Source organism: Aquibacillus albus (genome assembly GCF_016908325.1).
Lineage (GTDB): Bacteria > Bacillota > Bacilli > Bacillales > Amphibacillaceae > Aquibacillus_A > Aquibacillus_A albus.
This window is the reverse complement of the sequence record NZ_JAFBDR010000009.1, coordinates 1-115,343: the sequence shown is the minus strand read 5'-3', so window position 1 is coordinate 115,343 and position 115,343 is coordinate 1. Positions and strand designations below refer to the sequence as shown.

The following is a 115,343-nucleotide window of genomic DNA, read 5'->3' as shown; positions in this document are numbered from 1 at the left end:
TATGCCGAAAATAGCTCCCTTATTTTTTCTTAAACGTATCCAAGCATCCTGCCAATAGGACAAACTTGGTCTTCGTATTTCTTCACTCGTATCTTCTTTTCTATTTGCGGGGACAAATAAATCTTTATTTAATTTTTCTTTATCCATTATTCCTTACCTCCAGCGAGTCGGATTCGCGGATCAATAATTCCGTATAATATATCGATGATTAGTATGACAAGAATGAAGAAAAATGCAAAGAATAGTGTAGTCCCCATAATGATTGAGAAGTCATCTGTCATAACAGATGTAACGAATTGTTCTCCAATTCCAGGAATAGAGAATATTTGCTCAATAACTAATGTTCCTGTCATTAAACTAACTGCCATTGGGCCTAATACCGTAACAAGTGGGATTAATGCATTACGCAAGCCATGTTTAAATAATATTGCGGCTTTTGTTACGCCTTTCGCCCTAGCAGTAACAATATAATCTGATCCCATCACTTCAATTAATTCCGTTCTCATAAACCTTGCTGATATAGCCAATGGGAAAATCGCTAATGCTATAGTAGGCATAATTGTTTGGGGAAAAGTCCCCCAGAAAGCGATTGGCAATAATCCAAGCTTAACACCAACGTAATACTGTAATAGACCAGCAAATATAAAAGATGGGATAGAAATACCAACTACTGATATAATGTTCGCTGAGTAGTCCATCCATGAATTATTTCTTATTGCCGCTACGATTCCAAGCAGCATTCCAATAATCGTTCCTACGATTAGAGCTTGTAGTCCTAAATGTGCTGAAACTGGAATTCTACTTAGTAAAATATCCGTTACAGGCTGATTACTTAATTGAAAGGAAACACCTAAATCTCCTTGTAGAAGATTTCCTATATATCTTAAATATTGAATGGGTACAGGGTCATTTAATCCATATTTTTCATACAGGATCTCAAGTTGAGCATCAGATAGCTTTTCTTCCATTTTCAACGGAGACCCTGGTAGCAATTTCATTAGAAAAAAAGAAAATGAAGCAATTAAAAACAACGTCATCAACATATAGCCAAGTCGTTGTATGATATACCGTGCCATTCAAACCCTCCTATTCCTCCTATTAATCAATGAACTCTCTTCTTAAGAATCTTCAAATTATTCGAAAATTATGCTCAAATGGAAAAAGAGAGTATATGCCAAATTACGGCAGTACACTCTCCTTTCCATGAGCTATATTGCTAAGCTCGTGTTATCCGAGAAATTATTCCTCAATATATGCATGCTTGTAAGTGAAGTCAGCACCCATTGGATTGAAAATAACTCCTTTTACAGATGGTCTCCATAGATAAGCACGAGAGCGTTGATATAATGGGGCAATAGCTGCATCTTCCATCATAACTTTTTCTGCTTCAAGGAAGTTTTCGTAACGCTCAACAGGTTCTGTTAACAGTTCATTATTAGCTTCGCTGATAAGAGCGTCAAACTCTTCATTGTTATAGTTCATTGTCATATAAGGACTAGTAGATGTCCACATTTCTAACCAAGTGTTAGGATCTAAGTAGTCAGGACCCCAACCAGCGTTTTGAATATCATAATCAGAAGCTTCATCTCTAGCAATACGCTCTTCAAATGGTACAGAAGAGATGTCAACTGTTAAACCTTCAAGGTTACTTTCTAATTGATTCTTAATGTAAGCATCCATTTCTGTAGCTACTTCACTGTCACCACCAAGGTATCTCAAATTAACTGAATCAACACCTAGTGCTTCTAAACCTGCTTGCCAGTGCTCTTGTGCTTTTGCTTTATCCTCAACAATTAGGTCTCCGTTAATTTCACGGAAATCTTCTCCAGTTTCTGGATGAGCAGTGAAGTTTTGTGGAACAGCACCAGTAGATACTACCGACCCGTTTGCAAGAATTACATCTACAAGGTCTTGCTTTCCAATAGACATCGCAATAGCTTTACGGATATCTTGGTTAGCTAGTGCTTCGTTTGCTTGGTTCATTTTCAGGTAGAAAAGAACCGGTTCAGGTAATGTACGGAATTCATCCGTACCAGCATATTGCTCAACATATTCCGCCGTTAAGCCAGCACGATCAACATCACCTGTAGTATATAAGTTAACTGCAGTACTTGTTTCTTTCACAACACTGACATTAATTTCTTCTAACGTTACAGCATCTGCATCCCAGTAGTCTGGGTTTTTAACTAGCTTCCATTGATCAGGATTCTCACCAGTTGGATTCCAATCTTTAAGTAAGAATGGTCCGTTGAAAATAAGGTTATCAGAACTTAAGGCATAGTCGTCACCTTGCTCTGTTACGAAATCTTCGTTAAGTGGCAAGAACGTACCAAAAGTTAATAGACCGTGGAAATATGGTACTGCTTTTTCAAGTGTAATTACTAATTCAGTATCGCTTGTTGCTTCAACACCTAGCTCTTCAACTGGAACATCGCCATTGTTGATAGCTTCAGCGTTCTTAATTACTCCGTTCATCATGAATGGACCATACTCAGATCCAGTATCAGGATTAACCGCACGTCTCCATGCAAATACGAAATCATGAGCTGTTACAGGGTCACCATTAGACCAAACAGCATCATCACGTAATTGAATAGTCCAAGTAAGACCATCTTCACTTACTTCTGGATCACCAGCAGCGATAGCAGGAGTTGGTTGAGCATTTTCGTCTAGGCGATAAAGCCCTTCCATAGATTCACCTAGGAACTGGAATGCAACCGCGTCAGTTGCGTGTGATGAATCCATTGTTGGAATCTGTGAAGCTTCCAAAATGTTAAGTACTTGTTCTGTACCTGCAGCATCACCTTCTGCATCGTCTCCAGTATCTTCTGTTTCTTCTGTGTCTGCGTCTGTGCCTGGATCTTCTTCTGTTGTATCGTCACCGCCAGCACAAGCAGCTAAGAACATACTTAGTACTAAGGCTAGTACTAATAAAAGCCAATTTGCCTTTCTCATAAAGTAATGACCTCCCCAAAAATTTTCTGAATTTTTTTGCAGATGTTTCCACCTACAAAGTGAATTATACAATTTTTTTCAAAATTTTGCATTAAAATTTTTACATAAAATATTAACATTCGTATAAACATTAAGTACTCATTACATAAAACAGGGAATTTTACCTATATCAATTCGTAAGTTTTTGTCAACTATTTGTAGAATAAGCAGATATTTGCCGAATTATGTATCAAAGTTTCAAGAATAATAATAAATTAGATTTGACTCGACAAATTTCAAAGATGTTCTCTAACTTTTGGAATAATTCAAGCAAAAGTTTATCCTATGCTATAATAGTTTTCATCTTATAGTTAGGGTTGTGTTTGTTTTGAAAGTATTAAATAATTGGGTTCTATTATTTTTCCACCTATTATGTTCTCTATTTATTTTTGTACTTACTACAAGTGACTTTGAACTTGTAGACTACATTAATATATTGTTTTACTTTGGCTTGATTTATCTAGGTGCTTGGTTACTATTGTTTATCATAAAAGGTCGTTTTTTTGATGGTTTAGCCTACGGGTTTAGAAAAGTAAGCGTTAGTTTTAAAAGAACTATTTCCGTTGACTGGGAAGATAAATCAGCACCTTCAGAAAGGATCAGTAACTTTTTCATGCGAAAAATCCTTTTTCAAGGTCTCTCTTTAACAATAATAATGTTTTTTTTATTATGTGTTTATTACTTGTAAAGTAACAACTATCTTTCCATTCTGGAGTTATTCCATCTATTAACTTAATCGTTACCTTGCAATGTAGCCTTTTTTTATATATAATCCATTACAACAAATCTAAATAGTATGTAATGAAAAAGCAAAGTACCGCTTCCATCTAGTTTTAAGAGAGTCTGTGGTTGGTGAAAACAGATACTAAGGAAGTGTGGAAATTGGGGCTTTGGAGCAGAGGGGTATTAAGAGAAGCCCTCCGTAATCAGGCGTTAACTGAGCCTTCTTGGCAATAAAGTGATCTCTGTCATAGAGATAACAAAGGGTGGCACCGCGGTTCAATCGTCCCTTTTTCTATGGGGTAGAATCGCTTTTTTTTATGCAATTTTTGCGATTATCAATATTTTTGAGGTGATAAAAATGAAGACTATTTTTTCAGGTATTCAACCAAGCGGAACGTTAACAATCGGTAATTATCTAGGCGCAATGAAACATTTCGTTAGTTTACAACATGATCATAACTGTTATTTCTGTATCGTTGATGAGCACGCGATTACCGTTCCACAAGATCGACTTAAACTAAGGGAAAATATCCGCTCATTGGCAGCTTTATACCTTGCATCAGGAATTGACCCTGAAAAATCAACGTTATTTATTCAATCAGAAGTTCCTGCGCATACGCAGCTAGGATGGATGATGCAATCGATTAGTTACATTGGAGAATTAGAGCGAATGACTCAGTTTAAAGATAAATCAGACGGAAAAGAAGCGGTATCTTCGTCTTTACTTACTTATCCACCACTGATGGCAGCTGACATACTACTCTACAAAACAGACATCGTTCCTGTAGGGGATGATCAAAAGCAGCACCTTGAATTAACACGTAACCTTGCACAACGCTTTAATAATAAATTTAATGACATTTTCACAGTTCCGGAAATAAGTATTCCGAAGGTTGGAGCAAGGATTATGTCTCTTCAAGAGCCCACGAAAAAAATGAGTAAGTCAGACGAGAACCAAAAATCATCTATTTTCATGCTCGATGACGAGAAAAAAATTGAAAAGAAAATAAAGAGCGCAGTTACAGATTCAGAAGGAATTATCAAGTTTGATAAAGAGAACAAACCTGGAATTAGCAATTTGATGACTATTCACGCGAGTTGTACAGGGGAAACAATTGAACAACTGGAGCAGAGATATGAAGGAAAAGGATATGGCGAATTTAAACAAGATACAGCGAACGCAGTCATTGAAGCATTAAAACCAATCCAGGAGCGTTATGAGGAATTAATCAACTCCAAAGAGTTAGATGATATCTTAGATAATGGTGCTGAAAAAGCGAGTTTCGCCGCAAATAAAATGCTCACGAAAGCCAAAAAGGCAATGGGGCTTGGTAGAGTAAAAAAGAAAAAGAAGTAAGGAGAGCTCTCTAGAGTTGAGAATTTAAAGGACTAGCAATTCCTGTTCACTTCTTGATTTTAATATTTTCCATTCTATCCAGTTCATCTCCTGCTGGAGTAATACTAAATTTTTATGGTACTAAATCCCAACACAACAAACGTCCCTCATTCATCTTAAGGAGGGACGTTTTTAGCTATAGCATTCTTTTGTATGTGTTTTGTTCACTGTCTTGTTCTAGCTCCCACATTTTTTCAAAAAATGGTTGACCTTTTATTAGTTTTCCACATAAATCTTCATGCGACTTACTCCAACCATCTATCACACCATAGTACAGTGCTTCCCATGCTTCTCCAAAATCCATTTGTCTGATTTCTGAATAACGATCAGGATCCCATTCCGTTAACCAGTACCTAACTTCTTCAATGTTTTTAGTTCCTTCTAGTTGATCAATAGCCATCATTAGTAATTGCTTTAGCTGCCGTTCTTTTCTTGTTAGTCCTAACATGGAGTCCGGCGGTAAGGACAAAATATGATATTCTTTGTCTTGATGATTTTCTGGAAAAGAGTATTCTTGTGGACTAGAGCCTTCAATCATTTCAAATACTAATCTTTCTTGTCTCGGTATTAATCGACTTTTACGTACTGGCAAATGATATCCCATCGTATCAAATACTAAAACAGATTTTCCATTCGTAACAATACTAGCATATTCTAATGATATTCTTTCTTGATTTTTTCTTAAATAGGCTCGTTTATAAATACTGTCTAACAAGGGCCTAGGTAAATCCTGTAAATCATTTTCAATGTAGTGGTACAGTACATCCTCTATGTACAGAATTGGTACTTGGTCTAGTAATTCAATTCCATCTTCTTTTCTCCATTCATGAAAATGACAAACATTATATCCATTCTCTTCGCCTTCAAACCAGTTGACCCATACATCGTGTAAATACAACATGTATCGAACCCTCGCTTTATTAGTTTGAATCTTCCGTGTTTAAAAGTTACTTTTAAAAAGTACTTTTAATCACTTCTTTAGGATACATTATCACCAATTTATGAAAATTTATTCTTTGTTTTCTATTATTTTACAGGTAATTTCTGAATGGCTATAATCATTAAAATGATTCCAATTACGAAAAAATAACACTCAATTCTGCCTTTAAGGAAAATGAAATAGTCATAAAAGGACAAACCAGCAGGAACGAAATTCAAGTAAATAATAATAGAAACTCCTCCTGCAACTGTTAACCCAAACCCTACTAAAAATAGTAAAAAATAGAACACAACTCTATCTCCCCTGCCTGTCCAAATTTTATTACTATAACTATATGATAGAGATAGAACGAACATGTCTATGAATTAATTCCCTTTCATGTGCAATAATGAGCAAGGGGTCTGACCCCTCTTCTCATTCATAAAAAAGAGGCTGTCCAAAAAGTTTTTACTTTTTGGACAGCCTTTTCTGTGATTATTTATATTTTTTAAATATTAGAGATACGTTATGTCCACCAAAGCCTAGTGAGTTACTTAAGGTAACATTTATATCTTTGTTTTTCGCTTTGTTAGGAACGTAGTCCAGATCACAATCTGGATCTGGTGTCTCATAATTTATAGTAGGAGGTAATATATTATCTCCTAGTGCCTTAATACAAGCGATAGCCTCAACAGCACCAGCAGCACCAAGTAAGTGTCCTGTCATAGACTTAGTTGATGATACTGCTAATTGATTAGCATGATTGCCAAATACTTGTTTTATCGCCATTGTTTCAAAGGAATCATTTAGTTCCGTACTTGTACCATGGGCGTTGATGTATTCAATCTCATCACCGTTAACACCTGCATCCTCGATTGCTTGAGTCATTGCTCTTGCAGCACCTTCTCCCTCTGGTGCTGGTGATGTTATATGATATGCGTCCCCTGCTGAACCGTATCCAGCTATCTCCGCATATATGGTTGCACCTCTTTTTTGTGCAGATTCTAACGTTTCTAAAATAAGGATTCCAGACCCTTCTCCCATCACAAAACCATCCCGGTTTTTATCAAATGGGCGACTAGCTGTTTTTGGATCATCGTTAAATGAAAGTGCTCTGGCACTTGAAAAGCCTGCAAATGCCATATTGGTTAACGGTGCCTCGGCTCCGCCAGTAATCATTATATCTGCATCACCGCGTTGGATGACTTTGAATGCATCACCAATAGAATTTGCACCAGAGGCACAGGCAGTTACGGAACAGTTGTTTATCCCTTTTGCACCAAATTGGATTGAAATTTGACCAGCTGCCATATCAGGAATTAGCATTGGAACAAAGAACGGACTTACTCTACGATAGCCTTTCCCAAGAAATTTATGGAATTGTTCTTCATAGGTTGCCATACCGCCAATTCCTGAACCAACCCAGACACCGACACGTGGTGCAACGTCCTCTGTTATATCAAGTTCAGCATCATCAATCGCCATTTTTGCAGCTGCTACAGCATATTGGGTAAATAAATCCATTCTTTTTGCCTCTTTTTTATCTATATAAAGGCTTGGATCCCAATCCTTAATTTCACCTGCAACTTTAGCTGGAAAATCATCTTTATTTACTTTTGTTACATAGTCAATTCCTGAATTACCTTCCACTAGATTCTTCCACAGTTCTTCAATCGTGTTTCCGATTGGAGTAACAGCTCCTAATCCAGTGATAACTACACGTCTTTTTTCCATAAGGTAAACCTCCTTATCGTTAAACAACAATTGTTTTCTTCAAACATGGCTTACCGCCAATACTATTTTTTTAAGTAACTACTTTCCCCATCGGAGTGCTACAGCTCCCCATGTTAATCCTCCACCAAATCCGACTAACACAACTAAATCATTATCTTTTATTTTACCGTTTTTTACATCTTCAGATAAAGCAATTGGTATTGAAGCGGCTGAAGTATTTCCATATTTCTTTACAGACGTTGCCATTTTTTCTTTAGAAATACCTAATCTTTCACGTGCTGCTTCCATAATTCGAATATTCGCCTGGTGCGGAATTAAGTAGTCAACATCTTCTCGATTATATCCTGCCTTTTCCACTACATGAACCGATGATTCTGGCATTTGTCTTACCGCAAATTTGAATACTTCTCTACCATTCATACTAATATATTCTTTGTCCTGTAATAAATATTTTCCTCCACTGCCATCTGAACCAAGTTCAAAGGATAGAATTCCTTTCCCTTCACTTACTGGTCCAATAATTGCTGCGCCTGCTCCATCCCCAAACAAAACGCAAGTGTTTCGATCGGACCAGTCCGTTACTTTAGATAATTTCTCAGCACCTACAACAAGAATGTTTTTATAAGCACCTGTTTGGATGAATTGTTGTGCAGTAATAACCCCATACATAAAACCTGAACATGCTGCACTTATATCCATCGCAGCAGCATTGGTTGCCCCTAACTGATCTTGAATCATACATGCCACACTTGGAAAAGAAGTGTCAGGAGTGACTGTTGCTACCAGGATTAAATCAAGGTCCTCTGCATTTAAGTTTGCGTCCTCTAATGCATTTTTCGCTGCTAAAAAAGCCATATCAGAGGTATTTATTGATTCATCTGCAATTCTTCTCTCTTCTATCCCTGTTCTTGTACGGATCCACTCATCGTTCGTATCGACTATTTTTTCAAGATCCGCATTCGTTACAATTTTGTCAGGAACATAGTGTCCAGTGCCAATAATACCTGCATTCATTTATCTCATCCTCTCAGGGTGTTTCACTATAATTTATATCAATTATTAAGACTTGGTACTAATTTTAATGGATTTATCAAATAGAATCAAGTGAGGAATAAAATGTCTTAAATATAATGGCAATAGCCTTTCCCTACCATGATTTTTAAAAATACAATAAAAACAAGGAGGTGTATTGCTATGTCATCAAAAAAAGAAAATCAAGAACGTTTACATCCGTTTGATCAAATGATGCTTGGACCAAGGGGAAACAACCAAACACCTAGGAGTTCAGAAAAAGATTCAAACCGTTCTACGAATATTGAAGAAGAATTCGACTTGTTTGGCACAGCTCAAACTGTTGCTGAAACGTATAAGCAATTATCACCATATATGAAAGGGATAAAAAATGCGATAAAGAAATTCAAATCTTAATGTTTGAACAGGTCCGTTTTTCTATACCAATTTATTGAAATCCCCGTATATTCCTTAAAATGTTTACTACGGCGATTTACTTCTCTGCTAATTTTTTCTTAACGTGAAAAAACCGACTCCTATAACATGTGCATACAAGGAGTCGGCAATCTTTCTTTGTTTAGTTGGACTCGTTAGGTAACAGCCCAGTATCGATATATGCTTGAACCGCTTCATCAAGCTTTTCTTTTAGTGATTCAGGAACTTCAGGGCTAAACTCGCCCATCGAAATGACACCGTCATCAAAATCAAAGGTGAAAACACCACCTGAAAGATCTCCTTCGTTAAACTTCTTGGCAGCTAACAAATAGAGCTTGTCCACATGTTGAACTGTACTTGTTAAAACCGTATTTTGACCCAAATATAATTGATCAGACACAAATCCTATTACATATTTGTCCGCTTGCTTTGCTTGATCAATCACATGTACACTAAAGGAATCCCCAGCAGGATAGAAAACGTCGACCCCACGTTGATTCATTTGATTAAACATCATTCGTGCTCTTTCTTGGTTATCCCAATCATTGACAAAATTCATCCGCACTTTTGCCTCAGGATTTGAATAATTAACCCCCTCATAAAATCCTTCAATTTCAGGCTGCCATTCAAATGCAGCAATGATACCAACCTGATTTGATTCTGTCATTTCACCAGCAACCATTCCACCAAAAAAACCCATTGCATGAGAGCTGAAATTAAGACTTGTTAAATTGGTATTATAGTATCCTCCATTAAAATATACGAAATGAATATCTGGATAAGCATCTGAAATACTTTCAAACATTTTGCCATAAATGTTACTGTGGCCAAAAATTAGATTAACCCCTTGATTTGAAAACTCCTCAACTGCTCGATTAACTTCTTGTTGGGTTTTAACATTTTCTTTAAAGTAAACATCAACATCGAATTCATCTTTTATCTCGATTAGTCCCTTGTATCCCTTATTTCCCCAAGTTTGATCGTTGATTGAATTTTCTACCAGCATACCAACCTTCTGAACTTTGTCTTGACCTAAGTAAGAATTACATCCCGAAAGAACGAATATAAAGAAAATAAAAAAGATGACATATAACCGAAAGAAATTTTTCAACTTGTGCACTCCTATATAAAAAATGAATATCGAATAGTAGGTAATTAAAATTAGAATACAATAATTGTTTTCTAGTACTATATTACCGTCTTATCGTGTGCACGTAAACTTGTTTCGCGTTAAACTTTGATGAAGTTTAGTAAAAATTTTTATACATTTTATAATGGTCATTTAATTCCTTTATACGTTCGTCTTTGTCTTTTGTTTCTCTAATACAAATTGTTTTTTGGGCATCCTTTGAATCAAACGAGGGATCAAAGGCCTTTATTGCAACCCTATCCTGTTTGTAATTAGAGATAGTTTCTATTAAGCAGGTAATAAAATCCTGGATATAAACTGCTTCGTTTTTAAATTGTTCAGAATCAAAAGCAACGAATTGTCCATTATGGTATACCCCATTATCATTTCTTGGCATCCATTCTCCATACAATAAGGGTAAGTCAACATCAACAGTATTAGAGCTAGCCTTAACTCTACCTTTATCCAAATTGATGACAGTTTCTGTATTTAATGAATATCTGTCGTTAAATAATTGACTAGAATCTATTTCAAATAATATATTAATTTGTTGGAGTTTCTGCAGTTGATTCATTTCCTCACTACTGGAGACATGTGTAAACAAACTATTTCTGCCAATATACATCGACAAATTCTCTTTCTTTTCCGATTCCATCTTGTCTATTCCAATCACTTCATAACTATCATCAAGAAGCCTTGTTATTATTTGGTAGCCTATCCAATGGAATGCTCCTAAAACAACGTACATATTCCTCCTCCTTAATCGGTATTTCTTCGGTGCGATCATCCGTATATTGGGGAAGTTTTTTATTTTGTGAAGTTCCACTTTATATTACTTTATGTCGCAGTTAGTAATACATGATTTTTATAATAATTTATTTATTTTCTGAAGCTCTTTTGGTAAAATAAGATTAAGAATGTGTGAAAAATGAGGTGAAAAAATGCGTTACTTAATGACAATTGTTTGGGCTTTATTAATAAGCTTTTTAGTATCCTATGTACTTACAAGCATGGCTGGTGAAACATTAACATTTGCACCAATCTTTGTAGTTGCTATTTTATTTATTATTGTGGCTACCGTGATTGGCGATGGAATTTTAAAGGAAAGCAAAGAATAATCATTTTTTATAAAAATTTGGACAACCCTTGCCAACAAGGAATGGCAAGGGTTTCGTATATGTTTTATTTTCCTTCTAGTACCACCAAAATGGCAGCGTACTGATAGCTGTTAGTGCTGCTAAAGGTAAAATAAGTCGTCTGAAGCCTGCTCCTGGTCCATAATAATAGGGAGGAAATCCGTAACCTGGGTATCCAAAGGGTGGGTAACCATAACCTGGATAACCTCGTTCTTCTTCGACGTTTCTACTTGTATCTGGAACAGCTAAATAAACATATTTTTCATCTACTCCTGTAATAATCCCATCAACTTTACTTCCATCAGAAAGCTCAGCTAACACATAATGGTGCATATGCTTATGGCATAAATCATACAAATGGTGATGATGATTATGGGGGTTATACATAATTTCACTACTCCTCCTTTTTACTACAAGTTATTCAACCTTTAATGGTTTGTGACAATAGCGGAGGAAGAGATCACTCACAAAGGGGATAATAAAATGGAAAGCTTAACGGAGTTGTTCTTACTATTGAAGTACCTATTTCTAGGATTTTTTCAAGGATTCACAGAGCCAATACCCATTTCTTCAAGTGGACATTTGGTGATAGTCCGTAATCTATTCGATTTAGATATTAAAGGATTATCCTTTGAGATTTTTGTGAACTTTGGCTCATTAATTGCAGTATTAATCATCTATAAAAACGACATCCTTCGATTAATTAAAAATGGGGTTCAATATATAGCAACAAAGGATCCCGGTACAAAAGATGATTTTAATTTCATCTTTTACTTAGTTATTGCAACGATTCCAACTGGGGTAATCGGAATTTTATTTGAGGATCAAATTTCTAGTACATTCAGTTCTTCAAAAATGGTTGGGATTACATTGATTGTAACTGGACTTGCTTTATGGATAATTCGTAATTTAAAAGGAATCAAAAACGACGGTGCCTTAACAATCAAAGACGCAGTTATTGTAGGCATGGCTCAATCTGTGGCGTTGATTCCTGGTATTAGCAGATCCGGAGCTACGATTGTTGCTGCGATGCTTCTAGGAATGAGACAAACAACTGCGTTACGATTTTCATTCTTACTATATATCCCTGTTAGCTTGGGAACCTTTTTACTATCAATAGAAGAAATCTTTTTAGATGAAAATTTTAATGCCTTGTGGATTCCATACCTGCTTGCATTCGCTGCATCAATTATTGCTACCTATTTCTCATTAAAATGGTTTATGAATATCATGGCTAAAGGAAATTTGAAATACTTTGCGTTTTACTGTTTTATTGTTGGTGCACTTGCTTTTCTTTTACTTTAGGCAAAGACTCTGTAACTTAGAACCAACCTCTAAGAAAAGCGCAAGCGCCTTGATCACCGACAAGCTTAAGTCGAGTTCTCGAAGTAGCGCTCTTTTTCCGTGCTCAGGATTGACTTAAGACCTCAAGGGAGTAGGCGTTGGAGCTTGATGAAATGCGCCAAATTTTTATACTTTCTTACCTTGTAAAAAAACTACCCTCTAGTTAAGAGAGGGTAGTTTTTTATTAATCAGGAATTCCTAATGCAATTTTTGCATAACGAGACATACGCTCTTTCGTCCATGGTGGATTCCAAACAATATTTACTTGTGTATCTTTAACTTCTGGAATATCTTCTAGGGCGCGCTTCACATCTGCTTCAATATGACCCGCAAGTGGACAACCCATTGCTGTTAACGTCATCGTTACCGTTGCAGTACCGTCATCGTCCATGTCAACTCCATAAACAAGACCTAAATTTACAATATCTATCCCAAGCTCTGGATCAATAACGTTTTCCAAAGCTCCCATTAAATTTTCTTCTAATGCTTGATCCATACCGAATACCTCCTTTTTTCTTTACTGTCTATTATAAACATAAATAACCAAAATTTTAAATAATCTTACCTACAATTGCATCTCAAACCAATCAACGGTCTCTAAGATAGCGAAGCGACTAACTTTATGTCCTCTCCCAACTTCTTTTAGAAATCGTATATTCTCTGGATTTTTATAATAATCAGCTGCTTGTTCATAAAAGCTGTACGAATGATCAAATGGAACAATTGGATCATTTTCTCCATGCCAAAAAAATAAAGGACGTTCATTTAACTTTTCCAATTGTTTGGATAAGTCAACTCTATCTAACGACTCATACATCCCTTCAATTTGCTCCTCGGATAATGGTAATTCACCTTTCGACTCACGAATATTATCGACCAATTCTTTGGCATAATCGGTAAGCTTTGGAGAGCCCATTAAAATTGCTGCTGCTTTGATCCAATCATACTGTGTTAAAGCTGCAGCAGTAGTAATCCCACCCATACTAGTTCCTGCAACGCCAAATCGATTATCTAAAATAAGATTTTTGCCTGTAAGCACTTCTTTAATTGTATTTATATCTACTACATTTTGCTGAACGATGTCAAAGAAACGTTGCTCCATTTCTTCACTTGTTGTATCTTTTCCCCTTTCCCCGTGCAACATACAATCAGGGAGAACAACTCGGTATCCTTTCTCCGCCAACAAGAAAGCAAGTGGTAGGTTATGCTCTTTGGCACTAGTAAATCCGTGAAAATATGTCAATACCGGGAGTGCGTCATTTTTTCTATCCGCTTCAACAACAACTAATACAGGTATTTGACTCCATGTTTCTTGAAAAATTCCTATCATGTTTTTTCATGTCCCTTTCCTATATAAATGATTACTATTATTTATCTTATTATTTCTTAAAGGAACTTGCAAAAAATTACAATTTTAGTGGTGTATAAAAAGTCAATGAATCAAAATGCTGCCATCGTGTCGACCTCGAGTTAACGTTTATCTAATTAAACGCCTATATTATTCTTTACATATTTTTATTTCGCTATTACACTATACTTACTATAAGAGGTGATATGACCATGGAGAGCAATAAGTATCTAATTGCTTTAGACCTTGATGGAACGTTATTAACTGATGATAAAGTGATTAGCGAACGAACAAAGCGTACTGTTTTAAAAGCAAAAGAAGCAGGACATATTGTAGTCATTGCAACAGGTAGACCACATCGGGCGAGTATTGATTATTACCACGAGCTTGGTTTAGATACCCCAATGGTAAATTTTAACGGGGCATTAATCCACCATCCGACAGATAAAAAGTGGGAGGTTCTACATAGTCCCCTGCCAAACCGTACTGCAAAAAAAATTATCCAAACATGCTATGACTTACAAGTGAAAAATATTATGGCGGAAATTTCCGATGATATTTATTTTGACAAATATGATGAAGAGTTAATGGACATATTCCAAACATCTGACGATAACTATAAGGTCACGATTGGCAGTTTAAAAAATGAATTGAAGGATGATCCTACATCTTTATTAATCCACCCGAGAGTAGATCATATTCAGAAGTTGAGACAAAACTTGGATGATGAACATGCTTCTGTAATTGAACACCGAAAATGGGGAGCGCCGTGGAATGTCATTGAAATTGTTCGTAAAGGGATGAACAAAGCAGTTGGACTTAAAAGAATTGCCCACTATTACCACATAAATCAAAAGAACATTATTGCTTTTGGTGATGAAGATAACGACTTAGAAATGATTGAATATGCAGGTGTAGGCGTGGCAATGTCAAACGGCATAGATGAATTAAAGGGTATTGCTAATCATATTGCGGCATCAAATGAGGAAGATGGCATCGGGATTTTTCTAGATAATTTTTTAAACTTAGGTACTATTAAAGGATAGTATATATATTGACTCTTGATGTAAAAATCGAGATTTCTCAAGATGAGTCCAACATCAACACCGAACTTTAACACAGGTTAAGATACATAGAAAGAAGCGTTTCATTTACCAAATAATTCAACTTATAAAAAGACTGGTTTAATCCATACTAAGCTTGAACGCGATAATGCGTTCAGGCTTTTTTGTTAATTGTTGTTTCAAACTAAGGTTGTTCGTACTGGAGGAATAAACGTGAGTAAAAAAAGCAAATCAAAACGGTTTACTCAGCAAGGCTCAGATGCCGTTAAAAAGCATGCCGAACGATTTCCTTATCACGAACGTTTTAGTGACTTAGAAGCAAAAGCAAAAAGCAGATAGAATAGCTAGGAGGGTTTTAATAATGGCAAACATGGCAAATAATTTATTTCAACAAGCTCGTCAAGCTGTTAATCGAATTACAAATGGCCAAAACGTCAATCCACAAGATAAGCAAGCAGCTAGAAATGCTATCCAATCTGCCTACACTGATGCGACTCCAGAAGAACAACAAGAGCTGCAACAGTTAGAACAACAACTTCAACAAAAGAACGAATTGTAAGAACCTCTGCAGAAAAAGGGATTGGCGAATCGTCAATCCCTTTTCTCTCTTTCATTATAACGAACGCGGATTACCATTTCTATACATTCGCTTCCATCCTTACATGTTCCTGTAATACAGATTCCACTAATCAATCACACAATATTTCTTAGTAAAACGACATGAATCATGGGTATTCCCCAGGAAATAATGAGATTTTAAATCTCATTCCAAGTAATTCAACTTGTATTAGGTAATCTATCTTTTGTATCTGACATTTTTCTGCTATCATTATTAGTAAGAAACAGTTAAGGAGGATAAATCAATGAGTATACAAGTACAATCTACACCAAATCCTAACGCAATGAAATTCACAACAGAGTCGATGATTTTTGAAGGCGATAATAGTATCTCTGTGATGCCTGGTCAAACAAGTGAACATAAAATTTTAAATGATTTAATGGAATTAGATGGTGTTGACAATGTATTTGGATTTCAGAATTTTATTACGGTTAACAAAAGTATTGATGCAGAATGGGATTCTTTAACTCCAAAGGTAGAAGAAATCATAAACAACTACGGTTATTAACTAAAAACTTCTACATATTGCAAATCGAGTGGAATAGTTTCACTCGATTTTTTTATGCTATTGTGTTTTTTCTTCCCAGGAAAACAAACATAAACGATTATCTGTCGTTTTTTAACCGCAAGTCCTGCCACATCCACATAACTAAAATGAATTAAAATTAAATGATATGGGATACTAAAAATATTAAATTATATAAAGGTGGTTTAAGTTATGGCAAAAAACAAAAGAGTCAATAAACAAGATACTATAAATGTTAATAAAAAATTGGATGAAGAATTTTATGAAGATGAGGGATATAACTCTTCCCCAGCCTCTTATTTAAATAACAATATAGCAGCAGTTGATGTAACCGAAAAAAAAGATCGAAAAAGTTAAGAATACCTCTTATACAATTACTTTTGAAAATTCAAAAGCCAACCTATACCATTTTTATCAGTAATATTGGCGTGTAAAGCGCCCCAGAAAGTTTCTTGTAATTCTACTGAAGCATGACCATCTGTGATTAGTGAGCGATATGTCTTTCTGATCTCATCCTCACTTTCAAACTCAAGTGTTATTTTGACGTTATCCCCCTTTTTAACACTTCCAAAAATATCAGAAAAATGGACGACACTTTCTCCTAGATGTAATTCAGCATGGAGAATTTTACCTTCGTGTCCCTTAAACATTTCAATGCCATCAGCTAACTGAACATTCTTAATTTCTCCATCAAATATACCTTGATAATATTCCATTGCCTCTTTACAATTCTCAATAAATAAGTATGGGGTAACGCTTTTCATTTATCCTTCCTCCTAAGTTTTTGATTTAATTATATATATAATAACAAAGAGGCTGTCCTTTTTAGGACAGCCTTTGTTATTGCCTTACTCATCCGATTCTTCTGATCTTCCTTTTGATAAAAACCAGCCACCCAAAGCAATTAGAAGCATACCTGACCAAAATATGGACTTCCAAATTGGTCCTTCGACAAATTCATGAGAAATAATGTGTACTGACGGATGCGCAAGTGTATGCATTAATAGTTTAACACCAACCCAACCAACTAATACCATTGCAGCTGTTTCGAGACTTGGCCGTTTCGTCAATAAAGTTACGAAGAAGCCTGCTGCAAACTTAATCACTACTAGACCAGCAATTGCCCCGATTACAATCACTATAAATTTTGCCCCATCCATTCCGCCAATAGTTCCTATTGGTGTATCAGGCAAAGCAATAACAAGAGCAACCGCTGCTAAAATTGAATCAATAGCAAACGCAATATCTGCTAAAGCAATTTGTGCAACGGTCATACGATAGCTTTTCCCTTTTTGTTCTTCTTCTGCTTCTTTGTGTCCTTTTAGTATGTGTTTTACAGCGATAAAAATTAAATAAGCAGCCCCAATCGCTTGAACCTGCCAAACGTGGAAAAGAAACGAAATAATGAAAATCGCACCAATTCTAAATACAAAAGCTAATAGTAAACCAATGTTAATTGCTCTTTTTTGCTGCTCTTCTGGTAAATGCTTGGCCATTACAGCTAAAACTAAAGCATTATCAGCAGATAATAAACCTTCCAAAATAATCAAAATTACTAAAACCCAACCATACTCTAACAATAAGGATAGCTCCATAATTTCCTCCATCTAATATTACTAAAATAAATTGTTTTGTTCTCTAAGAGAGATTGAATACGGAATTTAAGTACAATGTTGTTTCTAAATTATTATGAGCAAGATTTCAATAAGTAAACTTATACAATAAAAATCTTTGTATACTTTGATGAAAATATTATATTTCCTGAATGTCTAAAAAATTAGAAGAGGCTGCCCCAAAAGCAAAGGGACAACCTCCTGACACCTGAATCATTTTTAAGGATCGAATCGTTCTAACGGGATATGGAAGGAGGATTGTTTTGTTCCATCCTCTGTTTTCTCATACATGATCAACATTACCGTTCCATTAATTGGTAGTTTATCCTCCGAAATAGTTACATCAAATTCAAAAGGTGACCTTTCCTCGGTAGCCGTTGCTACTTCAGTCTCATCAACCAAGATGGAATGTCCATCCTCCACCAAATAATAAAATGCTTCAATCGATGAATTTACTTCACCACTTACGGTATATTGTCCTTCCTGACCATCTATTTGTACATTTTTAAAAATTCCGCCTTCAATCTGAGTTGACTCGGTAGTTTGTTGTTCTGAATCGTCGATTTCAAATTGTTTTGTCACCGTAAAAGGATTATCTTCAATCACTTGCTTATTTACCTGTGCAGGTAATAGAGTAATTTCTGCTGTGTATTTCCCTGGCTCTATTCCTTCTTCATCCTTTGGGTATTCCCATAGTTCCGTCCATTTTAGAGACTCTCCTGATTTCAGTTCTTTTTCTACCAAAGCCTCTGTAAAATCTCGTCCTTCAGAATACTGATAAACCACTTCACCTGATTGATTTATTACAATAATTTCATATTGTTGTCCCGAAGAAAAGCTTAATTCAATCGTATCCTCTCCTTGGTTGACAAGCTCCATGTCAAACGTAATTTCATCGACTGATGGAGAAATTTCAGCCTGCATTTCTAAATTTTCTAACAAAGCCTGTACATCCTCCTGATTTTCTTGCTCATCTCCAGTAGGTTCTTCATTATTACTTCCTTGGGCAGTTTGGTCTGTTTGATCAGCTGTTCCACAAGCCGCTAAAATAAGTAAAAAAACAAGTGCAATAGAAATTAACCTTTTCATATCTCTTAACCCCCTTAATCTTCCTTCACTAAATTTGTCGCATAACACCATTAGAAAGTTACATTAATCGTTTCTTCTGAAAAACCCAAAAATCCCAGCTGTTTGAATAATATTTGTAAAAGCATTTGGATCTACTTCCTTAATAATTTTCTCTAAATCATAAAGTTCATATCTAGTGATAACTAATACCAACATGTTTTTATCAATCTTTGAGTAAGCACCTTTTGCCGGTAATATAGTTATCCCCCGAACCATTGTGTTATGAATTTCCTTTTGCAGCTCCTCAGCTTTCCTTGTAACAATCATGGCCGTAAGCTTTTCATGGCGAGTGTGGATCCCATCAATTACTCTTGTTGTTACATATAAAGCAAGTAGTGTATATAACGCATTCTCTGGTTCATTGATAAAACCTGCTAAGACGATGATAGCACCATTTATTGCCATAAGATATCCACCAATAGGCTTATCCTTTAACCTAGATAATACCATGGCTATGATGTCAGAGCCACCTGTTGAGGCACCCCATTTAAGTGTAATTCCAATTCCCATACCAGCAATAACACCGCCAAAAACAGCATTTAACATAATATCGTTTGACAGATGTTCAATCGGTATCAGTTCTAAAAAGAAGGTGGTAAAGGCAACTGAAACGAAGCTATAAATCGTAAATCCTTTCCCAACTTTTAACCAACCAAGAATGGCAACAGGTATATTTAATATAAATAAAACAATACCAGTGCTAAGATTTATATTAAAAATATCAATAAATATAGTAGAAAGTATTTGAGCAATACCAGTAAAACCACTTGCATAGACATTTGCTGCGATAAAGAAGAAATTTAATGCAATAGCGTTTAATAAAGCTCCTACTATTACGATAATAATACGCTTTGCTTCCATTAGAAACAATGGCATAACCTCCATTTTTAAACTAGCGAACTATTTTTACATACCCGCCAATTGTACAACATAATCATTATTTTCTAAACAAAATTTGACAAAATCTTGTTTTGACTATAGCCGTTGTTAACATTACACTTAAAATATATATTTGATTATTCACATGTTAAGAAACTGATTATTATGAGCGTTGAATTTCATATTTGGGATCAACTCAAAGTTATTTTTATTATGAACCTTTCCTATCAATAAATACTTGTAAGTAGTTTTTATACCATTTCGGGGGTGCAAAAAATTGACGGTTCAAATTATTACAGACTCTGCTTGTGATTTATCAAAAGAGCATTATGAAAGATACAATATTGAAGTAGTATCGTTATCTGTGCAGCTTGACGATCAAATTTATCATGATGGGAAAACAATCTCAGCCACTACTATCTATGAAGCAATGCGAAATGGAAAAGCTCCAAAAACATCACAGGTTTCACCTCAACAATTTAAAGAAGTTTTTGAGAAGTACGCTAAAATGAATCAAGATTGTATTTATTTAGGTTTTTCTTCGGAGCTATCCGGAACCTATCAATCAGCTGTAATAGCAGGACAGGAGCTAAAAGAGAATTATCCCAACTGGCAAATACATATGCTAGATACCAAATGTGCTTCATTAGGATTTGGATTAATTGTTTTACGAGCAGCACAACTTGCTCAAGAAGGTGTTGCTTTAAATGAAATTGTGGAGACTTGTACTTATCATGCGGAGCATATGGAGCACATTTTCACAGTCGATGATTTAGAATACCTATATCGTGGTGGACGAGTTAGTAAAACGGCAGCATTTGTGGGCACACTTCTGAAAATAAAACCACTCCTCCATGTTGATAATGGAAAATTAATTCCATTAGAAAAAATCCGAGGAACAAAAAAGGTATTGAGACGTATGATTGAGGTAATGGAAGAACGTGGATCAGATTTAGCAAACCAGACTATTGGAATTAGTCATGGAGACGATTTAGAGACGGCCAACAAACTAGCAGAAATAATAAAAGATAAATTTAACGTAAAAACGATTGAAATCGGGATGGTCGGATCCGTAATTGGTGCTCACTCCGGTCCTGGAACCATTGCATTATTTTTCTTAAATGACTCCTATAAACAATCTTAATCTCATTCTTTGTAACATTTTTTCACCTCGTTCGTCTATGTGTTTAACTATTATTTTTTAGAGGTGAAAGTGATGAAAAGAAGAATATTAATCCTATCGATTTGTATTACTTTTATGGGTCTATTAAGCATTTATTTTTTATCGTCACCTAAAATTACAGCCGAGGTTTCTTCATCTAGCTCCCATGTTTCGATTTTTAAGAACTGGACTGTGGAGTTTTCTAGGCAGATGGATCCATCAACAATTACAGATGAGGACCTATATGTCTTAAATGAAAGCAATGAGAAAATGCCAATCTCGTATAGCTGGCAGAACAATGGTCGATCACTACAGATTCATGCACCAGAAGAAGGTTATCAATACAATGCTTTCTATCGACTAATTATTTCTCAAAACCTTACATCTGTAAACGGAGAAAAATTATCGAAACCTTTTAATTATGAGTTTCAGACAGCAAATGAGTTACCATCCATTAAAGATGAAAAGCATCTAAACAAGTTATTGGTTGACCGATCAAATCAACAAAGCATGAGATTCGGTGCGCTTGAAGCGACAGAAGGGGTTACAGATGAATCTTCCTCTAGCACAGGTGATTCAAATACCTCAAAAACGAATGTTCAAGTAGAAGGAATTGATGAGGCTGATATCGTTAAGATTGATGGTAATCACATCTACTTTGTTCGTGAAGAAGACATTATCGTTGCTACAGCTGATAACGAAAATAGTAAATTAGTATCCATCATTAAGGAAGATAAATTTCGACCAGTAGAGCTTTATATTGATGAAGACAAACTAATTGTTATTGGTCATAAACACGAGCAGATTCAAGAAACAACTAATAAATCAGAAATAGAGATTTATCCTAACTTTCGCAACCAAATGACGACGATTATTTATGATATAACTGACAAAGAAAACCCATCAAAAATACGGGAAGTATCCACTGTTGGTTCTTATGTCTCTTCTAGAATAAAAGGAGACTACATTTACTTAATTGCCAATCACATGCCAGACTTTTATATATTAAGAGAAATGGATGGAAATGAAGATATTGATCTGAGACCTTCCTACATGGATACAGGTCTTGACGGTAAACAGACACGCATTCCGTATGAGAATATTCATTACTTACCAGAAAGTAATGAAAGTCAATTTTTAATATTAACTTCGATTAACCTGAACGATCTCGAGCAAGAAGCGAATATTAAAACATATCTTGGAACGTCGAACGACATATATATGTCGAGTGATTATTTATACACAACAGTTAGAAAATATCCTAATCTTGATGAAAGTTCTACTACAAGAATCGGTTTTCAGTCAATGAATACAGAAATCGTTCAATTTGAGATTGATGAAGGAAGCATTTCCTTCCACGCTTCTACTGTTATTGAAGGGACATTAGTCAATCAATTTGCTATGGATGAACGAAATGGCACGTTCCGGGTAGCGACCACGAAAATGGAGGACTTTGAAAATAATCAAGAATCAATGAATAACCTGTACACGTTTGATTTACATTTAAATCGAATCGGTTCATTAGAAGGACTTGCAGAAGGAGAACAAATTTATAGTGTTCGCTTCATGGAAGATCGTGCTTATATGGTTACATTTGAACAAATTGATCCACTATTTGTTATCGACTTACAAGATCCAACCTCTCCTACTGTACTTGGAGAATTAAAAATACCTGGGTTTAGCAACTATCTACATCCAATCAACGATGACTTTGTTATTGGTTTCGGTCAAAACACAAAATTAGTTGAACGAGGTGAAGGACGAGAACCGATCGTTAGGCAAGATGGATTAAAATTATCCTTGTTTAATATCCAAGATGTGACCAATCCAACTGAAATGGATACGGAAATCATTGGTGGTGCTGGTTCTTACTCGGATCTAAACTATAATCATAAAGCACTATATGTACACCCGGATGAGCCACTGTATGGTTTTCCATTGACAATCTTTGAGGAGGAAGTAGGTCAAAAAGAAGATAGAGAATTTATCAAACAATCTTTTGAATTTGAAGGACAATATCTTTATAGCATTACACCGGAAGAAGGAATAAGCCTTAAGGAAACGTTCACCCACCAAAAAGGTAATCTTGATTATCCTGATTGGCACTCACAAATGAAAAGACTCGTATCAAAAGATGAAATAATCTATGGTCTTTCACATAATAAAATCAGTGTATATGACCTTCATAGTGGTACTACCGTACAAACGATTGACCTACCAGTTAAAGAAAAAGAAGATTATCACGCAATAGAATAAAAAAAGAAAAAAAGCAGAGACATATAACAAAGTCTCTGCTTTTTAGTATTTTTTGGATAAAGGGGTCAGACCCCTTCCTTTTTTTAATTTCACATGAGTCAATCTTGCTTAAAATGGATATAGCTATCTATAGGATTTTTATTTTAAGGAGGACATGGAAAATGCCTAATAATCAGAAAAAGGAGATTTTGCCGAAGCAACATCAAGACAGACAGCCTGGTTTTGAATACGAGATGAATCCTCTGCCTAAATATGTAGATCCAAGCTATCAAGGCAGTGGTAAGCTAACAAATAAGGTTGCCATTATTACGGGTGGAGATAGCGGAATTGGCCGAGCAGTTAGCATTTATTTTGCTAAAGAAGGTGCTGACGTAGCTATTATTTATTATGATGAGCATCAAGATGCAGAGACAACAAAACAATTAGTAGAAAATGAGGGTCGTAAATGCAAGCTGATCCCTGGAGATATTGCCGATGAAAGCTTTTGTCAGACATCTGTTCAAGAAGTGGCAAATGAATTTGGAAAAATCGATATTTTAGTTAATAATGCAGCTGAACAACACCCACAGCAGGACTTTTTGAACATAACAAAAGACCAACTAGAACGAACATTTCAAGTTAATATTTTCTCTTTCTTTTATATGTCACAAGCAGTTTTACCACATATGCAGCAAGGAAGCACCATTATTAACACTTCCTCTATCACTGCATATAAAGGAAACGAAACATTAATTGATTATTCAAGTACGAAAGGCGCAATTACTACATTTACACGCTCTCTATCCCAATCGTTGGTTCAAAAAGGCATTCGTGTGAACGGTGTTGCTCCAGGACCGATTTGGACACCACTAATCCCGGCAACCTTTGATGAACAGCAGGTATCTGAATTTGGTTCTGATACACCAATGGCGAGACCAGGACAAACCTACGAATTAGCTCCAACCTACGTTTATTTAGCGAGTGATGATTCTAGCTATGTAACTGGACAAATGCTTCACGTTAACGGTGGAGTCGTTGTAAATGGTTAATCAAATAGCCAAACTCAACAAGCGTGTGCACCAGTAAAAGGTTCACTCGTTCGTTCAGAATTGAACAAGGGGTCTGACCCCTTGTTCAAAAAAGTCTAGCTTTATTCGCTAGACTTTTTCTTATTTTTTCTACTTAGGTATATGATTGGGATGATAAAGGCTGCCATAACGATCGCGATAAATGATAAAAATAACCAATTTAACCCTGTATCTTCTTCCACGATAAAAATATCTGCAGTCTCTCTATCTAATACTATTCGGAACTCTCCATTTTCTTGTTCACGAACAATGTTATCTTGAATCAGACCTGTCAATTGCATGCCATCTGGGATGTTTTCTATCGTAATTGTTTTTGTTTGTGTATCATTATTAATGGCTACATACACCGTTTTTGATCGATTTGTTCTTTTATATAAGCTCATCGCACCATTCGATTGTTCAACTGCAAAATCACCATTCGTTATAGCAGGAAACTGTTTACGGATGGCAGCTAACTGTTGAATGTGAGCCGTTAATTCCTCGTCACCACCTTTGATTTGGATCATTTGATGATCTGGTGTATCCTCCCCGTTGTCCATCGGAATCTCAGTTCCTTGATAAATCATCGGAGTTCCCGGAGTCGTATATAAATAGGTTAGTGCCAATTTCCAACGAGTAATTGGATTTTGACCTTGTTTAATAGCTTCTCTTGTAAATCTAGTCGTCTCTATACTATCAACATAAGTTATCTTTGGCTGATTTTGCTCAACACCTTTCAATAAGCCAGTCAACGGTTGTCCAGCCTGACGAAATACATTTACTGCCTCTTGATCATAATAGCCAACAGGGAATTTCATTGGATTAAAATTTCGTTCATCGATAAAAACAAACGTATTTGCGTTGCGCATTTTTACGTGATCAATAAAGCGTGCAATAAAGGGATCGGGCGTTTGTTCATCTACATAAAGTCGAAATCCATCGACGTTCGTTTCTTCAATCCAAAAAGCTGCTGTATCTAAAAAGTATTGCTCTACCTCTGTATTCTGTAAGGCTGGACTAGGTAAGTTATCGCCCCATCGATTAGAGACTTCACCATCAATCCAATCATTATTTTCGTTCACCCAGTTATGAGTCTTACTTAGATGGCTGACGACAAAATCAAATGTAACCTTTAACTCCATATCATGGGCAGAATCCACTAACTCTTTTACATCCTCTATTGTGCCAAAGTGCTCTTCTACACTTCGAAAATCATCAATAAGAAATCCATGATAGCCGTCTATTTCATTGCTCATCACCGGGCTAAGATTAATTGTCGTAAATCCTAACTCCTTTATGTGCCCAAGGTGATTGATGATCCCTTGTAAATCACCACCATGATACGCATTAGGATTTTCAATATCTATTTCAAAATCATTCGTAGATGATCCATTTGAAAAACGATCAATCAATATATAGTAAATGTTTTCATCCTGCCACTGCTCATTTCCACTGACTAAAGAAGGTAGCCCTATAAGCATTAGAAGAGAAAAACTTAAAATTACAAAAAAATGTTTTATCATTTACGCTACTCCCTTGTATCTTAATATGTATAATTTCAACCTTACCTACTAACCCCTAGCTTAAACGCAAAGCTTCATTCATTTTCTATCATTTTTCTTTAATAGTCAAAGTCTGGTGATATTTTTTTAGAGGAGGATCTAATTTCTGCGTTCCTTGAATTCCCTCCAACGACCAACTTTCTTCTTTGAACCTTATTAACATAACCCTCCAGTCACTCATTCTACACCAATCAATGCGTAAATTCTCACAACCTTTATCTTAAACGATTTAACCTGCCAAAAGTATGACAATTTTACGAAAAAAATGTCTGATCCCAAGTTAGCACTTGAAACCAGACAGCTCATATAAATCTACCGTTCAATTTTAATATCATATGCCCGTAACCAGTGATCAATTTGCCCTAAATGTGCAAGCAGCTGTGGACCAGTCATTAACTGACCAAACCAAGGTGCTTCCATTTCCTTACCTTCACTTTCCACTAGTTTACGAATTTCCTCTTTATCAAAAATTTCAAAAAGACGAGCGTTTGGATCCTCTAAAATTTCATTCATCCATGCAACTACTGTGTTTTTATAAACTGGATTGTGTGTTTTGGGATAAGGGCTCTTTTTTCGATATAAAATTTCATTTGGCAATAACCCTTCTAATGCTTTTCTTAAAATGCCTTTTTCATTGCCTCGATACGTTTTCATCTCCCAAGGAATGTTCCATACATACTCTACTAAACGATGATCACTAAATGGCACACGGGCCTCAAAGCTAGCTCCCATACTCATACGATCTTTTCGATCTAATAAAGTTGGCATAAACCAGTGCATATTAAGATAGAACATTTGTCTTCGTTGTCGTTGGATGTCATTGTCACCTTCATACTCTGGTGTCTCATCTATCGTTTCTTGATAACGCTTGAGCATATAGCCCCGTAAATCAAGCTTCTGCTTCCATTCATCAGTTAACAAGGATCTTCTAACTTCTGATGAACGGATCCACGGGAAACCTTCTCTATTAAGATCCTCTTCACGATAAAACCAAGGATAACCTCCAAAAATCTCATCCGCACATTCACCAGACAACGCTACCGTTACTTCTTCCTTTGTTTTACGACAGAACCATAGCAAGGATGAATCGACATCCGCCATTCCCGGTAAGTCTCGATATTCAACCGCTTCTTTTAATAAATCAGCTAAAGTCTTATTATCAATCACAAAGTTGTGATGCTCGGTACCATATGCATCGACCATTTTCCAGATAAAATCCTTATCACTATTCGGTTGAAAAGAACTTTTCTTGAAGTATTTATCGTTATCTACATAATCAATTGAAAAAGTACTTAATTTTTCTCTGCCATGTCGTTTTAAATAATTAGAAGCGATGGCTGTAATTGCACTCGAGTCGACTCCACCTGATAAAAATGTTCCCAATGGCACGTCGGAAACCAGCTGTCTTTCTACAGCATCTGTTAATAGATAATGAACCATGTCTGCTGTTTCTTCCAAATCATCGGTATGAGCTGTACTTATAACATTCCAATACCTTCGTGTTCGAAAACCATTTTTATCAAAGATTCCTACGTGTGCCGCCCTTAATTCGTTGATACCTTTGAACACACCATGACCTGGTGTACGTGATGGACCAAGTGCTAATATTTCACTTAACCCTTCCTGATCTAGAATCGGTTCAATCTCATCATTTGCCAATAGTGATTTCAACTCAGAAGCGAATAAAAGCCCTCCATCTTTTTCTGTATAAAATAAAGGCTTTACCCCTAATCGATCTCTCGCCATAAATAGCTGCTCTTTTTTCGGATCCCAAATGGCATACGCAAAAATACCATTTAGCTTTTCTACACTTGATTCTCCCCACTCGATATAGCTTTTTAAAAGTACTTCCGTATCTGAATGAGAGTCGAATGTCCAACCTTTTGTAAGTAGCTCTCTTCTTAAATCTTCTGTATTATAAAGCTCCCCATTATAAACCAACACATAATTTAAATGATCCTTCACACATTTCATCGGCTGTTTTCCACCCTCAGGATCCACAACAATCAGGCGTTGATGGCCGAATGCAACATGAGAAGAAATCCATTCGTTAAACTCGTCAGGACCACGATGTTGAATCGCATTTGACATTTTTCTTATATTCGCTATCTCTTTATTTAAATCTCGTTTAAAATCTATCCAGCCTGTAATTCCGCACATAGTGTAAATCAACACCCTTTCATGTTTGGTACGACACTATATATCAATATGATGAAAGTGCCCAGGGTGTGAAAAAATGATTGGAAAGGAACAAAAAAGACGTGCCCCATGACACGCCATCCTTTTTAACTATATGTTAGCCCACTGGCAGTACACCCATTGGCAAACGACCAAAACCAAGCACGAGCACCAATACAAATGCAATACCAAGCTGTACCAAAAAGCTTTTTGCTGGTTTATCCTTTGATACTTTTACTAAGGACAATTCCATTGCCGCAATCACCCATAAACCGGCGAAACTTTTAACGATTACTTCACCTAACATCGTGTTTAATGTGAAGTACTCCATCAACAATTCTCCACCCGAGTATAGAATTAGTAAATAATCCAGTCGTAAAATCATATGCAGTATTTTTCCTGGTTTTTCACTCTTCTGCCTATAGAACATGAATGATAGACCAAATAAAATAAATGCCAGCACCCATGCAGTGATATGTAAATGTGTCACCTTATCTTCCTCCTATTTTTTCATTAAAAACATCTAGTAGCTGTAACCAAGCCTATCATACCATTTTTTCACTTCAATTTCATGAATAAAAGTTTAACAATCCTGTGTCGTTACTCCGGTTCAACCGTTACAATTTTTTTCTGCCCCCATGGTGCAACCGCAACGGACACAATTAATTCACCTGATCGCTCATATCTTTCTCCAGTATTATCTTCAATGTAATATCGACCTAAGCCATAGTCTACAAAGTAAGTTCCTTCGTGCATATCCTGATACTCATACCTTCCTTCTAACACGACTTGACCGGCATCAGCAATCATTTCCTCGGAAGACGCTTGAATGACCTGATAAATCCCATCACCATTATCATCAGCTACTAATGTAAAAATACGTTCATGATAGGAAGGTTCCTCTGTTCCAGTCCACTTCGCACGATCTATTTCTTCGATTTCATACCTCAAAATGATATAGTCTCCATAAAAAATATCTTGTGGATCAACTGGTACCGTTTTTAATTGAATCGTTTTACCGAAGTCATCGATAAGATAGTACGAACATACCATTCCTAATAAGAATAGACATTGTAAGACCACGACAACAAAAAACAAAACACGCTTCCTTCTCATTTGCCTGCTCCCCCTTTGGACTTCCTAACCATCCTTCTCTTTCGTTCCAAGAAGTAACTGAAAGCAAACAATATAATTCCTCCGATAAAAAAGAATAACGATTTATCTAAGAATGCCCAAGCGATGTGAACATAAGCAATTAGTGTACTTATTAAAAATGCGCCAGTTCCAAACATAATCAGATTATTGTTTTCCTCCTGATATCCATTGATCAGCAGGCCTAATGAAAAAATAAACAAACAAAGCATAGCCACCATATCTCCAAAAGCGATATAAAAGACTGGCAAAAAGAGGGCTAGTTCCGTTAAATGGTTGTATTGTTTGAATGCGACCTTTAAGGTAATAAAGGCAACAAACAAAAGAGACCAAACAATCATAAAGAACAAGTTAAATTCTCTATCTTCATAAAAGAAAAAGTCCTCACCAAGAATAAATACGTGTACAATTGCTAAAACAAACAGGCTCAATAAGCTAACTGCTCGAAACGCTTCGTGAATCACCACTTTTTTGGAAACATCTCCAATAATATATAAAAGGAACATAAATATTAAAAGCCAGTAATATTCAGATCGCTCTACCCCGATAAAAACCAGGGACTGTATCACGAAACTAGCGGCAAATAGATAACTATACAAATACCTGGCTTGATGATAAGTATAATGACCAAATGCAAGCAATAATAAGAAACATAACCATACATTAAAGGAATGGAACGTAAACGCACTATAAAGCTGACCAACGGTTGTAATCACTATCGCTACAACAAAAATAGGTGCATGCTGATAAGCAACAAATAGAAAAAAACTAGCCAATGACCAAATAACAAAAGGAGTTGCTTGAGCATACGTATAATGGTACATTTGACCGGTTAGGAAAATTCCTGCACCAAATATTAATAGCCCAATTATGATAAGACTCATTCCTACCATTGTCGATTTTTTTCGATATACATATTCACCAGATAGATAGAAAGCAAGCATCGAACACAAGATAATCGCCATCTTCCCATACGCTGGAATGAACGACCAGTTGGATGCGATAAACGTTAAAAACCCTAGACCAATAAATAAACTGGCAAAAATGATTAATAGAAAGTGCCTATTTTTATTTAAATAGCGATTAAGAATCATCGCCTCTTGCTCAGAGGATATAATCCCTTCGTTCACCCATTCTCTTGTTTCCTTTTGCAATCTTTTACGCCTCATCCCTGTTCAACCGCCTTTCGTTTCTTACGACTATTTACTAGTGATTTTTGATATGTCCACCTTCTCCATAACCATTCCAAAGGACCAAACCTGTAATGCCTCAACCACCATTTACTTAAAAATAGTTGGATAATGAAAATAGCAAGCACAACCCATACACTCCAAAATGGACTTAGTTTTCCATAAAGCCCAAAACCAACGGAGTAGTACAATATGACATTAACGATTGATTGAAAAATATAATTAGACAAGGACATTCTTCCTACATAAGTCAGTGGGTATAAGCCCTTTTTTATCCGATTAGATTGAAAGCATAAAGTAATGGTTACTACATAAAACAGTGCAGAAGCTGAACCACCTACACGATCTTGAAAGAACGTAAACCAAGTAGGATTTCCAAAAAGGTATGGACCTGCTTTGACAGCAATAAAAATAACAAAGGTGATCACCCAGAGCTTTTTTAAGATACCTTGGTATCGTTTAATATCATGTAACCATCGTTTACGCGCGATTACCATTCCAATCAAAAATAAAGGAAGTATATTCGTGATTAATAAAATAAGACTAATCCATCCGTTTGAATAGATCCAATCCTGATAATTTTGTTGCCAAATATCTACTATTGACCCGTTGCCATAGTTTTCAAAAGAACTGGCAATTGCTTCATGATTTACCCAGTCTAGTTGATCTCGAACCATATATAACAAACCTGAATAAAGAAAAGTAGGAATCAGTAGTAAACCAAAAGCCCAACTAGCCAGTGTTTGATTTTTTCTTTTAAAAAACAATAATAAGAACAACCCGATCAAACCATAGGAAAGTAATATATCTCCATGCCAAATCAAGAATGCATGGATAAGACCAAAACCAATTAGAATCATCAATCTTCGAAAAATCAGTTGATTGCACTTGCGTTGTCTTGCTTTCCATTTATCCACAATTACTTGGATTCCAAAACCAAATAAAAAGGAAAATAGGGAATAAAAGCTCGCTTGAAAAAACACGTCAATAAAGTTCTGTGTCACATGATCAATCGAATTTGTCCAATAATCCTGTTCCCCTCCATAAAGGAAAAAAGGAGCATTAAATGCAGGCACATTCACCATAAAGATACCTAAAATAGCAAATCCCCTCGCTGCATCAATCCAGTCCAACCGTTGACTCTCAGAAAGTGGTGTACCTGCCTGGTCCATCCGGTTCCCTCCTCACTTTTCTCACTTATCGCCATTGTAGCTCATAATTGGAAAAATATATACTAATGACTGGTGGTTCAAGGGAAAAATTTCTGAACCAAGTTACCTATTTAACATGAACAAAACAAAGTTATACTCATAAACTATTGTAAAGGAGGAATCGTTATGCCTGCGATTGTAGGAGCAGTAAAAGTAATAACTATAGATGCAGCGAGTATTTTTAATATTGGCGATGTTTATGGCATGAGCCCGTATGCACAGGCAAAGACTTTTGCTGGCGGCGGTTCGTTTAATACCGGTGATGGAATTCGTGTTGAACTAGATTATTCCAGCACAAATGTATATGACAAAGATAATTTTGACCAAATCATTAGCGGAACTTAGAGGTGGTCATCGATGAATCTAACTGTACACCAGTCAATCTGCATTCATATGCTTAAAGTCGGGAGTGTTACGAATTCTTCGGTACTACAAATTGGTAGTGCAGGTCACATCCAATCTCAGTCAAACCTTTATAATACTGGTGGTTATACGGAATTAGCTGAGGAAGCAGAACCACAAGGAATTAGTCCAGAAATACTTGTACCACTTGCTCCTCCTACTGCTTAAATCACATCTTATTCGATTTTGCATAAAATAAAAAATAATTAGGTCATAGCCTAGGAGGAGGTTTCCATATGGATTACTCAAATTCTTGGTATGAATACATGAGACAAATGCAGGAATATATGCAGCAACAAGAAAACAGAGTAAGAGATCTCGAAAATCGTCTCTCCAAGATCGAAAACAATGAATCTTCTAAAAACCACACCACCATTGAAAAAATAGAATATCATTTTGACCAACTAAAAATTGAACGATTAGATGGCTCTCTCCATATTGGACTTAGTCCTGAAGACCTTGGAAAGATAGATGATATGTCTTTGAACCATTTACCTAAGCATCCGATTCAACAGCAAAAGCCACCCCCTTCCCAGCAATTAATGGAGCAGCTGGACCAGTATGTAACAAGAGAGTGCCCAAAAATCATTCAGCAATTAGCAAATGAGTTTGCGTATCCAGTCAACCAATCCTACGAGCAATTGCTATTAAATGATGTTCGGAAACAATTACCTGACCGAATTGCTTATTATGAAAAAAATATAAATAATCAGGAAAGCAGAAATTCCTTTAACTATATTTATGAACAAGTAAAAAAAGAAATAGAATATTCACTAAGACAATTTTTTGAAAATGAACGAAAAAAGGAGAATAACGAATGAATTATGAAGTTCATAACTGGGAACTGAATGTTGGTAATGTTGATATTACAGGGGTTTCCTCATCCTCTGTTTTTTTAATAGGAGATAATGAAACGATTCAATTAACATCTTTTTTTGACACACCTCCTGAATCTTACATTGTAGGAGAGTCTTTGGTACCACTTAGTATTCGAAACAATAATGATGAAACTGGTGGGGAGTAAATCATGAATAAACGTACTTCTTATACAAAAAACATTAAAATTCATTCCGTAACCATAAGTTCCATCTTTGAAATTGGTGACTCGTCTCACTTCACACCGGAAGCTAATGTACTTGCAGTTCAAAAAGAAGGCGGCGTGGAATCTGATGTATTTCCATTTGAAAAGTATGACATTTTCGATCGTAAATACACTCATTATCCAATAAAAAGAATAGTCAATCAGCATGTACATCATCATAAGAAAAACATACATGTAAATAATGTCGATATCCTTGGTGTATCTACTTCTTCCCTCGCCCAAATAGGAAGCCTAAATCATATTGATGCAAACGCTAGAATTAAACACATTCGTATTCTAGAAGAGTAACAATCCAATCGATGCACCATATAATAAACAGTAAACGTAACTTCTATTTTAGATAAGAAGGTGTTTTCTATGCCATCAGTCGTAGGACCATTAAAAATTAGTAGTGTGGACGGTGGAGTGATAAACTTCGGTGATAGCTTTTACCTTTCTCCGAAAAGTGCATCAAAGACTGCTGCTGGTTCAGGTGCCTTTAATACCGGTGACTTCACCATGACAAATAATGGCGCTAATGCTACAAACTCTTTAGATCCAGACGCTGTCGACCAAATAGTTGGAGGAAATGCTTAAATGGAATAAGCACTCCGAAACTACAAAAGAGGTGTTTTCTAATGCCGTCAATCGTTGGACCAATTAAGATCAACAGTGTTGGTGGAGGTGTCGTTAATTTCGGTGATAGCTTTTATTTATCACCGAAAAGCGCAAGCAAAACTGCTGCTGGATCAGGTTCATTTAATACTGGTGATTTTATTAACACGAACAATGGCTTAAATGCCACCAATACACTTGATCCAGATGCTGTCGATCAGATTGTTAGTGGAAATGCATAAAACGAAAAGAAGCTGATTCAAAAGAGGATCTTCATGAATCAGCTTCTTTTTTTATATAGAGTGATTAATTTTCCAACTCTACCCTGTAGGCAGCACTCATGACTCATTCCTCCGGATTAATTGATTCATTACTTGAACATATCGATACCACTCATTTGTTTTTTCTTTCAAAATATATTGTCCTTCTGGGGTAATGCGGTAATATTTACGTGCTGGCCCTTTTGTTTGGTTTTGCCAATAACATTTAATGTAGTCCTGCTTTTCTAATTTATGTAGAGCTGGATATAGTGTCCCTTCTTTTATGGTAAAATTGTGATCACTTCGCTTATCCATTTCCTTCACAAGCTCATAGCCATACATATCTCGTTCTTTTAATAATTGAAGAACGAGTAAGGATGTGCTGCCTTTGACAAGTTCACGATTAAACATATTATCACCTACCTAGAATAAAAAGGTACTGAACACATCTTAACCTAGAGTGAAATAGATTGCAACAAGCAAATATGAAAACCTTTACTTTTTATCTACTTTTACTGATATTGAAACGAGGCTGTCCCTTTACTTTTGGGACAGCCTCGTTTCATTCATCAAGAACATTCTATTAATAATGCCTTATCGAAGAAATATAAATATTTTTGCTTTACGGGTTGCTTCCATATTTCTTCTAATGCTTTTGCATAAAGATCTAGTTGTACCTCATAACGGCTGCCTAAACGTTTTTTTGTATCAGCTGAAATATCACCATAAATCGTGTCTGTTTTATAATCTAGTAAAATCCAGCCATCCTCATAAGGAATGAGACAGTCAATCACACCTTGAATTAACACTCTTTCCTCCGTATTTTGCTGCCAATCATGATAAACCTCATCTGCTTTTAGTGTGAAGCTAAACGGAACCTCACGGTGGACATTTGTCGATTGAATGACATGTTCACCTATATCCGTTTCAAAAAATTGTTCAATAGCATTTACATCAATGACGTCTGCTTCTTCTTGCGTAAGAATCTCTTTGACAACCATATGCTGTACAAATTCACTTATTTCAAATGCACTCCATTTTTTGGTGAACGGTAAGTGCTGCATGACAGCGTGCATGGCACTACCTTTTTCAGCTGCCGTTAGCTTTTTTTCTTTTTGGAGAAACTTAGGACGTTTGATAATTGGTGCTTGATACGTTTGTACGAGCTGAGAATCACTATATTCATCTTTAACTTCTTGTTGACGTTTAATTTCCGTTACCGTTTGTTTCGCTCGATACACAGATGCATCCTTATATGGGTACCTATACGATAGTCGTTTTTGCACTTTTTCATCAAGCTCATCAACCGTAGTAGGGACTGGTTCCCATTGCTGGATGGATTGCTTTAAATTCTTTTCCTGCTTTTCTTCGAGCTCTGTTCTATTAGCAAACTGACTTCCATGCATAAGCTGGACTTTCCACCTTGAAGGATCCTCGCGAATTGTCTCCGGAATTAGTGTACTAACATCAATTGTTCGTAATGCTTCCCCCTGTTGGTGGCGAATTAAGGCCGGTCCAACCCAATCAAGATAGGTTTTTGATTCTAATCGGTAATGGGCTGGCAGCACCCAATCTTGGTGTTCAATAACCTCTTGCCACTTTTCTTGCTTCTTCTCGAATGAAGCGACATTACCAACCATTACTAATTTTTCTTTTGCTCGTGTTAAGGCTACATATAGTACTCTCATTTCCTCAGCCCATAGTTCACGCTGCTTTTCTTTTTTTAAAGCATGAAAAGCTAAAGTCGGATAAACGATTCGTTTTTCCGGATCAATAAATTTACTACCGAATCCAAGATCTTTATGGAGGAGATATTTTTGACGCAAATCCTGTTGGTTAAATTGCTTATCCATTGCTCCTAAAATAACGACAGGGAATTCAAGACCTTTACTTTTATGAATCGTCATAATTCGAACAACATCTTCTTGCTCCCCTAAAGCTCTCGCAGCACCTAAATCGTCACCCTTCTCTTCCATCCTTTCAATAAATCGTAAAAATCGAAACAAGCCACGGAATGAAGTAGCTTCATACGTTCTTGCTCGATCGTACAGGGCCCGAAGATTTGCTTGGCGCTGTCTTCCACCAGGGATACCACCGACAAAATCATAGTAGCCTGTTTCACGGTATATATGCCAAATCAACTCAGAGAGTGATCCTTGTCGTGATCTTTTGCGCCAATCTTTTAACTGCTCAAAAAACTGCACAACCTTTTGCGTTTTCTCATTGTCTTCTGACTGCTTAACAAACGTAGTTAATGCATCATAATAAGGAGCACGTCTCTTCGCAAGGCGAACTTGGGTTAAATCCTCTTCATTTAGCCCAACGATTGGGGATCGCAGGACAGATGCCAATGGGATATCCTGCTTTGGATTATCAATTACCTTTAACAGGCTGAGCATAACCTTAATTTCAATTGCTTCAAAATAACCTGTCGATAGCTCTGCATAAACAGGAATTCCTTGCTGTTTTAATTCTTCTGTAATGGTTGGTGCCCACGTCATCGAACGAAGTAAAATAACGATATCACGGTATTGCAAATCACGTTGTGTCCCTGTTCCTTTATCAACTACTTGCATAGGCGCATCGTCTTGATGACCAATCCATTTTTTAATCATGTCACCATACGCTCTAGCTTCGATTTGCGCTTTCTCAAGATCTTGAAAATTCTCTTCTTCTTTATTATCAGTTGGATCATCTTCTTGAGCCTCTCGATCAATAATCACGAGTTCTGCATCTGCATCATTTAAAACTATCTGATCATAAATGTTGTTGGCGTAAATTAATTCAGCATCTTGATCGTAGTCAATTTCACCAACCTCTTCATTTAGCAGTTGCCTGAATACATAATTGGTTGCAGATAACACTTGACCTCTGCTTCGAAAATTTCTCGCTAGATCAATTCGTTTTCCAGGGTTGTCCTGATCAGAAAATCGTTTATATTTTTCAATAAATAACGAAGGCTCTGCATGGCGAAAACGGTAAATGCTTTGTTTCACATCACCAACCATAAACATATTGCCGTTTCCTTCTTGATCCGAAATAAGCGATATTAATGTTTCTTGGACTAAGTTTGTGTCTTGATACTCGTCAACTAATATTTCTGTATAATTCTTTCGCATTTCCAAAGCAACCGCGGAAGGCTTGTTCATATCAGGTGTCGATGTATCATCAAGCAAAATATTCAATGCATGGTGCTCTAAGTCTGAGAAATCTACTAACGCTTTTTCCTTTTTTAACTTTGTGTATTCCTGTCTAAATTCTTTTACAAGAACCGTTAATTGCTTAATCGTAGGGTACAAACTTCTCATATCCTCTAAATAGGAGGATAACTTGCGTGAAAACCAATCTCCAGCAAGGTCATTCCAGCGTTTTTTGTAGCTGTTTCTTAATGCTTTTACTTTTTCCTTTTTTGCATCGTCACAGTCCACTTTTTTTCTGGATAAAGCTTTAAATGAACCTTCTGAAAAGACAGCTTGAACCTCGTCCCACGAGAATTGTAATGCTGCCTTAGCCTGATAAATCAACTCAAAATCCGCTTCAATCGCTTCCGCATAGTGATACGGTCCATCGCTTTCTTTCGTCAGATCCATGGCCGCGCTCGCTTCTGCTTCCATTGCATCCAACTGACTGGCCACTTCTCTTTTTAAAATACGTAACCACTCAATCGATGACTCATCTTCCTCCTCTGTGACATCGTACATACTTGTCATCGCTTCTAACCAAACGTCAGGTGATGGGTTTTGCATAGCAAAATCATATAATTTTGAAATTAGTTCCTCTACATCTAAATCACTTCGATCATTAGAGAACCGGTCAACGACAGCAAAAAAGGCTTCTTGTTCGTCGCCTTCCTTGCCGTACCATTTTTCGAACAAATCCTCCAATACTTCTTGACGAATCATATCTGCTTCCACGTCATCTGCAATACGAAAGCTCGGATCTATATCCAATAAATACGCGTAACGTCGAACTAAATCCATACAGAAAGAGTGAAGGGTTGAAATCGACGCCCGTTGTAGTAAAGATAACTGCTTCTTCAAATGAATCGAATCTGGATTTGCATCTAAGGCTTTTTCCAATGCTTCCCCTACTCGATTCCGCATTTCTTGAGCTGCAGCATTCGTAAACGTAACAACTAACAAGGAATCAATATCGACGGGATTTTCGCGATTTAGTAATTTCTGAATAATTCGTTCAACGAGGACAGCTGTTTTTCCAGACCCCGCAGCTGCTGCCACTAAAATGTCACTACCACATGCATAAATAGCTTCCTCTTGTTCCTTCGTCCACTTAGGCATCTTTATCCCCCCTTCGAGCAATTGCGTCTAGAACATCGTCATCCTTTAATTCCTGTAAGCGTCGGAAGTTGTTCTCCTCAAGCGTAGGATCAAACTGACAAACGGACCGGAAATCACAATACGTACAGGCTGTTTGCTGCTTTTGCTGATAAGGATTTAAATGCACATGACCTGCCGTAATATCCATACCCGCTTGTGCCATCAACTCTCGGATGTATCCTTGCAGTTGATAAAAGGTTTCCACTTGTGCGGTATTTGAGCCTTTACGGAATTCTCCATCCTTTTTTAAACCGGCTGGAACAATTTGACTCGAGCCACTATCTAAGCTTGTATCCATCATTTTAACGATATCTTCATCCTCGACTAATAAACCTTGCATTTTAAACTTTTTAAATAACTCCTTCTCAATCGTTGTATCATCAAGCTTTTTGTTTCCCGAAATCATTGGATTATGAACGTGGAAGTATAAAACTCCAGCAGGACTTGCTTTCATCCCTAACCATTTTTCGGCATTTGCCAATACAACGTCTAAGTAAGCTAACATTTGTAGGGTTAGCCCATAATAGACTTCGCTCATATTTAACCCTTTTGAGCTAGATTTATAATCTATAATTCGTAGAAACAAATTGTCCTGGTTCATTGCTTTATCAACCCGATCAATTCTTCCCCTCAGCATTAGTTCAAAACCGTTTGGTAGTTCTAACGTGGTCGGTGAAAGGTTGTTTTCACCTGTACCAAAACCTAATTCCAGACCAACCGGAGAAAATTGACTCTTTCGTGACTGTTCACTTAAGACATACGTAGCTCTGGCAACGATATTTTGTAACTTTTGTTGAATATACTGATAACGGTTCGAGCTATGCAGAATTTGATGCTGTAAAACAGACGCAAGGCTTTGAATGGCTCTTTGTGCATATGCTTTGGAGTCGTCATGATAGATTTCGGAAAAATCTTTTCCCTCCTGCTGCACCCATTCGGTAATTTTTTTCAACGCTTCATGAAAAAGCTGCCCAATATCCGGTGCATCAAGCTTATATAAACGACGATTTTCCAAGCCTAAACTATAGCGAACAAAATGCTGATACGAACAACGGTGGTACATTTCCAACCTGGAAACACTCGCTTTTATTTGCTTCGGATAAATCTCGTTCACTGTTTCCTCGGATAGATTCGTCGATGTATTTTTATAAAACAAGCTCTGAAGAATTCGATTTGTCGTTCCATTCTTTGTACGATGGGTAATATACCAATTCAACACATTCCACCAAATATCATGAATTGGATAGCCTCTAAGATTTCGTGCTAATTGTGCCGTTAGTGCAGATCTTGTTTTGATTGGTGTTGTTACAAACCGGTCTGCATCCAGCATTTCCTCGGCATCTTGAAGCAATAAATGATGACAATTTGGGAATAAGTCTTCGATTCTTTTCAATAATTGCGATGGGACCTTTGACTTTCCCTCTTCATCGCTAAGTGGATAACTAATCCATAGCTTATCCTTTGCCACATTGAAAGCCAAATAGACATAAAACCAATCATCTAATAATTGACGTTTACTACCGTCAGCAAGCTGGAGTCCATGGTCAGCTAACAATTCCCTTTCTTCCTCAGAAATCATTCCATCTGAGGAAGGCTTCATCGGCCATATTCCTTCGTTAACACCAAGTAAAAACGCGCACTTCACTCCGCCTATTCTGGAACGATCAATGGAACCTGTCACAACGTGGTCCATACTCGGTGGAACATGAGCAAATTTCAACGATTCAAATCCAGTTTCCAATGTTGATTGGAAGATTTCGAGTGACATCTCTTCATCCCCAACTACTTCTACCATTTCATCCAACAACTGAATGACAGCATCCCATACCTGTTCTTGCTCCCGTCCGCGTTCAATTCTTCCTTGCTCATCCAACTCATCCCGTATTTGCTCCAGCTGCTGGGGAACACCAATCGACTCCAACCACTCAAACAAAACAGAAGCCTTTTCTTTGATTGTGGATGCTTGTCTTATTTGTTCATCAAACGATCGCAACGCATCGGCAACTTGAAATCGATATAAATTAATTCGCTGTTGTACTTCTTTTTCTTGATCCGTTTGTGAAGCCTGATTAAAGCCGCGGAAACGTTGAAACACCCACTCTAACTCACTCAGCCAGCGACTTCTTCCACGGACACCATATTCGAGCACGTAATTCTCCAATTCATCAATAGCTTCATCATTTAACGAATATTTTGAATTGGTGGTAGGAATGAACCCTGTTTTTAATAAACGGAATACGGCGTCATAGCGCCAGTTACCCGTAACAACATCTAAACCAGACCGGATTAACTCTATGAGCGGGTGGTTCATCATCGTTCGCTTCTCATCAATAAACACTGGAATACCGTAGTCACTGAATACCGTATCAATCAAATCATGGTACACATCGGTTTGTCTAATTAAAATAGCAATATCCTTATAGCGATAATTTTCTTCTCGTACAAGGTGAAGGATTTCCTGGGCAACCCCTTCTACCTCTGCCCTCGGATGAACAGCCTGGGCGATTTGTATTGGAACATCGCCTTCATATTTAGGAGCAGGTCTCGTATCAAAATATTTTTCCAGATGAGCAAAATATGGTCGATCCCGAAACATTCCTTCTTCCTCATCGATTAGAATCGTTTCCTTGATCGGAATATCGTTCTGCTTTGCTAATTCAGTCAGCATCTGATACGATTCTTTCGTTTGACAAAATAAGTCTAATTCCGATATATCATGATCGTCTGGTTGGTCCAGCGTCAACGTTACGGATACATCCTTCACCTTTTTCAGTAACGCTTCGACCACTAACAGCTCCTGGGGGGTGAAACGATGAAATCCGTCCAAATAAATTTCTGCTCCATCTAAGAAATCTGCATCTTCTATTTTGTTTGCTAAAAGTTGGAGCTGATCTTCACTATCAATATACGTATCCTTTAAAGCAAAAACTAGCTTTTCATAAATATAATAGAGATCATCCAGCTTGTTCCTTAAGCCGATTTCTCCCTGATATTTATGCTGAAAATTGTCCATGTTCTCCAGTTGGGTTGCTAGTAACTCTGGTGTAATTCGGTATCTTTTAAACTCGGTAATCATAGACTCCAATTGGTCCATAAAGCCTTGCTTTTCAATCGCTTTTTGAAACACTTTCCATTCTGAGCTTCGTTCTTCTGTAATTTTCCGAAGCATCATCTGGATCCCAGTAGAGCTAATAAATTTTCTTGTTCCTCCACCTGTTTCTTGAAGGACACGCCATGCTAATCGAGAAAAACTAAATACTTGTGCTCGGATACTTCCATGGATATTTTTATCCTTTAATAGCGCATATTCTTGCTGAAACGTCATTTGATCTGGAACGATATAAATGATTGGGGCACCATGGGGCTCTGCCATCAATTTTTCCTTAATTTCTTCTAAAAATCGCGTGCTTTTATCTGCACCTGCCTTACCAACCAAAAACCGAATCCCCATAGTAAGATTCCTCCTCTTTATTGCACATTTGTCTATTTGTTTCATATAGTGAATTAACCAGCTATATCTGAGGTGAGGTCATGTCACAGCAACGATTGACAGCTAGTATATTCATCTATTGTTCTATTTTTATAGCAAGTAGTATTTATGTGATGATACCACTTCAACCACAACTGGCTGATATGTATCATGTCTCCTTATCATTCGTATCTCTTTCTAGTACCTTATTTGTCCTACTTTACGCATGTGGCCTACTAGTATTCGGTATACTAGCAGAAAAATTTCCATTACGGAGTATACTGCTTACTGGTATGGCCTTTCTTTGTTTGGTCACCGGAATATTGATGACAAGTAATACGATCCATACCGTTGTCTTCCTCCGAGGGTTACAGGGTTTTTTTGCTGCAAGCTTTGCACCTGTTACATTTGCCTATTGTTTTAAGCACTTTGAGGGAAAGCTGCAGGCATTTGTTATTGCAATGGTTAATACAGGTTTTTTATTTGCTGGTGTATTCGGACAAATGGTTTCTAGTTTTTTTGCTGCTTTATTTTCCTACCAAGCAGTTTTTGTTGCATTTTTTTGCTTTTATATTACTTGTTTTATTGGTTTGTCTACTACATTACAAGCTTCTGAGCCCAAGCAAACATCTCAAATAAAAGATTGCTTTACTTCCATTTTATCATGTTTTAAACAGCAAACATTACAAAAGCTTTACGTTATTGCCTTTTTCCTACTATTTACGATTATGCTATTTTATGGTTCCTTTGAAATTTTCATCTATCGCGAGTGGAGTGATTTCCCTTTTTCCTTACAATTGTTTCGTATTATTAGCTTAGTTGGTATTATACCAGCGTTTTATGCCAGTAAACTAATGACACATTTTGGAGCGATATATATATTGAGGATTCAACTTATATTAATGGTGATTGGGTTTATACCTGTGCTTATTTCCTTACATGTGGTAACCGTATTATTTGCTTCACTAATGATGATCACTTCTACATCGTTATCCATACCAATGGTCGTCTTATTAGTAGGAAAAAATGCAAGATCACATCGATCAACCGCCGTAGCTGTTTATTCTTTTGTTCTGTTAGTTGGCGCTAGCCTAGGATCGACATTAGCTTCCGTATTCTCGTTTACGATGATAACCATGTTCATTCCAGTTGTTTTTCTCATCCTTTGTCTTGTTACTTTTCGATTACCACAAAATGATATATAAACCATTATAGAACAAATGTTCGTTTTGTTCAACTATTCCAGTTTCCACTTCCCTATTCGGAAATTTTATTCTTTTGTTATAATAGTATTAATCTAAAAGTAGAAAGGGGTTAGGGGTTATGGATTTAGGTTTAACTGGAAAAGTAGCAATGATTACTGGAGGTAGTAAAGGGATTGGCTTAGAAACGTCTCTTCATTTAGCATATGAAGGAGCAAAAGTTGCGATCATCGCACGAAACGAAGAAGGTTTACAAAAGGCTGCTGCATATATTACAGAAAAAACAGGTACTGAGGTCTTGCCAATTCAAGCAGATGTAACGAAAGAAGACGATTGTAAACATGCCGTAGTTAAAACAGCTGAACACTTTGGACGGTTAGATATTGTCATTAATAATGCAGGAACAGCTAATGCAAAACCCTTTGAACAAGTTGAAACCGCTTTATGGAAAGAAGACTTGGATTTAAAATTATTTGGAGCTATCCACTGCTCAAGATATGCACTTCCTTACATAAAAGAAGTTGGCGGGGGTTCGATTGTTAATATTACTACTTCCTCTGCAAAAACACCTCCTGCTTCAGGCTTACCAACAAATGTAAGTCGTGCAGCTGGTTTAGCTCTCACCAAAGCAATGAGTAAGGATCTAGCCTCTGATCAAATTAGGGTTAATACCGTATGTATCGGATTAATTCGAAGTGATCAGATTGAAAAAATGTGGAAAAAAGTTGCTCCCGATAAGACATGGGAAGAGTTTTCTAGTGATCCTGGCCACGGGATTCCATTAGGTCGAATTGGAAATACAGAAGAAGCTGCTAAAGTAATCACTTTTCTTTCATCAGATGCCGCTTCTTATGTCACAGGTACATCTGTAAACATTGATGGAGGAAAAGGTGCTGCAATTTAATCCATCATTGCTATTGCTTTTTAGGACAAGGTAAAAAGAACGTGAAAATGTCTCAGTAGATTCTGAGCCATTTTCACGTTCATAATTAGGATGAATCGGTTGAAAGTATAAGTAAACCGTAGTCATATTGCCACTTAGGAATAGATTCCGGCCCCTACTATTTCTCCAAAATATAGAAATCATATACTTTACTTTTAATATGATAAATTACCATACAATGACTGTTACTTTTTTAAGTAAGGCCAATCCTTATCCCAATACAAAGGTCTTATTTGTAATGTCGGCTTCCCTTCATTCAAGGCATCATAGGCATGATTGACAAGAATAGAGGATTCACCATCACCGGAGAAGTAAACGGCACAATGACCAGGTCCTATCCAACGATTATCCCCAGCATCAATCAACGTTCCGCCTCCCTCCATCATGGAGACTCCAGCTTTATCCATATATGGTCCTGTGATATCCTTTGATCGTCCAACGACAATATTGTATGTACTATCTACGCCCCGGCAGCAGAAATCATGTGATACAAATTGATAATAATAGCCGTTACGATACACGATGAAAGGCGCTTCAATCGTATTAGGCTGTTCTGTTCGACTGGAGATGGACAAGAGTTCTGCACCTTCCTGAGGCTTCATCGTTTTTGGATCCAATTTAATCAATTTATTACCTGACCAGAAGGAGCCGAAATTTAACCAAGGCTGGCCTTGATGATCAACAATCAAATTAGGATCAATCGCATTATAATTATCTTCAGCTGTTGAATGAATCACATGCCCCTTATCTTTCCAGCCATAATCTGGATGGTTCGGGTCAAGCGTTGTATTTGTTACTAAACCGATTGCAGACGTATTCTTTCCGAATGTAGAAACGGAATAATATAAATAGTAAACACCATTATAAAGAGAAATATCCGGAGCCCAAAGACTCTCATCTTCTTTTTCAGGTACATACGCTTTACACCACTTCGGTAAGCTTGGAAAAATCGAACCTTCCGCCTTCCAGTTAGCTCCATCTTCTGACGATTTCATTTGCACTCCTTTACCAGTATGAAATATATACCAGCGATCCCCCTCTTTAGAAAACACAGGATCGTGTGCCCATAATTGACCTTTCAGATTCCAGTCAATCTCGTAAAAGTCAACGCTTTCAAAAGCTTCTGTATTAAACATAAGACTTTCTCCCTTCGAATCCTTTTAGTAAAATGCCTACCCTTGAGTGTGAATAGTTGTTTTCTTATGTCTTAATCATTTATTTTTCAAATATCCTCCTCTACTATTTCAATAGAAAAGGTGCAATCTCCTTCTCACAGATAACTGACCGTTAACTTAAGTATAAATTTTGACTACCCTGAATTACTTCTCTGCTAAAATTAAATTTTTACTTTCATAACGTGAAAATTAGGGTACTAATCGACGTGCGATTTGTACCCTAATTCGAATGCGGTTTTATTGTTTTCTCTTTGATCACTGAACCGTTGCCAAAAGACTGCCTCTTTTAAAAATCAGTTAATCAGCTCGAAATCTTCCGATGTAATGAGCTTTGCTAGTCTTAAATTAGCTATCGCTATCTGTGCATAGGTGATTTTATTTTGTGGCCTGAAATTATTTTCATCGTTTTTAGTAAGAAGGCCTAACGATTCAGCAAGTACGACATATCCTCTATATTTGCCACTAATCTGATTCACATCATTAAAATTGTAATTGAAAATTTCATGGCGTTTTGCTACTGCATCAAGGCCAAGTGCACGAATATACCAATAAGAAAGGTTTTCACGTGTTAAGTTTTCATCCACACCAAATGTTCCCTCATCCGTCGATAAGATACCTGTCTCCACTGAACGAACAATAACATCGTATAGCGGGTGTTCACTATCTATGTTTGTAAACGGACTCTCTTCTCTATTTTCTGCGTATGGGCTTTGATAGATTCGAGTAAGAGATTTAGACAGGATTTCTAACGCTTCGCCCTTTGTTAAAATTTTATCGCCATTAAAGGTTTCTGGATCCTCAACGGTTATAATGTTGTTGTTAATCATGAAGTTAAGCTCTTCTTCAGCCCATGGGTGACTGATGTGAATGTCCTCATTCGGACTTTCTTGTCTGCCATAAGGATCACTGCTTTCCCATTCTCCTGAAACTGCATTATAGAAGGATGGCTCTCTATTATCATCTCTAAGGTAGTTGAGTTTATACTGCAATGTTTGGGTCTCTGTATCTGTTTTTCCATTTCTTCGTTCATCAACGTAATACAATTTCAAATCGATATTTCCTTTAATAGCTTCTAGCGCTGTTTCTTTGCTTACGGCATCCTCAACAGCAGGCCATTCATCGACTTCACTGCGATTGACATTTAATGACACTAGACTGCCATCTTCCTTCGAGATACCGACATTGATACTATCACCAGCAACGATTAGCCCGTCCTTTACACGCGGAAACGAAAAGTAGTGCCGATCACTTCTCCCATAAATAACATTGTTAGAAGTAATAGGATAGGCATACTCATCCATATTTGTGTAGGCATAAGATTCAATATAATCGACAGCAATTTCTACTGCTTCTTCCATTGAAACATTCTCATCTACTTCTTCATTAGGATTATAGTTTCTTGAAGCTGAGAATCTAAGAAGCTCACCGGTATCTTTTTTTATTTCGATCGATGACCCGTGACCACTATTGCCTGTGCGATACATATACCGAATCTCATAAACCTCTGTACCATCAGGGTTTTCTCGTTCCATTACTCCTTCAATATGGAGGGTTGTCCCTTCTTCGTCGGTTTCAAGGAGTTTTTTAGCTAACTCCTTCGCCTCATCTTTAGTAATAGGATCTGCAGACTTCTTATCGGCTGTAAGCATCTTAATCTCTACCTCTTCTGAAAACTCGTCAACATATTCGCCGTTCATTTTATATTTTCCATCTTTTGCTGATATTCCTTGTACCGCTGGTATTTCACGGTACGTTAAATAGGCAGTTCTTTCACGTGTCTCATAATTTAGTCTGATCATGTATTGCAATTCAATAGCTAGGTCCTCTTTTAATTGGTTTAAAACAACGTCTTTTGATAGCAATCCTGTAGCAGCTTCATATTCTTCATCACCGCTTTGACGTGGTCCATTAAACTGTGTAATTTCACCATTACCTAAGACGGTAACGGAGGCAGTTTGACTTTGAACAGGTATACCATCCTTCAGCTTATCAAAGGTAAACCGGTATTCAATTGGCTCTGTTAAAGGAAGGTTCCTGTTGTGATAGTACCTATTTGCATCTTCGTTCAACTCATAGCTTCCGCTTGGATTCACTTCCTCAATAAATGCCGCTGCTAGCTTTGCTGCGTCCTCTTCGGATACTTTCGGCGGGAAAAGTGCATCTGATCGATTCTCAGGATTGTAGTAGAAATGGGAAAGCTCAAGGTCTTCACCAACAAACTCAAAACTTGCATGTGTTGGATTATTCGTTGAGCGCGGGAAATAGGAAACTCTAAATCTCTCAATATCTTGTTCTTCTTCTGGGTAGTACGGGGTAAATTCTAGACGAAAATCTTCTTCAGAGGCTGACCCGAACTTCTCAGGAAAAATTTCCTTTATTCTTGAAACTAGCTCTTCAATTGAGACGGAAGCTTCCGTTTCTTCTACGGATGAACTACTGTTACTCGTCCCATCCCCTTGCTCGAATTGAATTGATTCTGAATCGGTTGTTACTGATTCTGCTGCATTGGCAATTGGTGCCATTCCACCAAAGGCAATTGCAGAGGAAAGTGTAAGTATACTTACCTTTTTCCATTCCATATGTAAAATTCCCCCTTTTTGTCAACTTTAATTAGTATAACATAAAACACTCCAATTTTTACCAAATAAATACAAAATTAACCACACAAAAAATCTGCTATGACATTGTGCTGTGTGATAAGTGCGTGATCAAATAGTCGGTAAATTAGAAGCAAGCAGGTCGAGACGACGAAGCTTCTGAGGACAGAAGTACGAGCCAACGAATAGAGATGCGCCGCTTATCGTTTGGTGACTTTATGAACACCCTCTATAAGAATCGTTTTCTCTCTTCTGGAGAAGGCAACATACAACTTTCTTTTTTTCCAAACCATTTATATCGATTTTGGGCAATAATTTCATAAAAGAAGTCTCTAATAGGTACTGGTACTGCCAAGAAAAAATAAGGGAATTTCCACAAGCCTTTTAAATGCTTGCAAACTCGAAGGGCTGCCGAAGATTTAAGATAGTACTTGTTATTCTCTATTAGAACGAAACTATCAATATCTTCTGGAGCATTATATTGTTTCATCAGCTTTTTTCCAACATCACTTTGCAAGGAGGCAAATTTGAAGTATGCTTCAGGATCTCTTTTGATTATAAACTGAACACTTTTATCACAAAAATTACACTCTCCATCAAATAAAATTATCCTATCCATATCAATCTCCTTCCCCCTTGGAACAACAGCTGAATTATTTGTTCTAATGGTATCTAAATACAATCGGTGCGGATACAATTCTTTTGTAATGTTTTCTTCGCTTTGATAAGTTACCACTTTGCATAAATAGGAGTGAGAATGCTTCCCATAGAAAGACCCAACCACCTACCGTTAAATTCAGTGAAATGAGTTCTTGAATAAGCTTATTTTCTTCTGAAACCTGAAAATAGGTAGACACTATTGTAAACATCATAGATATCAAAATATAAATGACCGATTTTTTTCTATTTTTCTTCGTTTGCTTGGTTATTAAAAAATAACGATAATTAAAATAATTACGAACACCGGTTTCTATGCTTTTTTCCATTTTATTATCTTTTTTTTCATCTTGCATAACAAAAATCAATTTTATTTTATTTCGGGAATCAATCTCATACGAAAATTCTTCCAGAAAAGACTTTAGACTGGAGTCCAAATCTCTGATATTGTAGACAGAAGAATCCCAGGTATTAAATACTTCATCATAATCCTTTAAAGCAATTTCGATGATATAGTCACCCGAAACTGGGTCAACTGTATAAAATTGGTCTAAGAAACTTTGCTTCATATAATTTTAACTCCTCATTTTGCCATAAAACATGAAGAATCCTATCCTATTGAATTCTACGTCTCTTCCATTAAAAGGTTCCCAATTTAAACGTATAAGTAAACATAAAGTTCCAATTCATGTTTTTCTGCATTGTGAAAGCAGAAAAGGATTACTAGATTCTTTAAAATGTGGAATAAGGAAAAAACCGGACAAAACTGCCCGGTCCTTTATTCTTCACACTATTTTTTCACATAATGGAAATAAGCAAAATCAACATGACCACCAATTTGCGTAGTCGCATAATTAAACAAGCCAATACGGTAGCCCATAAAATGATCTAGCGTATACTTCATTTGCAGGTCATTACCAATTTTATACCATTCATCTCCATTTTCTGAATAGTAAAATTTCGCGCTGTCTATACTATCCTTAAAATTAAAATCTATCTTTACATACATATGATTTCCTTCAAAAAGATTCTTTTCTACTATTTCTTCCCCACCATTTCCATCATTTACAGACATGGTTACATAGGTTTCTCCGCTTTCCGCAACTTCAACCCCAACGGTTCCAAAGCTATTCTGAAGTGCAACCAATCCGGCATGATCACCCGGTTTCATGCTTGAAATATCCATCATGGTTGTTCCCGAACAAGTTGGACCTTCCGTTCTTTGAGTTAACGTATTACGTGCTTGTAGAATACTGTTTGTTAAATAGCCTGTTTCCAAGCGCAGATATCCTGGTCGTTTCGTGAATGACCATAGCGCATTATCTGGATTATGATTCCACTGCCAATTGAATGCAAGCTTATTTTCGTTATAATTAAACTCATCACTGATGACTAACGGCTTACGAGAAGAAGCAGGCAGGTTAACTTCAAACTCTTTTGGCGCCTTTCCGTCTATTCCTATCATCGGCCAGCCGTCCTCCCAGGTAACCGGTAAAACATAAGGAATACGGCCAACAGCATCATGGTCTTGGAACAACATTGCATACCACTCATGCTCGTCCGTATCAAAAATGGCTCCTTGTGCAATTCCTTTATTCTGGTAACCCATATCATCATCAAATATCACTTTACGCTCATATTCTCCTAAAAGCTCGGTTGATCGGTAAGCTATTTGTCTTCTTCGCTTATTTCCCTCTGTTGGCCATTCAATGAACAATAAATAATAATAGCCATTTAGTTTATAAGCATGGCACCCTTCACACCGCAGGCCTATCCCTTCTTTTGGCGTTTCCAACAATAATTGATTTACGCCACCAGGTTTTACTGCTGTTAAATCTTCCTTCAATTCAGTAATACGAATATCTCCACAGCCATAGATCACAAACACTCTATCTTCATCAAATAGTAAAGCCGGATCATGATAGATACCTTCTATAGTAGAGCGCTTCCATTTACCGCTTTCAATATCCTTTGTTTGATACACGTAAAACTGCCCCATATCATTACTTGAAAAGCAAAGGTAGAAAGTATCTTTATGATAACGTAAGCTTGTGGCCCATTGCCCTTGTCCATAGATACCTTTTCCATCCAATAAATTATGGGCATTATTATCCTCTAAAGTATTATACACATATCCAATAATCTCCCAATCAGCTAAATTTTCAGATTTCATAATTGGACAACCTGGCATGGAATGCATACTCGTACTAACCATATAATAAACTGTTCCAACTCTTATGACGTCTACATCGGGGACATCCGACCAAAAAATAGGATTGGTTAAAAGGCTTTTACTCATTAAAATATTAAATCTCCTTTTTCTATGTATTTTAAAGGACTCCTCATATTGGGTGTACTTTAATCGAGAAGGTTTTCTAACCACTTCCCATTGTATAGTTACTCTCCCTTATAAACAATGCATTCTTCATTTTTCCGCTCTGTTACAGGATATGATATCTAGTATATTTTTGACATAATGCCAAATGGAAATGAACATGTTGAGAAAACAGATACTTAGATTATTATTAAAATATATCTTCTAAAAATGAATGATAAAAAGAGTCAACAAGCATGTCTATTCTGCGTGAAAATGGATGCTTACTCTTTATAGGTAGTTTAAATTTTGAAATAAAAAATACGATCGAACAAACAGTAAGAAAACAAGTTAACAATGGTCTTTTTGTAAATAAAGAGCTGTACACAAACATCATTAAATAGATTAGACTAGACCAAAAAATGTTCCAACCATGCTTATACTGAATCATTTTTTGTTTATGTACAACGTATTCAACGGAACTAGCCCCCAAAACCCATTTAATAATATGCGCGATTCTCTCTAACAATGATTTTGGATACTTAGATAAAAATAAAAGAACCAATAATGGTGTTACAATAATCACATGAGCTGCTCTTAATAACTTCCAATTGAAACCCATTGGGGTAAATTCCCAAACAAGGTGTCTTCTACACAAATAATAATAGAATACATTTATGAAACTAACGTATGCTAAACTTTTGTAATGCTTCGGAAAAAGCCGCCATGTTTTCCCGAAAATATTAAACACTAAAATACTTAGTATTAAGATTGTATGTTTAAGCCCGAGTTTCTGTTTCATATATTACTCCTTTATATGTATTCTTAATACTAGTTTCCCTCGGTTCTTACAAAATATGTAATCCCACTTTTTAGCTGCATCAATGTGATTCCTTTTCAGAGAAAGATTTAGAAAAGAAATAAAAAAAGAGAGAATCCACACACTGGGGTTCACTCTTTCATCTAAATGTATTTACTTCACAAAATTAATGGCTAATTCTGAGAATGGCCAATACCGAACATCAACTTTGCCTACAACCGTTTCTATATTAACAAAACCAAACGCCCTGCTATCCAAACTCTCTCTACGGTTATCCCCCATCACAAATATCTTTCCCTCAGGGACTTGCATTTCACCGGTAACTTCCTCTAATGTGAAGTCGTTCGTTAGCAACTCGCCATCGTTTGTGCGATAAGGATCTAAATACCTTTCTTCTATTGCATCCCCATTTAAATACAATTGATCATCTTTATATTCAATATGGTCTCCTGGTTGACCAATTACACGTTTTACATAATCTTCTTCTTCATTCGCATGAAATACAATCACATCAAACCTGCTGATATCTTTAATGCCGTAAATCACTTTGTTTACCATTAGTAGGTTTCCGTCATACAATGTAGGTTCCATTGATTTACCATCCACTACATAACTGGCAAATAAATAAGAACGAAAAAATACAGCTAACAGCACCGCAATGGTTACCACCCGAATGATCGACCAAACTTTTACCTTTTTCATAATTTTTTCCTCCAAAGGTATCTATGTATATCCATTTTACCACGAAAAATGGAATTTTAATCCTCTTTTGCATCAAAATGGGCTTGTTTGCTCGTCCTTTTTTGTAAGCGCTTTTCTACATATTTTCCAATTACCCAAAACATCACAATTCCGACTGCTACCACAATAGTTTTTACTGGATTTTGGGCAAACGACATGATGCTATCTCCAATATAGGAAATGGTAAAAATCATAACTGATTTTCCCAGCAACACTGCTAACACAAACTGTTGAAAGCTTATTTTCGATAGTCCCGCCACAATGTTAATAATCGCTGATGGAGAAAACGGGAAACACATCAGTAAAAAAAGTGGACCAAACCCATGTTTTTCTAACCAAGTAGTGACACGCTTTACTTGTTTGTTTCTTCGGATCCATACAAAAAATCGTTTTTCACCCAACTTCCTTACAATTATAAATACGCAAATAGCTCCGCCACTAGCACCAATCCAAGATAATAAAAATCCTTCGAGTAACCCATATGCAGCTGCGTTTGTCATAACAAAAACAACTAATGGCAAGAAAGGAAGGAAAGCTTCAATAAAAGGAAGAGCAAATCCCGGTATCGGGCCTAAGCTTTCATAGCTTTTAAGCAGTTGAATCATTAAATCATCGAACCTATTATCCTCAATTAATTCTTGTATATCAGATATATCCATATTTTCAATATTAATATTAAATAAATACATGCCTCATAACTCCTCTTGAAACGCTAAGCCTTTTTAGTTTTTCTAATTTCATTTTAAAGTAAACAAAGAAAATTGCCTATTGTTAAACTTTATTTAAATTCCGTCATTTTTTGTTTTCATTTGCATATAAATAATGTATAATAGAACATATGTTCGTTAAGGAGGAAAAACAATTGCGTTATCTCAGCGAAGAAGAATATCATTTAGCTTCTCGTTTTTTATTCCTATCCATGGCAATCGTCGTCATTCAACGAGACATTCAACACATCGAGAAGGGAACAACCTTTAAAATTAAAGAGCCTTTCATCGAACTTCTTAATAAAATGGAATATGCAGCAACAACCGAAAGAAGAGAGTTGCGCAAAAAAATGACTCAAAAGCAACTTCAAGTAATAACCTTAGATAAAAATGACTCTTTTTCCTCATTTCTCTTTCTATGTAAAGGGAGAGAAGAAAAAAGAAATTATTTCAATCCAGCAATCCGTAAAAAAGTAGAAGTCCTATTACAGGAGCTTATGAAAAAAGCACTTGCAGTCTCTCACGTTGAAAAATAGCACGTGTAAAAAAGAGCGTTCGATCACGCTCTTTTTTATTCATCTATCATGTCTTCCAGTTCGCCAATTTCTTTTTGTCGCTCATCATACAGCTTTCCAAAAAAATCATTGAGACTATATCTTATTCCCAAAGATTCAATTTCAAAAATTTTTTCCCCATTTTCTTCTTTAATAAAAAATTCACTTTCTGTTAGCTTTGTGATGATAGACGGGTCTAAATCACCCTCAATTAACTCCGTACCAGTATTTGTTAAACTTTTCCCTTTATCAATTAATTGCTGTGGATTAACATTAAAAAATACAACTAAAACCAATCCGATGACCGCAATTGTCATAGCCATTTTAAATAATGACTTTACAATACTAACGATAATGGAAGCTACGACTATAATAGCTAATATCCCCAATAAGGAATGTTCCTCGAAAAGATTTGTCAATGCCTCCAAAATGATGCTCCTTTCATAGTTGCTCCGACATGTTTCTATTTATTAACATATTTTTCATCAAAATAAATGATTTTAAACATACATTTATATGTTTTCATTAATCTGCTAGAAAAATCGACAAAATCTGGAGTGCAATTGCTAATGGGGGAAAGCATTAGCATTCAATTTGCTTTCAATCGATAAATTCTGAAAGTAAAACAAAACAGATGCCAAATAGCTTGGCATCTGTTTTGTGCTCTTGGAATTTTTCGCTCTAGTCTTTACCCCCGATGGTGAAACTTAGTGAGTATAGCATGATGATTAGATCTTAGCTCCTTTGAAGATCGTCGAACAAGTACTCCATTTCATAAAGCATTATCATTAATTGAAGGGCTCTGCGACTTTATCAGTTTTAAATAGATCCTTAATGCGTTTATCTAATGAATAGCGAAATTGTGCTGTACGCTGAAGTTGATTCATTAATGAACCGTAGGAAACCTTTACTGTGACCGTACTTCCATTCTTAAAGAGGATGGTGGTATGTCGATCAGGGGCTTTCAGAATTTTTTCAATATGTGAGTGAGAAATCCATGAACAATTAAGACTCTGAGGAGATGAAGTTGGGAAGAAATACATTCCACTTAAAGGATCGATAGAAATTGGTGCTTTGTGTGTAATTCCGCAAATATCCTTTGTCCCTTCTTGTCTTCCTTTAAGGCTACTTCCAAAGAATTTGCATGCTAGGTCCATTACCCTACTTGGAGATTGTCTGGCATAGAAGGTTTCATCATCTTCCATAATTCGGGATATGTACCGACCATCTACTTGTTCTGCTAATACTGCTAAGGTCAGAGGAGTTACTTCATAATTTAACCGGATATCGTTTAACAACTTTTCATCATTCCTTTTTCATATAATAAGGAGCAATAACCTATCACCAAGGGAGCAATAGACTAATACTAAGGTACCATAACCAATGTAAAAATGGAATATTTTTCTATGGATTTTTTTGTAAATATTGTAAAAAAGTTAATTATATACAGGTTATTTGTTGAAATTTGACGAAAATCGGAGGGGATCATCCAAAAGTTCTTCATGGATAATAGCAAAACCGATGTTTTCTTACTCAGATTGAGAGCAGATTAATAGTAACGTATTATTTGGTGACTGTTTTAACATCCTCTATAATAAAAATAAGGAGGTCAACTATTTATGTGGAAAAAAAGAAAGCTACAAAAAAAACAAGAAGATTATCAAGTAAAAGACATCTCTTTGTCAGAATTAAAAAAAGCAATTCAAGAATACAGTTTACAATTACCAGATGGTGTTCCTCTAGGAATTATTGTAAACGAAGATTTAAGTCTCGATTACAAGCTATTAGCCCCGTATTTAAAAGGAATACCCAGAAAAAAGTACTATATGTCGAAAGAAACTTATGACATTTTTGAAGAACAAGATTATCAACAAGCGCTAGACTTAGACATGATACAGAAGGCTGTAGATGATTACATCATGCAAACAGACGAGTTACCTGTTATATCAGGTGATCCATACAAAAAAGTCAGTTTTCACAAGCTTGAAAGATTACACTTAATTCCATACCGTCCTGAGCATCCCTTATACATTTCAAATGAAGAAGACTTAGTCACATATAAGAAGCCCGACTAATCTAGCTTGCAAGTGAAGTTAAAGGCTTTTTTATTCCCGTTTCATCCTCTCTTGTTCGACAAGTTCCATTCTTTCCAGCGTTGGAGGATGACTGTATCGTATCCACTTGACCCAAAATACTGGATTTATGTCGCTCTTTGACTGAATCGCTAGTCGTTGATAGCTTTGTATTGCGGAATCTAAATTTTCCGTATGCGCAATCGCATATTCATCTGCAGAACGTTCGATCTCCCTGGAAACATACATCGATATCGGTTGCGCAGCGGTCGACAGCAACGAAACCGTCAGTAAAAGTAAAGGAATAACTCGTAAATCCCGTTGATTACTAAATTTCGAATGACTACGAAGGATCCGACGATAGATGAAAGCTCCTAAATAAAACAAGAAAAAACTAAACACTAAATAACCTGCTACTCCCAAATAGACATGATGTTTCACATAGTGGCCAATTTCATGAGCAAGGATAAACATAATCTCATCTTGCTCCATACCATTCAGAGTTGTATCCCATAGAACAATCCGAGCATTTCCGAAAATACCAGTTACGTATGCATTAAAGGTAGTTACTTTCTCACTCATGTTTACTTGTAGCAGTGTCGCATCTTCTAAACCTACTTGATCAACAAACGATTCAATTTTGCTTTTCAACGGACCCTCTTCCATCTCATTGTAATCTTCATATAATGGATCAATCCAAACTGGTTGAATGTAAACAACGAACACAGTCGCTGGAAGGACAACCAGCCATAAGAAAAACCACCACATCCGATTAAATTTCGCCATAAATAACCGTATAACGACTAAACCTAGTGAAAGGATAACCCAGTAAAACATTAAATCTAAGCTCATTTCAAAAAGCCAATCATGAAACGGCTGACGGCTAGTACCTTCGATGTGCGTTTTTCTATACCATAATAGATTAAAAGGAAATCGTATCAACCCGTATAGAACAACGACAACTAATGAAAAAAGAACTACTTTCAACCATTCTAATCTAGCACTTGCCTGGAGTTTTTCCAGCAACGTCCTGCCCGACACACTTTTATATAATCCATAGAGTAATATCCATTCCATCGGTAACTTTGAAAAATATACCGCATGGGCAAATGCCGCATAATTAGAATTACTAAATGACTGTAAAGGATAGAAATATAAAAAATAGCTCCAAATAATGATCAAATAAATGAAATAAGCAACAATGATCTTTTTCATAGGCACCTCTAATTCATCAGCAGGATTATTATATATGCTTTGAAAGTGAAAAAGGAAGAGGCTGACATTCTAATCAACCTCCATACTAAAAGAATTAATATATTAGATGAATGAAATCTTCTTTTGAGATTTTTCCTAGATAATGCGGAACATCGATTTCATTTAGCGCATCTTCAATGGATTGACGCTCATAACGAACATCCTTTAGCTTTTCCTCAAGGACCGAAATATCTCCTACACCAAAGAAGTCACCATAGATTTTACAGTTTTTAATAATCCCTTTATCTACATCTAGGCGAACATCTACTAAGCCAGCATCGAATTTATGCGAGTGCTGAATGTTAAATTTTGGAGATTTTCCGTAATTCCAGTCCCACTGCTGATAACGTTCTTTTGAAAGCTGATGAATATTTTCCCAGTCTTGCTCCGTTAATTTGTATTGTGGAACGTTATTTATATCATCGACATTAAAAATGTATTTTAAAATATGATCCTTAAAAGCATCCATCGTTATTTTTTCATCCATGAACTCTGAAATATTTGCAACACGACTACGAATTGATTTAATTCCTTTAGACTTAATTTTTTCTGTTTTCACATTCAAAGCAGATACGACGTGTTCAATCTCAGAATCAAACATTAACGTACCGTGACTAAACATACGACCACGTGTGGTGAATTGGGCATTTCCGGAAATTTTTCGACCATCAGCGACAAGGTCATTTCTTCCTTTTAATTCAGCTGGTACACCTAGTTCCTTCAACGCTTCTACAACTGGCTGTGTGAATTTAGCAAAATTGTGAAAGCTGTCACCGTCATCCTTCGTAATAAAGCTAAAGTTTAAGTTACCTAAGTCATGGTATACTGCTCCACCACCAGATAACCGACGTACAACGTGAATGCCGTTATCCTCTACATAGTTCGTATTAATTTCCTCAATTGTATTTTGGTTTTTACCAATAATAATTGACGGTTCATTAATATAGAATAGTAAATATGTGTCTTCTTCCCCAAAATTTTTCAACACGTATTCTTCAATCGCTAAATTAATATGCGGATCTGTTATTCCTTCATGATCGATAAACTTCACGATAAAAACGCTCCTTTTAGTAAACGAGATATTTCATAGTAAGTATAATAGATACTACTAATCGAGGCAATTTTCATCGTTTAATATGATTGCCACACAAGACCTTCTTCTGCTAGTAGAACAGGACCATCAAAGTACTTCATTGATTGATGAATCAATTGTCGGCGATCTCCAAAGTGTGGATGATGACTTAATATCATTTCGTTTACTTCTGCTCTTTTTGCAATTTCGGCACATTGTTTACTATTCAAATGTCCAGCATTAGTCCCATCTTGATCTTCATAAAAGCTACACTCTGTCAGCAACAAATCTGCACCCTTACTAAATGGTATCAGTCCATCCATATAGCTTGTATCAGCTGTATAAACAATTTTATGTTGACCATCTGTGATACGCATCGCATAACAAGGTACTGGATGATTCGTTTTCAAAAACGTTAATTCAAAAGGCCCTACCCTTAATTTTTGATTTGGATCATAGGCAATTCCTTTCGTAAATTGATGGGTTAGTTTTTGAAATGCCTCCTGATCCTCTGCATGTCCATAAATAGGCAATATTTGCGAAGTTTGATGTATGGAATTCTGAACAAGCCAGCTGTACTGCAACACACCAATATCAGCAATATGATCATGATGATAATGCGATAATATCACAGCATCTAACTCCATGATTTGTGTAAAGGACGGAAGACGAGATAATGCTCCACTACCGCAATCGATCAAACAGCTAAATCCTTCCTTTTCAAGTAAAAAGCAGGAGGTAGCACTCCCTTGTTCAGGATATGCTCCCCAATAACCGATAATCGTTAATTTCATAACGTCATTCCTTTCTTTATATGAAAAATTAGGCGTTTGTTCTAATACAGACTATTGATTATTTTTTGTTGTTATAATACAATATAATTACAACAGTTATATGGAGGGATAACATTGGTTAACGTCCTAGAATTTTTCCGAAACCTACCTCGAAAGAAGTGTTTTAATTGTGGGAATCCAATTGATGAAAAGGCAGATTGCTATAGCAATTTGTGCGACAATTGTGACCACCCAGCTAGATAAATTAAAACTCCAGATGTATCCCATTGATGTTTCAGAGTAATGGGCTGATCCCAAGCATTCACAGGTAGTTAATCCCCCACAATGATTTTCAGCGCGGGGGGGATAGCTATCTGTTCATACTGGATACATTTCATCAAAGTAGCTTTTTTAACAAGCTACTTTTTTGTACTTTCAGCTTTATAAGTTAAGTCGATAGAAAGTATAACTAAAACTTCGACTTTCGTTATAAAATTGGGACGGTTGTCGAGTTTTTCTAATTTGTCTCTTATTTTTCATAGTATCTACAGTTATTTCTATTTACAAACAAATCAGCTAGATAGAAAAATAGCAATTTTTTAAATATTCCTTTTACGTGATAGAATGAAATTAGATACAGCTTTTCATTATTTCGTCTTTTAATAGTTCTGCTCGAATGATTCGCAATTTATAATGAGGTGAAATGTATGTTTCGAGATATTAAACTAGCTCAGTTACAAGATCTTCAACAAAATCAAACAATAGCTTTAATCGATGTCCGCTCCCCATCTGAATATAATCATTCCACTATTCCTGGAAGCATCAATATTCCAGTCTTTTCAGATGAAGAAAGAGCAGAAGTAGGATCATTATATAAGCAAGTAAGTGCCGAGGCTGCAAAGGAACGAGGACTTGAAATCATGTCAAAAAAATTGCCAGCCTTTATAAAAGCATTTAGAGATATCCCTAATCCAAAGGTTGTTTACTGTTGGCGAGGAGGAATGCGAAGTAAAACGGCAGCAACTCTAGTTGATTTAATCGGTATCCCAGTTTATCGGTTAGACGGCGGCTTCCGGTCTTATCGTCAATGGGTCGTTGATACATTAGAAACGATAGATTTTCAAGCCGATGCTTTTCTATTAAATGGTTACACGGGAACAGGAAAAACGATAATGTTACAGAAACTGAAAGAGGAATCGTATCCAGTAGTAGACCTTGAGGGCATGGCCAATCATCGCGGATCTATTTTCGGACAAATTGGCCTGAATCCTCACAATCAAACTACCTTTGATTCACTATTACTAGAACGCTTGCTACCTTTAATAGACTCACCATATGTATTATTTGAAGCCGAAAGCAAGCGAATTGGAAAAGTAATGCTCCCTGACTTTTTACGAAAAACGAAAGAAGAAGGGCTACAAATATTTGTTGAGATGCCAATTGAAGAACGGATAAAGAATATATTGGACGAGTACGAGCCGTGGAACTATCATGAAGAATGTTTGCATGCTTATGGTCTTATAAAAAAGCGCATTCATACACCAGTAGCAAAAGAAATTGAAAATGATCTACACAATCAAAATTATTCTAGTGCAGTTCATCAATTGCTAGAATATTACTATGATCCTCTTTATGATTATACAAGAAAGCAGTACCCAACTAATCAATCGATTACCATCAAGGCCGATGATGTTGACGATGGTGTACAAAAGGTAAAAGAGGTACTTGAGAGTGTGCATGTGATGTAGAATCAGAGGGAGTCTGACTACTCTCTCTTCTGGTGTGATTATGCACTCTCATCTTTAAAGCGGATATGAGCAGACATACTAAAACATCTCATGGGGAAACCCCATGAGATGTTAATCATTTAAATATTCGATGACATTACGAACTGCTGCTGTTCCTTGGTCAATACAGTCTGGAATTCCAATACCGCGATATGAGTTACCTGCCAAGTAGACACCTGGTAAGTGTTCTGTCATTTGTTCTGTTATCTTATCCATTCGATTCTTGTGTCCAACCGAATATTGTGGCATCGCATCTTTCCAGCGAGAAACAATCGAAAACAGTGGTTTGTCGGTAATATTCATAATTTTATTTAAATCGTTTAAAGCAATTTCAACAATTTCATCATCGGATAAATCGACGACACCTTCGTCACCAGGCTTCCCTACATAACAACGAAGTAATGCTTTTCCTTCTGGAGCAGTTGTTTCCGGCCACTTTTTGTGTGTCCACGTACATGCTGTAATCCGATAATCATTGTTCCTTGAAACAACAAATCCTGTTCCATCCACATCTTTTTTGATTGCGGACTGATCAAAAGCAAGCGCAACATTCGCTACAGAGGTTGCAGCCATTGCTTTTAACGGCTCTAAAAATTCGTATTGACTCAACATGCGTTGGGTTGTAAAGAATGGAGTAGCTAATATTACCGCATCAGCCTTATACACTTCTCCATTTCCTAACAACAAATGATAGTTCGTTTCTTTTCGCTCGATATGGTCAACAGTTACACCTGTTTGTACAGTGCCAGTTTCCAGACTCGCTTCGATACCTTCTACAATTGATTGTAAACCATTTTTCAAGCTATAAAACATGCTCCGCTTAGGCCCCTTCTTTTTGGGGACGGTTGCCTGTAAACCTTTAATCAAACTACCATACTCTTGTTCCAGCTTATAAAAGTTTGGAAAAGTTGCCATTAAGCTTAAATCATCAATGTCCCCAGCGTAAATACCCGAAAGCAGTGGCTCAACAAGGTTTTCAACTAATTCATCACCAAAACGTCTTCGAAAAAATTTCCCCAAAGACTGATCACTTGCCTCTTGACCTTTTGGTAAGAAAAAATCACCAGCAGCACGAATTTTACCCTTCATCGAAAAAATACTCGAGAATAAAAATGGACGCACCTCTGTTGGAATTCCCATAAAGGAACCGCTAGGCATTTTATGAAGTTTGTTATTTACTAAAATATAAGATTGTCCCGTACCATTTTTCACTAAGTCCTTTTCCATGCCAAGCTCTTTCACTAGATTTGTAGCCGACTGCTTCCGAATTAAAAATGAATCTGGTCCACGTTCAATCATGAAGCCATCTTTTTTTTCCGTCTTAATCTTTCCACCTAATTCATCACTTGCCTCAATTAAACGTACGGAATAAGGTAACTGCTTTTCGTTAATCTCTTTTTGCAAATAATAGGCTGCAGTTAATCCGGTAATCCCGCCACCAACTATCGCTATTTGCTTCTGACTATTCATGCGACACCTGTATGTTTACATTTTTCTATAACGACTTCTGCTAATGTTTCAATAAATTTAGGAGATGTGTTGGGCATTTCCGGACGGTAATAATTGGCTCCAAGCTCTTCACAAACGACCTTGCACTCATAATCATTGTCATACAACACTTCTAAATGATCAGCAACAAAGCCCACCGGTGCATATACGAAAGAACGGTATCCTTTTTCGTGATACAGATCTCTTGTTAAGTCTTGGACATCAGGACCTAGCCATGGATCTGATGTATTGCCTTCACTTTGCCAGCCAATTTCGTATTGTTTAATACCTGTTTTTTCAGAAATGAGCTGTGCAGTTGTTTTTAACTGATCAGGATATGGGTCTCCATTTTGGAGAATTTTTTCTGGCAGACTGTGCGCAGATACAATCAAAACAGCCTTGTCCTTTTCCGCTTCCGACATGTTATCGTATTCTGCTTGAATCGCATCCGCCCAATAATCAATAAAGCCTGGCGCGTCATACCAGCTTTCAACGGAATTAATCGTCGGTTTACCATGCTTTTCTGCTTCCGTTTGGGCACGTCCATTATACGATTTCACACTGAACGTTGAGTAGTGCGGCGCAAGTACAAGTGACACCGCTTCTTCAATCCCATCCGCAGCCATTTTCTGAACGGCATCCTCGATAAATGGTTCAATATGTTTTAGTCCTAAATAATAGACAAACTCCACCTCATCTTGAACCACGTTTAGTTTCGCTTCCAATGCTTCTGCTTGTTGCTTCGTAATTTTTGCTAATGGAGAAATCCCTCCGATTGCTTTGTATCTTTGCGTTAGATCCTCAAGTGCTTCGGGGGTTGGTTTTCTTCCATGTCGTATATCTGTATAATACCTTTCAATATCCTCTTCCTTATATGGCGTTCCATACGCCATTACAAGTAGGCCTACTTTTTTCTTGGCCATCTCACAACACTCCCCCTTAATTGTTTTTATTTAATGAGTAGTCATGAATGAATTTTGTTAATCTTTTTAATGTTGCTGGTTGAATTTCAGGTGTCACCCCATGACCTAAATTAAATACATGTCCAGGTTGTAACATCCCTTCATCAATAATTGCCTTCGCTCTTTCCTCAATAACATTCCAGTCTGATAGTAAAATCGCTGGGTCAAGGTTTCCTTGCAATGGCTTTGTTATTCCATTTTCTCTTGCCTCCGTAATCGACATCCGCCAATCAAGACCAAGCACATCTACAGGTAAATCATTCCACTCCTTTACTAGGTGACGTGCCCCAACGCCAAATAAGATCAGAGGTGCCCCCTCCTCTTTCAGCTCTGAAAAAATACGATGCATCACTGGTTTAATATAATAGCGATAATCTGCTTGATTTAAGGTTCCCACCCAGGAATCAAAAATTTGAATCGCACGCGCACCCACTTTTAACTGTGATTTTGCATAAGCAATTGTCATATCAGCAAGCTTGTCCATCAGTGCAAACCATGTTTCTTCGTCACTATACATCATCGCTTTTGTTTTATGGTAATTACGTGACGGTCCGCCTTCCACCATATAACTCGCTAACGTAAATGGAGCTCCACTGAAACCAATTAACGGAACTTCAAGCTGCTCCTCTGTCAACAAGCGAATCGTATCCAATACATATGGAACATCTGATTCAGGGTTAATGCTCCCAAGGTTATTAACATCCGAAAGTGTTTGAATTGGGTTATCAATCACTGGTCCAACCCCTGATTTTATGTCGACTTCTACCCCAATTGCAGGTAATGGAGACATTATATCCTTGTATAAAATGGCCGCATCTACCCCATATTGCTCCACTGGAAGTCTTGTAACATAAGCACAAAGCTCCGGTTGATGAGTAATTTCAAATAGCGAATATTTCTCTTTTAATTCGCGATACTCCTTTTGGGATCTTCCAGCTTGACGCATGTACCACACCGGTGTATATGTTGTTTTTTCGCCTTTAAAGGCCTTTAAGATCGTATCATTAAAATTTTTAGCCATGTACCGCTCATCCTTTTAAGTTTTCGTGCAAAAAGATAGCAATAGAGGAAATTTAATAGTTTTCTCTATTGTATTCTCCTTGAAGGTATGTCCTAATCGACATTTATCCGTTTTTTTCTAGTTATTCTATCATTCTAATCCATTCCATTAAACACTATACCCATATATTTTGTTTATGTATAGCAATTGATATGAAATGTCGATAATTTGTTAATATTAATAAAGAGGGACAATGGACCTGTCCCCTTGTCCCTTATATCTCCTCTTGATTCGAAGGTTCCCCGCGTTGATCCGTTAACGGATCATATGGTACAACGTGATACGTATGATTAGAGAAAATACTGACTTGATCAATGGTAAAGCTACCTTTCCCCTCTACTTCATCAATTTTTTCGCCATCCTCATAAATCTCGTAAATAATTCGTTCATCCCTCGCTGCCGTCCACGTTAATTCTCCTTTTACAAGAGATAAGCCTCCAAATCTATACCTTGCTTCTAAGTCGATAATTTTTGGTAGATGTCTGATTGGCTCAGCCAAATCCGTTATATTTTTTGGAACTTGAAAATTAGCAGTCAATGCTTGCTGTTTATCCAATTCGCTTAAGATATTTTTCGTTAAAATCGTAGGTGCAGCACTTCCCTTTGTTAAATAACGAGAAGCATCTGATTTGTCAAAGCCCATCCAAAGTGCTGTCACATAATCTGGATTCACACCAACAAACCAGGCATCCTTCACTTGTCCCTCTGCTAATGGATGTTGGGTTGAACCTGTTTTACCAGCCAACGCTTTTGCATATTCACCCTCGCTTCCGGTTCCATCCGTCACAACACTTTCTAACATTCTTACCATGTTCCAAGCAACCTCTGGTGAGAATACTTCTTGTTCATCTAAATCACCGCCATCCAGTTGCTCCCCTTCACGATTCTCTATTCGATCAATCGTATGTGCCTTTATCCATTGACCATTATGAATAAAAGGGCGATAGCTTTGTACTAGTTGGATTGGTGTTAAACCATTTTCCAGACCACCTAGCGCAATCGATAACCCTTTGTCTGGTAAAGAAATATCCATTTTTTCTAAATAGCTTTTACTATAACCAATACCGATTTGATCTAATAGCCAAACAGCAGGGGCATTTTTTGACTCTCTAATTGCATCATACATTGTAACGGTACCATCATACTGTCCATCCGCGTTCGCTGCCGTGTACCCGTCATAGCTATGTTGCTCATCCGCCAAAAACGTGTACGGCTGATAGTCTTCTAACATCATCGCAGGGCCATAAACAGCAAGTGGCTTCATGACAGATCCCGGCTGCCTCGGAATGACTGCTCGGTGTAAATCACCAAGCTGATATTTTCTCCCACCCAACACAGCTTCCAGCTTTCCACTTTCTTGATTCATGAGGACAAATGCCCCTTCAACTTCATTGGAAGACCCATAGAAATGGGTATCCTGTTGAAACTGCTCATAGGCGATTTGTTGTGCTTTTTTGTTCATGTTGACAACAATCTTATAACCGCCTCGCTTAAGCTCTGGCAACGTCAGTTGATATTTTTCTTCCGCTTCTTTGATCACCATTGCCAAATAATCATCAATCCACGGTTGATTCACTTCTTCTCTTTGTTGAACACCTAATGTCTTCCCTTGGTATTCAAGCATTTCATCCGTTTCGAGCATTCCGTACCTATTCATCTGTTCAAGCACTAAATCGCGCCTTTCCTTTGCCTTTTCAGGATTATGAAAAGGAGAGTACGTATTCGGTGCTTTTGACAGAGCTGCTAATAGTGCCCCTTCTTGAACGGTTAATGCTTCAACATTTTTTCCAAAATAAAAGTCCGATGCTGCACCCACGCCAAAAATGCCATGCGCAAAATAAATTTCATTTAAATACAGTTCCAGGATTCTTTTTTTACTAAAATTACGTTCTAGATAAATCGCAGCCATTACTTCCTTTGTTTTTCTCATCCACGTTTTCTCATTGGTAAGAAAAAGATTTTTAGCAAGCTGCTGTGTAATTGTGCTGCCACCTTCTGCTTTTTGCATGGATATAACATCCCGATATAATGCTCGAGCAACAGACGGAAATGAAACACCTGCATGATCATAAAAACGACGGTCCTCTATCGCTAAAAATGCTTGCTCCACATGTTCTGGTATTTGCTCTATCGTTACAGGCATCCGATTTTCCTCATATAGTAATCCAACTTTTTCTTGATCCTCTGTAACGATGGTTGTTGTTGCAGGAAGAATCAACTGTTTTTCATCAAATACAAATCGTCCACCGAATATAATAAATAAATAACCTAATATACTTAATAATAAAGTTGATCCTGTAATTATAATTGGCCACTTTAATCTAATAACCCATGACGGTAACTTTTCTATTATTCTCAATACCGCTTCACCTCTTATGATTTCAATGTGTGTAGAAAATTGCCACACAGCATTGTACTATTATACGATAGTTAAATAGGAACTTAAAGAAAAGTTAAAGTGGATTAATTTTGAAAAGATTTGTCCACTCTAGTGAAAGAGTGACATAGAAAGGGGTATGCTATGAATGCCTATATGACCAATGGAAGCTTAGCGTTTTTATTGAAAATGAAGGAACAACACACAGACAAAGACATTTACTTAATGAACGGAACGGATACAACACTCGCTTACTATGAAGATCGTGAATCTACCTTTTTTGAAACGGCTAGACAATATGAAATTGTCCTATCAACAGGGGATTTGCAGGAAGATGGCTATGTCGTAATGAATAACATTCCAGTTACAGATGAAGGCCGACCTATTTTTGAGCATCAATTTAAAAGCCGTGCAGGGATCATTGATGGGACACCTGGATTTTATGCGCTGCGTGTGCTTCGACCAATACGCGGAAATACGTATGTTGTTATGGTTCAATGGGAAGATCAGGCAAGCTATGAAAAGTGGAAGAATTCAGAAGCGTTTGCAAAGTCTCACAAAAAAGATAAAAAAACAAAAGAAAAACCACCTTATGCTGCTGGTCCGTCTTATGTAACAACATATCATTTGGCTGATTTGGAGGAAGATGCTTAAAAAAGATCGGGCGGAATGCCCGATCCTTTTTTTATTTGTCCTTTTATCATATGAACGATGATTAACTTTCATCTGTTAGTACATTTGCTTCAAAAAATTCTTCAAAATTAGCTTTCGGTTGTTCCCCACTAATTCGGGCAACCTCTTCGCCACCCTCATAGTGTACAATCGTTGGAGTACCTTCGATGCCGAATCCTCCCCATGCTTCTTCAAACTCCAATAAATTTAATTTTTTCATATCAATACCCAAATCTTTTGTCATCGGTACAACGATTGGTGTTGTATTCTGACAATGCACACATGTAGGGCTATAAAAATAAACAGTTACTGCTTCGTTGTTATTAATCTTCGTTTCCAATTCATCTGGTAAGATTTGATTCTCATAAAGCGGATCATCTAATTGATCAATTGTTGCTTGATTTAACGTTTCTTTCCCAAACGGGTTACCTTCTGCTTGTTGCTTGTTTTGATAATTGGCGACAAAGCCTAATGCTACAAATAATAGCAAAAGTACGACTCCAAATATAATCATATTTTTTTTCATCATTTTATCTCCTTTGCTGTAAAATTAATGTTATGTGTAATCCAAAAACAACGACGAATCCAATAAACGCCAAAAACGGTATTGTAATGAATCCAAAATAATTAATATACTCCATATTGCACGGAATAGCCCCACAAGCCGCACCAGCTTCATGCAAAGTAGGAACTTTTTGCAGCAAGTAATGATAGGCAGAAACGAGTATCCCTATTCCACTTAAAAATAATCCTGGCAGGGCAATTGAAAAATCTCTTTTATATAGAGAAGTTCCATAAATGAATACAAGTGGATACATTAAAATTCGCTGATACCAACAAAGCTCGCATGGTATAAAACCCAATATTTCTGAAAAAAATAGACTACCTAGTGTAGCAACTAAACTTTGTGCCCATATGATAAATAATATAATTTCTTTGATTTTTAGCTCGTTTGCCATGTAACAAGTCCTCTCTTTCTCCAACCATCCATATTATACAAGGGTTATTATAGAAAAACAAAGATAATTTTTTACAGAACAAAAGCGGTATAGATTTCATCACCTATACCGCTTTCGAATAATTTTTATTTTTTGAATAAACCATTTTTATGCGCATAAACCGCCGCCTGTGTACGGTCATGTACATCCAACTTACTAAGAATGTTACTAACGTGTGTTTTTACTGTTTTAATACCTATATACAGCTTTTCTCCTATCTCTTGGTTTGTCAAGCCCTCTCCGATGCACAATAACACTTCTAGTTCTCGTTCTGTCAATTGCTCATGTGGTTTATTCATTTGAGAACGAAAGCTCGTCATCATCTTATTCGCTACTTTTGATTCAATGACTGTTTCGCCCTTATACGCTTTTTTAATTGCTTCAGCAATCGCATCTGCAGAAGATGTTTTTAACATATAGCTAAAAGCACCTGCTTCTAACGCAGGAAATACCTGTTCATCATCGTAATAGCTTGTAAGAATAATAACCTTACAGTTTGGAACGTGTTCCATAATTTTTTTCGTTGCATCAATACCTGTTCCATTTTCCATTATTAAATCCATAAGCACAACATCAGGCTTTGTTTCTATGGCAACATTTGCCCCCTCATTACCACTTGATGCTTGCCCAACAATCTCTAACTCTGGCTCTGTCATCAAATAAGAAATAACCCCTTTTCTTACTACATCATGATCATCAACCACAACTACACGAATCATCGCCGAAAACTCCCCTTCCCAATTTCACGAACTTCAATGCTTCAAATCGTTCGTTGTCTTTCAACTAGCTCTTCTATAATGGAATTCGAATATCTATATGTGTTCCTTCCCCTTGCTTAGAACGGATAGCAAATGTTCCGCCTATTTCTTCACTACGTTCCTTCATTGTCTTAAGTCCATAAGATGTCTTTTTTTGTTGGTCTGACTCTATATCAAACCCTTTTCCGTTGTCTGCAATATGTGTAAATAACTCATTGCTTCGTTTCACTATTTCTACGGTTACCTCACTAGCATCAGCATGTCTTAATGTATTCGATAACGACTCTTGAACGATTCGAAACAAATGCTCAGCCTTTGACTCCGATAACTCATCCACTTCTTCTATTTGAATATGGAAGTCAATCTGACATTTTTGCTTTAATTCGTCAACAAGCTGTTGAATACCTACTCGAAGGGGCTCACCAGATAGATGAACGGGGCGTAAATGCAATAGTAAAGCTCGCATTTCGGTTTGCGCTTTTAATGCCGTTGAAGAAATATCCTTCATTTGTTCCTTTGCTTGCTCTGGGTTTCGGTCAAATAAGCGCAAACTGGCTTGAGACATCATTGTTAAGGCAAACAATTGCTGACTAACCGCATCATGTAAATCACGTGCTAACCGTTGCCTTTCCTCTATCGTTGCCGCCTTATGAGCTGTTTTAGCAAATTCGGCTTTTTCGTCAGCCAAACGCTGCAAAGACTTCACTTGACTCTGCATTTTTTCACCCAACTCATTAAGCTCTGAACCAATCCTCGCTATTTCATCATCGTCATTATCATAAACGCGCGAAGAATAATTCCCTCTAGCAAGCTGAGCTATTAAGACAGATAAATAGTCTAACCGTTCCTTCATATCTCCGCTCGATTTAAATCCAATATAAAAGGAAAAGATGAACGCCAAAAACACATATAATAGACTAAATAAAAAAATACTGGGAGCACTTAACCAATTTGGTTGAAATAAGACATGAATGGATAAAAGAATAGCTAATAGAGTTACTGTAGTTAAAAATAAGCTGTATAAATGAGATCGTATATATGCATAACGAATCGTGTTTAAGCGTTTTAACAAGACCTTCCCCCCTTATACTCTGTCGACTCGAATGGACCCAGCTTTTAAGTTTAGATACATATTAAGCTTTCTCGTTGAATCCGCGTAATTAGGCGTTACATAAGTAATTTCTCGATTGATTCCCTCTGCACTCTGGCCAAGAACATAAATATCTCCTGCTTTCACATGGGCTTCAAGAGAAAAATCTACATTTTCAGGCATTAAAATACGAATATCTCCAGCCCAGCCTTGAATGCTAATCGGAATTTCTTTGTCTGGTATAAAAGCTTTCGTGAAATCAATATGATAATCTCCTACTGCATTCCACAATTCCATCGGTTCAACTTTCCAGTTAGGGGTATTAAATTTATGGTCACCGATCGCAAATTTTTGTTTTTTACCATACACCTTTTCTGTTTTTTTATAATCATCAGAATCAAAAATAAATTGAAACTTTTTTTGCTTTTGCTTTTTATCCGATGAACCAAACAGATTAAAACCAATGTAAACAATAAGTAACGGCCATAACTTGTAAATATCCCAGAAGTTAAATCGCAATATGTCAAAACGGTCCAGTAGAATTAATCCACCAAAAATCACCAGAAAAGAGCCGGCTGATAGCCCACCTTTTCCTTTAAAACCTTCCCACAACCATTTACATCCTAATAAAACAAAAAATGCCGGATAAATATAAAACCAAGCCTCAGCAAACTCCCATGTAACAACACCAACATTCGTTAGAACTAAAGCAATTCCCAATAATATGATAATAATAGCAATTATATTTCTTAGGAAATTATTTTTCATTACCACTTCACCCTTTATCGATACTTCTAACTATATTCGTATCCGGAATAGAAAATCCTTTTTTACCCCGACTAAAACAACATTATATTTAAAAGAGGATATCTCTTCTCTCCTACTCGACTATCTACTCTATCGTCATTCTAATTATAAATGAGGATCCATTTAGTTGTAACAATCGACAGAAGGGTTTTATCTCCGTCTCTAGTCTGATGACAAATAGGATATTAAGTTTGCCATTTCCTAATTAACTGATAAAGACTAATCCATAAAATAAGAAAAACAGCTCCAAACGCATATCCCGCTAATACATCAGATAAATAATGAACACGAATAATATACCGACTCATTCCAATAAACAAAATTAATAGTATTCCAATCACATGAATCGACACTGCAATCGAAGTTGAACGAACATAACTTACTAGAAAATAAATCATCACACCATAAGTAATTAAAGATACCATCGCATGACCAGAAGGAAAGCTATAACCTACACCTTCCGCTTCAGCCAATATTCTCGGACGCTCACGGGCTACAACATATTTAATCCAAAAGTTTGCTTTATACCCTAACAACAAGCCGGCAATACACATGATGCTAGCTAACCAATCTTTTGTATATATCCATAAACCAATTGCAAACGCAACCGTAAAAGGAATTAAAAAAGATCCGGAACCAAGCTCTGTTATCCAGCGAAAAATGGAAAATATAAGTGATTGCTCTAACGCTACAGCAGCGGGAGCTGACCACTGATCGAGTAATGGCATGTCCGTATTTATCACGCTTAATGTTAAAAAGCTACTTGTTACCAGAGCTAAAACAAACATAGATACGACAAAATACCGAAGTCTTCTATTCATACAATCTCTCCTTGAAATGCAATGTACTCGTTCATTATATGTTCTCAAATTACAATTAATAAATAGTTTTCTTATGGAAAGCGTTCTTTGTTTTTGGCTTTGTTAAAAGATCGTGTTGATATTTAGTATAATTTTGACTCCTAAAACAAGCCTAATTCTATGATATAATGAGTAAAGAATGTCTTAAGGGAGGATTGCACTTTGTGGGATAAACTTCTAGATGAAATTAATAAACACTACGATGAAATGGTTGAAATGAGAAGGTATTTACACCAATACCCGGAACTATCCTTTCAAGAAGAAAAAACGGCAAAATTTATTGCTGATACATATGAAAAATTGGGAATTCCTTACCAAACCAAGGTTGGTGGTAATGGCGTTGTTGCTACATTAGAAGGAGCTAAGTCAGGAAAGAAAGTGGCGCTCCGTGCTGATTTTGACGGGTTACCAATTCAAGATGAAAAAGATGTTCCCTATAAATCTAAAGTGGACGGCGTTATGCATGCATGTGGGCACGATGGACACACCACAACCCTGCTTACGATAGCGAAAGTAATGAAAAAGTATCAGACTGAATTACCTGGAACAATCGTTTTTGTTCACCAACATGCAGAAGAGTTAGCACCAGGTGGGGCGAAACCGATTGTTGATTCCGGTATATTAGATGATGTAGATGCAGTCTTCGGTACACACCTTTGGACCAATACGCCATATGGTGTTGTTGAAACTTCTCCAAGAGAGTTTATGGCAGGGGCTGACCGATTTACAATTACAATACAAGGTAAAGGTGGACATGGTGCCATCCCACATCAGACAAAGGATGCGATTGTTATCGGTTCACAGCTAGTCACAAATTTACAGCAAATTGTTAGCAGAAGAGTAGATCCTCTAAATACAGCTGTTATTACGATTGGTACTTTTAATGCGGGGACTACCTTTAATATTATTGCAGATACGTGCACAATTACTGGAACTGTCCGTACCTTTGATCCAGAGTTACAAGACTCCATCATCGAGGAAATGGAAAAAATTATTAAAGGAACGTGTACGGGATATGATGCATCATACGATTTTAATTATGAAAAAGGATACCCTCCTGTCGTCAATCATCCAAAAGAAGCAGCTTTAGTTCTACGAGCAGCAAGTGAAGTTGACGGTGTTGAAAAAGCAGAAGAGGTTGTACCAAGCATGACAGGTGAAGATTTTTCTTATTATCTATTGAAAAAACCAGGTGCCTATTTCTTTACTGGTGCTCAAAAAGAGGGGCATTTTTACCCACATCATCACCCGAAATTTGATATTGATGAAAGAGCGATGGCATTAGCTGCAAAAACATTAATTCATACGGTTGAATTATATCAAAAGGACAATAATTAATAAGAAGAACCGGGCTGGTTGCCTGGTTCCATTTTTTTTGACAGCTTTTATTTTGTTTAGATTTTCGATATGACTGAAACATATTCGGTTTTTGAAACAACTCACCACTCAAGTGATTCACGAAATCAATCCAAACCAAGCTTTCACTTTTTTAATAGCCTTAATCGATACATGTTCATTGCGGCTTCCCCAAGCTGATCTAGGAGCTGCCGATTAACAATAGCACCAACAACAGCTCCAAAACCAGGGATTAATTGCAGCATCTTTACAAAATCAATCGTATCCCGATATTCCAATTGCAATGTTTTCCAGTCAACTTCTTTCCAAAGTCGTTGTTCTTTTTCCCAATTATTTAAGATTTGCATTACTTCTCTCTGCTTTTCTTCACTAGAAAATGCCAGCATAAAAACGTGTAATAAATACATCCGTTCTTGATAATCCTTCACGTTATAACCGTAAATTTGACCAATATCAAACAGCAGCTTCATTTTAATGCTGAGCAATAGCGGAAAGTCCGCAGCACCTAACCATAAACCTCCAGCCCCAGTTCCAGCACCTTCTAGCATTGCGGTTTGTTTATATTGCTTGATCCGCTCTCGTATAACACTTTCGCGTTCCTCTAACCTCCATGCTTGATTAACATCAATCACTCGAATATAAGAAGACGTTGTCAGAGCTAATTCAATCATTTTTTTGATGCTTTCAGTTACAATCGTATGAATTCTATTCGGAATCTTTTGATTTACTTTTGTTTGGATTTTTTTCGTGGATCGTTTAATAATTGAAGCTCTTCTCTGCAACGACTTTTCATAGCGTAATGCCTCACGTAATGCTTGTTGCTCATAAACCGATTCCATAGGACAACCCCTTACGTCAACCGTTTCATTACATATCCGTAAACAAACAAATAACTAAATAGGCACCCACCTATTAACACGACGAACAAACCGCCTAAGTTTCCAATTAGTGCAAATAACAGACCAAAGAAAACGGTTTGAATAATTAATAGCTGCATCAACCATTTTATGATTGCTTGTTTCCTCCATGCTAACTTTAAAGGATACAAATCTAACCAAGCAACCGTTCGATGGTGCTGCCATAAGGTCATTAGTTGAAAACCACTCAAATATAAAAATAAAATACTAAGAATAATCTTCATCCAAAAGTTTGGAATATAGATGATACAAAGTCCGCCAATAACAGCAAGACGTACATACATTCCTAAATAGTCCCCACCCCGAATCGAAGTTATCCGATACAAATAATCAAAGGATTTTTCCCGTTTAAATGGTACATTACCGATAGATAAATGCACCAGCCAATGTCGTTTTTTCGTTTGTGTTTTCAAATGTGGAACATCCGTAAACATGTTCGCTATTCGATAAAAGGTGTACATGCGAGCTCGGTCTTTTTCCACCAGTAAATCCCAAACAATTCCCGCTTGTTGCTTGGACAGGAAATAATCATAAGCAATGAAAAGAAATAACACGAGAGTAAGGATGGCAGCTAATAATAGCTCACCTTTAATAAAGAAATAAAAAATAACAATATTCAATATGACTCTTAAGGTAAGATCTATTCCTCTCGTTTTTACATCTCTAATTTTTAACATCCACCAATTAGCTACCAAGTTCCAAATTTTAATGACGACTAAAAGCACCATTGCTAATAAGTAATGTTTGGATGATTGATTAGGATAAGAAGCAAAGAATAACGGGCCTAAAGCAGCTGAAGTCAATAGGATTAAGTATAGCTGAATGATAAAACTATAAAATAAAGCATATAAAAAATAACGTCCCATTTTATGTTCTGCAGGTAACAAAAAAACTAAATCCGGCTGCTTCAACAACGTACGAACAGGGCTATAGCTAGCAACAATCCCAAACAACACACCAATGATAGCAGCAGTAGGAAAATCCTCAGGAATTTCAACTAACCATTGCTGATAATAATACGTTAGTGCTGATACGAAAAATAACATTGCAACAACAAGATGACCATTAAATATATATTTTAAATAACGGCTGGTTTCTTTTAAATGAGAAGAGAGACGATCTTTAAAAAAGGTTTGTGAATCAAACATATTCATCTTCCTTCGTTAGTTGAACATATATATCGTCCAAACTCGCAGTCGGCATATGGAATTGTTTTTGCAGCTCGTTCAAAGTCCCTTGTGCTTTTATTTTCCCGTCATGCAAAATAATGAAGCGATCACAATAGCGCTCTGCTGTAGCAAGTATATGAGTGGACATCAATACTCCGGATCCTTTTTCCTTCATTTCATTCATAAGCTGTAAATAAGACTGTATTCCTAATGGATCTAGTCCAACGAATGGTTCATCAACAATATATAATTTCGGTTCGACTAAGAATGCACACATGATCATTACTTTTTGGCGCATTCCTTTCGAAAAATGAATCGGAAACCATTTCAACTTACTTTCGAGACGAAACTCTTTTAACAACGGCTTTAACCTTTTTTCAAAATCCTCTTCTGCAATATTATACGCCATTGCTGTTAACCGAAGATGCTCATACAACGTTAGCTCATCATATAACAATGGCATTTCTGGAATATAAGAAAAGTTACTCCGATACGTATCCGGAGATTCTTGAAACGTTTTTCCATCAATGGACACTTTACCTTTTTTGGGCTGCATCAAACCGATTATATGTTTTATGGTTGTACTTTTACCTGCTCCATTTAAACCGATTAAACCGACTATTTCGTTTGGATATACGTCAAAAAAAATGCCATGCAGTACATTCTTATGTGTGTATCCTCCCTGTAAATTTTCAATATGTAATAAAGGTTTCAACACTTTGTCCCCTTTCTAAAAACTCATACGTAGCATATGATTTAAATTTTATCATTTTCACCTTAATTTGCCAAAATAAACCCTGAATAGATGAAGGGTAAACTGTCCATAATATGTACTGAAGGAGTTGGACAAAAGCTTATCATTCACGATCATCAATGAGTGGTTATCCACGAAATGAGGTGTCGGTGAAAGATCATCAATTGCTTTAGAAACCGAAAGTAAACACTTTAGCCAAATGAGGTGTTGACGAAAGGTTACCAACTTGAAAATCAGATGAATCATTCCCCTGGTTCAAAATGATAAACAAGATGTAGCAAGATGAAGCTAATCCTCTCCTTCAAGAGCGGGTTGTCCCACAGTGGAGCGCTAGGCTTCAAAGTGGGGCAACCCCATTTTTGTTTTCACTTTACATCCTGCTTCTTAACTAGATAAAATAATAGTAACATTTAAAAAGGAGCGAGTTATTTTATGAGTGCTGATTGCTTATTTTGTAAAATTGCCAATGGTGAAATCCCCTCGGCAAAAGTATATGAGGATGAACACGTTTATGCTTTCCTTGACATTAGTCAAGTAACAAAAGGGCATACCCTGATTATCCCAAAGAAACATGCTAAAGACATTTATGAAACGCCCGAAGATACAGCAGAACAACTATTTAGTCGAGTTCCAAAGCTAGCAAATGCGATTAAGCAGGCGTACCAACCGTTAGGTCTTAACATCCTAAATAATAACGAGGAAACTGCTGGTCAATCCGTTTTCCATTTACATATACACCTAATTCCGCGCTACGGAAACGGAGATGGATTTGGAGCAGTTTGGAAAACAAACAACGATGCTTATACGCAAGAAGACCTTTCACAAATTGCAAGTGAAATAAATAAACAGATATAAGAGCGTGAGGGGTCAGACCCCCCTATTTTAGATACATCAAGTTTATGCTTACATATCATCAACTAGAAGGGTACATCATCATTCTGTTTTATTAAATTTCATGTTTTTTCTCAAAAAAATACGAGAAAATAGTATAATAAAGAGAGAAAGGAGTGGAAGCGATGGTAAGTGGAAAATCTTTACTACTCGGTTTTATAACAGGGGGACTTGTTAGTGCTACTGCAACTCTTCTCAGTACTCCAACGTCAGGCAAAAAACTGCGAAACCAAGCAAGATATCGTAGTGAAGAGATCGTGCATTCATTTGAAAAAATAAAGAATGATGGTCTGCAAATCACTGATCAGTTAGCAAAGACGTCAAAAGAAGGTGTTTCATTGCTTAAGGATTTATCGGCAGAAATGAAAGCCTCAATAGAAAGTTGGAAAAATACGATTGCACCACACCAAAAAAACATCCAAACATACTTAACACAAATTGAACAAAGCCTAAAAGAACTAGAGGAAAAAACAAAACAACAGAATGCGGAAGCAGAGAATAACTAATTTAAATGTTTGATATATTTAAGTAAAACAAAAGGTGTTCCTAGTTAGGAACACCTTTTGTTTGTATATTTTATTCTAAACCAGCTACCCACTCATCAACTTTGTCTTGATTTTCTTCTACCCATGCTGCAGCAGCATCTTCTGGAGAAGCACCATTAGATACTTCTAGCATAATTGATTCCATGTCTGCAGATGTCCAATTAAATTGATCTAAAATTTGGTAAGCTGCCGGGCTATCTTCTTGAAGTCCCTCGCGAACCATTGTTCCAATGTATTCTTCTCCACCAAATGAGCCTTCTGGATCCTCTAAATATTTAAGATCATATTTAGCGAATTTCCAGTGCGGCGTCCAACCAGTAACAGCTATTGCCTCTTCACTGTCAATTGCTTCACCAAGAGCAGTTGCCATTGCACCACTAGAAGAAGTTTGTACTTCCCAGCCTTCAAGTCCATAATCCTCAATGGATTGTTCAGCCGCTTGTACTACACCAGATCCTGCTTCAATACCAGTTATCTTGCTATCAAACTCCTCAGCATAATCAGCTAAATCACCAATAGTAGTTGCTTCTACATATTCAGGTACAACTAGACCAATTTTTGCACCAGATAGGTTTTCACCTAAGTCTACTAAACTATCTTTATGTTCTTCATAAAGATCTCCGTGTGTTCCTGGTAACCATGCAGCAACCATACCATCTGCTTCACCTTGAGCAACTGACTGCCACATAAGAGCATTATCAATCGGAGTGATTGTTACATCATAACCTTGGTTTCTGAGTACTTCTGCAATCACATTCGTAGAAGCAATTTCAGAATCCCATTCCACATAAACAAGCTCTAACTCTTCTTCACCTAGCGCTACGCCTTCACTACCTTCTTCTTCGCTTCCAGTATCTTCATTCGTTTCTTCATTGGTCTCTTCATTCGTTTCTTCGGTAGTATTTTCACCGTCAGCATTACCGTTATCCTCTGCTTCTTCCTCTTCTGCACTGCCACAGGCAGCTAATACTAAAGTAAGTACTAGTACGGCTACGAGCCCTAATTGTTTCCATGTTAATTTTAACATAAGAATAAATTCTCCCCTTTTCTTTAATTTATTTCTTTAATATATGGTTAACTTTTCCACTGAAAAGTTTCCAGCTACTCTTTACTTCTTCTTTTCTGTATTTAAATTTTGTGTGAATCTGTCAATAATAATGGCAAGGATTACAATCCCTATTCCTGCTACAAAGCCAGGACCAACTTGTGCACGCTGAAGGGCAGATAATACTTCTCTTCCAAGTCCTGGTGAACCAATCATCGAAGCAATTACTACCATCGATAAGGACAGCATCACTGTTTGGTTGATACCTGCCATGATTGTGCGTTTCGCCATTGGAAGTTCCACTTTAAATAACTTTTGTGAACCAGTACTACCAAATGCATCTGAAGCCTCCACTAACTCCTTCGATACCTGCCTAATACCTAAATTAGTAAAACGAACCGTTGGAGGTGTGGCAAAAATGACAGAGGCAAAAATCCCCGGAACCATTCCAATACCGAAAAATGCAACAGCTGGTATTAAATACACAAAAGCTGGCATTGTCTGCATAAAATCAAGTATCGGTGTAATAATGGATTCTGCTGTTCTACTTTTAGACATTAAAATACCAAAAGGCACTCCAATAATTACAGCTAAAATACTTGCTACTAAAACAAGAGCAAATGTAAACATTAATTCTTCCCAAAGCTCTTGGTTATAGATAAGCCACAATCCAATTAAAGAAAATATAGGTAAACCAACTCGTTTCCCACTTATAAAAAAAGCTGCAATTACTACAATTAAAATAACTATGATTGGTGGAATAGCTGCTAATTTATCTGAAAACCAATCCATAAAGTTTCCGAGTTGATTTTTAATTGGATTAAATAAAAATGAAAATGTATCTGTAATCCAATCGGTAAAAGCACTTACTGCTTCAGCTATTTTTATCTTTTCCATAAAATCAAGCATTACTTAACTTCACCTCTCCCTCACCTGCAAGGGCCGCAATAACTGCACCCCGAACAATAATCCCGAATAACTTGCCATCTTCTACGACAGCAATAGGAATAGGAGAATCATAGATAACTTCAAAAATATCATTCATAGAAGTATCCTTTTTTACTGTAGGGACGTCTGTTCTCAAAATTTCATTTAAATCACGAATTTCGTTTTTACGAGCATCGGAAGCATCATCAGCAGTGACATATCCTTTTAAATTACGTTTTCCATCCGTTACATAAATACTGGATATTCCTTCATCCTTCATTCGTTCCAAAGCAACTCTTGGTCCATGTTTTTCGATATTAATCGTTTCAGGACGCTTCATGATATGTTCTGCCGTTAATACTTTCGAGCGATCGACATCTTCTACGAATTTCTCCACATAGTCATTTGCAGGGTTCACTAAAATTTCTTCTGGAGAACCAATTTGGACGATAGAACCGTCTTTCATTAAGGCAATTCGATCACCAATTCGTAATGCCTCATCCAAATCATGTGTAATAAATATAATTGTTTTCTTCATATTAGCTTGTAAATCTAGTAATTCATCCTGCATGTCCTTACGAATAAGTGGATCAAGTGCAGAAAAGGCCTCATCCATTAATAATACTTCTGGATCATTTGCTAGTGCTCTGGCAAGACCAACCCTTTGCTGCATTCCACCCGATAATTGTTCTGGATACTGGTTAATATAATCTCCTAGGCCAACCAGTTCTAAAGATTCTTTTGCTTTTTTAGTTTGTTCGTTTTTCTCCAGGCCTTGAATTTCCAATCCAAATCCTGCGTTCTCTAAAATGGTTCGATGTGGAAATAAAGCAAACTTCTGAAATACCATACTCATTTTTTCTCTACGTACTTTTCTTAATGTTTGTTTGTCTACTTTGGCAAGATCCTCTCCATCAACAAGCACACTTCCTTCGGTCGGTTCAATCAGTCGGTTTAACAATCGAACAAGTGTTGATTTACCACTACCAGAAAGCCCCATAATAACAAATACTTCGCCTTCTTCTACTTCAAACGACGCTCGATTAACCCCAACTGTACAGCCCGTCTGCTTTAAAATTTCATCCTTCGTTGTACCCTTATCTAGCAATTTCTTTGCTTGATTTATGTTTTTGCCGAAGATTTTTGATAGACCTTCTACTTTTATAACCGGCAATATGTTCACCTCTCTTGCATACTTTATTGGACAGTTTACATTACCTCTTTTTCATAAAAGATAAACCATTTTCATATGTAAAGCTATGGAACGAACAATTACATCCACCTTTCATACTATATCTCTTTTACCACATAAATTTCAAACAGTAAAAACCATTATTTTTGAATAGATTGTTCATACAGTTTGTTCTGTACAAACTTTAATGGTGATTTACTATGATTTCCTCTGATTTTCTTTTTTTTTCTGCATAATTACTTATTTTCATTCCAATAAGTTTTGTTGTAACCTTATTGTAGCAACGGTTTTGAGGGAGGATTTTATGTCTGAAAAGCCTTTAGAAAATATTCATAACCAGATTATTACGGAATTTGCGAAAACTGTTGAAATGTTCGATTTATCCCCTGGAGAAGCGAGACTATTTTCTATCTTGTACTTAGAAGGGTCTCCAATGACTTTGGACGAGATGAGTGAGGCATTAGGAAAAAGTAAAACTTCGATTAGTACTGGAATCAGAAGTTTGTTAGACTTTAACTTGGTTACACGTGTTTGGAGAAAAGGTGTGCGTAAGGATTTATATATGGCTGAAGAAAATCTGTATAAAAAATTTATGAGTACCTTTATTCAAAAGTGGGTAGAATCCACAAAACAACATAAGCATACATTAGAGGAAATTGAGAGTAGGTTAGAGGAAAATATTAAAAATGGACAAGTCGAGGGCAGTATCGAAGAAGTTAAGGTCCGCCTAAAAGAAATGTTGGTATTTCACGAATTAATAGAAGAATCTTTCAGGGAAATGAAGTGTCCCAAAACCTTGTCCAATCCTACAAAAACATAATCATTTTTCTATTTTGTAATGAGCATCAAGTAATGCTTTAGTTAAGGAAGGGAAATACCCTTCCTTTTTAAGCGCTTGCAACGTTTCTATTGGGGGTAATTTATCATTTAACATCCCGACATACTCAAGTAATAAATCTGTGTAATCTAAAAGCCCTTCTTCTTTTTGGCTGACAAATTTGCTATATAGTGTTTCTAATAAACGTAGTGTTTCCTCGTATTCCTTTTGACTCATTTGTTTTTTTATAATTAGTCTTGTGAAGGGATATTTTTCCAACTCGCATATATCCATTAATAATTCTACGTGAAATAACAAATTCTTCAATTCTCCACTAGAGCCCATCCGAAAGCCCCTCCTGCAACATATCATTTTTAATGGAAAAACTTTCTATGATTTTTCTGCAAAACCTATTGATTTTTATTTCAAAACATACTATATTCATTGAGGGATAAGTATCGCAAAACCCTTCACTAACATAAACTTTTATAGCTCGTTTTGCAAAGGGGGAATTGATGATGAATTGTTGGAAAACCATTAATGTAAACAGAGAATTCGGTATCAATCGCATCTATGTTGTATCTTTCTTAATAGGTTTGCTATCGTTTATTTTTCTATATCTACCATTTTCTATCATTCATCAATCCCATGAATTAAAAGATCATGGAGTTTTCCCTTTATTACTAGGATTGGTCTTATTGCCTTTGGTTCATAACCTTATGCATATTCTACCATTAATCTTAATAAATAGACGAATGAAAATAAAATGGCACATAAAATATAAAATTTTTCTTATTATTTCATCATTGCCTAAGTCTAAAATGTCTAAACAAACAACTCTTTTTTCATTATTAGCACCGACTTTATTTCTTACAGTACCTGGACTAATAACTAGTTACCTTTTCACAGATTACTATGCGTATTTTTTAATCTTTACTGCATTTAATATTGGATTATCTTTTACTGATTTCCTTTGTGCTAGTAAGCTAATAAAAGCACCAAAAAAATGTATTGTAGAAAATTTCAATGACGGATTTGATATTTTAGTACGTTAAGTTTAATAGGCTGACCTTGACAATACCTGTCCACAACATCTACGCAATAATAAGGATATTTTGCCGGTATCATCATATTATTGTGTAAAGGATAAGTTATTCTTAAGGTCAGCCTATTTATTTTTATTTAACATAAAACTGTTCAAAGTACAATTTTTTTGGTAAAGTTATGAATAGATACAAGGAGGTCATTTTCCTATGGCAATCGTCTTCGTTTTATTCGCGTTGTTCATATTATTTTTATTTAATTCACTAACTTACAGACTTTGTGTTGCGGCTGAAATGTCCAAGGAACGGCAACCAAACGTCTATCGCACGATTAATATTTTAATAACCATATTATTAATTTCTTCCTATATAGAAGTGCAATACACGTAACATGCACTCAATTGAATAACTATGTATGGAATATACAGGATTATTAAACAAATAAGGAATGTCCATGGAAAGGAATTTGTCCCTCACTCTCAAAAAACGAGTGGGGACAATTTTTTATGAGATATTCCTTATTTGTTTTTACTTATTTTTTTTAACTTACACCCATGCTGCACCAACAATAATCAACAGGATAAACAATACGACGATTAACGCAAATCCTCCTGTATAAGCTGCACCCATAAGAGCACCTCCTTAATGCGGTTTACTTTATCATATGTGCATCTGTCTCTGTTTGGATGGGCATTTGACTCAAAATAAGGAAAAAATAAGGAATTTGGTCGAAAACTATTTTTTTAAGACAAAAATGTGTTATATTATTTCAAGAGCTTGTACTCTAAATAAACAAAAAATTTTAATTACCAAAACAGACAAATCAGATTAGGAGTGTTAAATATAATGAAAAAACTAGCTTTAGCAGCTTCATTTGCAGCAGGCTTAATAACCATTTCCGCTTGCGCTAATAATGATGAACCAGAAACAGTTGTAGAAACAAACGCAGGAAACATTACAAAAGAAGAGTTTTATGAGGAGCTTAAAAACGCTAATGGTAGCGCTGTCCTTCAAGAGATGGTCATGAAAAAAGTACTAGAAGAAACATATGAAGTTGATGAAAATCAAGTAGATGAACAACTTGATCAATTGAAGGAACAATATGGTGAACAATTTGAAATGGTGCTTCAGCAGAGTGGTTACGAAGATGAGGATGCTTTTCGTGATGCTATTCGTATGAGCTTACTACAGGAACAGGCATTAACGGAAGACATTGAAGTAACAGATGAAGAGTTAGAAAAAAGATATGATCGTATGAATACAGAGATACAAGCAAGCCATATTCTTGTACAGGATGAAGAAACTGCTAATGAGGTTAAACAACAACTTGATGAAGGCGAAGATTTTGCTAGTTTGGCTGAAGAGTACTCCCAAGATCCCGGTTCAGCACAAAATGGTGGTCAACTTAATTATTTCCGTGCTGGTGATATGGTTGCTGAATTTGAAGATGCAGCATATAGTTTAGAGGTTGGTGAAATTAGTGAACCAGTTCAATCAACACACGGTTGGCATATTATAAATGTGACAGATAAACGTGAAACAGAAGAGGAAATTGAACCATTTGAGGAAATAAAAGACGATCTACGAAGACAAATTGCTAATAGCAAAATATCTAATGAAGACGCGCAGGCAAAAATGCAACAGTTAATAGAAGATGCTGAAATCGATGTTAAGATTGAAGGATTAGAAGACATTTTTGAACAACAAGCAGCGGCTATGGCTCAATAAATGACAGGGAGCTTGCATCTATAGACTTAATTAATTGAGGTCTGATTATTAGTGACTTTCACTGATAATCAGACCTTTTATTAATGGAAGAACACCTTTTCATTCCGAGATAAGTTCTTTGTTATCTTTCCGTTTACTACGCTCCTGTTCCATCCGATCCATATAGATTTGACCTTGGGTTTCAATATATTGCTTTTCCAACTTTTTTTCAGCCATTAAAGCTCGAAAGGACATATATCCACTAAAAAAAATAAAAAAGATAAACATAAATACCCACCATGGAACTCCTAATATCACTTAGTTTCTCCTCCTTGTCCAATCATTTACCAAATTATATGCTTAAGGTTGCTAACTTATGAGTTCAACCGTAGAAAATCTTGGTTACCGACAAAGATGTGGGTAACCGTTGTCTGTTGACACTCTTTGTTACATAAAGGAACGAATGTCCGTTCCATTCCACTCCTCTTCCTGAAAGATTATTCGTTTTTTACACACACAAACTTGTACAAGACTGACATCCTATTAACTTATGATCATTTCTAATATTATTGTTGTTCAACAACCCATAAATTAAGTTACAATAAAAATAACCTATTTTTGCTTTGAGCTGTTTAACATATTATATGATCTACGCACTAAATAGCATTTGGAGTGATAAAAAATGACCGAGTCAGATTCATACTTTTATAATTTTATCCCAATAGAATACAATGTTTCTGAAATGGAACGAGAACAAATTCTCACAAAGTTTCCCCCGCCAACACTACCTGACAAGGGTGAATATTTTAATTTGCAAAATGAAGTCGCCGGGAACAATGTGCGGATTAGAGTTCTTCTTAACGATTTTAATGTACAGATGACGAAGACAAATAAACAATTTCTAAAAATTAGATTTAGTAATAATGCTGGAACCATCAATGCAAAAATGTGGGATAATCAGGGTGCTGTTGAAAAGCACCAACCGTTATTGGATAAATTTTCTATTTTTGATATAGATGGAATCGTTGATGAGTTCCGAGGACATAAATCGTTAACGATTAATCAACTAAATCCCTGTCAAGAGGACATTAACCCATTCTCATTATTGGCATATACCCAACAAAATATAGAAGATTTAACAATTGAGTTATTTTCTTACCTGAATGAGCTAGAATCACCTTTTAAGGATATAGCGTTAGCTGCTATGAATCGTTTTTGGGATCAATTTCGGATTAGACCTGCTGCAAAAGGATTTCATCATAATTATTTGGGAGGGTTGTTAAAGCATACGGTTGGATTAATGCGATTTGCAAGATACATCCTTAAGCAAGAAGAAAATCATTATAAGGCAACAATGAAACTAATCAGTGTAGTCGAGAAAGCGTACAAAAATGAGTTATGGTCTCAACTGCAGTCAAGCAGTACTCCGCAGCAATTAGTTTGGAAAGATACGATTGATCACCTTTATAAAATGCTACAAGGGATGATGGAGCATAGAGAAGCACAGCCAAACTATGATTTAATGATGACTAGTATTCTATTTCACGACATCGGAAAATTATTGGAATATGATCATGCCGGTAAGACATTTGATGAATTTAAATTTTTATTCCCTACAGCAGATCATTCTAATACGGAAAATAGAAAGCAAGCTGGCATCACAATGGATGAGTTAGGCGTTATGGTAGGACATATCCCTTATGGGGTTCTAACTCTTTCAAAGATTATTGAAACAGAAAATATTCGTGTCTCTTTAGAAGATATTCACCAAATGACACATTGCATTCTCTGCCACCACGGTCTTCCTGAGTGGGGGGCATGTATTAGAAGCCCTCAGTCAATTGAAGGTTACATTATTCACTTTGTTGACTTTTTAGATAGTAGATATGAAAATACGGAAGAAATTAAATAAAGGAAAACCGGGCACAGTTCGCCCGGTCCTTTTATCCTTAATGACAATTAACTTCATCATGGATTTTATTACTTCTAGTCATGTCGAGGTACATATTGAAAGATTTCTCCTGATTCTACTACTTGAATAAAACGCATCAACCAGCTGTAATAATCACGAGCATACTTTAATCTTTCTATATCTAAATGAATCTTATCTATTAATTGTTGGTCGTCTGTTTTTTCCTTAATCGCCATTAATTCTTGAATGGCTTCTTCCGCCTCATCAATATTGGTCTCTGTGTGATGTCTCCACCGATTTCCAAATAATGAAGTAAATGATTTATACCAATCCACTTCCGATTTATATAAATCTTTTCGAACACCTTTTTTGAAGGCTGGCTCTACCATCTTCATTTCAGATAACGCTCGAACTCCAGTAGACATACTTGTTTTGCTCATTTCTAATGCATCTCTCATATCATCCAACGTCATTGGTCCATCATTAAAATAAAGTGCCCCATATAATCGCCCTACAGAAGGTGTTATACCATATAAATTCATGTTTTTAGCAATAACTTGCACAAAATTATCTATGATTTCTTCATACTCTACCCATTCTGTTTTCACATTTTTGTCTGGCATGAAAGAACCTCCAACTAACCTCTATTTCTATCCTATTTTCTCCAATCCTAAAAATCATAGTACATATTTTATCATTATTATGACAATAATGCTATTTCACCTATAGGCGCTGGAGGTGGACGGAGTTTTTTTCCTGAGAAAATTCCTTCAATGAATCCTGATAAGTAAAAAAGATTACTTGCTGCCGATGTGATAATTCATACAAAATATCCATCATTGTTTGTTCACGTTGTCTATCAAAATGAACAAATGCATCATCGATAACAAACGGGAGGTTATTATCCTTCCCAGACACTTCACTAAGTGCTATCCTTAGTGCAACATACAACTGGTCTCTAGTTCCTTGCGATAATTCCTGAACATCATATCGTAGACCAGAGTAATGCTCTACTTGAAGGGTATGATCATCCATGGGTACATAAACATCTACATAAGCTCCATTTGTTAAACGATGAAAATATTCAGTTGCTTGTTGCATGACTGCTGGTAAATAATTATTTTGATAGACGGCTTTTGTTTCCATTAGTTTTTCCTTGGCTACTTGGTAAATCGCCCATTGCTTTGCATGTTGTTTTAACTGGTCTATTTCAAGGTGGAAACGATGCTTCAACACAGAATAATCCTCTGAACCTTCCAGCTGTCTAATCATAGATTTTACGTCAGACAATACCTGTCTCTTATCCTCTAGTTTTTTCTCTAGCTCGTCCTGTTTTTCTTTTAAGTCTTCATAGGATTGTTCAAGTTCCCATTTGTTCTTCAAATCTTCCTTTACTATTGAAGTGATATCACGCGTTTCAAAAATTGACTTTAAACGCTCCTGTAAATCTTCCATTTCTTTATTGATTGTTTCCATTTCCTCTTTAAGCTTTCCTTGTTTGATAAAATCCTCTTCATTTGTTACCTCTGTGATCTTCCATAAATAATGAACTTCCTCTTCATATGGGATCTTTTTTTGCTCCAGATGACGAATTTGTTCCTCCGTTTGGTGAACCCATTCTTGATATTGTAAGAGCTTACTCCGTGCTTTTTTATCTGCATCGATTTTGTCTTGTACATCATGAATAGCAGGCAAAATATCAGAATCATCTGACAGCCAGCTATGATTTTTCATGAACAAATGGACCTTTTGCTCAAAGTCATCCATTTCCTTCTTCTTCCGATGAAAAACTTCTTTATGATGATTCAGCTGCTGATTTTTTTCTATACAGGACTTAAGATGGTGATATAATTTTTGCCAATAGCTTACATTTATTCCCTTTAAAAAAGGATATGTTTGTCTTTCTTCATAGACAAGGTCCTCTAACCGTTTCTGTTTTGACACTAGTAACCTTGTTCGCTCATCTAATTTCAACTGTTCCACCTGTAATTGACGAAGCTGATTTTCTATCATCTCTAACTGGTTAAATAGTTGCTGCTGCTCCTGCAGCTGTTGTTCTAATGCGGATAATTCTATTGTATGATCCTGGGTCTTTGTTTCCGGTGGTCTGCTTTCCTGAAAAAATCCTTCCATTTCTTTTAACGAATAATGTACCCATACTGTTTGAATGATTCCTGCCAGAAGAAATATAGCGCTAAGCCCATAGATAGTTAGATTATCCAAAACGGTCGCTAGAATAGCAAAAAGAATACACCCAATCAGACTAATCACACCAATTGTAGTAGAAGTTTTCTTACGTTTCTCGGCAATGTTCTTCCACTTCCGCCTTTGATAAACCTGAAGATCTTCCAATGCATCCATTCGATCAAGGTTTTGTTTTTTCTTGATTTTGTCTTTTAAATCACGGAGAGCATCCGTATCTAGTAATTGATTCTCAATTTTTATCTTTTCATCCTCAAATTGATTGATTTGTTCTTGAAGTGCAATTTCTTCTTTTTCCATTTTGTCTTTCTCTATCGTTAACTGTTCTCTTTCTTGCTTTAAAGAAGACCAATGCTCCTCTATATGAAAAGGAAAAGATATATCTTGTAAATCGTCTATTCGTAAGCCGATTTTTAATTCCTCTAGATGATTGGTTAAGACTCTCTCCAGCTTGTCCTTCTCTTGTCTACTATACTCTCGATCATTCATGAATTGATTGTACGTATGATATCCACCTAACAATTCTTCGATATGTTGAATGGTTTCATTATCTAGTAGTTTTTTTTGTATGGCTTTAATTTCTTCTGTATATTTATTTCGATTATCCCTTAAAACTGATAACTCACTGTTTAAAGGTAGCAATTGATCTTTCATCGAATAATAGCGTTCTAAGCCGTTTTCAGGAAACCGGATACCATCGGGTAGTTGTTTTGATTGTTCATTTAATTCTGCATATGTTTGTAGCATTGAATAGGCTTGGATGCGTTTTGATAAATCATCTTTTTCATTAGCAATCTGTTCACATTCACGCTGGATAAAACCAAACTCATCCGATAATTCTTTTAAATTTTGTTTCTTTTCGTTATACGTTTTTTCCTCTCTTTCTATTTCGATTAGTTCTTTATGTTTTTTGTCAATTTCATTTAAAAGCTTATTAATCGTAGGCCGTTTCCCTTGTGGCTTAAATAAACTATCCAACTCATTATCCAGCTTTTTTTCAATCGTATGTATTTTATCTGTTCCTGACAAGCCGATGCCCAATAATACATTTCCTAGTTCTTCCCCACTTATTTTATGTAACCTGCTTAGCTGAATGGAGTCAAAGGAGAAAATGGAGGTAAATGTCTTTTCATCTATTCCTTTTAACTTAGCTTTTAACCAATCTTCTTGATAGGTATCTCCGTTTGAAAGGTAACATGTGGCTTCTCCGTTCCGACGGTCATGGATTCGTTCAATCGTAAATTCCCCATCTTCTTCTGTGAAAACAGTGAGTCTACCTCCCATCTTTCCACCTGTTTTTGGAAAATAAAATTCCCTCTTCTTTGGAGGCAATCCAAATAACATAAATAAAAAAAACTGTCGTAAGGTTGTTTTTCCTGATTCATTTTCCCCACTAATGATTACGAGTGAACGATTGGAAAAATCCAACTGATCATCCTGCCACTTTCCAAACCCAAAAATAGTTGCTTGAATTATTTTCATTTCTTCCTCATTCCTTCATTAAATGATGCATTAATAATTCTTCAGCTTCACTTAAAATTTCCTTTTTTTCTTCATCTGTGAATGAATGCAAATATTTTCTAGCTTGTCGGTGATGCAACAAAGGTTGTACATATGCATCCGTTTCTTCAGAAGATTCAAATGCTCTTAACAATTCACCAATAAAGTGGTTCGCTTTCATCAATTCATCTTTATCCCAAATTACCTGATGGTCGACATGGAAAGATTGAATATATACCCAATCCATTTCTTTTTCATATCGTTCATTGATGACATCGATCATTTCTTGTACAAATCCAGCCTGATACCAAGCCTCTATCTCATTTGAACAATTCGTCATATTTATTCGTAAAATACATTTACCAATATCTTCCTTTACCGATTTAATTGCTTGATCCACTAATGACTCTAAATCCAAAGGCTGTTGACACTGAATTGCATCAACATGTAATTCTTCAAACCTAATATGCTGCAATGGAACAAAGGAGTACGAGCAATGCTGTCCGTCCATCTCCACATAATAGCAGCCTTTTTCACCTGTTTCTTTTTTGGACCTACCTTGTATATTACCTGGATAAACGATTGGTGGATTTTCCCCAACTATTTGTCTCTTGTGTATATGCCCCAAAGCCCAGTAATCAAAATTCTTGGTGTTAAGGTCACTAATTTGAAACGGTGCGTAAACATCATGATCGGTGTTACTACGTAAGCTTCCATGTAACATTCCAATGTGAAAGGGTGTATCCCCTTCTTTATGAAATTCATGGGCTTTATTATGATGAACAGATCGATTCTCATAACTAAAGCCATAAATTGTAGCAGTCGGTTTTTGATGCTTGTTATAAATAAAATGACTTACCTGTTCTGATTCAAATACATGAACATTAGTTGGATAATCCATATAGAACATGCGGCCATTTAAATAATCGTGATTACCGTAGGAAACAAATACGTCTATGTCATGCTTGTATAATTGTTGGAAAGCATCCATTAAACGGCTTTGTGCCTTCATACTCTGTTGTTCACTGTCAAACAAATCTCCAACGATAAGAATGAAGTCTACTTGTTTTTTAATGGCAACATGCACCAATCGATCTAACGCCTTGAACGTGCTTTCTCTAACATCTTTGAATAGTTCTGGTGATAGGTTGCTTAATCCTTTGAACGGGCTATCTATATGTAAATCAGCACAATGAATAAAAGAAACGTTATCGTTCATTCGCAGCTTCCTTTCCATTATTTTCTTTTCCTTATCATTTTAGCAAAAAGAAAAGACGAATGCACGTTCGAACCAAAAGCGCAAGCGCCCTGTTAGCGACGTATGGACTGGACTGAACCGCAGGAGATAAAGGAAACATGCCCCTTCATAGGGGTATGCCGACGTTGGGCGCAAAGCCCGGTTTTAGTCGGCCTTCCTTAAGTTGGAACCGATGTTGACTTATCGTACGGAGGTGAGGGAAGTCTCACTAGTCGCTGGGCACTGGAGCTGGACGTCGCTAACCTCACCAATTATCCACAAGCCAGCCATTTTATACTTCCCTAACGCACAAAAAAAACCTTGCTATCCCATTAATAGTCAAGGTTTTTTCAAAATATTTATTGTTGTTCTGGTGTTCCGTAAAGCTCTTCTAATGGCTTTGTAATAATTTTACTTACATCATTAATCAACATATTTAAACGTTGCTCTTGTTCCATTAGCTTCGAAATCTCTTCATGCTGCTGAACTAGTTCAACGACACTCTTTGCCTTTTCTACTTCTTCATCTGAAATCTCTTGTCCTTGCATTTGTTTTTGTTGCAATTCGATTTGCACATTTCGGAAATCCTCAAACATCTTTTTTGCAGAATCATCAGACATAACCTTATCGTATGCGCTTTTTAGCTCTTGAAATTCATCACTATTTCGAATTGCCTTCTCCAAATCATAGGCACTATCATGAATATTCGCCACTAAATTGCCTCCTTTACTTTTATGTCAGGATACATTATATCCACTCACTCACTATAACAAACGTAAAAAGTGATGTATAGTGATAGGGATGGTGTACAAAGTTAAAAAAGTTGAAATTAACGAAGGAATACAACAATCAGACCTTGAACAAGTCCAATAACTCCCCCTAGCAATGCACCTAAATACGTAATTAACTTAAACTCTTTTCTTGAAATATTTAAAACTAATTCTTCGACACGGGAAATAGGGAAGCCCCTTACTTCCTTCTCTACTATTTCTTCGAGGTTGAACTTTTCCAACAACAATTGCGTTCGATTCGCAAATGTATCAAGAATTTTTGTAATGATAATAGGTAGAATTTGATCATAAATCTTAGATTCGAACGGCTTTATCCAATCTTTCACTGTTTTATCAAGCCATTGATCAACTGGTAAACTTGAGGAAAGACCTTTTCCAACTACTTCCTCCAACTCTATTTCTTTCATTTTACTTTTGACTTCACCAATTGTTCGATTTGCCCACTTGTTCCATTCATCCTTTAACGCTTGCTTTAGCATATCAAGTGCTTCTTCAGATTGACTATATTCCACGATCAAAGGCTGTACTTTCTCTGTTAATCCTTCATTCCCTAAAAAAGAAGAAATCATGTTGCCAATAAAACCTTTTCCACCTAAATATGTTTCAATCAACCGACCAATTTTTATCCCTGCTGATTCACTTCCGACAAACTGAGTTAATCTCTCTTGTAAATAGATAGCAAATTGATCCAAATAATCATCCACTTTTTTGCTATTTGTTTCTCCAATTAACTCGTTTACGGTTTGATCCTGTTTAGAAAGAAGGTAGTTGCTTACCTGCTTTTTGGACCAAAGATATATAGACTTGCGAATATCCTCTTCCGTTATGTAAACACCTACGTTCTCAAGCATTTGTTTTGTGCTCCATCGTTGATCAAGTACACGCTTCATTTCTGCTTGAGACCAAGTAATAACTTGCTTCTGGAATTCAGATTGCTTCAGCTTTTTCTGCAGCCCTTCTGCGGTCAACAAATGTTCCACGACAGTTCTGCCTAGCTGTTTTGCAAGCTCTTCTCTCCGTTTAGGAATCAGCCCAGGTGTAAATGGTAATTTCCAACTTCCTAAAAATTTTGCTTGATAGGGACGGAATAACATTTTAATTGCAAGTGAATTGGTAACCCCACCTATTACAGCGCCAATGATAACCATCATGAAAAGGATTAAAACTACTGTCACAATTTATCGACCTCTTTCCTTACATTTAGTATAGCCTAATTAGGATGATGACATCAAAAATGCATACATCCATTTGAAAGGCAATCTGCTATTTATTTGGTCATTAGTTGAAAGTTTTTCTCATACTTATAATTAATAAGACAAATTATAGCGAGGAGGGGCAACAATTACGATTAAAACATTTACGCTAAAATTTTATCCAGGTAAACAAAGTAGAATGATTGTCCCACAAAAATTTTACAAAGATTTTCAATCCATTCAAACAATAAAATACGGTCCATATGAATCATCTGTTGAATGCTTTGCACATCATAAAGACAGACAAACCTTATACATTTCATCAAAGCTCAAATCCGAAATTAACCTTGCAAATAATAAAAAAATATCATTAAACGTAGAAGCATACAGCTGTACTATTTCCCTAGTACTCGGTGTTCTTATCGCCGGCTTTCATTCGAATGATTTATTACTTGGGGCAAGAACTGAGTTGTTTAGAAAAATGAGTAACGTTGGGAAAGAGTTAGGATATGAAACCATATTTTTTGGACATCAACATATATTGAGTAAGCAAAATAAGATTTATGCTTATTATTTACATGAAAATGAATGGAAACAAGGAACATTTGATTTTCCTACTGTTGTTTATAACCGAATTCCTAACCGAAAAACGGAACACCACCCTAATGTAATCCGTGCAAAAAAATTAATCGAAACAAATGGAACACTTTTTAATCGAGGCTTTTTTAATAAATGGGAAATATACGAATGGTTAATGAGGAGTAATGAATCTTCTTACCTTTTACCAGAAAGTATTTTACATCCTTCTAAACAAAAAATCATACAATTGCTAGAAACAGACTCCCTTTATATAAAACCGGTTCATGGTAGTCGGGGCGAAGGTATCATTAAATGTAGAAAGCTTGAGACGAGCGAAATACAATGCCAGTACTATCGTCAAAATGTACCACAAATGAATCGATATACCGATCCAAATGCTTTTTTCAACCAACACTTTCCGAATGGTTTGAAGGGATATGTTGTACAAAAAGAAATTCCCCTACTACGAAAGGGAGCGAGTGCGATTGATTTTCGTGTCCATGTGAACAAAAATCACCGTAATAGCTGGGAAGTGACATTGATCTGCGCTAAGTTTGCTGGAAAAGGTAGTCTTACCACCCATGTACAACGTGGAGGATCGCTTCATCTTGTTGAAGATTTATTTTCGAAAGACAAGGCTAAACGAATGAAAGATAAGCTTTCGAAGACTGCCTTAAAAGTTAGTAACACATTGGAAAACTATTTAAGGCAACCAGTTGGCGAAATTGGATTTGATTTTGGAATCGATGAGGAGGGTAAGGTTTGGATGTTTGAAGCAAATTCAAAACCAGGATTTAGTGTATATGATCATCCAAAACTAAATGAAAAGGCAGCTACGGTTTTTTCTTATCCTTATAAATTCGCTTTTTATTTACACAATTTACAAATGAATCAAACAGATTAACGCATGCCTCCTCCATTTCGTGAAAAACTATTCCTGAAAGGAGGAAAGCCAATGAGTAAGAAGGAAAAGCGAAAAGATGAGCGTTATGAAGGCCGAGAAAAATATGAGCTTGATGTTGACCGATATATTAATGAAGGTTTAGCAGGAGGTACCGTTGCCTCCATGGACGACCGAACACAAATTGAAGAGGCAAGAGATTTACCAAAAGAAAACGAGGAATTTCCTTACAAGAGAGATTAACGAATAGACGCTACCCAAATCATGATGGTTGGGTAGCGTGTTTTCTTTCTTTACATATGAAATTTTGCTAAATCCCTGCTGTCTAAAAGGGTTGTGCAACGAGGTTTTTTGAAAAATTAACGTATAGTTGGAACATGTTATAATAAAGGAAAAGATGAAGAAAGAGGCAAATGGTATGATTGAGAAATTAAAAGAAATCTTTCCAAGCATGGTAGAGGCAAATCCTGAGGAAATGATGGATACAGAGTTTTATGAGTGGTATAAAACAACGGAAAACAAAATAGTCGGAATACACAAAGAGGAAATGACAAAAAAAGAGGAATTATTATTAGAAACCTTTTTAACACCCTATTACGTCAATCATCCTCCTGTCACAAAAAGAGAAGAAGATTGGATTGATGTACTCTTCCATCAAGGTAATCCGAAAAAATTATTATCGAATAAAGACGACATAAAATTTCGTTTCGTGTATTTTTCCCTATCAGATGATAATGTTGATCAAGATGCATTTCGAGAAGCAATACACGGTCTCTTTCCCTATCAGGTACCTATTATATGGGAAAACAACCATGAGGGTATGATTATCGAAGAAGATTTTCGAAATGAAGAGGATATGATTTCCTATAGCGAAATCATCGATGTTCTTATGAGTGATTTTTATATGAAAGTTCGTTTATTCGTCGGCCCTTACTCAAACGAAATTAAACACTCTCAAGCATTCTATGGATGGATTAAACAATGCTTTTATGATGTTTATCCCTATAATAAACAGGTAGTAATCAATTATGTATCAGCAGTACCATATTTATTTCTGAAACCGTTAAGCAGTCAGAGCACTAGCTTTATCATTGATTCTATTTTACGTGATACAGTAAATGAAGAAGATTTGCTTCAAACGATACGTATTTTTTTAGAATGTAACTCCAATGCCACATTTGCAGCTAAAAAACTTTATATGCACAGAAATAGCTTACAATATCGTGTTGACAAATTTATTGAAAAAACCGGTATTGATGTGAAGCAGTTTGAAGGAGCCCTATCTGTTTATCTAACACTGCTGTTGAAGCAAAACAGTGAGAAAAAATAGGGCTATTTCATTATAGTTGGGGGAGTCTTCCCTATTTTGGGGATAGACTCTTTCTGAATTTTAGACAAGCAATATGTAAGCGTGCACAAAGAGAGCAGATATTTTTGTGCACGCTTACCATTTACCTGTCCCTAAAAATTAAGTAAACTAATAACCATAAGTAAAACGCTTTCAAAAACGGGAGGAGAATTTAAAATGGCAGAATTATCATTGAAAAATATCGACAAGATTTATGACAAAAGTGAAGAAAAAGCCGTAGATAATTTTAATTTAGAAATTAAAGACAAGGAGTTCATCGTTTTCGTAGGTCCATCAGGTTGTGGTAAATCTACAACGCTTCGTATGATTGCAGGACTTGAAGAAATTTCAAGTGGGGAATTTTACATTGATGACACATTAATGAACGATGTAGCTCCAAAAGACCGTGACATCGCAATGGTGTTCCAGAACTATGCACTATACCCGCACATGAACGTATATGACAATATGGCATTCGGTTTAAAACTACGTAAATTTAAAAAGGAAGAAATAGAGCGTCGAGTGAAAGAAGCTGCTGCAATCCTTGGCCTTGAAGCTTATTTAGATCGTAAGCCAAAAGCACTATCTGGTGGTCAGCGTCAGCGTGTTGCTTTGGGTCGTGCGATTGTACGTGACGCAAAAGTATTCCTTATGGATGAGCCATTATCAAACTTAGATGCGAAGCTTCGTGTACAAATGCGTGCAGAAATTCAAAAATTGCACCAACGTCTACAAACAACTACTATTTACGTAACACACGACCAAACAGAAGCGATGACAATGGCAACTCGTCTAGTTGTATTAAAAGACGGTCTTATTCAACAAGTTGGTGCTCCTAAAGAAGTATATGATAAGCCAGATAACATTTTCGTTGGTGGATTTATCGGATCTCCTGCTATGAACTTCTTTAACGGAACATTATCTGATGGAAAAATTGAAGTTGGTAACACGAAAATTGATGTACCTGAAGGAAAGATGAAAGTTCTTCGTGAGCAAGGATATGTTGGCAAAGAGGTTGTTCTTGGTGTTCGTCCAGAGGATATTCACGATGAGCCAGTATTTATTGATGCAAATCCTGGATCTACAATTAATGCACAAATTGAAGTTGCAGAATTAATGGGTTCTGAGTCTTACCTGTACTCAAAACTTAACGATATCGATTTCATTGCACGCGTTGATTCTAGAAATGATATCAGCGGTGGAGAGAAAGTTGATTTAGCTTTCGATATGCATAAGTGTCACTTCTTTGATAAAGATACTGAACAAAGAATTAAATAATAATCCCCCATTTTTATGGCAACAAGTCTTAGACTTGTTGCCTTTTATTTTTCATTAAAGAAGGATTTCTTGAATTTGCACATGAATATCCTTTTCACATTCACTACAACGAAACAAATGTAAACATGTATGTTGATCTGTTGAATCCAAGACTCCATCGATTAATTTTGTTCCATCGTAATCTAAATAGGCAATATAATCATCCATATAATCAATTACTCTGCCTTGATTATGCATCTCATGATGACATGAAGGACATTTCTCTTTTTTGGAAATAAAACCATTACATAACGGGCATGCGTACATAGAATCACCTTCCAACCGTTTATTCCTATATTTAGTATGTCAAATAGCCTTAATGGTACCCTTAGAAAATATTGGTGTTCGTGTAGGAATCAAATGATATATTTTCCTTTACCTTGTCTATGTATAGTAAACAACCGAGAACTTTTCTGGGTAACAATTAAAAGAGGCACTTTTTATAAGTGCCCCTTTAGCCATTTGTTATTTAATTTTTTATTATTTAGGTTGACCACCGAACTGTTGCTCAGCAGTTTGTACTAAACGCTTCGTGATTTCTCCACCTACAGAACCGTTAGCACGAGAAGTTGTGTCTGCTCCAAGGTTCACACCGAACTCTTGTGCAATTTCAGTTTTCATTTGGTTTAGTGCTTGCTCTACTCCAGGTACTACTAATTGGTTTGAATTGTTTGTTGCCATTTCCTATACACCTCCGAAAGAATTTTTTAATATTATTTTAACTAAACGATTTTCACTTTGTAAGCTTGAGGATTACTGCGTTTGCCCACCAAATTGTTGTTCTGCTGTTTGGACTAAACGCTTGGTGATTTCTCCGCCAACAGAGCCGTTAGCGCGAGAAGTTGTGTCTGCTCCAAGGTTTACACCAAACTCTTGTGCAATCTCATACTTCATTTGATCTAGTGCTTGTTCTACACCAGGCACTAGCAATTGATTTGAGTTATTGCTGCTTGGCATTTCTATCACCTCCTGTAACCCTTATTGTTAACAGGAAACTCGAATTCTTATGACTAGTAGTTCTTGGAAACTACTGATCGGTGACACATTTTGCTAAAAGCTAACACTGATACAACTATTTAGGTTGGCCACCAAATTGTTGTTCTGCTGTTTGAACTAGACGTTTTGTAATTTCTCCACCTACAGAACCGTTGGCACGAGAAGTTGTATCAGCTCCAAGGTTCACGCCAAATTCTTGTGCAATCTCATATTTCATCTGATCTAGTGCTTGTTCTACACCAGGCACTAGCAATTGATTTGAGTTGTTGCTGCTTGGCATGTTTATCACCTCCTGTATTAACTATTGTGAACTGGTAAGTGAATTCTTATCATGATTTTTTTCAGGTAAAATGTGTTAAATACTTAAACACTAAAAAAAGAGGATAACCAAAATTCTAACGATACAATAACGGTTTAAATAAGTATATCGTAGGTTTGGCATCCTCTTTTATATTACACTGTTTTCACAGTGATATTACTTTGGATAAGTCATTTCTTTTGGATTTATATACGAATCAAATTGTTCTTCTGTTAATAAACCTGAATCAATAGCCGCTTCCTTCAGCGTAGTATTATCAGTAAAGGCTTTTTTTGCAATTTTTGCAGCATTCTCATACCCTATATGAGGGTTCAACGCAGTTACCAACATTAACGACTCGTTCAAGTTCTTTTCAATATTTTCGTGATTTGGTTCAATTCCTTTTGCACATCTTTCATCAAAAGAAAGCATGCTATCCGCTAAAATTTGTGCTGATTGAAGAAAGTTATAAGCAATGACAGGCTTAAATACGTTTAATTCAAAGTTACCTTGACTAGCAGCAAAACCAATTGTAGCGTCATTCCCCATAACCTGTGCTGCAACCATCGTTACTGCTTCACTTTGGGTTGGATTTACCTTCCCAGGCATGATTGAGCTTCCTGGTTCATTTGCTGGAATGTTAATCTCTCCAATTCCACAACGAGGTCCACTTGCTAACCATCTGACATCGTTTGCTATTTTCATTAGATCTGCAGCAAGAGCTTTTAACGCTCCATGTGCATAAACAAGCTCATCATGACTAGTTAAAGCATGGAACTTATTTGGTGCGGAAATAAATGGTTTTCCTGTAAACTCACTAATTACTGCGCTTACTCGCTCTGAAAATTCAGGGTGTGCATTCAATCCGGTACCAACAGCTGTGCCACCAAGGGCGAGTTCCTTCACATAGGTTACACTTTCCGTAATCATTTTCTCTGTTTTTTCAAGCATACGATGCCAACCACTAATTTCCTGTCCTAATGTTAGGGGTGTTGCATCTTGTAAATGTGTTCGACCTATTTTCACAATTTCCTGAAACGCTTCCATTTTGTCTTTAAGCGTCGATTTTAACGTAGTTAGTGCAGGTAATACTTCATCCTCTAATTTGAGAACTGCTGCAATATGCATTGCTGTCGGATACGTATCATTCGAGCTTTGTGATTTATTCACATCATCATTTGGATGCAATTGATACTCACTATTTTTCTCTTTTAACCATTGATTACCGACAAAAGCAATAACTTCATTTACATTCATATTGGACTGTGTACCACTTCCGGTTTGCCAAACGACTAAAGGAAAATGTTCCTTTAATTCTCCTGAGAGGATTTGATCTGCAGCATATGTAATTGCCTCAGCTTTTTCTTCTTCTAATAATCCCAGCTCACTATTTACTTTTGCTGCACTCTTTTTAAGAATGGCAAAACCATCGATAACTTCACTTGGCATTGTTTCTTGACCAATCGGAAAGTTTTGCTTACTTCGTTGTGTTTGTGCTCCCCAATATTTATCAGCAGCAACTTTCATTTCACCTAGCGTATCTTTTTCAATGCGATAATCCATCATTATCTCCTCCCTGTAAGATGTACGTTTATGTCCTGTTCTTGACGTACCTTATACTATTATGATTATAAACATCCTCTTTCATTGTATCAAATTTTATTTTTCCATTTCACCTAATGATTTAACAAACATGGAAAAAACCGGGTGTTTACGGCCTTAAACGGATGATGATAAAATATAAGTATAAATAGGAAAGGAGAGGAGAATCGGAAAGCATAAGTGTTTTCTTACTTTTTTCCTTCATTAGTAGATTAAAATAGGTAAAGCCTCTATCGATATAGAGGCTTTTATTATGGAATAACAAAAGCGCAAGCGCCCTGGTAGCGACGTATGGACTGGACTGAACCGCAGGAGATAAAGGAAACACGGTGAACGAAGTGAACCGATGTTGACTTATCGTACGGAGGTGAGGGAAGTCTCACTAGTCGCTGGGCGCTGGAGCTGGACGTCGCTAACCCACACCATTTAGCCACAAGCCTAAGAAAAGGGGTCAGACCCCTCAACTTTAATATCCGTATCCAAAAAATTCTTCTAACGTGATACTATTTTCATGAATTTCAGTGGCAATCTCTTCCCCAATAAATCTTAAATGCCACGGTTCATAACTATATCCTGTTATTGATTCTTTTCCTTCAGGGTAACGGATAATAAAGCCAAACTCATGTGCATGCTCTTCCAACCATTCCCCTTCATCGGTTTGACTAAATGATTGCTCTAAGGCAAATGCCACTTCTGCAGTAGTAACATCCATTGCCAACCCGGTTTGGTGTTCACTAGTACCAGGCTTTGCTGAAAATCGATTAGCATAGTCTTGACCGTGTGTTTCCACATTGTATTCATAAATGGCCTTCTGTGTCCCATAGGCACGATAGCCGGAAGCTGCAACTAATTCCAATTGAGCCTCTTCAGCAGCATCAAACATTTCCTCTAAAGCTTTTGCTGCTTCCTTTTGCATTTGTTTTTTAGGGTGATCCTCACTAAATGAAAATGGAACATCAGGGACAACTAAATCAGTTGGCTCAAAACCATCTGGAAGTCTCCGTTGTTTATTTACCATCACCTCTATACTATTCGGGTTTTCTACAACTACCATTTCTGCATTTGAATTTTTATCTTCCTCTGGCAGTTGAATATCCTCCTCCGTGTTATCACCGGTTTTGGTTTCCTCATCTTTGTCCGTTTCTTCTTCGCTTATCTCAATTGGTGCTTTAGCCTCTAACCGCTTTTCACTTGTTTTCAATTCGTCAGTCGGATTTGGTTCTTGCTGACAACCAATGAGCATAAAACTAGTTAAAATTAAAATAGTAATAAATTTCATATAAATCCCTTCATCTTCTTTGTATAATTATTTAACAGCACTAAAAGAATAACATATTTTAATCCTAAATGAACTTTTTTACCAATTTTTTTTACATGCAAAAAAATCCTTGTCAATTAAATTGACAAGGATTTGTAAATTGTTTACTATTCCCATGTATAGGGTTGATACTCTTTACTCAATTGCATGAATGTTTTTTTATCATTCGTATCAATTGAGTCATTAATCTGATTCTCTAGGTGGGTCTTATTCCAATTAAAACATAATTCATCAAGGACTAATTTTGACGCGAGTTGAATTTCATACGAAATTTCTCTCTTAGCAATAATTTTTGTGATGTGATTTGCTTTAAACTCCTGTAACTTATAATTTACCTTGTGCTTCTTCATGGAACACGCCCCCTTGTTCCTTTTTTTTATTATCCTAGATTTTGAGCATTAATGCAATAATTTTCTGAATATTTATTTAATATTTTCCCATTTTTTTTATTGGTTAAACATGAAAACGTTTTAAAACAGGATTCTTAACGAAAAAAAAGCGCCATTTTTCATGCGCTTTTTTGCAAGTCCCTTACTAATCATTATTTTGTTTTACAAACAAGGTGCTTGATGGTTCGCACGGATCTGATTGAGGCTTTATTGTTTTAAAGGCTAATAAAGCTGAAATAAAAGCTAATCCTGCCAAGAGTATCACCATCCATGTTATATCTTTTTTCATCAATATAGCTATTAGAGGAGGTCCGGCTGCAACGCCCAAGTATCGAGCAGAACTATAAAGGCAAGTGACTGTTCCTCTAACTCCTTTTTCTATACTTTCAGTAATAAGTGCATCTAAACATGGAAGCCCTACTCCAATTCCTACACCACAAATGAGAAAAACAATCAATAAATAAACAAATTGCTCTGAAAAACGTATGGCGATAACCGCTCCGGCTGCAACCAATATTCCAAAAAAAGTTATCCATTTCATCTTATTTAAATCGTCTTGTATCCATTTTCCGGTTAAAAAGGAGGCAAAGCATAAGGCTGCTAATGGTCCTGCTAAATAAAATCCTTTTTTTAGTCCATCCACTTGATACTTGTCTTCTAAAATGCTTGTAAGATAAAATAATATACCAAATAAGATAAACATGAGAATTGCTCCAATTGCAAAAACAGCAAATAACCAGCGCCCATGTCTATGAAAGGTCTGTTTTGTATTTTTCCAGAACTTGTGAAATTCAGGACCTTTTTTATCATTTTTCGGTTTTTTTACTAAGAAAAAAACTAAAAGGGTTGATAACAAACAGAATATTGGGATTGCAAAAAATGGTAGAAACCAAACCACCCCAGCTAGTAAAGAACCAAGAATTGGACTGAGAACTTTTCCGAAAGTGTTGGATGTCTCTACCAATCCTAATGTAGCACTAACATCCTTTTCCCGTCTGAACATATCACCAACTAATGGCAATACAATTGGTGCCGTACCTGAAACTCCAATTCCTTGCAAAACCCTTCCCACTAAAATCAAAGTAAAAGCATGATCTAATTTCCATGCTGCATATCCAGAGATAAATCCCCCAATCCCCGAAAGTAATAACGAAGGGATGATAACAACTTTTCTTCCATAGCGATCAGATAGAAAGCCTGCAATCGGGATAAGAAATATTGCAACAATGGAATACAAGGTAATAATATAACTTGACTGCAATTTTGTAATGTTTAATTCCTTTTCCATTAAAGGTAAAACTGGTATTAACATAGAATTACCCAAAGTCATGATGAGAGGAATCGATGCTAAAGAAACGATAGCCCATCTTTTTTCATGTATTTCATTTTCTTGATTGGAATCGGTGTGTTTATCTTCTGTGCTGTGTTCCATAGCTACAATCCTTTCAAAAATTTAGCTACCAATAATCTTGTCCTAACTTTTACTTTTTCATTCATAGTATAAAATTGTGGGAAACTGTAAAAAAGGATGCCCTAAACCAAGTTAGTAAGGTTGAAACCTGATTTGGGACATCCCCTTTTCCTTAACGTGCGTTTACTTTTGATTGAACAACCATGTTTGTTACTTCTACGGTTCTCCTAGCCTGATGTTTAACAGCTTTTTCAACATCTTCAACCATGTTGCCGTCCTGAGCGACGGTAACACTAACCCCATAGGGATTTCCGCCTGCAGCAAATAGTTCCTGATTCGTATAACCTGGTGCCGCTATAATAGCACCCCAGTGGAACATTGACGTATATAGGTTTAATATCGTAGCTTCCTGACCACCATGCGGATTTTGTGCGGAAGACATCGCACTTACTACTTTATTTATCGTCTTTCCATTCGCCCATAATCCACCTGCTGTATCGAGAAATTGCTTAACCTGAGCAGGCACATTACCAAAACGAGTAGGTACACTGAAGATAATACCATCAGCCCATTCAATGTCATCTAAAGATGCTTCTGGAACATTTTTAGTCTTATCATAGTGTTCCTTCCATGCAGGATTTTGAGAAATGGCCTCTTCTGGAGCTAATTCTTTGATTTTTCTTACCTTTACTTCTGCACCAGCTTCTTTTCCTGCTTCTTCCGCCCACTTCGCCAATTGAAAATTAGTCCCTGTTGAACTATAGTAAAAGATTGCCAAGTTTGTCATCTCGATTTCTCCTTTCGTTTTCGCAGTATAGTATTTGCATACAAGCCCTACATATACAGATAGTAAAAAGATTTAAGTCTTTTATTGCATCCATAAATGGGCAAATTATATGTAGTGGACTTTTAAAATGAATTGAAAAAGGGAAACTTCCTTGCAAAGGATCAATTTGTGTTTACTCGCGACTATTTTTTTCTCTAGACTTATATAATATTCATTTGTTAAGCTGAGGTAGTTATTGATGAAGTGGAGGCAATGAGATGAATCAATACGATAACTTAAAAAAAGGTGAAAAGGGTGCTTGGATTAGTATAGTCGCCTACTTAATCCTTGCAACAATCAAGCTAATTGTTGCATACATTGGATCCTCTGAAGCTTTAAGAGCAGATGGTTTGAACAATACTACAGATGTGATTGCATCCGTTGCAGTTCTTGTCGGTTTAAAAATCTCAAGAAAGCCTCCAGATAACGATCATCATTATGGACATTTTCGTGCTGAAACGATTGCTTCCCTTATTGCAGCATTTATAATGATTACGGTCGGTCTTGAAGTAATAATAGGGGCATCTGGGTCTGTTTTTAACCAGGAAGCAGTTAGACCGGATTTACTGACGGCATGGACTGCATTTATTGCAGCAATTGTAATGCTTAGCGTTTACCGTTATAATTTAAAGCTAGCCAAAAAGGTGAACAGTTCTTCTTTATATGCAGCAGCACAAGACAATCGATCAGATGCTCTAGTAAGTCTTGGAGCATTCATTGGTATTATTGGGGCGCAATTTGGATTGTTTTGGTTAGATCCAATTGCAGGCCTTTTTGTTGGAATGATTATTTGCAAAACAGCGTGGGATATTTTTAGAGATGCCACCCACACACTAACGGACGGATTTGATGAAGGTCAATTACATGAAATAAAAACAAGTATTTCGAAAGATCCAGAGGTAGAAGAGGTAAAAGATGTGAAGGGGCGCATACACGGTAGTCAGGCATTAGTTGAGGTTACCATCCTAGTTGATCCGGATTTAACCGTTCAGGAAAGTCACGATATTACCGAACGGATAGAATCGCTGTTAGACAAAAAACATGATGTCCCACACGCACACATTCATATTGAACCTAATCTTGGAGATGAAAAGCAAACATGAGAAAAACCGTACAAAGTACTTCCGATAGGCTTTTCTCATGTTTTTCGTGTGATGAACAAAGAGCGAATATAAAAAGGATGTCCTGCATATAAAGGACATCCCGCTTTATTTTTATTTAAATTTTTGTAATAATTCATCAATGTTTTTCCAGCCAAAAGCCGTTTCTTGATAAGTGCCTTGACCAATGGTTGTTTCTTCTTTATCTATTTGCTTCGCACCGTAATCAAGATAAAATTGACTGGTCGGGTTTTGCGTAAGTACCCAAACTAAAATGGATTGATAACCTTCTTTCTTCATTTCCTTTGCAAAAGCTTCGAGTAACATCGATCCTAATCCTTTTCGTTGATACTCTCCTAGCAAATAAATCGCATAAATTTCTCCATCATAGCCAAATCGTTTCGTTCTTTCCTTACCACCTGAAATAAATCCTATTATCTCTTCCTTATCATCATGGATGACCAATGCAGGCTGTCCTTTCATCGGCATCTTTAAAATCGTTTCCCATAATGTCTTCCTATTTTCATAAGTAATATTTGACATATCCTGTTCATTTATTAAATCAGAATAAGTCGATTTCCAACTTTTTAAATGAACATTTGCAATTTTTTCGGCATCTTTTAATTCGGCTTTCCTTATATGAAACATTTACTCCCTCCCTTTATATCCAACAAATAAAACATCCGCTTATCATTTGGTGACTTTTTGAACATTCTTGTTAAATGTCACTTCTTTGGCCTTCTATAGCATGATTGATGACCTTCTAAACAGTGCTTTACCATGTTAATAAAAATACAGTCGTAATAGCACCTAATACTACTAGTATAATATTTAAACCGAAAAATGCTAATAGGACTGCAGTCATTCCTCCTAATATTCCTATAATAGGCTTATCAGGAATAACGGACATAACTCCTGGAAAAATAAGTGCACCTAGAGCAGCGTAAGGGATTGCATTTAACCATCGATTGACCCAGTCTGGGAAATGTACTTTATCTACAATATAAGCAGGGATAAACCTTGGAATTATCGTGACAAGTGCCATACCTATGATAATCATTAGTATCATGCTTTATCCCCCTTAATAAGAAATATTCCAGTAAAACCGCCGATTAATGTTCCTAGTACAATTGCCCATCCAGTATCGACATACTGACTAGATGCATAGTTTATAAGCATCGCTGTTAAAGCAATGAATGTTAATTTTACTTCCTTTTTAAGAGAAGGAATTAGTAAACCAATAAACATTGCATATAAAGCAATACCCATACTTTGACTTAATGCTTCAGGAATAATATCTCCTAAAACTCCTCCAATGAAAGAACCGAATATCCAAGAAAGGTAGGCAGTGAGCATTAAGGCAGCATAAAAATATCCTCCTCTATCCTTTTGGGCTTCATCAGTATGTAGTGATGCCACTGAAAAGGATTCATCGGTAAGACCTAAAGATAAAGGTGCTTTCCACTTCAATCCAATTCCACGTATTCGATTCATAAAAGAAAGACTCATTACAAAATGACGAAAATTAAGGACAAACGTTGCAACAATTATTTCAATTGCTCCTGCACTTGCAGCAATCATACCTACACCCATGAATTGACTGGCACCAGCATATACTAATATACTCATAAGCGTTATTTCCATAACACTCATCCCTGCTTGTTTAGCTAAAACACCATATGTTAATGCAATCGGCATATAACCAAGCATAATTGGAATACCTTTTGCAATACCTCTTTGGATCATCAGCAGCCTTGTGGAAGGTTCTATTTTTTCTAATACTTTTGTTGTCATTATGTCTATATCCCCCCGACTGTACATTTCTTCTTATACTCATGTTTAACGAATTATACGACTCTATGGGCTAACAAAACGAAAAAGGACAAACTCATTGGCGAGTCTGTCCAAACCGCTAAATGCTATCTTGATCTGTTAGAATAAGAGGCTCCCCATTTGTAACAACAAGGGTATGCTCATATTGTGCAGACCTACCACCATCAACCGTTCTCGCAGTCCAGCCATTTGTATCCATTTTGCTTTGCCAAGCTCCTTCATTAATCATCGGTTCAATTGTAATCACCATTCCTTCTTTTAAACGAAGGCCTTTTCCTGCCTCTCCAAAGTGAGGAATATGTGGGTCTTCATGTATTGTCGGCCCAATTCCATGACCAGTGAAATCTCGAACAACAGAAAATCCTTCTCCTTCTGCATATGTTTGAATGGCATAGCCAATATCACCAAGTCGATTACCTGCTCTAACTTGCTCTATCCCTTTATATAATGACGTCTTTGTGACGTCCAATAAACGCTTTGTCTTTTCATCCGGATCACCGACAACATACGTCCAAGCAGAATCAGCCAAACCACCATTAAGGTTGACGACCATATCAATCGTAACAATATCCCCTTTTTCCAAGCTTTCATCTCTTGGAAAACCATGGCAAATTTCATCGTTAATCGAAGCACAAGTAGCAAATGGATAACCACTATATCCTTTTTGCTCTGGTGTTGCTCCGTGCTCTGCTAAATATCCTTCAACAAACGTATCTATCTCCTTTGTTGAAACACCGGGCTTTATTCTCTTCGCTATTTCTTTATGACAAGAGGCTAGTAGCTTTCCGGCTTCTTGCATTAGTTCAATTTCTCTTTTGCTTTTTCTTGTAATCATGTATTAACTTCCTTTCTTTCTATATGTAACAATATCATACGCCATTTTTCAGGCAAACTTTCTCTTCTCTCTAAATTTTATCACAATTCCAAGAGAAACATGTTAGAATGATGTTCATTTAATTTTGGCATTATTATGAAACTATTGGAGTTGCACAAATTTGGAAATCTTAAAACGAAAGGAACAGCATGCAAGTGGATTATTTAAATTTCAATATAGAAGCATTTGTCTCATATAAAATTTAAACATAAAGCTGATATACTCGCAATGTATATGACAAGCGAGGCACATGAAAAAGGTCTCGCACTGCTATGTACGTTTCTTAACGTGCAACGAAAGGGTCAGAGCATCAGTCGCTCTGACCCTTTACCGTTCATCTTAATAATTAGTATCCATAACCACCATAACCGCCCCAAGAAGAGCCTACGATGATTAGCAATATAAACAAGACAACAATTAGTGTAAAGCCTGCACCATAACCATAACCTGATTCTGCACTCATCATTTATACCTCCTTTTTTGCGCTTCATTGCTCTCAAAAACGAACAAAGACATTTTATCTGTACCTAGAAGAAAGGCAGAGAATAAATTCTCTGCAGCTTCTCCTACTTAACGAATGGATTAATACGCTCCATAGCCGCCCCAAGATGCACCTACAATAATTAGTAGGATGAAAAGAACGACAATTAGCGCAAAGCCTGAGCCATATCCATAACCTGCTCCAGCACCCGCACCCATATGTGAAACCCCCTTTCCGTTATTTCACTTTATAGACTATGATGAATGATTAAGAATGGAAGGGCGATTTTATAAAATAGGTAAACACCCAGCCACTATTTATCCTTTTTCCCATAGATTCCAACATAAATAGTCGAAAAGAGAGCACCGTATCGGCACTCTCTTTATGACTCTTGGAGAGCTAAATTAGTATGCACCGTAACCCCAAGATGCACCAATGATGATTAATAAGATGAACAATACAACGATTAACGCAAATCCTGCGCCATAACCGTATCCTGCGCTCATTCATAACCCCTCCTTTTGTTTATTCACTTATAGACTATGATGAAATCAAAATAGTGGAAGTCAATTTCTTAAAAATGGGTACTAGTCTAGATATTTCAGATTGATTTGCCTGTTAAGGTTCCTGTCCTTTCAATTTTTTTAACGCTAATAGTGTTTCTTGATATGCGTTTTCTAAGGCGAACTTATCTTCTTTTGGATCATTTAGACTTAATCTACCTATCAATTCAGTTAGCCTTGTTTCTAACTTGATCTTTTCTTCTATTTGATCCGTTATTTGAGTTTCTTGCTTTGATGCAAGTGAATACTCCAACAATGTCCCATCAAACATTTCAACTGTTTTATCCTTTAATATCCATAAATGATTTGCTGTATTTTCCACAAATCTTCGGTCATGAGAGACAAATAATATCGTTCCCTCATAGTCTTTCATTAACGTTTCAACTGCTTGTAACGCCTCTAAATCAAGATGATTTGTTGGCTCATCTAAAATTAAAAAGTTATAGCCACCTACCAATAACTTAGCTAGTGCTAGCTTTACACGCTCACCACCACTTAACACACCAATGGATTTATTTACATCTTCACCACTAAAATGTAATCGCCCTAAGATGATACGAATGATGTGCTGTGGATACTCACTGCCTTTTTTTACATAATCATAAATCGTTTCATTTACTGGCAAAGTTTCTAATGCTTGTTCAAACCTACCAATTTTTGCTTGCTTTGAAATATTAACGGTATCAATGGAGGACAAAAGCTCATTTATTAATGTTGTTTTTCCAGAACCATTATCACCAATAATTGCTGTTTTTGATCCAGTTTTCAACTTTAAATAATCGACATCAAATAATAACTGATTCCCGATGTATTTTTTTATATCCTTTGCCATTACTACCGTCTTTCTATGAACAGGATTTGCATGTGTTTGATTCATTTTGACTGTATCCCATTCCATTGGTTTATCAACTTTTTCAAGTTTCTCCACCCTTTTTTGAAGCCTTATTGAAACCTGTTCCACTTTCTTTTGCTTGCCAGCAGCTTTATTCTTATAAAGCTGCCACTCCGAATTGCTCATTCTAGCTGGTGGTTTGCGCATTCCCTTTGCTTGATCCTGTTTCTGCTTTATACGTGCCTCTAGTCTATTTTTCTCTTTTAAATATTGCTCATATGCGAGATACTGTTGTTCCCGCTTTAAGGCCTTTTGTTGTTCATAGTAACTATAATTACCAGTAAATTCCTCCAAATTCCCCTCTTCTAGCTCCCAAATTTTAGTACATAAACCATCTAATAACGCGCGATCATGTGACACGATAAGCATGGCACCTTGATGCGCTAGTAGCTCTGCTTCTAATTGGCTAATTCTAGTCCAATCTAAATTATTTGTTGGCTCATCTAAGACAAGTACATCTGCGTTAGAAGCGAATACTTCTGCTAATTTTTTCATTGTCTTTTCTCCACCACTAAGATAGGAGGGGAGTTGTGTTTGATCGTTCAATTGTTCGAAATGTGCAAACGTTCCTTGCCATTCCACCATAAATGGTTGACTTACCTTGTTTAAAAGACTATGGATTAAAAGGGTTTTACCCTGACCGTTTCTTCCGACAAGACCAATCCGATGACCTTGATGAATCGATAATTGATCCGCCTTTAATAATACTCGGTCCCCTATGGAAATATTAATTGCTTGTGCATGCATAAAACGCATAAAAAAACCTCCCTGATCATTCCAGAGAGGATAGGATAGCTCAAAATGAAACCAATATCGATAACGATACGCCGCGCTTAAATAAAAGGACATTGTTATCCATGGTTTAAGGGTTAGACAATGATATTTGGGCATACCAATCCTATCTGGAACGAGTAAATTTTCCGTATTCAACACTCGTTTAAAACAGGATTAGTACTTCATTAGCCTACCATTCAGTCCCTTCATAATTTATACATTTATTATACACAATTGTAAAAAAATAACAACGGTTTGTCTTTACAAAAATTCTTTTACACTGTAATTTTTACCATTTTGAATGGCGTCGCCTTGTTTTAGTACATCGATTAGTACTTTTGCAACAACATCCGTATCTCTCAAGCTTTTTTCTGTTTTATATTGTTTAAAGGTTTCCACATCTTTGAAAGCATCGGAGCTTGAAGAACGGATTTCATCTTGCATTTTTGTATCCATAATTCCTGGATTAAACAGAAACACCTTGTTCATTGTTCCCAATTCATCTTGTTCAAGAGCAACGGTTTCCGTAAATCGGTTTAAACCTGCCTTTGTACTGCAATAGGCACTCCAACCATACACAGATCGTTCAGCTGCACCTGATGTGACGTTGGCAATAACCAGCTTCATGCCTGACTCATTTGCCTTCTGAATAAACAAACTACTGCTAGCCATTGGAGCTAATAGATTAACATTCACATGCTTCTGTAAATCATTTAAGTTATGATGACCGGATCTTTCAATTGGTTCAACCATTGCAGCGTTATTGATCAGATAAACGCTATCAGTTTTACCGGAAAAAACATGTTCAGCAATATGCTGAAAGACTTTTTCTAATTGATTAATATTAGAAAGGTCACATGTTTCATGCTGATAAGTTACTTTATTTTCTTGTGCTGTTTGTTCAAGTACAATATTAGCTTTCCTTGCTACACTAATAACATGAATTCCTTGTTGCATCAGTAATTTTGCAATCGACTCTCCAAGTCCACGAGAGGCTCCAGTTACAATCGCATATTCCATATTCTCATTCCCCCTTATTAATTTCTATCAATGAATTTATGTAATTCTTGATAAATTCCTACAATCTCAGTCATCTTCATTCTAACTAAGCCACTGGAAGACGGTGCGACAAATTCAATCGAGGAAGATATCGAATCTGGCTGTACGCCCCATGAAGCTTTTCTTTTCTTACTATATTGCAAATAAACCCCTTTACCTACAAAACAAACAATAACTGGCTTATATGTATTGATTTTTTTGAGTAATGTAATGCGGCCTTGTTCATATTCTTCTTTTGTAATTTCTGCCGCTTCCTTCGTCGGTCTAGCAACAATATTCGTCAATCCATATCCAAGTTCAAGCAGCTCTTTGTCTTCTTCAGATTGAAACTTTCTAGGAGTCAAATTTGACTGATATAAAATAGTCCAAAATCGATTGTTTGGATTTGCAAAATGATGTCCTGTTTCGGAAGAACGAATGCTCGGGTTAAATCCAACGAAAAGAACCTTTAAACCATCTATTATATGATCAGGGATTGGCTTCAACATTTGATTACCTGCCTTTTTCCATTCTATTTTCTATATTATATTATTTCGCCTTAAATTTAAAATCCATCGTTGCTTTTGCATAACAAGGATTTTGTAGGATATCCTAGGTGAAAAAGGAGGGGTTGCCATGACAAATAGAAATGATTTTCCATATAAAAAAAGTTATGAATCGGATGGTGTCATGGGAAAAGATAAAAAGCATAATAAAAACAAAATTAAAAAAGCAGAGAAACGACAAGATGATTCAATGTTTTTTAATACAACCGAATCAAGTGAATAAAAAAGCAGGATTGGCCTGCTTTTTTTATGGTTTTAATACAACCTTAATACAATTATCTTCCTTTTTATTAAAAATGTCATATCCATGTGATGCCTCATCCAACGGCATTTCATGGGTAATGATCGTAGTTGGATCTAGTTCATTGTTAACAATTTGATGATAGATAGGCTCCATAAATGAACGAGCATGTGCTTGCCCCATTTTTATATCAATATTTCGGGAAAAAAATGGACCTAAGGGGAACATATTATACAAACCACCATATACACCAGTCATTTGATATGTTCCACATTTACGAACCGCTTTTGTTGCAATCTGAATAGGACCGATCGTACCACCTTGTAGTTTTAATTTTTGTTCAACAAACTCTAACGGTGATTTTTTCCCATCCATTCCAACACAGTCAATAACGACATCAGCACCGCCTTTTGTCGTTTCTTTTAAGACTTCTCCCATATCCTCATGTTTGGTAAAATCATATATCTCCGTGTTATTTACTCGCTTAGAATGGTTTAATCGATTGTCTATATAATCAACAGCTATTACTCGTTTAGCCCCTTCTTTCCAAGCAAATTGTTGTGCCATTAAACCTATAGGTCCACACCCAAGAACAATAACTGTATCCCCTTGTTTCACACCAGCATTTTTGACACTCCAGTAAGCAGTTGGTAAAACATCTGATAAAAATAGTAAAGCATTATCCTCTAATTCACAACTTTGCGGAATTTTAAAAGGAGTATAATTGCCATATGGAACTTTTAAGTATTCCGCTTGTCCTCCTGGATGATTTCCAAACTTTTCTGAGTATCCAAAATAACCACCCGAGTCATAGTGCGGGTTTGCATGATCACATTGACTTTCCAAATGCGCGTTACAATAATGACATTGTCCACATGCAACCGTGAATGGGATAACAACACGGTCACCTTTCTTTACTTTGGTTACGCTTGGCCCTACTTCTTCCACAATACCCATTGGTTCATGACCAATACTATATCCGATCGGCAGAGGAAAATTCCCTTGATATAAATGTAAATCCGATCCACAAATCGCAGTGGATGTAATCCGTACAATAACATCTTCTTTATCTTCTATTTTAGGGTACTCTATCTCCTTTACAGCGACAGAATACTTCCCTTGGTAGGTTACAGCTTTCACGACGTTCCTCCTTTCACTATACACCTTTATAATGGCTATGTACGAATGTAAATATGTAGGATCTCATCTGTAATTTTTTCAGTCCTAGCCAAACCCTGTAATAAAAAAAGCCCTACAGCAGATTACTGTAAGGCAACAACAGACTATAATTTAGATTTTTCAATCGCTTCTTCAAATGCTTTAATAATATCCTCTGTATCTTCAATTCCAACAGATACTCTTATTAGCCCTTCCGTTATTCCGAGTTCAATTTGAGCTTCTTTCGGCAACGCACGATGAGACGTTGCTAATGGATAAGAAACTGTAGTCTCTAAACCAGCAAGTGTCGGTATAATATTAATCCAAGAAAGGGATTGAAAGAACTTTTCCACGTTACATGAACCTGTGATATCAATGGATACAATTGCTCCATTTCCTTTATCAGAAACAGAGCTAGGATAATACACTTTTGAAACATTGTCATTTTTTCGCAATGCATCTGCAACGGCTTGTGCATTATTAACCTGTCTTTCCATTCGAACACTTAAAGTTTTAATTCCACGACAAGCTAACCATGCATCAAACGGTGATAAATTTGTTCCAATATTTACTACCTTTGCTTTTGCTTTATCAATTAATTCTTCATGACCTACTAAAACGCCAGCGGTAACATCACTATGACCAGCAAGGTATTTAGTAGCACTGTGAACAACCAAGTCCACTTCATCTAAATACGGTTGGCAAAGATATGGTGTAGCAAACGTATTATCGATCATTGTGTATAAATTGTTCTTTTTCGCTAATTGAACAATTGCTTTCATATCTTCTATTCTTAATAAAGGATTAGTAATTGATTCAGAATAGATTAATTTTGTATTTGATTTTAAATGTTTTTCAATTTCACCAGGATTGCTGAAATCAACAAAAGAAACCTCAATATTAAAGTCCTGAAGCTCATTAGCCAATAGTTGATAAGTTCCACCATATATATCGGTAGACGCCAATACATGATCGCCAGCTTTTGCAACTGCTAACACTCCAACTAAAATTGCAGATAATCCAGATGAAGTTGCTACACCCTTTGGGGCTCCCTCTAATTGTGCAACGGCACTTCCTAGTTCATCTGTATTTGGATTCCCAACTCTTGTGTAAAGATAATCCTTTTTCCCTTGATAAAAATTTTCCAAATCTTCTAGGTCAGAAAACTTAAATGCTGACGTTTGGTATATTGGAGTCACTTTACTATCTATTGATTGATTATTTTTTCGTGAAAGATGTACAGCTTTTGTATCAAAATTTTGTCCCATGTTTTTCTCTCCTTCTATTTCTACTATTACTACTTTAACGTACTACTATCAAATTGCCAATTAGATAGAGTCGAATTTTATCAAAATAGTCAGTTTTTAAATAAGGTATTGTTGTTAAAACATATGGAGTGTTCCGCATTTTGTAAGATAACTCAACAAAAATAACTCAGAAAGACAGAAGCTTTCTGAGTTATTTTTCTCACATGGCCTGGCGACGTCCTACTCTCGCAGGGGCAAAGCCCCAACTACCATTGGCGCTGGAGAGCTTAACTTCTGTGTTCGGCATGGGAACAGGTGTGACCTCTCCGCTATTGCCACCAGACATGAAATATTCAGGTGTATAATACCCTGAAAACTAGATAAGAAAGGTTACAAGATTATCGAATATAACAGTCTAGCTGCGCGGGCTAGACACTCTCGACATAAGCAGTTCACCTATGTGACCAAAGAACGGTCACTTCGGTGCTCTGCTTATGCGTGCCGTGTCTGACCAAGCCCGCTCCGCTTCCTAAATTTAGTTAAGTCCTCGATCGATTAGTATCCGTCAGCTGCACGTGTCACCACGCTTCCACCTCGGACCTATCAACCTCATCGTCTCTGAGGGATCTTACTCATTCGAAATGATGGGAAGTCTCATCTAGAGGGGGGCTTCATGCTTAGATGCTTTCAGCACTTATCCCGTCCACACGTAGCTACCCAGCGATGCTCCTGGC

The 115,343-nt window shown here is 36.5% G+C and carries 124 protein-coding genes, 2 rRNA genes and 1 other annotated feature (1 of these 127 running past the window's edge); of the genes, 41 read left to right on the top strand and 85 right to left on the bottom strand.

All coding sequences use genetic code 11. The features are described from left to right. From opp3C to JOC48_RS09880, 3 genes are all read right to left on the bottom strand, one after another. Positions 1–147: the 5' end (the start) of an oligopeptide ABC transporter permease gene (opp3C, locus tag JOC48_RS09890; RefSeq protein ID WP_204499220.1), read on the bottom strand. The gene continues 999 nt to the left of window position 1, outside the view; 147 of the gene's 1,146 nt are visible here — the first part of the coding sequence; it begins with the start codon at positions 145–147; its stop codon lies beyond the left edge, outside the window. Continuing rightward, positions 147–1,076, bottom strand: coding sequence for an oligopeptide ABC transporter permease (gene opp3b, locus JOC48_RS09885; protein ID WP_204499218.1), 930 nt, complete (start codon positions 1,074–1,076; stop codon positions 147–149). The genes opp3C and opp3b overlap by 1 nt, the downstream gene beginning before the upstream one ends. A 163-nt stretch (positions 1,077–1,239) precedes the next feature. Continuing rightward, on the bottom strand, positions 1,240–2,955 hold the full coding sequence (locus JOC48_RS09880; protein WP_204499215.1) for a peptide ABC transporter substrate-binding protein: 1,716 nt from the start codon (positions 2,953–2,955) through the stop codon (positions 1,240–1,242). Positions 2,956–3,313: 358 nt separating this feature from the next. Here JOC48_RS09880 and JOC48_RS21770 point away from each other — a divergent pair, with 358 nt between their 5' ends. Beyond that, the gene (locus JOC48_RS21770; protein WP_420829216.1) at positions 3,314–3,682 is read left to right on the top strand and encodes a DUF3899 domain-containing protein; all 369 of its coding nucleotides are present in this window, start codon (positions 3,314–3,316) and stop codon (positions 3,680–3,682) included. 104 nt (positions 3,683–3,786) lie between these two features. Further along, positions 3,787–4,008, top strand: a binding site (T-box leader). A gap of 67 nt (positions 4,009–4,075) precedes the next feature. After that, positions 4,076–5,074: a tryptophan--tRNA ligase gene (trpS, locus tag JOC48_RS09870; protein WP_204499211.1), complete on the top strand. Its 999-nt coding sequence runs from the start codon at positions 4,076–4,078 to the stop codon at positions 5,072–5,074. A gap of 175 nt (positions 5,075–5,249) precedes the next feature. On the opposite strand, the gene JOC48_RS09865 is transcribed toward trpS, so the two are convergent. From JOC48_RS09865 to JOC48_RS09850, 4 genes are all read right to left on the bottom strand, one after another. Then, positions 5,250–6,014, bottom strand: a complete 765-nt coding sequence (locus tag JOC48_RS09865) for a YjbA family protein (RefSeq protein ID WP_204499208.1) — start codon at positions 6,012–6,014, stop codon at positions 5,250–5,252. A gap of 125 nt (positions 6,015–6,139) precedes the next feature. Continuing rightward, a complete protein-coding gene (locus JOC48_RS09860) occupies positions 6,140–6,343 on the bottom strand; it encodes a YuzI family membrane protein (RefSeq protein ID WP_204499206.1) in 204 nt (67 codons plus the stop codon). A gap of 184 nt (positions 6,344–6,527) precedes the next feature. Next, entirely contained in the window at positions 6,528–7,766 is a 1,239-nt protein-coding gene (gene fabF / locus JOC48_RS09855; protein WP_204499204.1) for a beta-ketoacyl-ACP synthase II, read from the bottom strand. Positions 7,767–7,844: 78 nt separating this feature from the next. After that, a complete protein-coding gene (locus JOC48_RS09850; protein ID WP_204499202.1) occupies positions 7,845–8,780 on the bottom strand; it encodes a beta-ketoacyl-ACP synthase III in 936 nt (311 codons plus the stop codon). A gap of 180 nt (positions 8,781–8,960) precedes the next feature. On the opposite strand from JOC48_RS09850, the gene JOC48_RS09845 reads away from it, so the two are divergent. Continuing rightward, entirely contained in the window at positions 8,961–9,194 is a 234-nt protein-coding gene (locus tag JOC48_RS09845; protein WP_204499201.1) for a hypothetical protein, read from the top strand. Between the two features lie 160 nt (positions 9,195–9,354). Here the strand turns inward: JOC48_RS09845 and JOC48_RS09840 are convergent, their stop codons facing one another. Further along, positions 9,355–10,332: a BMP family ABC transporter substrate-binding protein gene (locus JOC48_RS09840; RefSeq protein ID WP_420829215.1), complete on the bottom strand. Its 978-nt coding sequence runs from the start codon at positions 10,330–10,332 to the stop codon at positions 9,355–9,357. A 127-nt stretch (positions 10,333–10,459) separates the two neighbouring features. Then, a complete protein-coding gene (locus JOC48_RS09835; protein ID WP_204499200.1) occupies positions 10,460–11,089 on the bottom strand; it encodes a hypothetical protein in 630 nt (209 codons plus the stop codon). A gap of 193 nt (positions 11,090–11,282) precedes the next feature. Between JOC48_RS09835 and JOC48_RS09830 the strand changes: the two genes are divergently transcribed. After that, positions 11,283–11,459 carry a DUF2929 family protein gene (locus tag JOC48_RS09830; RefSeq protein ID WP_204499199.1) on the top strand — a complete coding sequence of 59 codons (177 nt, stop codon included), beginning with the start codon at positions 11,283–11,285 and terminating at the stop codon, positions 11,457–11,459. Positions 11,460–11,534: 75 nt separating this feature from the next. On the opposite strand, the gene JOC48_RS09825 is transcribed toward JOC48_RS09830, so the two are convergent. Further along, positions 11,535–11,864, bottom strand: coding sequence for a hypothetical protein (locus JOC48_RS09825; protein WP_204499197.1), 330 nt, complete (start codon positions 11,862–11,864; stop codon positions 11,535–11,537). Positions 11,865–11,960: 96 nt separating this feature from the next. Between JOC48_RS09825 and JOC48_RS09820 the strand changes: the two genes are divergently transcribed. Further along, positions 11,961–12,782 carry an undecaprenyl-diphosphate phosphatase gene (locus JOC48_RS09820; protein WP_204499195.1) on the top strand — a complete coding sequence of 274 codons (822 nt, stop codon included), beginning with the start codon at positions 11,961–11,963 and terminating at the stop codon, positions 12,780–12,782. A 223-nt stretch (positions 12,783–13,005) separates the two neighbouring features. Here the strand turns inward: JOC48_RS09820 and JOC48_RS09815 are convergent, their stop codons facing one another. Together JOC48_RS09815 and JOC48_RS09810 are read right to left on the bottom strand one after the other, a co-directional pair. Further along, positions 13,006–13,317 (bottom strand): metal-sulfur cluster assembly factor, encoded by a 312-nt coding sequence (locus JOC48_RS09815; protein ID WP_204499192.1) that lies wholly within the window; start codon positions 13,315–13,317, stop codon positions 13,006–13,008. Between the two features lie 69 nt (positions 13,318–13,386). After that, positions 13,387–14,151 carry a prolyl oligopeptidase family serine peptidase gene (locus JOC48_RS09810; RefSeq protein ID WP_204499190.1) on the bottom strand — a complete coding sequence of 255 codons (765 nt, stop codon included), beginning with the start codon at positions 14,149–14,151 and terminating at the stop codon, positions 13,387–13,389. Between the two features lie 230 nt (positions 14,152–14,381). Between JOC48_RS09810 and JOC48_RS09805 the strand changes: the two genes are divergently transcribed. From JOC48_RS09805 to JOC48_RS09790, 5 genes are all read left to right on the top strand, one after another. Then, positions 14,382–15,215, top strand: a complete 834-nt coding sequence (locus tag JOC48_RS09805; protein WP_204499188.1) for a Cof-type HAD-IIB family hydrolase — start codon at positions 14,382–14,384, stop codon at positions 15,213–15,215. A 231-nt stretch (positions 15,216–15,446) separates the two neighbouring features. Beyond that, the gene (locus JOC48_RS21520; protein WP_275580735.1) at positions 15,447–15,572 is read left to right on the top strand and encodes a hypothetical protein; all 126 of its coding nucleotides are present in this window, start codon (positions 15,447–15,449) and stop codon (positions 15,570–15,572) included. Between the two features lie 31 nt (positions 15,573–15,603). After that, complete coding sequence (locus JOC48_RS09800) at positions 15,604–15,792, top strand: DUF3813 domain-containing protein (protein ID WP_204499317.1); 189 nt, start codon at positions 15,604–15,606, stop codon at positions 15,790–15,792. A gap of 304 nt (positions 15,793–16,096) precedes the next feature. Further along, the gene (locus JOC48_RS09795) at positions 16,097–16,360 is read left to right on the top strand and encodes a NifU N-terminal domain-containing protein (protein WP_204499185.1); all 264 of its coding nucleotides are present in this window, start codon (positions 16,097–16,099) and stop codon (positions 16,358–16,360) included. A gap of 210 nt (positions 16,361–16,570) precedes the next feature. Then, entirely contained in the window at positions 16,571–16,735 is a 165-nt protein-coding gene (locus JOC48_RS09790; RefSeq protein ID WP_204499183.1) for a hypothetical protein, read from the top strand. 17 nt (positions 16,736–16,752) lie between these two features. On the opposite strand, the gene JOC48_RS09785 is transcribed toward JOC48_RS09790, so the two are convergent. The 4 genes from JOC48_RS09785 to JOC48_RS09770 all read right to left on the bottom strand — a co-directional run bounded on the left by JOC48_RS09785 (position 16,753) and on the right by JOC48_RS09770 (position 19,989). Next, positions 16,753–17,142, bottom strand: a complete 390-nt coding sequence (locus tag JOC48_RS09785; protein WP_204499181.1) for a VOC family protein — start codon at positions 17,140–17,142, stop codon at positions 16,753–16,755. A gap of 84 nt (positions 17,143–17,226) precedes the next feature. Next, positions 17,227–17,973 (bottom strand): TerC family protein, encoded by a 747-nt coding sequence (locus JOC48_RS09780; protein WP_204499179.1) that lies wholly within the window; start codon positions 17,971–17,973, stop codon positions 17,227–17,229. Between the two features lie 237 nt (positions 17,974–18,210). Continuing rightward, positions 18,211–19,080, bottom strand: a complete 870-nt coding sequence (locus JOC48_RS09775) for a BsuPI-related putative proteinase inhibitor (protein ID WP_204499177.1) — start codon at positions 19,078–19,080, stop codon at positions 18,211–18,213. A gap of 63 nt (positions 19,081–19,143) precedes the next feature. Further along, on the bottom strand, positions 19,144–19,989 hold the full coding sequence (locus JOC48_RS09770) for a YitT family protein (protein ID WP_204499174.1): 846 nt from the start codon (positions 19,987–19,989) through the stop codon (positions 19,144–19,146). Positions 19,990–20,275: 286 nt separating this feature from the next. Between JOC48_RS09770 and JOC48_RS09765 the strand changes: the two genes are divergently transcribed. The 3 genes from JOC48_RS09765 to JOC48_RS09755 all read left to right on the top strand — a co-directional run bounded on the left by JOC48_RS09765 (position 20,276) and on the right by JOC48_RS09755 (position 24,444). Further along, positions 20,276–21,142, top strand: coding sequence for a DegV family protein (locus tag JOC48_RS09765; RefSeq protein WP_204499172.1), 867 nt, complete (start codon positions 20,276–20,278; stop codon positions 21,140–21,142). Between the two features lie 72 nt (positions 21,143–21,214). Continuing rightward, positions 21,215–23,416: a beta-propeller domain-containing protein gene (locus tag JOC48_RS09760; RefSeq protein ID WP_204499169.1), complete on the top strand. Its 2,202-nt coding sequence runs from the start codon at positions 21,215–21,217 to the stop codon at positions 23,414–23,416. Between the two features lie 161 nt (positions 23,417–23,577). Beyond that, entirely contained in the window at positions 23,578–24,444 is an 867-nt protein-coding gene (locus tag JOC48_RS09755) for an SDR family oxidoreductase (RefSeq protein ID WP_204499167.1), read from the top strand. A gap of 101 nt (positions 24,445–24,545) precedes the next feature. On the opposite strand, the gene JOC48_RS09750 is transcribed toward JOC48_RS09755, so the two are convergent. The 6 genes from JOC48_RS09750 to JOC48_RS09725 all read right to left on the bottom strand — a co-directional run bounded on the left by JOC48_RS09750 (position 24,546) and on the right by JOC48_RS09725 (position 31,716). After that, positions 24,546–25,985: an alpha-amylase family glycosyl hydrolase gene (locus tag JOC48_RS09750; RefSeq protein ID WP_204499164.1), complete on the bottom strand. Its 1,440-nt coding sequence runs from the start codon at positions 25,983–25,985 to the stop codon at positions 24,546–24,548. A gap of 351 nt (positions 25,986–26,336) precedes the next feature. Continuing rightward, positions 26,337–28,184, bottom strand: coding sequence for an asparagine synthase (glutamine-hydrolyzing) (gene asnB, locus JOC48_RS09745; RefSeq protein WP_204499162.1), 1,848 nt, complete (start codon positions 28,182–28,184; stop codon positions 26,337–26,339). A 136-nt stretch (positions 28,185–28,320) separates the two neighbouring features. Beyond that, positions 28,321–28,692 (bottom strand): DUF1516 family protein, encoded by a 372-nt coding sequence (locus JOC48_RS09740; protein WP_204499160.1) that lies wholly within the window; start codon positions 28,690–28,692, stop codon positions 28,321–28,323. A 110-nt stretch (positions 28,693–28,802) separates the two neighbouring features. Beyond that, entirely contained in the window at positions 28,803–29,318 is a 516-nt protein-coding gene (locus tag JOC48_RS09735) for a GDYXXLXY domain-containing protein (RefSeq protein WP_204499157.1), read from the bottom strand. Continuing rightward, a complete protein-coding gene (locus tag JOC48_RS09730; protein WP_204499156.1) occupies positions 29,315–30,523 on the bottom strand; it encodes a DUF2157 domain-containing protein in 1,209 nt (402 codons plus the stop codon). Before JOC48_RS09730 ends, JOC48_RS09735 begins: the two co-directional genes overlap by 4 nt. Then, positions 30,520–31,716 carry a DUF418 domain-containing protein gene (locus JOC48_RS09725; protein ID WP_204499155.1) on the bottom strand — a complete coding sequence of 399 codons (1,197 nt, stop codon included), beginning with the start codon at positions 31,714–31,716 and terminating at the stop codon, positions 30,520–30,522. The genes JOC48_RS09730 and JOC48_RS09725 overlap by 4 nt, the downstream gene beginning before the upstream one ends. A gap of 165 nt (positions 31,717–31,881) precedes the next feature. Here JOC48_RS09725 and JOC48_RS09720 point away from each other — a divergent pair, with 165 nt between their 5' ends. From JOC48_RS09720 to JOC48_RS09690, 7 genes are all read left to right on the top strand, one after another. Next, positions 31,882–32,100 carry a spore germination protein gene (locus JOC48_RS09720; RefSeq protein ID WP_204499154.1) on the top strand — a complete coding sequence of 73 codons (219 nt, stop codon included), beginning with the start codon at positions 31,882–31,884 and terminating at the stop codon, positions 32,098–32,100. A 12-nt stretch (positions 32,101–32,112) separates the two neighbouring features. Next, the gene (locus JOC48_RS09715) at positions 32,113–32,325 is read left to right on the top strand and encodes a spore germination protein GerPB (RefSeq protein ID WP_204499153.1); all 213 of its coding nucleotides are present in this window, start codon (positions 32,113–32,115) and stop codon (positions 32,323–32,325) included. A gap of 68 nt (positions 32,326–32,393) precedes the next feature. Continuing rightward, entirely contained in the window at positions 32,394–32,978 is a 585-nt protein-coding gene (gene gerPC, locus JOC48_RS09710) for a spore germination protein GerPC (RefSeq protein ID WP_204499152.1), read from the top strand. Beyond that, entirely contained in the window at positions 32,975–33,181 is a 207-nt protein-coding gene (locus JOC48_RS09705) for a spore gernimation protein GerPD (RefSeq protein WP_204499150.1), read from the top strand. Before gerPC ends, JOC48_RS09705 begins: the two co-directional genes overlap by 4 nt. A 3-nt stretch (positions 33,182–33,184) precedes the next feature. Beyond that, positions 33,185–33,547, top strand: coding sequence for a spore germination protein GerPE (locus JOC48_RS09700; protein WP_204499147.1), 363 nt, complete (start codon positions 33,185–33,187; stop codon positions 33,545–33,547). 69 nt (positions 33,548–33,616) lie between these two features. After that, positions 33,617–33,835, top strand: a complete 219-nt coding sequence (locus tag JOC48_RS09695) for a spore germination protein (protein WP_204499145.1) — start codon at positions 33,617–33,619, stop codon at positions 33,833–33,835. Between the two features lie 41 nt (positions 33,836–33,876). Next, positions 33,877–34,095, top strand: a complete 219-nt coding sequence (locus JOC48_RS09690) for a spore germination protein (RefSeq protein WP_204499143.1) — start codon at positions 33,877–33,879, stop codon at positions 34,093–34,095. 96 nt (positions 34,096–34,191) lie between these two features. Here the strand turns inward: JOC48_RS09690 and JOC48_RS09685 are convergent, their stop codons facing one another. From JOC48_RS09685 to addB, 3 genes are all read right to left on the bottom strand, one after another. Then, positions 34,192–34,524, bottom strand: coding sequence for a PadR family transcriptional regulator (locus JOC48_RS09685; protein WP_204499141.1), 333 nt, complete (start codon positions 34,522–34,524; stop codon positions 34,192–34,194). Positions 34,525–34,682: 158 nt separating this feature from the next. After that, positions 34,683–38,411, bottom strand: coding sequence for a helicase-exonuclease AddAB subunit AddA (gene addA, locus JOC48_RS09680; RefSeq protein WP_204499140.1), 3,729 nt, complete (start codon positions 38,409–38,411; stop codon positions 34,683–34,685). Beyond that, a complete protein-coding gene (gene addB / locus JOC48_RS09675) occupies positions 38,404–41,901 on the bottom strand; it encodes a helicase-exonuclease AddAB subunit AddB (protein ID WP_204499139.1) in 3,498 nt (1,165 codons plus the stop codon). The genes addA and addB overlap by 8 nt, the downstream gene beginning before the upstream one ends. An 80-nt stretch (positions 41,902–41,981) precedes the next feature. On the opposite strand from addB, the gene JOC48_RS09670 reads away from it, so the two are divergent. Further along, positions 41,982–43,124 (top strand): MFS transporter, encoded by a 1,143-nt coding sequence (locus JOC48_RS09670; protein WP_204499138.1) that lies wholly within the window; start codon positions 41,982–41,984, stop codon positions 43,122–43,124. 118 nt (positions 43,125–43,242) lie between these two features. Then, on the top strand, positions 43,243–44,025 hold the full coding sequence (locus tag JOC48_RS09665; protein WP_204499137.1) for an SDR family NAD(P)-dependent oxidoreductase: 783 nt from the start codon (positions 43,243–43,245) through the stop codon (positions 44,023–44,025). 224 nt (positions 44,026–44,249) lie between these two features. On the opposite strand, the gene JOC48_RS09660 is transcribed toward JOC48_RS09665, so the two are convergent. The 8 genes from JOC48_RS09660 to JOC48_RS09625 all read right to left on the bottom strand — a co-directional run bounded on the left by JOC48_RS09660 (position 44,250) and on the right by JOC48_RS09625 (position 53,057). Further along, entirely contained in the window at positions 44,250–45,200 is a 951-nt protein-coding gene (locus JOC48_RS09660) for an arabinan endo-1,5-alpha-L-arabinosidase (protein WP_204499135.1), read from the bottom strand. A gap of 332 nt (positions 45,201–45,532) precedes the next feature. Beyond that, positions 45,533–47,818, bottom strand: coding sequence for a PepSY1/2 domain-containing protein (locus tag JOC48_RS09655; RefSeq protein ID WP_204499133.1), 2,286 nt, complete (start codon positions 47,816–47,818; stop codon positions 45,533–45,535). Positions 47,819–48,065: 247 nt separating this feature from the next. Further along, a complete protein-coding gene (locus JOC48_RS09650) occupies positions 48,066–48,455 on the bottom strand; it encodes a thiol-disulfide oxidoreductase DCC family protein (RefSeq protein WP_204499131.1) in 390 nt (129 codons plus the stop codon). A gap of 43 nt (positions 48,456–48,498) precedes the next feature. Then, the gene (locus JOC48_RS09645) at positions 48,499–49,062 is read right to left on the bottom strand and encodes a hypothetical protein (protein WP_204499128.1); all 564 of its coding nucleotides are present in this window, start codon (positions 49,060–49,062) and stop codon (positions 48,499–48,501) included. 221 nt (positions 49,063–49,283) lie between these two features. After that, a complete protein-coding gene (locus tag JOC48_RS09640) occupies positions 49,284–50,792 on the bottom strand; it encodes a glycoside hydrolase family 43 protein (protein WP_204499126.1) in 1,509 nt (502 codons plus the stop codon). A 226-nt stretch (positions 50,793–51,018) separates the two neighbouring features. Further along, positions 51,019–51,609 carry a CBO0543 family protein gene (locus JOC48_RS09635; protein WP_338024267.1) on the bottom strand — a complete coding sequence of 197 codons (591 nt, stop codon included), beginning with the start codon at positions 51,607–51,609 and terminating at the stop codon, positions 51,019–51,021. A 171-nt stretch (positions 51,610–51,780) separates the two neighbouring features. Further along, positions 51,781–52,329 carry a signal peptidase I gene (gene lepB, locus JOC48_RS09630; RefSeq protein WP_204499122.1) on the bottom strand — a complete coding sequence of 183 codons (549 nt, stop codon included), beginning with the start codon at positions 52,327–52,329 and terminating at the stop codon, positions 51,781–51,783. 56 nt (positions 52,330–52,385) lie between these two features. Continuing rightward, positions 52,386–53,057, bottom strand: coding sequence for a TVP38/TMEM64 family protein (locus JOC48_RS09625; protein WP_204499121.1), 672 nt, complete (start codon positions 53,055–53,057; stop codon positions 52,386–52,388). A 173-nt stretch (positions 53,058–53,230) separates the two neighbouring features. Between JOC48_RS09625 and JOC48_RS09620 the strand changes: the two genes are divergently transcribed. Then, positions 53,231–53,611 (top strand): YhjD family protein, encoded by a 381-nt coding sequence (locus JOC48_RS09620; protein ID WP_204499120.1) that lies wholly within the window; start codon positions 53,231–53,233, stop codon positions 53,609–53,611. Between the two features lie 35 nt (positions 53,612–53,646). On the opposite strand, the gene JOC48_RS09615 is transcribed toward JOC48_RS09620, so the two are convergent. Continuing rightward, positions 53,647–54,057 (bottom strand): hypothetical protein, encoded by a 411-nt coding sequence (locus JOC48_RS09615; protein ID WP_204499119.1) that lies wholly within the window; start codon positions 54,055–54,057, stop codon positions 53,647–53,649. Between the two features lie 360 nt (positions 54,058–54,417). Further along, positions 54,418–54,927, bottom strand: coding sequence for a competence protein ComK (locus JOC48_RS09610; protein ID WP_239584288.1), 510 nt, complete (start codon positions 54,925–54,927; stop codon positions 54,418–54,420). Positions 54,928–55,248: 321 nt separating this feature from the next. On the opposite strand from JOC48_RS09610, the gene JOC48_RS09605 reads away from it, so the two are divergent. Next, positions 55,249–55,704 (top strand): DUF3939 domain-containing protein, encoded by a 456-nt coding sequence (locus JOC48_RS09605; RefSeq protein WP_204499118.1) that lies wholly within the window; start codon positions 55,249–55,251, stop codon positions 55,702–55,704. 30 nt (positions 55,705–55,734) lie between these two features. Here JOC48_RS09605 and JOC48_RS09600 read toward each other — a convergent pair whose 3' ends face one another. The 3 genes from JOC48_RS09600 to JOC48_RS09590 form a co-directional block, all read right to left on the bottom strand. Continuing rightward, entirely contained in the window at positions 55,735–56,916 is a 1,182-nt protein-coding gene (locus tag JOC48_RS09600) for a M48 family metalloprotease (protein WP_204499117.1), read from the bottom strand. A gap of 94 nt (positions 56,917–57,010) precedes the next feature. Beyond that, positions 57,011–58,006 (bottom strand): lipoate--protein ligase, encoded by a 996-nt coding sequence (locus JOC48_RS09595; RefSeq protein ID WP_204499115.1) that lies wholly within the window; start codon positions 58,004–58,006, stop codon positions 57,011–57,013. Positions 58,007–58,086: 80 nt separating this feature from the next. Next, a complete protein-coding gene (locus JOC48_RS09590) occupies positions 58,087–58,821 on the bottom strand; it encodes an MBL fold metallo-hydrolase (protein ID WP_204499113.1) in 735 nt (244 codons plus the stop codon). Between the two features lie 114 nt (positions 58,822–58,935). Here JOC48_RS09590 and yhfH point away from each other — a divergent pair, with 114 nt between their 5' ends. Both yhfH and mnmH read left to right on the top strand, forming a co-directional pair. Beyond that, positions 58,936–59,064 carry a protein YhfH gene (yhfH, locus tag JOC48_RS09585; RefSeq protein ID WP_204499111.1) on the top strand — a complete coding sequence of 43 codons (129 nt, stop codon included), beginning with the start codon at positions 58,936–58,938 and terminating at the stop codon, positions 59,062–59,064. A gap of 443 nt (positions 59,065–59,507) precedes the next feature. Continuing rightward, positions 59,508–60,548, top strand: coding sequence for a tRNA 2-selenouridine(34) synthase MnmH (mnmH, locus tag JOC48_RS09580; protein ID WP_204499109.1), 1,041 nt, complete (start codon positions 59,508–59,510; stop codon positions 60,546–60,548). Between the two features lie 111 nt (positions 60,549–60,659). Here the strand turns inward: mnmH and hemY are convergent, their stop codons facing one another. The 4 genes from hemY to JOC48_RS09560 form a co-directional block, all read right to left on the bottom strand. Next, entirely contained in the window at positions 60,660–62,057 is a 1,398-nt protein-coding gene (hemY, locus tag JOC48_RS09575; protein WP_204499107.1) for a protoporphyrinogen oxidase, read from the bottom strand. After that, on the bottom strand, positions 62,054–62,998 hold the full coding sequence (gene hemH / locus JOC48_RS09570) for a ferrochelatase (RefSeq protein ID WP_204499105.1): 945 nt from the start codon (positions 62,996–62,998) through the stop codon (positions 62,054–62,056). The genes hemY and hemH overlap by 4 nt, the downstream gene beginning before the upstream one ends. A gap of 16 nt (positions 62,999–63,014) precedes the next feature. Continuing rightward, positions 63,015–64,058 (bottom strand): uroporphyrinogen decarboxylase, encoded by a 1,044-nt coding sequence (gene hemE, locus JOC48_RS09565; protein WP_204499103.1) that lies wholly within the window; start codon positions 64,056–64,058, stop codon positions 63,015–63,017. Between the two features lie 253 nt (positions 64,059–64,311). Further along, the gene (locus JOC48_RS09560; protein WP_239584287.1) at positions 64,312–66,456 is read right to left on the bottom strand and encodes a transglycosylase domain-containing protein; all 2,145 of its coding nucleotides are present in this window, start codon (positions 66,454–66,456) and stop codon (positions 64,312–64,314) included. Positions 66,457–66,618: 162 nt separating this feature from the next. Between JOC48_RS09560 and JOC48_RS09555 the strand changes: the two genes are divergently transcribed. Continuing rightward, positions 66,619–67,128 (top strand): antibiotic biosynthesis monooxygenase family protein, encoded by a 510-nt coding sequence (locus tag JOC48_RS09555; protein WP_204499101.1) that lies wholly within the window; start codon positions 66,619–66,621, stop codon positions 67,126–67,128. A 61-nt stretch (positions 67,129–67,189) separates the two neighbouring features. On the opposite strand, the gene JOC48_RS09550 is transcribed toward JOC48_RS09555, so the two are convergent. From JOC48_RS09550 to JOC48_RS09525, 6 genes are all read right to left on the bottom strand, one after another. Beyond that, a complete protein-coding gene (locus JOC48_RS09550) occupies positions 67,190–67,672 on the bottom strand; it encodes a thioredoxin family protein (protein WP_204499099.1) in 483 nt (160 codons plus the stop codon). Between the two features lie 4 nt (positions 67,673–67,676). Further along, a complete protein-coding gene (locus JOC48_RS09545; protein WP_204499096.1) occupies positions 67,677–68,105 on the bottom strand; it encodes a disulfide oxidoreductase in 429 nt (142 codons plus the stop codon). 125 nt (positions 68,106–68,230) lie between these two features. After that, positions 68,231–68,863, bottom strand: a complete 633-nt coding sequence (locus JOC48_RS09540) for a response regulator (protein WP_204499094.1) — start codon at positions 68,861–68,863, stop codon at positions 68,231–68,233. Positions 68,864–68,936: 73 nt separating this feature from the next. Then, the gene (locus JOC48_RS09535; RefSeq protein WP_204499092.1) at positions 68,937–69,974 is read right to left on the bottom strand and encodes a sensor histidine kinase; all 1,038 of its coding nucleotides are present in this window, start codon (positions 69,972–69,974) and stop codon (positions 68,937–68,939) included. 12 nt (positions 69,975–69,986) lie between these two features. Further along, positions 69,987–70,760, bottom strand: coding sequence for a cell wall-active antibiotics response protein LiaF (gene liaF, locus JOC48_RS09530; protein WP_204499090.1), 774 nt, complete (start codon positions 70,758–70,760; stop codon positions 69,987–69,989). Between the two features lie 224 nt (positions 70,761–70,984). Further along, positions 70,985–71,620 carry a phosphatase PAP2 family protein gene (locus JOC48_RS09525; RefSeq protein ID WP_204499088.1) on the bottom strand — a complete coding sequence of 212 codons (636 nt, stop codon included), beginning with the start codon at positions 71,618–71,620 and terminating at the stop codon, positions 70,985–70,987. Positions 71,621–71,821: 201 nt separating this feature from the next. Between JOC48_RS09525 and JOC48_RS09520 the strand changes: the two genes are divergently transcribed. Continuing rightward, positions 71,822–72,997 (top strand): M20 metallopeptidase family protein, encoded by a 1,176-nt coding sequence (locus tag JOC48_RS09520; RefSeq protein ID WP_275580733.1) that lies wholly within the window; start codon positions 71,822–71,824, stop codon positions 72,995–72,997. 143 nt (positions 72,998–73,140) lie between these two features. Here JOC48_RS09520 and JOC48_RS09515 read toward each other — a convergent pair whose 3' ends face one another. Genes JOC48_RS09515 through JOC48_RS09505 form a run of 3 tightly spaced genes read right to left on the bottom strand, consistent with a single transcriptional unit; the run spans position 73,141 to position 75,816 of the window. After that, complete coding sequence (locus JOC48_RS09515; protein ID WP_204499086.1) at positions 73,141–73,854, bottom strand: EcsC family protein; 714 nt, start codon at positions 73,852–73,854, stop codon at positions 73,141–73,143. A gap of 11 nt (positions 73,855–73,865) precedes the next feature. Next, positions 73,866–75,080, bottom strand: a complete 1,215-nt coding sequence (locus JOC48_RS09510) for an ABC transporter permease (RefSeq protein ID WP_204499084.1) — start codon at positions 75,078–75,080, stop codon at positions 73,866–73,868. Continuing rightward, complete coding sequence (locus JOC48_RS09505) at positions 75,073–75,816, bottom strand: ABC transporter ATP-binding protein (RefSeq protein ID WP_204499082.1); 744 nt, start codon at positions 75,814–75,816, stop codon at positions 75,073–75,075. The genes JOC48_RS09510 and JOC48_RS09505 overlap by 8 nt, the downstream gene beginning before the upstream one ends. Before the next feature lie 471 nt (positions 75,817–76,287). Here JOC48_RS09505 and JOC48_RS09500 point away from each other — a divergent pair, with 471 nt between their 5' ends. Both JOC48_RS09500 and JOC48_RS09495 read left to right on the top strand, forming a co-directional pair. Beyond that, on the top strand, positions 76,288–76,710 hold the full coding sequence (locus JOC48_RS09500; RefSeq protein WP_204499079.1) for an HIT family protein: 423 nt from the start codon (positions 76,288–76,290) through the stop codon (positions 76,708–76,710). Between the two features lie 161 nt (positions 76,711–76,871). Next, entirely contained in the window at positions 76,872–77,252 is a 381-nt protein-coding gene (locus JOC48_RS09495) for a YtxH domain-containing protein (RefSeq protein ID WP_204499077.1), read from the top strand. 70 nt (positions 77,253–77,322) lie between these two features. On the opposite strand, the gene JOC48_RS09490 is transcribed toward JOC48_RS09495, so the two are convergent. The 3 genes from JOC48_RS09490 to JOC48_RS09480 form a co-directional block, all read right to left on the bottom strand. Beyond that, the gene (locus JOC48_RS09490; RefSeq protein ID WP_204499076.1) at positions 77,323–78,318 is read right to left on the bottom strand and encodes a glycine betaine ABC transporter substrate-binding protein; all 996 of its coding nucleotides are present in this window, start codon (positions 78,316–78,318) and stop codon (positions 77,323–77,325) included. An 81-nt stretch (positions 78,319–78,399) separates the two neighbouring features. Continuing rightward, positions 78,400–79,245 carry an ABC transporter permease gene (locus tag JOC48_RS09485; protein WP_204499075.1) on the bottom strand — a complete coding sequence of 282 codons (846 nt, stop codon included), beginning with the start codon at positions 79,243–79,245 and terminating at the stop codon, positions 78,400–78,402. Then, the gene (locus tag JOC48_RS09480) at positions 79,238–80,437 is read right to left on the bottom strand and encodes a quaternary amine ABC transporter ATP-binding protein (protein WP_204499074.1); all 1,200 of its coding nucleotides are present in this window, start codon (positions 80,435–80,437) and stop codon (positions 79,238–79,240) included. Before JOC48_RS09480 ends, JOC48_RS09485 begins: the two co-directional genes overlap by 8 nt. 322 nt (positions 80,438–80,759) lie before the next feature. Between JOC48_RS09480 and JOC48_RS09475 the strand changes: the two genes are divergently transcribed. Beyond that, positions 80,760–81,275, top strand: a complete 516-nt coding sequence (locus JOC48_RS09475; RefSeq protein WP_204499073.1) for a GbsR/MarR family transcriptional regulator — start codon at positions 80,760–80,762, stop codon at positions 81,273–81,275. Here the strand turns inward: JOC48_RS09475 and JOC48_RS09470 are convergent, their stop codons facing one another. Continuing rightward, positions 81,276–81,617, bottom strand: coding sequence for a DUF1878 family protein (locus tag JOC48_RS09470; RefSeq protein WP_204499072.1), 342 nt, complete (start codon positions 81,615–81,617; stop codon positions 81,276–81,278). A gap of 173 nt (positions 81,618–81,790) precedes the next feature. On the opposite strand from JOC48_RS09470, the gene JOC48_RS09465 reads away from it, so the two are divergent. Next, complete coding sequence (locus JOC48_RS09465) at positions 81,791–82,327, top strand: DUF3267 domain-containing protein (RefSeq protein ID WP_204499071.1); 537 nt, start codon at positions 81,791–81,793, stop codon at positions 82,325–82,327. Between the two features lie 198 nt (positions 82,328–82,525). Beyond that, complete coding sequence (locus JOC48_RS09460) at positions 82,526–82,705, top strand: hypothetical protein (RefSeq protein WP_204499069.1); 180 nt, start codon at positions 82,526–82,528, stop codon at positions 82,703–82,705. Between the two features lie 156 nt (positions 82,706–82,861). Here the strand turns inward: JOC48_RS09460 and JOC48_RS09455 are convergent, their stop codons facing one another. Next, positions 82,862–82,945 (bottom strand): YjcZ family sporulation protein, encoded by an 84-nt coding sequence (locus JOC48_RS09455; RefSeq protein WP_204499309.1) that lies wholly within the window; start codon positions 82,943–82,945, stop codon positions 82,862–82,864. Between the two features lie 216 nt (positions 82,946–83,161). On the opposite strand from JOC48_RS09455, the gene JOC48_RS09450 reads away from it, so the two are divergent. Continuing rightward, a complete protein-coding gene (locus JOC48_RS09450) occupies positions 83,162–84,043 on the top strand; it encodes a peptidylprolyl isomerase (protein WP_204499068.1) in 882 nt (293 codons plus the stop codon). A gap of 99 nt (positions 84,044–84,142) precedes the next feature. Here JOC48_RS09450 and JOC48_RS09445 read toward each other — a convergent pair whose 3' ends face one another. After that, on the bottom strand, positions 84,143–84,340 hold the full coding sequence (locus tag JOC48_RS09445) for a sporulation YhaL family protein (protein WP_204499067.1): 198 nt from the start codon (positions 84,338–84,340) through the stop codon (positions 84,143–84,145). 364 nt (positions 84,341–84,704) lie between these two features. Between JOC48_RS09445 and JOC48_RS09440 the strand changes: the two genes are divergently transcribed. Next, entirely contained in the window at positions 84,705–85,934 is a 1,230-nt protein-coding gene (locus JOC48_RS09440) for a hydrolase (protein ID WP_204499066.1), read from the top strand. 74 nt (positions 85,935–86,008) lie between these two features. Here JOC48_RS09440 and JOC48_RS09435 read toward each other — a convergent pair whose 3' ends face one another. The 5 genes from JOC48_RS09435 to JOC48_RS09415 form a co-directional block, all read right to left on the bottom strand. Next, positions 86,009–86,557 carry a GbsR/MarR family transcriptional regulator gene (locus JOC48_RS09435; protein ID WP_204499065.1) on the bottom strand — a complete coding sequence of 183 codons (549 nt, stop codon included), beginning with the start codon at positions 86,555–86,557 and terminating at the stop codon, positions 86,009–86,011. A gap of 100 nt (positions 86,558–86,657) precedes the next feature. Beyond that, positions 86,658–89,618 carry an ATP-binding protein gene (locus JOC48_RS09430; RefSeq protein ID WP_204499064.1) on the bottom strand — a complete coding sequence of 987 codons (2,961 nt, stop codon included), beginning with the start codon at positions 89,616–89,618 and terminating at the stop codon, positions 86,658–86,660. A gap of 7 nt (positions 89,619–89,625) precedes the next feature. Next, positions 89,626–90,855 (bottom strand): metallophosphoesterase family protein, encoded by a 1,230-nt coding sequence (locus JOC48_RS09425; protein ID WP_204499062.1) that lies wholly within the window; start codon positions 90,853–90,855, stop codon positions 89,626–89,628. A 377-nt stretch (positions 90,856–91,232) separates the two neighbouring features. After that, on the bottom strand, positions 91,233–91,586 hold the full coding sequence (locus tag JOC48_RS09420) for a YlbF family regulator (RefSeq protein WP_204499060.1): 354 nt from the start codon (positions 91,584–91,586) through the stop codon (positions 91,233–91,235). Between the two features lie 116 nt (positions 91,587–91,702). Next, a complete protein-coding gene (locus JOC48_RS09415; RefSeq protein ID WP_204499058.1) occupies positions 91,703–92,839 on the bottom strand; it encodes a DUF445 family protein in 1,137 nt (378 codons plus the stop codon). Positions 92,840–93,056: 217 nt separating this feature from the next. Between JOC48_RS09415 and JOC48_RS09410 the strand changes: the two genes are divergently transcribed. The 4 genes from JOC48_RS09410 (at position 93,057) to JOC48_RS09395 (ending at position 96,963) form a co-directional block, all read left to right on the top strand. Beyond that, the gene (locus JOC48_RS09410; RefSeq protein WP_204499056.1) at positions 93,057–94,340 is read left to right on the top strand and encodes a YheC/YheD family endospore coat-associated protein; all 1,284 of its coding nucleotides are present in this window, start codon (positions 93,057–93,059) and stop codon (positions 94,338–94,340) included. Between the two features lie 51 nt (positions 94,341–94,391). Next, a complete protein-coding gene (locus JOC48_RS09405; RefSeq protein WP_204499054.1) occupies positions 94,392–94,580 on the top strand; it encodes a hypothetical protein in 189 nt (62 codons plus the stop codon). A 175-nt stretch (positions 94,581–94,755) separates the two neighbouring features. Beyond that, on the top strand, positions 94,756–95,667 hold the full coding sequence (locus JOC48_RS09400) for a PucR family transcriptional regulator (protein WP_204499052.1): 912 nt from the start codon (positions 94,756–94,758) through the stop codon (positions 95,665–95,667). 195 nt (positions 95,668–95,862) lie between these two features. Then, entirely contained in the window at positions 95,863–96,963 is a 1,101-nt protein-coding gene (locus tag JOC48_RS09395) for an ABC transporter ATP-binding protein (protein ID WP_204499051.1), read from the top strand. Positions 96,964–97,017: 54 nt separating this feature from the next. Here JOC48_RS09395 and JOC48_RS09390 read toward each other — a convergent pair whose 3' ends face one another. The 9 genes from JOC48_RS09390 to wrbA form a co-directional block, all read right to left on the bottom strand. Beyond that, on the bottom strand, positions 97,018–97,200 hold the full coding sequence (locus JOC48_RS09390; RefSeq protein ID WP_204499050.1) for a hypothetical protein: 183 nt from the start codon (positions 97,198–97,200) through the stop codon (positions 97,018–97,020). A gap of 282 nt (positions 97,201–97,482) precedes the next feature. Continuing rightward, positions 97,483–97,683 (bottom strand): alpha/beta-type small acid-soluble spore protein, encoded by a 201-nt coding sequence (locus JOC48_RS09385; protein ID WP_204499049.1) that lies wholly within the window; start codon positions 97,681–97,683, stop codon positions 97,483–97,485. A 72-nt stretch (positions 97,684–97,755) separates the two neighbouring features. Next, positions 97,756–97,959: an alpha/beta-type small acid-soluble spore protein gene (locus JOC48_RS09380; RefSeq protein ID WP_204499048.1), complete on the bottom strand. Its 204-nt coding sequence runs from the start codon at positions 97,957–97,959 to the stop codon at positions 97,756–97,758. A gap of 115 nt (positions 97,960–98,074) precedes the next feature. Continuing rightward, on the bottom strand, positions 98,075–98,278 hold the full coding sequence (locus tag JOC48_RS09375) for an alpha/beta-type small acid-soluble spore protein (protein ID WP_204499047.1): 204 nt from the start codon (positions 98,276–98,278) through the stop codon (positions 98,075–98,077). 195 nt (positions 98,279–98,473) lie between these two features. Continuing rightward, entirely contained in the window at positions 98,474–99,859 is a 1,386-nt protein-coding gene (gene fumC, locus JOC48_RS09370; protein ID WP_204499033.1) for a class II fumarate hydratase, read from the bottom strand. Positions 99,860–100,364: 505 nt separating this feature from the next. Further along, complete coding sequence (locus JOC48_RS09365) at positions 100,365–101,177, bottom strand: M15 family metallopeptidase (protein WP_204499032.1); 813 nt, start codon at positions 101,175–101,177, stop codon at positions 100,365–100,367. A gap of 146 nt (positions 101,178–101,323) precedes the next feature. Further along, on the bottom strand, positions 101,324–101,566 hold the full coding sequence (locus tag JOC48_RS09360) for an IDEAL domain-containing protein (RefSeq protein WP_204499031.1): 243 nt from the start codon (positions 101,564–101,566) through the stop codon (positions 101,324–101,326). 184 nt (positions 101,567–101,750) lie between these two features. Beyond that, positions 101,751–103,037, bottom strand: a complete 1,287-nt coding sequence (locus JOC48_RS09355; protein ID WP_204499030.1) for an MFS transporter — start codon at positions 103,035–103,037, stop codon at positions 101,751–101,753. Between the two features lie 151 nt (positions 103,038–103,188). Next, complete coding sequence (gene wrbA, locus JOC48_RS09350) at positions 103,189–103,803, bottom strand: NAD(P)H:quinone oxidoreductase (protein WP_204499029.1); 615 nt, start codon at positions 103,801–103,803, stop codon at positions 103,189–103,191. A 257-nt stretch (positions 103,804–104,060) separates the two neighbouring features. Between wrbA and JOC48_RS09345 the strand changes: the two genes are divergently transcribed. Then, the gene (locus tag JOC48_RS09345) at positions 104,061–104,945 is read left to right on the top strand and encodes a cation diffusion facilitator family transporter (RefSeq protein ID WP_204499028.1); all 885 of its coding nucleotides are present in this window, start codon (positions 104,061–104,063) and stop codon (positions 104,943–104,945) included. Between the two features lie 111 nt (positions 104,946–105,056). Here JOC48_RS09345 and JOC48_RS09340 read toward each other — a convergent pair whose 3' ends face one another. The 10 genes from JOC48_RS09340 to mug form a co-directional block, all read right to left on the bottom strand. Beyond that, positions 105,057–105,590 carry a GNAT family N-acetyltransferase gene (locus tag JOC48_RS09340; RefSeq protein WP_204499026.1) on the bottom strand — a complete coding sequence of 178 codons (534 nt, stop codon included), beginning with the start codon at positions 105,588–105,590 and terminating at the stop codon, positions 105,057–105,059. A 127-nt stretch (positions 105,591–105,717) separates the two neighbouring features. After that, positions 105,718–106,011 carry an AzlD domain-containing protein gene (locus JOC48_RS09335; protein ID WP_204499024.1) on the bottom strand — a complete coding sequence of 98 codons (294 nt, stop codon included), beginning with the start codon at positions 106,009–106,011 and terminating at the stop codon, positions 105,718–105,720. Continuing rightward, positions 106,008–106,736: an AzlC family ABC transporter permease gene (locus JOC48_RS09330; protein WP_204499022.1), complete on the bottom strand. Its 729-nt coding sequence runs from the start codon at positions 106,734–106,736 to the stop codon at positions 106,008–106,010. The genes JOC48_RS09335 and JOC48_RS09330 overlap by 4 nt, the downstream gene beginning before the upstream one ends. 118 nt (positions 106,737–106,854) lie before the next feature. Next, on the bottom strand, positions 106,855–107,610 hold the full coding sequence (gene map, locus JOC48_RS09325) for a type I methionyl aminopeptidase (protein ID WP_204499020.1): 756 nt from the start codon (positions 107,608–107,610) through the stop codon (positions 106,855–106,857). Between the two features lie 385 nt (positions 107,611–107,995). Next, positions 107,996–108,112 carry a YjcZ family sporulation protein gene (locus tag JOC48_RS09320; RefSeq protein WP_204499018.1) on the bottom strand — a complete coding sequence of 39 codons (117 nt, stop codon included), beginning with the start codon at positions 108,110–108,112 and terminating at the stop codon, positions 107,996–107,998. 119 nt (positions 108,113–108,231) lie between these two features. Continuing rightward, positions 108,232–108,348, bottom strand: a complete 117-nt coding sequence (locus tag JOC48_RS09315; RefSeq protein ID WP_204499016.1) for a YjcZ family sporulation protein — start codon at positions 108,346–108,348, stop codon at positions 108,232–108,234. Between the two features lie 186 nt (positions 108,349–108,534). Further along, positions 108,535–108,636 (bottom strand): YjcZ family sporulation protein, encoded by a 102-nt coding sequence (locus tag JOC48_RS09310; RefSeq protein WP_204499014.1) that lies wholly within the window; start codon positions 108,634–108,636, stop codon positions 108,535–108,537. Between the two features lie 112 nt (positions 108,637–108,748). Continuing rightward, a complete protein-coding gene (gene abc-f / locus JOC48_RS09305) occupies positions 108,749–110,341 on the bottom strand; it encodes a ribosomal protection-like ABC-F family protein (protein ID WP_204499011.1) in 1,593 nt (530 codons plus the stop codon). Between the two features lie 279 nt (positions 110,342–110,620). Beyond that, a complete protein-coding gene (locus tag JOC48_RS09300) occupies positions 110,621–111,379 on the bottom strand; it encodes a (S)-benzoin forming benzil reductase (RefSeq protein ID WP_204499010.1) in 759 nt (252 codons plus the stop codon). A 17-nt stretch (positions 111,380–111,396) separates the two neighbouring features. Further along, positions 111,397–111,903 carry a G/U mismatch-specific DNA glycosylase gene (mug, locus tag JOC48_RS09295; protein WP_204499306.1) on the bottom strand — a complete coding sequence of 169 codons (507 nt, stop codon included), beginning with the start codon at positions 111,901–111,903 and terminating at the stop codon, positions 111,397–111,399. 130 nt (positions 111,904–112,033) lie between these two features. Here mug and JOC48_RS09290 point away from each other — a divergent pair, with 130 nt between their 5' ends. Continuing rightward, positions 112,034–112,186, top strand: a complete 153-nt coding sequence (locus JOC48_RS09290; RefSeq protein ID WP_204499008.1) for a hypothetical protein — start codon at positions 112,034–112,036, stop codon at positions 112,184–112,186. A 24-nt stretch (positions 112,187–112,210) separates the two neighbouring features. On the opposite strand, the gene JOC48_RS09285 is transcribed toward JOC48_RS09290, so the two are convergent. The 4 genes from JOC48_RS09285 to JOC48_RS09270 form a co-directional block, all read right to left on the bottom strand. Further along, the gene (locus JOC48_RS09285; protein WP_204499005.1) at positions 112,211–113,344 is read right to left on the bottom strand and encodes an alcohol dehydrogenase catalytic domain-containing protein; all 1,134 of its coding nucleotides are present in this window, start codon (positions 113,342–113,344) and stop codon (positions 112,211–112,213) included. A 143-nt stretch (positions 113,345–113,487) separates the two neighbouring features. Continuing rightward, a complete protein-coding gene (locus tag JOC48_RS09280) occupies positions 113,488–114,630 on the bottom strand; it encodes a trans-sulfuration enzyme family protein (protein ID WP_204499003.1) in 1,143 nt (380 codons plus the stop codon). A 206-nt stretch (positions 114,631–114,836) separates the two neighbouring features. Further along, positions 114,837–114,952 (bottom strand): 5S ribosomal RNA (gene rrf / locus JOC48_RS09275). Positions 114,953–115,144: 192 nt separating this feature from the next. Further along, a 23S ribosomal RNA gene (locus JOC48_RS09270) occupies positions 115,145–115,343 on the bottom strand; the annotation flags it as partial.

Coding starts and splice junctions, on each gene's coding strand:
- opp3b (WP_204499218.1), bottom strand. CDS start 1,076: ATGGCACGGTATATCATACAACGACTTGGCTATATGTTGATGACGTTG.
- JOC48_RS09880 (WP_204499215.1), bottom strand. CDS start 2,955: ATGAGAAAGGCAAATTGGCTTTTATTAGTACTAGCCTTAGTACTAAGT.
- trpS (WP_204499211.1), top strand. CDS start 4,076: ATGAAGACTATTTTTTCAGGTATTCAACCAAGCGGAACGTTAACAATC.
- JOC48_RS09865 (WP_204499208.1), bottom strand. CDS start 6,014: ATGTTGTATTTACACGATGTATGGGTCAACTGGTTTGAAGGCGAAGAG.
- fabF (WP_204499204.1), bottom strand. CDS start 7,766: ATGGAAAAAAGACGTGTAGTTATCACTGGATTAGGAGCTGTTACTCCA.
- JOC48_RS09850 (WP_204499202.1), bottom strand. CDS start 8,780: ATGAATGCAGGTATTATTGGCACTGGACACTATGTTCCTGACAAAATT.
- JOC48_RS09845 (WP_204499201.1), top strand. CDS start 8,961: ATGTCATCAAAAAAAGAAAATCAAGAACGTTTACATCCGTTTGATCAA.
- JOC48_RS09835 (WP_204499200.1), bottom strand. CDS start 11,089: ATGTACGTTGTTTTAGGAGCATTCCATTGGATAGGCTACCAAATAATA.
- JOC48_RS09830 (WP_204499199.1), top strand. CDS start 11,283: ATGCGTTACTTAATGACAATTGTTTGGGCTTTATTAATAAGCTTTTTA.
- JOC48_RS09825 (WP_204499197.1), bottom strand. CDS start 11,864: ATGTATAACCCCCATAATCATCATCACCATTTGTATGATTTATGCCAT.
- JOC48_RS09820 (WP_204499195.1), top strand. CDS start 11,961: ATGGAAAGCTTAACGGAGTTGTTCTTACTATTGAAGTACCTATTTCTA.
- JOC48_RS09815 (WP_204499192.1), bottom strand. CDS start 13,317: ATGGATCAAGCATTAGAAGAAAATTTAATGGGAGCTTTGGAAAACGTT.
- JOC48_RS09810 (WP_204499190.1), bottom strand. CDS start 14,151: ATGATAGGAATTTTTCAAGAAACATGGAGTCAAATACCTGTATTAGTT.
- JOC48_RS09805 (WP_204499188.1), top strand. CDS start 14,382: ATGGAGAGCAATAAGTATCTAATTGCTTTAGACCTTGATGGAACGTTA.
- JOC48_RS09800 (WP_204499317.1), top strand. CDS start 15,604: ATGGCAAATAATTTATTTCAACAAGCTCGTCAAGCTGTTAATCGAATT.
- JOC48_RS09795 (WP_204499185.1), top strand. CDS start 16,097: ATGAGTATACAAGTACAATCTACACCAAATCCTAACGCAATGAAATTC.
- JOC48_RS09790 (WP_204499183.1), top strand. CDS start 16,571: ATGGCAAAAAACAAAAGAGTCAATAAACAAGATACTATAAATGTTAAT.
- JOC48_RS09785 (WP_204499181.1), bottom strand. CDS start 17,142: ATGAAAAGCGTTACCCCATACTTATTTATTGAGAATTGTAAAGAGGCA.
- JOC48_RS09780 (WP_204499179.1), bottom strand. CDS start 17,973: ATGGAGCTATCCTTATTGTTAGAGTATGGTTGGGTTTTAGTAATTTTG.
- JOC48_RS09775 (WP_204499177.1), bottom strand. CDS start 19,080: ATGAAAAGGTTAATTTCTATTGCACTTGTTTTTTTACTTATTTTAGCG.
- JOC48_RS09760 (WP_204499169.1), top strand. CDS start 21,215: ATGAAAAGAAGAATATTAATCCTATCGATTTGTATTACTTTTATGGGT.
- JOC48_RS09755 (WP_204499167.1), top strand. CDS start 23,578: ATGCCTAATAATCAGAAAAAGGAGATTTTGCCGAAGCAACATCAAGAC.
- JOC48_RS09750 (WP_204499164.1), bottom strand. CDS start 25,985: ATGATAAAACATTTTTTTGTAATTTTAAGTTTTTCTCTTCTAATGCTT.
- asnB (WP_204499162.1), bottom strand. CDS start 28,184: ATGTGCGGAATTACAGGCTGGATAGATTTTAAACGAGATTTAAATAAA.
- JOC48_RS09735 (WP_204499157.1), bottom strand. CDS start 29,318: ATGAGAAGGAAGCGTGTTTTGTTTTTTGTTGTCGTGGTCTTACAATGT.
- JOC48_RS09730 (WP_204499156.1), bottom strand. CDS start 30,523: ATGAGGCGTAAAAGATTGCAAAAGGAAACAAGAGAATGGGTGAACGAA.
- JOC48_RS09725 (WP_204499155.1), bottom strand. CDS start 31,716: ATGGACCAGGCAGGTACACCACTTTCTGAGAGTCAACGGTTGGACTGG.
- JOC48_RS09720 (WP_204499154.1), top strand. CDS start 31,882: ATGCCTGCGATTGTAGGAGCAGTAAAAGTAATAACTATAGATGCAGCG.
- JOC48_RS09715 (WP_204499153.1), top strand. CDS start 32,113: ATGAATCTAACTGTACACCAGTCAATCTGCATTCATATGCTTAAAGTC.
- gerPC (WP_204499152.1), top strand. CDS start 32,394: ATGGATTACTCAAATTCTTGGTATGAATACATGAGACAAATGCAGGAA.
- JOC48_RS09705 (WP_204499150.1), top strand. CDS start 32,975: ATGAATTATGAAGTTCATAACTGGGAACTGAATGTTGGTAATGTTGAT.
- JOC48_RS09700 (WP_204499147.1), top strand. CDS start 33,185: ATGAATAAACGTACTTCTTATACAAAAAACATTAAAATTCATTCCGTA.
- JOC48_RS09695 (WP_204499145.1), top strand. CDS start 33,617: ATGCCATCAGTCGTAGGACCATTAAAAATTAGTAGTGTGGACGGTGGA.
- JOC48_RS09690 (WP_204499143.1), top strand. CDS start 33,877: ATGCCGTCAATCGTTGGACCAATTAAGATCAACAGTGTTGGTGGAGGT.
- JOC48_RS09685 (WP_204499141.1), bottom strand. CDS start 34,524: ATGTTTAATCGTGAACTTGTCAAAGGCAGCACATCCTTACTCGTTCTT.
- addA (WP_204499140.1), bottom strand. CDS start 38,411: ATGCCTAAGTGGACGAAGGAACAAGAGGAAGCTATTTATGCATGTGGT.
- addB (WP_204499139.1), bottom strand. CDS start 41,901: ATGGGGATTCGGTTTTTGGTTGGTAAGGCAGGTGCAGATAAAAGCACG.
- JOC48_RS09670 (WP_204499138.1), top strand. CDS start 41,982: ATGTCACAGCAACGATTGACAGCTAGTATATTCATCTATTGTTCTATT.
- JOC48_RS09665 (WP_204499137.1), top strand. CDS start 43,243: ATGGATTTAGGTTTAACTGGAAAAGTAGCAATGATTACTGGAGGTAGT.
- JOC48_RS09660 (WP_204499135.1), bottom strand. CDS start 45,200: ATGTTTAATACAGAAGCTTTTGAAAGCGTTGACTTTTACGAGATTGAC.
- JOC48_RS09655 (WP_204499133.1), bottom strand. CDS start 47,818: ATGGAATGGAAAAAGGTAAGTATACTTACACTTTCCTCTGCAATTGCC.
- JOC48_RS09650 (WP_204499131.1), bottom strand. CDS start 48,455: ATGGATAGGATAATTTTATTTGATGGAGAGTGTAATTTTTGTGATAAA.
- JOC48_RS09645 (WP_204499128.1), bottom strand. CDS start 49,062: ATGAAGCAAAGTTTCTTAGACCAATTTTATACAGTTGACCCAGTTTCG.
- JOC48_RS09640 (WP_204499126.1), bottom strand. CDS start 50,792: ATGAGTAAAAGCCTTTTAACCAATCCTATTTTTTGGTCGGATGTCCCC.
- JOC48_RS09635 (WP_338024267.1), bottom strand. CDS start 51,609: ATGAAACAGAAACTCGGGCTTAAACATACAATCTTAATACTAAGTATT.
- lepB (WP_204499122.1), bottom strand. CDS start 52,329: ATGAAAAAGGTAAAAGTTTGGTCGATCATTCGGGTGGTAACCATTGCG.
- JOC48_RS09625 (WP_204499121.1), bottom strand. CDS start 53,057: ATGTATTTATTTAATATTAATATTGAAAATATGGATATATCTGATATA.
- JOC48_RS09605 (WP_204499118.1), top strand. CDS start 55,249: ATGTGGAAAAAAAGAAAGCTACAAAAAAAACAAGAAGATTATCAAGTA.
- JOC48_RS09600 (WP_204499117.1), bottom strand. CDS start 56,916: ATGAAAAAGATCATTGTTGCTTATTTCATTTATTTGATCATTATTTGG.
- JOC48_RS09590 (WP_204499113.1), bottom strand. CDS start 58,821: ATGAAATTAACGATTATCGGTTATTGGGGAGCATATCCTGAACAAGGG.
- mnmH (WP_204499109.1), top strand. CDS start 59,508: ATGTTTCGAGATATTAAACTAGCTCAGTTACAAGATCTTCAACAAAAT.
- hemY (WP_204499107.1), bottom strand. CDS start 62,057: ATGAATAGTCAGAAGCAAATAGCGATAGTTGGTGGCGGGATTACCGGA.
- hemH (WP_204499105.1), bottom strand. CDS start 62,998: ATGGCCAAGAAAAAAGTAGGCCTACTTGTAATGGCGTATGGAACGCCA.
- hemE (WP_204499103.1), bottom strand. CDS start 64,058: ATGGCTAAAAATTTTAATGATACGATCTTAAAGGCCTTTAAAGGCGAA.
- JOC48_RS09555 (WP_204499101.1), top strand. CDS start 66,619: ATGAATGCCTATATGACCAATGGAAGCTTAGCGTTTTTATTGAAAATG.
- JOC48_RS09550 (WP_204499099.1), bottom strand. CDS start 67,672: ATGAAAAAAAATATGATTATATTTGGAGTCGTACTTTTGCTATTATTT.
- JOC48_RS09545 (WP_204499096.1), bottom strand. CDS start 68,105: ATGGCAAACGAGCTAAAAATCAAAGAAATTATATTATTTATCATATGG.
- JOC48_RS09540 (WP_204499094.1), bottom strand. CDS start 68,863: ATGATTCGTGTAGTTGTGGTTGATGATCATGATGTAGTAAGAAAAGGG.
- liaF (WP_204499090.1), bottom strand. CDS start 70,760: ATGAAAAATAATTTCCTAAGAAATATAATTGCTATTATTATCATATTA.
- JOC48_RS09525 (WP_204499088.1), bottom strand. CDS start 71,620: ATGAATAGAAGACTTCGGTATTTTGTCGTATCTATGTTTGTTTTAGCT.
- JOC48_RS09515 (WP_204499086.1), bottom strand. CDS start 73,854: ATGGAATCGGTTTATGAGCAACAAGCATTACGTGAGGCATTACGCTAT.
- JOC48_RS09510 (WP_204499084.1), bottom strand. CDS start 75,080: ATGTTTGATTCACAAACCTTTTTTAAAGATCGTCTCTCTTCTCATTTA.
- JOC48_RS09500 (WP_204499079.1), top strand. CDS start 76,288: ATGAGTGCTGATTGCTTATTTTGTAAAATTGCCAATGGTGAAATCCCC.
- JOC48_RS09495 (WP_204499077.1), top strand. CDS start 76,872: ATGGTAAGTGGAAAATCTTTACTACTCGGTTTTATAACAGGGGGACTT.
- JOC48_RS09490 (WP_204499076.1), bottom strand. CDS start 78,318: ATGTTAAAATTAACATGGAAACAATTAGGGCTCGTAGCCGTACTAGTA.
- JOC48_RS09485 (WP_204499075.1), bottom strand. CDS start 79,245: ATGCTTGATTTTATGGAAAAGATAAAAATAGCTGAAGCAGTAAGTGCT.
- JOC48_RS09475 (WP_204499073.1), top strand. CDS start 80,760: ATGTCTGAAAAGCCTTTAGAAAATATTCATAACCAGATTATTACGGAA.
- JOC48_RS09470 (WP_204499072.1), bottom strand. CDS start 81,617: ATGGGCTCTAGTGGAGAATTGAAGAATTTGTTATTTCACGTAGAATTA.
- JOC48_RS09465 (WP_204499071.1), top strand. CDS start 81,791: ATGAATTGTTGGAAAACCATTAATGTAAACAGAGAATTCGGTATCAAT.
- JOC48_RS09460 (WP_204499069.1), top strand. CDS start 82,526: ATGGCAATCGTCTTCGTTTTATTCGCGTTGTTCATATTATTTTTATTT.
- JOC48_RS09455 (WP_204499309.1), bottom strand. CDS start 82,945: ATGGGTGCAGCTTATACAGGAGGATTTGCGTTAATCGTCGTATTGTTT.
- JOC48_RS09450 (WP_204499068.1), top strand. CDS start 83,162: ATGAAAAAACTAGCTTTAGCAGCTTCATTTGCAGCAGGCTTAATAACC.
- JOC48_RS09440 (WP_204499066.1), top strand. CDS start 84,705: ATGACCGAGTCAGATTCATACTTTTATAATTTTATCCCAATAGAATAC.
- JOC48_RS09435 (WP_204499065.1), bottom strand. CDS start 86,557: ATGCCAGACAAAAATGTGAAAACAGAATGGGTAGAGTATGAAGAAATC.
- JOC48_RS09430 (WP_204499064.1), bottom strand. CDS start 89,618: ATGAAAATAATTCAAGCAACTATTTTTGGGTTTGGAAAGTGGCAGGAT.
- JOC48_RS09425 (WP_204499062.1), bottom strand. CDS start 90,855: ATGAACGATAACGTTTCTTTTATTCATTGTGCTGATTTACATATAGAT.
- JOC48_RS09410 (WP_204499056.1), top strand. CDS start 93,057: ATGATTGTCCCACAAAAATTTTACAAAGATTTTCAATCCATTCAAACA.
- JOC48_RS09405 (WP_204499054.1), top strand. CDS start 94,392: ATGAGTAAGAAGGAAAAGCGAAAAGATGAGCGTTATGAAGGCCGAGAA.
- JOC48_RS09400 (WP_204499052.1), top strand. CDS start 94,756: ATGATTGAGAAATTAAAAGAAATCTTTCCAAGCATGGTAGAGGCAAAT.
- JOC48_RS09395 (WP_204499051.1), top strand. CDS start 95,863: ATGGCAGAATTATCATTGAAAAATATCGACAAGATTTATGACAAAAGT.
- JOC48_RS09390 (WP_204499050.1), bottom strand. CDS start 97,200: ATGCATAATCAAGGCAGAGTAATTGATTATATGGATGATTATATTGCC.
- JOC48_RS09385 (WP_204499049.1), bottom strand. CDS start 97,683: ATGGCAACAAACAATTCAAACCAATTAGTAGTACCTGGAGTAGAGCAA.
- JOC48_RS09380 (WP_204499048.1), bottom strand. CDS start 97,959: ATGCCAAGCAGCAATAACTCAAATCAATTGCTAGTGCCTGGTGTAGAA.
- JOC48_RS09375 (WP_204499047.1), bottom strand. CDS start 98,278: ATGCCAAGCAGCAACAACTCAAATCAATTGCTAGTGCCTGGTGTAGAA.
- fumC (WP_204499033.1), bottom strand. CDS start 99,859: ATGGATTATCGCATTGAAAAAGATACGCTAGGTGAAATGAAAGTTGCT.
- JOC48_RS09365 (WP_204499032.1), bottom strand. CDS start 101,177: ATGAAATTTATTACTATTTTAATTTTAACTAGTTTTATGCTCATTGGT.
- JOC48_RS09360 (WP_204499031.1), bottom strand. CDS start 101,566: ATGAAGAAGCACAAGGTAAATTATAAGTTACAGGAGTTTAAAGCAAAT.
- JOC48_RS09355 (WP_204499030.1), bottom strand. CDS start 103,037: ATGGAACACAGCACAGAAGATAAACACACCGATTCCAATCAAGAAAAT.
- wrbA (WP_204499029.1), bottom strand. CDS start 103,803: ATGACAAACTTGGCAATCTTTTACTATAGTTCAACAGGGACTAATTTT.
- JOC48_RS09345 (WP_204499028.1), top strand. CDS start 104,061: ATGAATCAATACGATAACTTAAAAAAAGGTGAAAAGGGTGCTTGGATT.
- JOC48_RS09340 (WP_204499026.1), bottom strand. CDS start 105,590: ATGTTTCATATAAGGAAAGCCGAATTAAAAGATGCCGAAAAAATTGCA.
- JOC48_RS09335 (WP_204499024.1), bottom strand. CDS start 106,011: ATGATACTAATGATTATCATAGGTATGGCACTTGTCACGATAATTCCA.
- JOC48_RS09330 (WP_204499022.1), bottom strand. CDS start 106,736: ATGACAACAAAAGTATTAGAAAAAATAGAACCTTCCACAAGGCTGCTG.
- map (WP_204499020.1), bottom strand. CDS start 107,610: ATGATTACAAGAAAAAGCAAAAGAGAAATTGAACTAATGCAAGAAGCC.
- JOC48_RS09320 (WP_204499018.1), bottom strand. CDS start 108,112: ATGAGTGCAGAATCAGGTTATGGTTATGGTGCAGGCTTTACACTAATT.
- JOC48_RS09315 (WP_204499016.1), bottom strand. CDS start 108,348: ATGGGTGCGGGTGCTGGAGCAGGTTATGGATATGGCTCAGGCTTTGCG.
- JOC48_RS09310 (WP_204499014.1), bottom strand. CDS start 108,636: ATGAGCGCAGGATACGGTTATGGCGCAGGATTTGCGTTAATCGTTGTA.
- abc-f (WP_204499011.1), bottom strand. CDS start 110,341: ATGCGTTTTATGCATGCACAAGCAATTAATATTTCCATAGGGGACCGA.
- JOC48_RS09300 (WP_204499010.1), bottom strand. CDS start 111,379: ATGGAATATGCGATTGTAACTGGAGCCTCTCGTGGACTTGGAGAGTCG.
- JOC48_RS09290 (WP_204499008.1), top strand. CDS start 112,034: ATGACAAATAGAAATGATTTTCCATATAAAAAAAGTTATGAATCGGAT.
- JOC48_RS09280 (WP_204499003.1), bottom strand. CDS start 114,630: ATGGGACAAAATTTTGATACAAAAGCTGTACATCTTTCACGAAAAAAT.